This is a genomic window from Acidimicrobiales bacterium, assembly GCA_034521975.1.
Classification (GTDB): Bacteria; Actinomycetota; Acidimicrobiia; order Acidimicrobiales; family SKKL01; genus SKKL01.
On the sequence record JAXHLR010000009.1, the window covers coordinates 1 to 115343 of the forward strand.

Below are 115343 nucleotides of genomic sequence, written 5' to 3' on the forward strand. Positions count from 1 at the left end.
CATGGATTATCGGCGTCTCGTCCGGGATGTGAGGGTGTGGTGTGAGGGGCCCCGGTCGGCGACTAGCGTTGCTCCCCATGCCTAGACGGATCGAGGTTGAGCTCACCAGCCAGCGCGACGACGGGACCTGGACCTGGCGCGCTGCGGGAGCACGTCAACCCAAGGGAACCCTCGATGGGACGTTGCTGTTCGACGGCGCCAAGGTCGGTGACGTCGTGCGCGCCGATGCCGAGTTCGATGTGGACGGAATCGACATCGTGAGCGTGCAGGCCCCCAAGGAGGACAGTCGGCGCGAGCCGGAGCGGATCGAGCTGGTGTCGTCGGGACCCACCGACGATCAGCTCGTCACCACGACCCTGGCACCCAAGGGACGGGGTGGCCGCGGCCGCGGCGACGAAGGTCGGCGCAAGCCCCGAAAGGGTCGTCCCGACGAAGGTGGCGACCGCCCACGTCGCGAGCGCCGCCCCCGCCCCGACGGTGGCGACCGGGAGGGCAAACCCCGCGGTGAACGTCGCAATCGGCCGGCACCACCCCCGGTCCCCGAAAAGCCCAAGCCCAAGCGCCTGCGACCGCTGCGCCACCACCGCAACGCCGTCCTCGACTCGTTGCCCGAGGCCGAGCGCCCCATCGCCGAACAGGTGCTCCGGGGTGGGGTGCCCGCGGTCCGTCAGGCGGTCGACAAGCAGAACGAGCAGGCCGTGTCCGAGGGACAGCCCACCATCAAGGCCGAGCCGCTGGTGGCCATCGCCGAGCGTCTGCTGCCCCAGCTACGCACGGCCGAGTGGCACGACCGCGCTGACGCCGCGCTCAAGAACCTCGACGAGCTCGATCTTCGGGATCTGCGCTCGGTGGTGGTGGCCGCCGACACCGCCGCCCGCGATGACGAGACCCGCGAGCTGGCGGCCACACTCCGCGAGGGACTGAACCGTCGGGTCGAAGAAGAGCACCAGGCCTGGCTCGGCGAGCTCGACGAGACCCTCTCCGCCGGTCGGGTCGTTCGGGCGCTGCGACTCAGCTCCCGTCCACCCAAGGCGGGTGCTCCCCTCCCGCCCGGGCTCGCCCAGCGTCTGGCCGATGCTGCCAGCGCGGCGTTCGGGCCCGAGGTCACCCAGGAGCGGTGGGCGACCGTGCTCGACGCGGTGACCTACTCCCCCGTCCGCCAGCACGTCACCCCCGCCGCGTTCCCCGAGCAGCCCTCCGACGAACTGCTCGCCGCGGTCCGCAAGGTGGCCAGCCGGGTGCCGGCCATCGCCGCCCACTTCGGCATCGAGGCCACCGAGGCCGGCGGCCGGCGCGGCCGGGGTCGGTCCAAGTCGACCGGCAAGGGCCGTGTGCCCGCTCCGCCGCCCGCGCCCGAACCCGCGCCCGAGGCGGCCGATCAGGACGAGGCGCCAGCAGCGGAACCCGCGCCGGCTGAGGCCTCCGCGGAGGCCTCCGAGGTGGCAGAGGCCGTCGAGGAGGCCACCGAACCCTCCACCGGCGAGTCCGACACCAGCGAACCCTCCACCACCGAACCCTCCACCAGCGAGACCGACACGAGCGAGACCGACACGAGCGAGACCGAGGTTCAGGACGGGTCCGACAGGACCTGACCGCCAACCGCGTCGAGGATCACAGCCGGCGTCGGTGCCACCTCGTCGCCAGGGCGGGGCGAGGCCCTGGGATTCCATCCGGCCAGCACGAACCGGCACCCGACGGCCGCGGCGGCCGCCCGGTCGTGGTCGGTGTCGCCGACATAGAGCACCTCCCCCGCCGACAAGCCGAGATCCTCGAGCACCACGTCCAGGCGCTTGGATCCCCCGAAGGCATCGGCGAACCAGGCCCGCTCGGGAACCCAGCCGAGTCTGGCCAGCTCGGCCCGTCCCGAGCGTGGATGCTTGTTCGAGCACAGCGCCCAGCGGTCGAGGCGGTCCAGCAAGGGCTCGACCCCGGCGAAGGGCTGCGCCGAGGTCGTGTCATAGACATCCAGGTAGGCGGCGAGCGAGAGGCCCAGCCGGGCGCACTCCTCGGCGATGACGTGGCCGAAGGTGACCGCGGCGCGGGCGACACCGAGGCGCTCGAAGGCGACGGTGAGCGCCTCGTCGGAGTCGAGCAGGGTGCCGTCGAGGTCGAACAGCACCAATCGCGGCGGTTCGATGCTCGCATGCGGACCTCGCCTGGTCGTCACCGGCAGGAGCATATCGGCGACCTCGGCCCCCGGACTGGGCGCAGCGTCGTCGGTGCACCTAGCGTGGCGCCCATGATCGACTACGAGACCAGAGGGCACACCGCCCTCATCACCATCAACCGGCCCGAGGCGCGCAACGCGGTCAACGCCGACGTCGCGTCGGGACTCGAGGCCGCCATCGACCGGATGGAGGACGATGACGACATCTGGGTCGGGGTGCTCGCCGGCGAAGGTCCCGTGTTCAGCGCCGGGGCCGACCTCAAGGCGTTGTCGGGGGGTGGTGGCGGTGGTCTGAGCACCGAGCGTGGGGGGTTCGCGGGACTGGTGCAGCGTGAACGCTCCAAGCCGATCATCGCCGCGGTCGACGGTCCCGCGCTGGCCGGCGGAACCGAGATCGTCCTCGCTTGCGATCTGGTGGTGGCCTCGTCCCAGGCCCGCTTCGGCGTCCCCGAGGTGAAGCGCTCGTTGGTGGCCGCCGGAGGTGGTCTGTTCCGGCTCGCCCAGAAGCTCCCCGCCAACGTCGCCACCGAGCTGGTGGTGACCGGCGACCCGATCAGCGCCGAGCGTGCCCACCACTTCGGGCTCGTCAACGAGCTCTGCGAGCCCGGAAGCGCGGTGAGCGCCGCGCTCGACCTGGCCGAGCGGATCTCGGTCAACGCTCCCCTGGCGGTACGCGAGAGCCTGGCGGTGGTGCGGGCCAGCCGCCGGCTCGCCGACGAGGACGCGTTCAGGTTGTCGAACCAGGCCATGGGTCGGCTGGCATCGACCGAGGACTTCGCCGAAGGGCCCCTCGCCTTCATCGAGAAGCGCGACCCGGTCTGGAAGGGCCGCTAGCAGCCCGTCGTTGCCGCGTTCAGAGCACCCGGTCGATGATCTGGTGCTCGTAGAGGAACTGCTCGAGCCCCGCGGCCAATCGGCGCTCGACCACCTCGTCGAGGGGGACCCATGCTGCTTCGGCCGCGTCGTCACCAGCGACCGGTTCACCGGGATCGAGGCAGGTGACGGCGAAGTCGAGGATCACGAAGTGGTGGTCGTCGTCGATGCGTTCGACCCATCCGATGAGGTCGCCGCAGAACCCTTCGATGGCGGTCTCCTCGGCCAGCTCCCGCAGCACGGCCTCGGCGATGGTCTCCCCGGGGTCGACCCGCCCACCGGGAATGGCCCACTCCCCCGCTGCGGGTCCGTGGCCGCGCCGGATCATGAGCAGCCGATCCTGGTCGACCACGACCGCGCCGACGCACAGCTCGATGGGTGGGGGGCTGTCCGCAGTCATGGCTCGACGCTCCCGGACGGGTTGGAGCCGGCCAAGGGCCGGTGGACCACGATGGCTCGGGCCACGAGCCCGAACGATTCGAAGAAGTTCTTGGTCTCGCGGTTCCCGGGCAGGGCAAGACTGTCGATGCCGAGACAACCCCGTTCGTCGGCCCAGCCGAGCACTGCGTTCATCATCGTCTCGCCAACCCCGACCCCTCGGGCCTCGGGGTCGACGTAGAGGTCGTCGAGCATCGCCAGCAGGCCGCCGTCTCGCAGGACCTCGATTCGGACCGCGGCGTAGCCGACGACGACACCGTCGAGCTCGCCGACCACCACGTGGTGGTCCGAGTTGTCGATCGCCGCTGACAGCGAGGCTTCGACCGGTGCCGGGCGGGCCTCACGTCGAGCCCAGATCGCTCCGCCGCGGCTGGGTGTCAGCTCGGCGATGGCAGCCGTTGCCAGCTCGGCGATACGCTCGAGATCGCCGGGGGTTGCGGGGCGGGCCGTCTCCTCCACCGCTCAGCTGGCTTGGAGCTGGGCGATGCGGCTGAGGATGGTCATGCGCGAGCGGTGAGCCTGCTCGTAGGCCTGGACCCGGTCGAGCTCCTCGTCGGCAAGGTCGTCGAGGCGAGGCACGACCTGCGATGCCGACAGGTTGTCGTAGTCGGGGATCGGCAGCTCGTCGGTCGCAGGGGCGTTGCCGTCGACGACTCGCAGGCCGGGCGAAGGCGTGGTCTCGGGCGACCGAGATGCATCGGTCGGCGGGGAGGGCGATGTGGAGGCGGTCGAGGACTCGTCGGGGGCGTCGGTTCCGGCCAGGGGCGCGCCCGCGGCTCGAGCCACGGCCGCCAGCACCTCCTCCATCCGCTCGGCGGCGACCGATCGCAGCTGTTCGGCCTCCTGGCGACCGCGTGCGATGGCCATGGTGCCCACCGCCCGTGCGTTGTCGAGGTCACCGCGTCCCCGTTCGGCCAGCTCGCTGACGACCTTGGGTCCGTGGAAGAACGCGCCGATCGGCGCGTAGACGACCACGTCGAGCAACGAGTCGAGCGGGGTACGTCGGGAGGGGCTCATGGGATCAAACGCAGTCCTTGCACAACATGGCGTCAGGATCGGCGAGCTGGGAGGGGTGCTTCACCAGGAAACAAGACTGGCACAAGAACTCGCCCGGGCGCCGGGGTTGGATCCGGTTGCCGGGTTCGGCGTTGGATTCGGGCTCGGGGGTCTCGTCCTCGTCCTCGTCCTCGTCGTCGGTGGCAGCGATGCGATCCTTCAAGATGGCGTCGAGATCGGCCTCGACATCGTCGGGATCGACATCCTCCTCCTCCTCGTCGTCCTCCTCGTCGTCCTTGCGCGGGCGACGACGGGCGGCGGCATCGACGTCCTCGTCCTCGTCGTCGTCCTCGTCGTCGCTCGCGGTGTCGTCGGCGATGGGAAGCGCCTCGTCGAGCTCGCCGTCGAGGTCGTCGTCGAGATCCTCGACCTCGGGATCGTCGGGCCCTGCCTCGTCCTCGAGGTCCTCGTCGGGCAGTTCGTCGTCAGCCATGTCGTCCTTGGTGCTGGTTCAGGCGTGAGGTGGATGCAAGGTCATGCTGGTTGCGGCCGGATCATAGGCACACCGCACCGGGGCGCAGCGAACGGGCAGCGGGCTGCCCGTGTTGCCGGCCTGGCATCGTACCGGGTCGGGTCAGCCACGCCGCTTCGGTGTCAGGATCCCATCCGGCGTTGTTCGGCCCGTCGCTCGGCGTCGAGGCGCTCGAGGTCGGCTTCGCTGGAGTGGTCCACGAAGCTCATCATGGCGGCGATGGCACGGTGACCGGCGGTGTCGGCGATGTGGTGGTGCATCTGTTGGGCCACCGACCGATACGCGGGATGCCCCTGAGGGGTGGTGCGCAGCTCGAGCATGTGCATGGCTTCCCGGGCGTTGAGCTGGATCGAGAACCGCACCCGGTAGGCAAGGGCCACCGCGTAGGCAGCCCGATCCGGAAACGGCCCGACCATGGCGTCGTGCAGCGCGGCGGAGCGCTCCATGGCCTCGTCGAACTCGTCGCCCACGCCGGCGGCGTCGAGCTCGGGAGGTCGGGTGTAGCCGTGGGCGGGGTTGAGCTGTTGCCACTCGATGGTGAGCATGCGGTGTCGCTGGAGATCGCGGAACGCGCCGTAGTCGGCCACGATGTCGAAGCGGTACATCGGTCGTTCGAGGGCCCGGCCGGGCTTGTGTCGTCGGTTGGCCCGCTCGCCGGCGTAGGTCGACAGGACCTGGGACCGCTCGGCGTCGGTCATGTCGGCCACCAGGCGCTCGATCTCGGTCTCGGAGATGGAGAGATAGGGATAGAGCGCAGCCGTGACCAGCTTGATCTCGGCATCGGGGTCGTAGTCGACGAGGGTCACCTGGGGCTCGCCGACGTTCGAGCTGGGCGGGGTCTGATCACCGACCCCGCTGAGGCGCTCGGCGAACCCCGATGCCAACCGCTCCATGTCCTGACGGGTGCCGGACAGGTAGTCGCTCCAGACCTCTCCCCTGCCGGGGAGGTCGACGCGCTTGAGGAACGAGGGGATGACCTTGCGCAGCTCGTAGAGCATGAGATCGGCGTAGGCGCGGGCCTCGGGCAGCGGGTGGGCCCTCATCCGCAACAGCAGCTGCTCATAGCCCTGGCCCGTGCCGTAGATGCCGACGTTGGACAGCGAGGCGGCGGGCAGGATCCCGCGGAGGGTGTCGAAGGCCTTGGCCCTGATCGCCTGCCGGTAGACCAGATCGGAGTCGCTCGGATCCTTGGGGTGGACACTGCGATACCACTCCTGCATCCGCGGCACCAGCGAGGCGTAGGTGTCGAACAGGCGATCCATGTCGCCGACGTAGCGGGTGCCGAGCGCAGAGCTCAACACCTCGGGATCGCGGTGGTAGCGATAGCGCCCGCCGAGCCGGGAGTCATAGGAGATGTAGCGGGTCGACTGTTCGAGGTAGGCCATGAGCCGGCCCCACTCGAGCACCTTGGTGAGGAGGTTGGACGCCTGTTCGCAGGCCAGGTGGACCCCGCCCAGCTGGGCCACCGAGTCGTCGCCGTACTCGAAGAACACCCGGTCGTAGAGCTCTTCGGCCCGGCGGAGTCCGACGGTGGCGTCGATGGTCTGGTCGCCCGCGATGTCGAGCTCGCCGACGAACTCGTCGAGGAACAGACGGCGCAGGCTCTTGGCCGAGCGCGAGTACCGGGCGAACAGCGCGCCCTTGACGACCTCGGGCAGGTTGACCAGTGCGAACACGGGCCCATCGAGGTTGGTGAAGTAGCGCCGGAGGATCTCGGATTCCTCGCCGGAGAACTCCTCGGCCACGTAGACGGTCACGGCGCCCGACAATAGGCCCTGGGGAGGGCGACACCGGTGACCACCGGTAGTGACCGGCGTCGGAACCGAGCCACACCAGCCGCGTCAGGGAGGACGGCAGCGGTCGCGGTCAGAGCACGGGCGGGTGGTCACCCTGGGTGGCCGAGCGCCACTCGTCGCGAACCGCCTCCAGGAGCTCGGGTCGGGTCCACAGGTCGATGACGGTGCTGGCCATGATGGTCGCCCCGTCGACCACGGCCGCGTCACCCGCCGCGCCCCGGGCGTGCTCGGCGAATTCGGTGGTGTGGATCGACACACCGGTCGGGGCGACCGCCAGCATCGGATGGATCGACGGGGTGAGATAGCTCACGTTTCCCATGTCGGTGCTTCCGACGACCTCACAGGTCTCGGTGGGGACGCGGAGCTGGCGGCCACGGTCCGTTGCGTTGGCGCCGAACGCGTCGAGCAGTGCCTCGTTGGCGATCAGGTCGGCATAGGGCGGGTCGTTCCAGCGGTGCGACATCGAGCATCCGGCGGCGTGGGCACCCGCCTCGAGACAGGCCAGCACCCGGGCCTTGAGCGGCTCGAGCGAGGTGAGGGTGCGAGACCGCACGTACCACAGGGTGCTGGCATGGCTGGGCACCACGTTGGGCTTGGCACCTCCGTCGGTGAACACGCCATGGACCCGTTCGCACGATTCGATGTGCTGGCGCAACGTGGCGACGTTCACATAGCCCAGCACCGCCGCGTCGAGGGCGTTGCGGCCGAGATGGGGAGCCGAGGCGGCATGCGACGCCTCACCGTGGTAGTCGGCGTGCACCTGGTGGATCGACAACGTGGTCATCGTGGTGAGGTCGCGGTCGGCGGGGTGGATCATCATCGCCGCGTCGACGTCGTCGAAGGCACCGTTGCGCGCCATGAAGACCTTGCCCCCACCGCCTTCTTCGGCGGGGGTGCCCAGCAACAGGACCCGTCCCCCGAGCTCTTCGGCCACCCGGGCGGCGGCGATCCCTGCTCCCAGCCCTGCCGCGGCGATGATGTTGTGCCCGCAGGCGTGGCCGATCTCGGGAAGGGCGTCGTACTCGCAGATGATGGCGATGAGGGGGCCGGTCGTTCCGGCTCGTGCGGCGAAGCCGGTGTCGACGCCGAACGCGTGCGGTTCCACCTCGAGACCGGCCTCCGCGATCACCCGGCACAACAGGTCGTGGGCCCGCCGCTCCTCGAAGTTCAGCTCCGGGTGGTCGTAGATGGAGTGCGACACCCACAGCAGCGTGGGGGCCAGCTGCTCGATCTCGTGTCGGACACGTTCCTTGCCCGCAACGGCATCCATGGCGTCACCATAGGGCTGTCGCGATGGTCACACCACGCAGCGCAGCGCGTCGGGCTCGACCCGGATGCTCAGGTGGCGGGCTCGACCCCATCGACCACCGTCGAGGTAGACCTCGGTGGGGCGTTGGAAGCTGACTTGGAGGGCCCTGACCTGACGGGTGGCGATCCGGGGATGGGGCAGGTGCTCACCGCGTGGGAGCCGCGCCCTGGCCTTGAGACGATCATCGATGCCGAGCGAGCCGTCGAGCACATCGAGGCGCCCGTCGTTGGGGTGGGCCCGTGGCGCCATCTTCCACGACCCGAGGTACTCGGCGTTCATCGCGACGACGAACCGGCCCGCCCACCAACGCTGCCGGGCCACCAGGTGGGCGACGAACCAGTGCAGGGTGCCGTCGATGAGCACCGAACCGAGATCGACCTCAAGCTCGTGGGCCTGGTCGGACCGCAGCCGCTGTTCGTCACCGGTGGCACCCACCGACCGGGCGAGGTCGCCGGCGACCAGACCGAGCACCGGCACCGGTCGATGCGCACGGCGGGCGTCGGTGACGATGTCTCGCGCTTGGGCGTCGCTGGTGATGATGACGCCGTCGTCGGGAAGCGTCGCCGGTCTCCCCCAGTCACGGCCCTTGCGGATCGTCACGACCCCACCTCGCCATCGCCGGTGCTCGCGCCGGAGGTACCGGTCTCGGGTGCGGTGACCGCCGACGAGCTGGCGATGACCCCACGGAACAGCGCGTCCGCGGCCTGCCTGGCTGCGCTGGCGGTGTCGGGGTCGGGCGCGATGTGGCCGATCTGACGGAGCAGGTCGATGAGTGTCTTGATGTTGCGTACGAAGTCCCCACCGGTGATCAGCTCGTCGTCGAGGACGTCGCCGAGTCGGCCACCGGATGCCCAGCCGTGGGCCAGCGCCGAGAACCCCGGGTCGGGAGGACGGGTGAGCGAGATGCCGGCTGCGGTCTCGTCACGGTTGAGGCGCCGGGCCACGCGTGCGATGTCGCCGACGCGCTGGCGCATCGGCCCGGGCGGGAAGTAGGGGTCGGGAGGTGGGTGGCTGCTGCGGTGCTCGTAGGTGAACGACGCGACGACCCCGGCCAGGGTCGGCGGGTCGAGACCATCGAGCAGGCCCCGGTGGAGGCACTCGGCGACGAGGAGGTCGCACTCGTGGTAGACCCGCGCCAGCAGTTCTCCAGAGGCGGTGAGGTTCCAGCGGTCGAGATGGCCCCACGCCTCGAGCACGCCCAACAGCGACTCGAACTGCGATGACAGCGAGGTGGCATGGTGCTCGAGCCGGCGATCGATGCTGGCGGCTTCGCGGTCGATCCGGTCGATCCGACGCAGCGCCCGCAGATGCCGGTCGAGCTCGGGACAGCGGGCGACGGGGTGGTCTCGCACGGCGGCACGCTCGGGCCTCTCACCTGCGGGTCGGGTCCCCTCGCCCCCGTTCGACGGTGAGCGGTCGGGTCCGCCGATGTCGGCGCGACGAAGCCGCCGGCGCACCTCGTTCACGAACGGTCGCTTCGTGGGGGTGAACGGTTCGGGCAGGTCGACGCGTCCGACGACCTCGGGAACGGTCGCGAAGTCGCGGGGGCCGAGGGTGAGCAGGTGGCGGGGTTGTCCCACCGCTTTGACCCTCACCCCTCCCCCACGACGCTCGGCCACGCTCAGCACGGCGATGGCGCCGCCACCGGTCCCGCGCGGGGCCATGAGCACGTCGCCGGGTCGGAGCCCGGCCAAGGCGGCCGCCACCTCGGGTTCGGGTGCACGCGCCGGCCGTCGCGCCTGCCTGGCCTGCTGCTGGATGGTGCGGAAGTCGCGGACGTCGCCCAGTTCGCACTGCGCCTCGGCTTCGGCGTGCTCACGGGAGCGGGCCCGGTCGTCGAGTCGGCGTCCCAGCGCCACCACCGACCGGTCGGTGCGGAACTGGGCGAAGGAGCGGCCGATGAGCTCGACCGCTTCATCGGGGTCATAGCGGCGGACCAGGTTGGCCGCCATGTTGTAGGTGGGACGGAACGCCGAGGACAGCTCGAAGCTGCGGCTCGAGGCGAGGCGGGCGACCTCGTCGAAGGTGACGAACGGCGACCACAGGACCACGGCATGGCCGACGTCGTCGATCCCCCGGCGCCCGGCACGACCGGTGAGCTGGGTGTACTCGCCCGGGGTGAGCGACTCGTGGCGCTCACCGCTGTACTTGGAGAGCTTCTCGATCACGACCGAGCGGGCGGGCATGTTGATGCCGAGGGCCAGGGTCTCGGTGGCGAACACGGCCTTGACCAGGCTCTCGGTGAACAGCGTCTCGACCGCTTCCTTGAACGGCGGCACCATCCCGGCATGATGGGCGGCGAGTCCGGCTTCGAGCCCGGCCAACCACCGGTCGTAGCCGAGCACCTCGAGATCGTCGTCGCTCATCCCGCTCACCCGCGCCTCGACCACCTCGCGGATGCGTCGGCGCTCGGGGCGGGTGGTGAGCCGGAGCCCCGCGTCGAGACACGCTCGCACCGCCGCGTCGCAGCCCGCCCGGCTGAAGATGAAGGTGATCGCGGGCAGCAGCTTGCGCTCGGCGAGAAGTTCGATCACCTCGACGCGCCGCGGTGTGTACCAGCGGCGGCCTCCTCCCGGTCCTCGCCTGCCGCGCTCGAGGGCGACGTCGAAGCGCGAGCCGTCGGGGTTGGGGCGGCCCTCGGGGAGGGTGTCGATGAAGTGCAGGCGCGCGTGGTGGTGATCGCCGACGAGGTAGTGGTTGATCAGCTCGACCGGTCGCGAAGACTCGGTGACGACGTTGGTGGGGCCCCGCACCGTGCTGATCCACTCCGCCACCTCCTCGGCGTTGGACACCGTTGCCGACAGGCACACCAGGCCGACCTCGGGTGCGGCGTGGATGATCACCTCTTCCCAGACCGGGCCCCGGTAGCGATCCTGGAGGTAGTGGACCTCGTCGAGCACCACCCACCTGAGCTCGACGAGCGCGTCCGAGCGGGCATAGATCATGTTGCGAAGGACCTCGGTGGTCATGACGACCACCGAGGCCGACGGGTTGATGACGTTGTCGCCGGTGAGCAGACCGACCAGCTCGCTGCCGTGCTGTCTCACCAGATCGCGGTACTTCTGGTTGGACAGCGCCTTGATGGGGGTGGTGTAGAAGATCCGCCCCCCGTCGGCGAGTGTGCGGTGGACGGCGTACTCGGCCACCACCGTCTTTCCCGATCCGGTCGGTGCGGCCACCAGCACCGACCGTCCCTGGTCGATGGTGTCGATCGCTTCGATCTGGAAGCGGTCGAGCTCGAACCCGCAGGCCTCGACGAAGCGGTCGCGAGCTCCTGGGGTGCTCACCGGCGCAGGAAGCGCCCGATGAGGATCGACGCCTCGTAGAACAGATACATCGGGACCGAGAGCACGAACAGCGAGAACGGGTCACCGCTGGGGGTGATGATGGCGACGGCGAGCATGATGCCCACCAGCGAGTACCGCCGGAGCCCACCGAGCTGCTCGGGGGTGACGATGCCGGCGAGCTGGAGGAAGATCAACACGATCGGAAACTCGAAGCCGACCCCGAACGCGACCATCATCTTCACGAGGAACGCCAGGTACTCCGATCCACGAAAGAACGGCTCGAACCAATCGCCGCCGATCGCGGTCAGGAAGTTGAGCGCACGGGGAACGGTGAGGAACGCGAGCCCTGCCCCCATGACGAACAGCGCCGCGGCGGAGCCGACGAAGGGCAGCGCGTACCGCCGCTCGTTGGGGTGCAGGCCGGGGGTGACGAACTTCCAGAGCTGGAGCAACAGCACCGGCATCGCCAGCGCGATGCCACCGTAGAAGGCGACGGTCAGCCGGACCGTGAACGCCTCGAGCGGATCGGTCTGGAGGAACTCGCACTCGTCGGTGGGCCGAAGCTCGCAGTAGGGGGCGCTCAACACGTCGAGGATCGCGGGAAACTGCCAGAAGCAGATCACGGCCCCGGCGAACACGGCGAGGGCCGAGACGAGGATGCGCCGACGCAACTCGGCGATGTGCTCACGCAGGGGCATGTGCCCCTCGGGATCGACCTCGTTCCGGGGTCCCCGCCGGTTGAGCAGCGTCACGCCGACTCGCCGGTCGGGCTGTTCGGGTCGACCAGCTCGCTCGAATCGGACTCTTCGGTCGGGCTGTTCGGGTCGACCAGTTCGTTCCGAGCAGACTCGCCGGGCCGAGGCCCTTCGTCATCGGCCGTCTCGGCCGTCTCGGCCGTCTGGGCCGGCAACTCAGGGCCGGCGGGGGTGGGATGCCGTGCGCTCTGGGGGTGCGGGGTCGGGCGGTCCGAGTCGTACATGGCGGTGCGCATCTCGGCCTCGAAGCCGGCCGAGACCTTGCGGAGCTCGGCGAAGACCTGGCCCGCCTTTCGGGCCACCTGGGGGAGGCGGTCGGGACCGAGCACGATCAGGGCCACGAGCAGGATCACCATCACCTCGGCGCCGCTGATCCCGAACATGGGGTCAGTCTACCGAGCCTTGGTGTGCCCCCGAGCGCGGTGAGCGCCGAGAAGATGCAGGTCGTGGCGCAGCCGCCGGGCCTCGGTGCCCAGCACGGCGAGGCGTGCGATCTCGCCGGTGAGGTCGCGCACTGCATCGGCGACAAGCCGCACCGATGCCACGAGCGCGGCCAGTCCGATGGCGACCACCACCATCGCGACCGCCAGCCAGGTGCTCATGTTCGCGACCCTACCTCTGGTCGCGGCGCCGGTCGCGGCGCGATGGCGGCTCGTTCAGCGGGGCCGGGGATCCTCGATGGCGTCGAGCGCGGCCCGCAGCGCCGCCTCGTCCTCCACCAGACGCCCGAAGGCGACCAGCTCGTCGTGGGTGATCGGCTGACCGGGCTGGAGCTCTCGTTCGACCAGCTCTGCCGGGCGTCGCCAGGTGGTGTGGGTGACCCCCGCAGCGATCAGCAGGTCCATGGTGGGACGTTCGGCCTGGCGAACCACCGTCGACCGGCAGTGCGGGCAGCTGAAGGTGTAGGTGCCGGTCCCACCGTCCTCGGGCGCGTGCACGGTGACCTGGGTCGCGGTGAACTCGACATCACCGCAGGAATCACAGCTCGCTCGAATCGTTGCCATTCACCCTCCATCGATGCTCCCCTCTCCATCGACACCGCCGCTGGTGGTCTTGAGCCCCAACGCCTCATCGGGGCCAGGATCGGATGGCGCGAGGCGCTGCGAACGGGCGAGGATGGCGATGTGCCGCAACGACTTCCCTCGCTGTTGTTCCCGCCCGTCGGCTTCGCCCACCGGGGGGCCAGGGCCCATGCGCCGGAGAACACGCTCGAGGCCTTCGAGCTGGCGCTGCGCCTCGGGGCGACCGGTCTGGAGAGCGACGTGTGGCTCACCGCCGACGGTGAGGCGGTCCTGGATCACGACGGGGTGGTCGGCTCGCTGCTACGGGGCCGGCGGCGGAAGCCGATCGGCTCGATCGAACGCAGCATCCTCCCCCACCACATCCCCACCCTCGCCGAGCTCTACGAGCACTGCGGCACCGATTTTCAGCTCTCGCTGGACGTCAAGGATCCCGAGGCGGTCCACGAGGTGATCGGCGCGGCTCGCGACGCTGGGTCGCGGGCGGCGACCCGCCTGTGGCTGTGCCATCCCGACCTGGAGGTGGTGTCGAGCTGGCGCGACGCCGATGCGGACGTCCGCTTGGTCAACTCTGCCCGTCTGGCCGACATCAAAGAAGGCCCGGAGCGGCGTGCGGCCACCCTCGCCGAGCGCGACATCGACGCGGTGAACATGCACCACACGGACTGGACCGGGGGCCTGGTGACCATGTTCCATCGCTTCGGCCGCTTCGCGCTCGGTTGGGACGCCCAGTTCGAACGGATGGTGGGCGAGCTGGTCGAGATGGGGATCGACGGGGTGTTCAGCGACCATGTCGACCGCATGATGGACACGATCCACGAGCGCACCTCGTTCTGAGCGTCGCCCGCTCGGGTGACAACCTGCTCAGAGGGTCGCGAGTCGCGACAACGGCCACACCAACGCGAAGGCGCGGCCGACGATCAGGTCCTGGTCGATGGGACCGAAGAACCGGCTGTCGAACGACATCGCGGGGCCGCGGTTGTCTCCCATCACGAACACGTGGTCGTCGGGCACCTCGACCGGTCCGAAGTCCTCGGTCGCCTGACCCGCGGGGAGGTAGGGCTCGGCCACCTCCTCCCCATCGATCAGGACGACACCGTCTCGGGCCTGGATGGTCTCACCCTCGGTGGCCATGACCCGTTTGATGAGATCGTCGACCCCGTCGAGGTCGGTGTCGGGTGGCCGGTTGAAGACGATCACGTCTCCCCTGCTCGGGATCCCGCTTCGGTAGCTCTGCTTGTTCACCAGCACCCGGTCGCGGTTGGCCAGGGTCGGCTCCATCGAGGCCGATGGGATGACGAAGGCTTGGACGAGAAACGTCTGGATGAGCCACGCGACCAGCAGGGCCCCGGCAATGGCGACCACCCACTCGATCAGGTTGCGCCGCCGTCGACGACGACGACGAGTAGCGGGGCGGCCCGCGCCGGCGGCACCGTCACCGTGGCCATGGTGCTCGGCCTCGATCTCCTCCCAGGTGGGTCCGCGACCCGATGGTTGGCCAGATGAGGTGGTCATGATATGGCCAACGCTAACCGCCACGCGGGGAGGCCGACGGCAACGCCGGCGCTCAGAGGAATCCCAGCCGGCCCAGCGGCCACACCAGCACGAACGCCCGTCCGACGATCAGGTCCTGGTCGATCGGCCCGAAGACGCGGCTGTCACGCGAGTTGCCCCGGTTGTCTCCCATGACGAAGACGTGGTCGGCGGGGACGGTGATGGGACCGAAGGCCTGGGTGAAGGTCTCTGAATTCAGGTAGGGCTCGTTCAAGCCCTGCCCGTCGATGTAGATCGAGCCGTCCCTCGCCTCGACGGTCTCCCCCGGGAGCCCGATCACCCGCTTGATCAGCTCTTCGATGTCGGTGACCGGCTCGTTCGGTGGTCGGTCGAACACGACGAGATCTCCCCGGTTGACGTCGTGCAAGCGGTAGCTGAGCTTGTTGACGACGACCCGGTCGCGGTTGACCAGCGTCGGCTCCATCGATTCGGAGGGGATGTAGAACGCCTGGAACAGGAAGGTCTTGATGAGCAGGGCGACGATCAGCGCACCGACGATGACCACGATCCACTCGAGGACGGTGCGGATCCGCTGGCGGTTCCGCGGACCGATCGAGCCGGTCGTGGGGTCCACATCATGCTTGACGTGGTGCTGGTCTTCGATGTTCTCGACGTCGGGCGTGGTCACGATGGGTCGAGGCTACCCGGAGTCCCTGTGCATCAGCCTTCGCCGTAGCGGGCGAGCACGCGCCGGGCGGCATCCTGGCCGGCACCGACGAGATCGTCGGGACCATCCACCACGCGTGTTGCCGGGCCGAGCGTGAGCAGCAGTCGTTCGAGCCATGGGCGCCCGCTGACCGCCAGCGTTGCCCGCACCGTTTCCCCGGTGGTCTCGTGAGCCTCGTCGTAGGGGTACTGGTCGAGGATCCACTGGGCAGCGGGGTCGAGATCGAGCACGACCCGGGGTTCGGTGGTGCCCGGTTGGTAGCGGTCCCACTCCACATCCTCTGGCGGTGGGTCGATCGTGTCATCGAGGACGGTGAGCGAGGCGATGCGGTCGACCCGGAAGACCCGCACCCCGGCGGAGCGATGGCACCACCCGATCAGGTACCAGTTCCCGCGGTCGGCCACGACCTGGTAGGGGTCGACGGTGCGAACCGAGCGCTGGTCACGGCTGTAGGTGTAGTAGTCGATCTCGACCCGCCGCCCTTCGGTGGCAGCTCCCAGGAGATCGTCGAGAAGCTGTTCGTGGGCCTCGCCGAGCTCGACGTGCACCTGATCGGGGTCGACGCCGAGCGCGGTGGCCAGCTTGGCCAGCCCCCGCTGGAGCGGATCGTCGGAATCGGCGCCGGGAACGTCGCGGATGCTGCGTCCTGCCGCGATCAGGGTGAGCGCCTGTTCGCTGGTGAGCCGCAGGGGCCGGTCGAAGGGCTCGCTGAGGCGGACGGTGATCTGATCGTCGTCGAAGTCGACGTCGATCAGGGTGTCGGGCGTGTAGGGCGGCACCCCGACGAAGGGCAGGACCGCGAGCTCAGCGATCAGGGTCGACCGGTCGATCCCGAACCGCGAGCACACCTCGTCGATGGCCACCGGTGAGTGCGTGCTCACCCAGGGGACGAGCGCGAGCAGGCGCCGCACACGTTCGCTGGCGGTGCTGCGCGTCACCGTCGAGCGCTCCCGGGTGCCGCCGCGCCGGCGCAGGCCTGAAGCCACTCGATGACATCGGCTCGCAGCTCGGGGGGTTCGAGGACCTCCGCATGATCGAGGTACGACATCACGAGCGAACGAAACGCCGCCCGGTTGGTGACGGTCATCGCGACCACGACGGACCCGTCCTGGCGGTGCTCGATCACGTGCTCCGGGTCGAACTGGGCCATGGCGACCGGGGCGTGGCTGGGGTCGATGAGCAGTCTCGCCACACGGGGCGGCTCGTCTCCCAACTCCCACCGGTCCGGCAGGATCTCGGTGCTCCCCCGCTCGTCCTCGGGGATCTCGAAGGTCGTCGCGGGATCGATCTCGATCCCGCCCACGATCCGGTCGACCCGAAAGACTCGGATGGCGTCGCGGCCCTCGTCGTGACCGCGCACATACCAACGGCCGAACTGGAACCCCAACCGGTACGGGTGCACGACACGATGCTGGTCGTGGTAGGTGAACCGCACGGGTGACCGGTTCGACACGGCATCGAAGATCGGGCCGAGGTTGGGGTCCGACGGCAACGACGCGGTCACCGCCGGCGAGCGATCGGTCGAGCCCCCGAGCTTCCAGAGCGCCTCGACGCCGGCGGGATCGTCGGCCCTGATCGTGGCGGCGGCGAGCTGAAGGGCGACCACCTCGTCGGGGTCGAGACCAGGGTCGGGCAGGTAGTAGCGGGAGCGAGCGATTCGGTAACCCTCGGCCGGTGGATCGGCTCCCGGGACCGGCACCAGCTCGATGGGGATGCCGAGATCGCGCAGGTCGTCCTTGTCCCGCTCGAAGGCCCGACGGAACGCGGTGTCGCTGCCGGGATAGCCGGGCACCTTCTCGCGCACCTCGGCGGCGGTCAGGGGCCGTTCGGTGTGGAGCAGCACCGCGGTGAGGTTGAGCAGGCGCTCGAGCTTCTGCACGAAGGCGAGCCTAGCGATGCTGTCGGCCGGGGCGGAGCACGGTCAGTCCGGGTGGCAGCGCCGAGCGGCGACGAGCCCCGCAGCGGCGGCGGCGCTGAAGAAGAGCGGGTCGTCGGCGGGGCCGCGACCCATGGTGGTGATCGAGAGCTGGAACCGGCCGAGCATCGCCTCGACATCGGGGACCGCGACCGGAACGACGACGTGTGGTTCGTAGTCCTCGACGGGAGGTGGAGCGGGCCATGGCAGCTGCACCGGGCCACTGACCAGGTCGAGCACGGTGGCGGTGTGGTGGCTGAGGCCCCGGTGCCGGTGCCGCTCGTCGCCGTCGGACATGCGGGGAGCGATCAACCCTGCTCCCCCGAGGGCGCGGACCTGGTCGAGGATGGCGGCGGCCTCGATGGCGGTGGTACCGAGGGTGCTGCCCGTACCGACCACCCCCGGTCCCATGCCGACGATGATCACCTCGGCGCCGAGATGGTGCTTGGCGAGCGTGAGCGCCGACGGGACCGTGACCGCCTCCAGGTCGCCACCGAAAGCGTGACCAGCGGTGATCGTGTGGTGCACGAGGCCGCGGGCGACGAGGTCGGCCACCAGATCGCTGAGCGCCAGCGGCAACGCCGCCCCGTCGGTCATCACGTAGGCCACCCGGGTCTCGGGCCGCTCGTCGCCGACCGCCGCGGCGACGACCCCGACCTGGCTGTGCAGGGAGCAGACGACGACCTGTGCCCCGTCGAGGCGGGTCGGCAGGGAGTCGCCGAGCTCCTCCTCGGCCGCGCCGGTGTCGGCCTGCAGGCTGGTGTAGCGCAGCTTCATGATGTGCCCGGGACCAGGTTCGGACCACTGCTCGCGCTCGAGGTTCCAGTGCACCACGTGCCAGCCACCGGTGCCGAGCCCGAGGTCGACCGCGGTCGTGTTGAGCACCACCCTGTCCCCGACCGCGACATCGCCGGTGAGCTGGGTGAGCACGTAGGCCCGCTCGGGGTCGTCGTCTCCCATCGTCACGGTGACCCGTTGCAGGCCCCGACGCTCGGCAAGGATCTCGACCACCCGCCCGGTGCGATAGGACGGCATCAGCTCACAGCGACGCGATGAGCTTCTCGACCCGCTCGTCGTGGGCCTTGAACGGGTCCTTGCACAGCACCGTGCGCTGGGCCTGGTCGTTGAGCTTCAGGTGGACCCAGTCGACGGTGTAGTCGCGCTTGCGCTCCTTGGCGCGACGGATGAACTCTCCCCGCAGGCGGGCCCTGGTGGTCTCGGGTGGATGCTCGACGGCGTGGTTGATCTCGGCGTCGGTGCAGGTGCGTTCGACCAGCCCGCGATCCTGCATCTTGTAGAACAGCCCCCGGCGGCGGTCGACGTCGTGGTACTGCAGATCGACCAGCGCGACCTGCGGATGGTTGAGCGGGAGGTCGTGGCGGGCTTGGTAGGCCTCGACGAGCTTGTGCTTGATGACCCAGTCGCACTCGCGATCGAGGCTGAACGGGTCGTGGGCCAGCCCGGTGAGGCAGTGCTCCCACATCTCGAGGGTCATCTTCTCCTCGGGCGACACGCCCCGCTTCTCTGCATAGCGCATCGCCCGTTCGAGGTACTCGCTCTGGATCTCGAGCGCGCTGGCCTCGCGTCCGTTGGCCAGACGCACCTTGCGGGTGCAGGTGAGGTCGTGGCTGATCTCGCGGATGGCCCGGATGGGGTTCTCGAGGGTCATGTCGCGCAACACGACTCCCGGGTCTTCGAGCATCCGCAGCAGCAACGATGCCGCCCCCACCTTGAGGAACGTGGCGTACTCGCTCATGTTGGAGTCGCCCACGATCACGTGGAGCCGACGGTAGATCTCGGCGTCGGCGTGGGGCTCGTCGCGGGTGTTGATGATCGGTCGGGAGCGGGTGGTGGCCGACGAGACCCCCTCCCAGATGTGCTCGGCCCGCTGGCTGATGCAGTAGGTGGCGCCCCGTGCCGTCTGCAGCACCTTGCCGGCACCGGCGTAGATCTGGCGGCTCACCAGGAACGGGATGAGCACCTCGGCGTAGTAGTTGAACTCGTCGCGCCGGGTGGTGAGGTAGTTCTCGTGGCAGCCGTAGGAGTTGCCGGCGGAGTCGGTGTTGTTCTTGAACAGGTAGATGTCGCCCCGGATGCCCTCTTCACGCAGACGCTGCTCGGCCTGGCCGAGCAGCTGCTCGAGGACCCGCTCACCGGCCTTGTCGTGGACGACCAGCTCGTGGACCGAGTCGCACTCGGGTGTGGCGTATTCGGGGTGTGACCCCACATCGAGATAGAGCCGTGCCCCGTTGGGCAGGAAGACGTTGGAGCTGCGGCCCCACGACACGACGCGGCGGAACAGGTAGCGGGCCACCTCGTCGGGGCTGAGGCGACGCTGACCCCGGAGCGTGCAGGTCACGCCGTACTCGTTCTCGAGACCGAAGATGCGTCGCTCCATGAGCGTCAAGCTATCCCGGGGATTCGCCGTCGGCGTGGTCACCCTCGTGGGACGGCTGATCGGGCTGCTCGGGAGAGGACGCCTCGGGGACCAGCGACGCGAGCTCGTCGCCTTCGACTCGCCGGAAGGCCCGGTGCTCGGCCCGGCGGTCGAGGAGGGCCACCTCGAGCTCGTCCGCACCGAGCACGCGGTCGGGGCCCGACAGGGCCCGGCGAGCGACGTCGAGCGCCTCGCCGAGGTCGAACCCGGCGTGCCAAGCACCCTCGAGGCGGGTCAGGATCGTCTCGGCCTCACCGCCGAGAACGGTCACACTGGACTCGTCGACCACGGTGCCGTCGTAGAGGATGCGGTACATGAGGTCGGCATCGGGGTCGGTGCCCACCTCGGCCACGAGGATCTCGACCTCCATGGGCTTCATCTCGTGGGTGAAGACCTGGCCGAGGATCTGGGCGTACTGGTTGGCGAGGCTGCGGGCGTCGACGTCCTCGCGGCTGTAGGCGTAGCCCTTGAGATCGGCGTGGCGGACCCCCGCGATGCGCAGCTGGTCGAACTCGTTGTACTTGCCGACCCCGGCGAAGGCGATGCGGTCGTGGATCTCGCTGATCTTGCGCAGGCGCTGGGGATTCTCGGCACAGATCAAGATCCCGGGCTCGCACACCAGCGCGACCAGGCTCCGTCCCCTGGCGATGCCCTTGCGCGCGTAGTCGGCCCGGTCCTTCATCACCTGTTCGGGCGCGACGTAGAACGGCATGCTCATGGTGCGACCACCTGCCGCTGGAGCGTCTGTGGAGTCGGGTTCATGAGGAGCCTCCTTCGGTTCCGCCCTCGGCTCCGGGCAAGGTGAGGTCGGCGATGAGCGACCGGAAGCGGTCGGACACCTCGTCGTTGCCCACTCGACCGAACCCGTCGTCGGTGATGGTGGCCACGGTGGGGAAGATGCCCCGCACCAGATCGGGGCCACCGGTCGCCGAGTCCTCGTCGGCGGCCTGGAACAGCGCCGAGATGGCGAGGTCGATGGCGTCCTCCCGCGACAATCCGTCGCGCCAACCGAGCTTGATCACCGTGCTGGCGTGCAGCGATCCCGATCCGGTGGTGGCGTGGTTCTGCTCCTCGTAGCGACCGCCGGTGACGTCGTACTGGAACAGTCGGCCGGTGGCGCGCCTCACGTCGTAGCCGGCGAACAGCGGGATCACCGCCAGACCCTGCATCGCAGCCGGTAGGTGGTTGCGGACCATCTGGGCGAGCTGGTTGGCCTTGCCCTCGAGGCTGAGGGCGTTGCCCTCGACCTTCTCGTAGTGCTCGAGCTGCAGCTGGAAGAGCTTGACCATCTCGACCGCGGGTCCGGCTGCGCCCGCGATGGCGACGCCCGAGTGACGATCGGCGGGGAACACCTTCTCGATGGTGCGGTGCGAGATCAGGTTGCCGGCGGTGGCCCGCCGGTCGCCGGCCATGACCGCGCCGTCGCCGTAGCGGATGGCGACCACCGTGGTGCCGTGGGTGATCGACATCGACGGGTCGAGCGAGCTGGTGAGCGGCGGCGGGACGTGGCCGGTCTGTTGGAGCAGCCCGGTGAAGCTCGGGCCAGGGTCGTGTCCGGGATCGAAGCGCGGAAGGTTCACGCCCGGCAGGCTACCGGCTACTGGCCGCCCTTCTGGATGTAGGACTTCACGAAGTCCTCGGCGTTGGACTCGAGCACCTCGTCGATCTCGTCGAGCAGGTCGTCGAGCTCGGCCTTGATCTTCTCCCCGGACTCCGACGTGGCCGGCGCGTCCTCGACCTCTTGCTCCTCGCGGGCCGGAGCCGGTTTACGGATGTGTTCGCGTTCTGCCATGTCGCACCTTCACATTCCCAGTTGCTCCAGCAGTTCAGCCGGAGTCGAGCAACTCTCCAACACGCTACCCACGTGAGCCCGCGTTCCACGTGACGGTTCCATCATCGGCACCCGACGCAAGGGATCCTCGCCCACGTCGAAGACGATGGAGTCCCAGTTGGCGGCGACGATCGCCTCCGGCCACCGCTTGAGGCACATGCCCCGGAAGTAGGCCCGCGTGTCGTCGGGCGGTTCGTCGATGGCGCTGATCGCGTCGTCGTCGGAGACGAGGCGTTCGAGCCCCACGCGGTCGGCGAGGGACCGCTCGGCCCTGAGGTCGTGGTACTGGAGGTCGAGCGCCGCCAGGCGGGGATCGCCCCACTCGGTGCCGTCACGCTCGCGATAGCGCTCCATGAGACGCAGCTTGGCCGGCCAGTCCAGCCGGTCGGCGAGGCGCATCGGATCGGCCTCGAGGTCGGTGAGGACCTCCTCCCATCGGGTCAGGACCTCCTTGCCGACCTCCTCGCCCACGCACTCGAGACCTCGCTGCGCCGCGTAGGTCTGCGCAGCCTCGAGGAACGACCACTGGACCTCCAGCGCCGTGATACGGGTGCCGTCAGCGAGGAGGTGCGCGGCCCGGAGCGACCGGTCGTAGGAGATCTGGCGCAGCGTGGAGACCGGCGTAGCGAACCGCAGGTCGGCGGTGAGGGCGTCGTCTTCGATCATGGCCAGCACGATCGCGGTCGTGCCCACCTTCAGGAACGTGGCGAGCTGGGACATGTTGGCGTCGCCGATGATCACGTGCAGCCGGCGATACTTCTGCGCATCGGCGTGGGGTTCGTCGCGGGTGTTGACGATGGGTCGCTTGAGGGTGGTCTCGAGCCCGACCTCCTCTTCGAAGAAGTCGGCGCGCTGACTGATCTGGAAGGGCACGTCGTCGATCGAGACGCCCTGCGCCTCGGAGCCGACCTTGCCGGCGCCGGCGAAGATCTGGCGGGTGAGGAAGTGGGGCGTGATGCTGGAGACGATGCGACCGAAGGGCACGGTGCGGTCCATGAGGTAGTTCTCGTGGCATCCGTAGGAGTTGCCCTTGCCGTCGGAGTTGTTCTTGTAGACCACGATCTCCTGGCCGGGCGGAAGGATCTCCGACGCCGCCTGCATCGACCGACGCAGGATCAGCTCGGCTGCCCGGTCGAAGCGCACGACCGAGCGGGCGTCGCCGCACTCGGGGGTCGACAGCTCGGGGTGGGCATGGTCGACGTAGTAGCGGGCGCCGTTGGTGAGCACGGCGTTGACCAGATGGGTCTCGACCTCGGGGGCCATGGCTCCCTCGGCCTGCACGAAGCCGCGGGCGTCCTTTTCGGGGGTCTCGTTCTCGAAGTCCCAGCCGACGCGACCCGCCCGAGCCGGCCGGTCCCGCTGGGTGGCTGCCAGATAGGCGTTGATGAGCATGGACGAGGCCGCGATGGGGTTCGAGTCGTCGCTGCCCCGCAGGACGATGCCGTACTCGGTCTCGATGCCGACGATCTTGCGGGTGGCCACACATCGACCCTACTGCTGCACGCGTCGATCGCGGGCGTCGCCGATCGCGGTGGGGCGGCGGGCCGGATGGCTCGTCACCAGCCCCCGAGGCCGTGACGCTACGCTGACCGGGCGGGAAGACAACGCCCATGCGGTGGCGACGCCGGGGCGTGCAACTGGGGGGAGAACCATGGAGATCATCGACGAGATCTGCGAGCAGGGCGTGGTCGAGCGGCGCTTCGACCTGGCCGTCGAGGGCGAGTGCGTGCCCGGCCTCTGGTGGTTGCCCGAGGGGGCGAGCGGACCCCGGCCGACGGTGCTCATCGGGCACGGGGGCACACAGCACAAGCGGGTACCGAACGTGTTGTCGCTGGGCCGCCGGCTCGTGCGCCATCTCGGCTACGCCGCGGTGGCGATCGATGCGCCCGACCACGGCGACCGGATCACCGACCCCGAGGCGGCGCGAACGGCCCAGCGGAACCTGCAGCGGCGCATCGCCGCCGGTCGGCGCTCGGACGAACCGGCGCCCATGGCCTCGGACCCCGATGCGGCCAGGGCCTGGCAGGAGCGAACGACCACGGGCGTCGCCGAGTGGAAGGCGGCGCTCGACGAGATGGTGAAGCAGCCCGAGGTCGGCGATGGCCCCTTCGGGTACTGGGGCGTGTCCATGGGTACCGCCATCGGCTTGCCCTTCGTCGCCTCCGAGCCGCGGATCTCTGCTGCGGTGCTCGGGCTCGCCGGTCTCGGCAACCGCCCCGGGGCCGACGCGTTCGAACAGGCAGCGCGAAGCCTGACGGTGCCGATCCTGTTTCTCTTCCAGTCCGACGACGAGCTGATGACCCGCGAGTCGGGACTGGCGCTGTGGGATGCCATCGGCTCGGAGGACAAGACGATGCACCTGAACCCCGGTGGTCACGTCGACATCCCGCTGTTCGAGCGTGACGCGGCCGAGGAGTTCTACCGCCGCCATCTCGGGGTGCCCACCTGAGCACACCTCGCTCAGCCAGCCCTCAGATTTCGGGGCCTCGATAGGCGCAGCCGGAGGTGCAGGTCTCGCTGATCGAGACCTGGAACAGGCCAGGAAGCACCGAGACGAGGCGGTTCCAGATCCAGATGGCCAGCATCTCGCTGGTCGGGTTCTCCAGGCCGTCGATCTCGTTGAGATAGCGGTGGTCGAGCTGATCGCGCAGTGGGGCAAAGGCCTCGCCGAGGTCGGCGAAGTCGGTGACCCAGCCTCGGTGCTCCTCGACGGACCCCTCGACGTGGATCCGAGCCCGATAGGAGTGCCCGTGCAGGCGGGCGCACTTGTGGCCTTCGGGCACGTTGGGAAGCCGGTGGGCCGCCTCGAAGGTGAACTCCTTGTAGATCTCCATCACTGGATCCCGAGGTATTTGTGGGTCTGGATGGTGAGCCTCCAATGCGGATGGGCGAGGCAGTACTCGACCGCCCGCTTCGTGTTGAGGTCCCGGTCGGGGCCGTCCATGGGTGACAGCAGTCGGTGGGCCGCCGGGAGGTGCTCGACCGATTTGGGCATGAGTCCGGGCTGGGGGAACACCAACTTGAGCTCGTCGATGCGGTCGACGACCAGCTCGGTGCTCGCCTTGGGGCTGACGCACACCCAGTCGACACCGGCGGGCACCGGCCGGGTGCCGTTGGTCTCGATGGCGACCCGGAAACCCCGGTCGTGGAACGCCGACACGGCGGCGTCGTCGAGCTGAAGGGTCGGCTCTCCTCCGGTGCAGACGACGAACCGCTCCCTGGGGCCCGAGGCCCCCCACTCTTTGGCGACCGCGTCGGCGAGCGCGTCGGCGTCGGTGAATCGGCCGCCACCGGGACCGTCGGTCCCGACGAAGTCGGTGTCACAGAAGCGGCAGATCGCGTTCGCCCGGTGCTCCTCCCGCCCCGACCACAGGTTGCAGCCGCTGAACCGGCAGAACACCGCCGGCGTGCCGCTGTTGACCCCTTCACCCTGCAGCGTGTGGAAGATCTCCTTGACCAGGTAGCTCATCGTCGAAGCACCTCGTCGTCCTGGTCGGTGACCGTCAGGTGCCCGGCGAGCAGCCAGTCGACGAGCAGGTCGCGAGCCGACGGGTCGCGCTCGGCCACCTGGTCGACCGACACGGTGTCGCCGTCGAGCAACGGCTCGAGCAGCTTGGCCCGCGCGGCGTCGATACGAATGGTTTGGCCTTGGGTGCGCACGACGAGGGACGGCGTGTCACACGATGGATCCACCGCCTGGTCGAACTGGAGGCGGCGCGGGTTGATCATGCGCACCATCAGCCCCTGCCCTAGGGGGAGGACGTCGCGGGTCGCGCTCCACGGGAGGCTCATCGTCGCTCGTTGGGGCCGCACGTTGACCCGCGTGTCGGCGAGGAACCGGTCGACCACGGCGTCGTCCCAGTCGGCGAGGGCGAGGTGGCGGAGCCGGTCGAGGTGAGCGGCGCGGGCGACCGGATCGGACTCGGGGGGCAGGTCGGCGCGGAACTCGGGATGGCGGGCCAGGTTGCGGGTGACCCAGTTGACCAGATCGACACCGGAGCGCTGGTAGACATCCGCGGTGAGGTGCAGGCAGGGGGTGTCGACGGTGACCGCCTCGTGCCACCAGCCCTGGGGAACGTAGAGCAGATCGCCAGGTTCGAGCACGAGCTCGTCCTGGGTCTCGGCCTCGCCCATCCCGGAGTGGTCGCCGTCGCCCATCAGCGGCCGGAGCGGGTCGGGACCGAACAGGCGCCATTGCTTGGTGCCCTCGAGCTGCATCACCAGGGTGTCGTAGCGGTCGCAGTGGGGCCCGAAGCCCTGCACCGCCTTCCAGGTGGCGAAGGCCCGGACCATGATCGGCTCGTCGAGGTCCCGCTCGAGCCCCTCGGCGAGGCGAGCGAGTGGTTCGTGGACCTTGTCGAGGTGGCGGACCAGGAGGGTGGACCCGGACCGCAACTCGTGGTTGAGCCGCACCGGGTCGAGCTGGCGGGAGCGGCTGCGGTCGATGCTGTACTCGCCGTCGACGGTGCGATCGACCGATGGCGAGTGCCGGATTCGACCCTGCCGGGACAAGGTGATGGCGTCGGCGCTGACCACGCCGTCCTCGGTCGACCGGAACCAGTCGAGGTGACGTTCACGGATGAGCGTGTTGAGCCGTGACCAGGGGAAGAGTCCCTCATAGCGGTCGGGGTCTCCTCGCACGAGAAATGGACGGCATCCGTACCCGTCGACCAGGAAGTCCTCGACGGGAACCGGAGACAAGAGATCGGCCAGGTGGGTCACGGTCATCGGTTCACCTCCTCTGGGCGGTCCCATGCTTCGGCGGCTGCGCCCACCAGCTCGGCCGACCGTTCGGCTCGCGTCGGGCTGCCCGAGGCGAGCCGGAGCGGTGCACGCGCCCTCGGGTCGCGGGCCATGGACGCGGCGACGGTCTCGGCGACGTCGAGCCCGGTCCGGGCGAACAGTCCGAAACGCAGGTGCAGTGATGGCTGGTCGGTTCCCCGTACCCGGTGGTAGCAGCCTCGGGGCACGAACAGCACCTCGCCCGAGCGTACGGTGCCGGACCACCGGACCCTGCTGTCGCCCCGATCGTGGCCGAAGACCTCCCAATGCTTCTCCCCCGCCACCTGCACGACCACCACGTGGTCGGCATCGGCGTGGGTCGGGAACGCCTGGACCGGCCGCCACGAGGCGTAGGCCATGACCCGCACCGGGTCGCCGGTGGCGTCCTCGAGGGAACGGGCCAGGCGGCCGACCGCGGGGACCGAGTCCTGGAGGTCGTTGACGAGCAGCGTGGCTCCCCCGGCGAGGACGCCTCGGAGCTGCTCGGGATCAAGGGTGAGGTGAACGTTCCCGTCGGGCCGCTCGACGGGAACGAACACCTCGCGCGGATCGAGCGCGACCCCGTCGACGTTGAGGTGGACTCCGTGGCGGAAGATCTCGGTGTCGCGTCCGGTTCGGAACCATCCAGGACGTCGGGATGTGACGACGGTGGCCAGATCGCAAGGCGAGAGCAGGCTCGCGGCGCGATGGGGGTCACCAGGCGTGTGGAGCGACCGGCCTTCGTATCGTGCAGCGGCGAGCTCGTCGACCGACAGCGGCGCGAAGAGCTCCGACACACTCGCCGGTGGCGTGGGCGCCGCCTCGACCATCATCAGGTCCGGGAGCAGATGTGTCGCGCCGACCGGTCGGGGGTCGGGTCGATCGCCGACGGGGACCACCGGGTTCGCTGTCCACGCCGCCCGGGCGGCACCGGCGACCGCCTCACCGACCGCCCTCGCCGAGGCAGGTCGTGTCGCGCCGACCGGCCGCTGGACCGCGAGGTGTCGGCTCAGCTCCGCTGCCAGCCTGCGAGCCAGGTGCATCCCGGTTCGGCGGTGGACATCGAAGGTGATGTGGATCGACGGCTCGCCGGTGCCGGTCACCCGGTGCCACCACCCTCTCGGGACGACCATGACGTCCCCTGCGTGGAGGTCGTCGTCCCAGTCAGGGGCTCCGGTGGGTTCGGGGCTGTAGGCCACGTCATCGTCCACAGGATCGGGTCGTTCGGGGGCGCGCACCACCCAGTGCTTCGAGCCGGTCACCTGCACGACGACGGTATCGTGGAGGTCGGCGTGGGGAGGGAAACCGGCTTCGATGCCGTGGGTCGCGAACAGCCGGGCCGACACCGGCGCTTCCGCCAGTTCGGAGACGGTGCCCACCAGTGCGGCGACGGTCGGGTCGAGCGAATCGAGATCGTTGACGAGCAGGGTTGCGCCGGTCTCGATCTCCTGTTGCACCCGATCGATGTCGAGGCGCGGATCGGAGGTCTTGGTACGAGGGATGGTCGGTACGGTGAGCGAGGCCACCGAGACGGGACGTCCCTTGCGGGCGAGGGCGAACCGGCCGCGGGGCTCGTCGGTCCGCTGAGGTCGACCGAAGTCGAGGGGGTGGGCCGCGAGCATGGTCCAGATCTCGGACCAATCGGGCAGTGGCGTGGTGCGGGCGGGATCACCCCGCTCGCACCACACCGCCCGCCGGTCGACACACCGGTCGAGGGACTCCAGTAGCTCCAAGGTGGAGCTCGCGGTCCCGACCTGTGTTGGAGCGACCATCGGGGTGTCAGTCGTGGTCGACCGGCTTCCAGCCCACGAAGCCCGAACCCCCGTGGCGGATGTCGGGGAACACCTTGATGGAGATCCCTTCCAGCACCGGCTGCTGGTACACGGTGCGGCTCAGGGTGAGCGAGGTCGGGCTGGAGAACGAGTAGCCGCTCACCTCGTCGTCGGGCTCGTCCACGCTCGCCCCGAGCGCAGTGGCCAGGATGTCTCGCTGACGGTCGTTGAGACCGGCGGCAAACGCTTCCAGGCGCTCGCTCAGCTCCTCGATGTCCTCTCGGCTGATGGAATCCGACATGTGTGTCCCACTTTCGTCGACGTCGGGCCCGAAGGCCGCCCTGATACTGTCCGACCGGTGTCCGCTGTCGTGCTCTTGTCGGGAGGGATCGACTCCGCGGTCTGCCTGTCGGTGGCTAGACGCCGCCACGACCGGGTGGTTACAACCGCCTTCGACTACGGGCAGCGAAACCGCGTGGAAGTGGAAGCTGCCCGGACGATAGCGGAACACCATGATGTCGAGCTGAGGGTCCTCACCCTCGACCTGCCCTGGAGCGGATCGACCCTCACCGGCGACTCCGGCGCCACCGGCGCCACCAGCTATGTGCCGGGCCGCAACCTGGTGTTCCTCTCGCTCGCGGTCGCGCAGGCCGAGGCGCTCGGGTTCGATCAGGTGTACTTCGGGGCCGGAGCCACCGACCGCACCTACCCTGACTCGCGGGCCGAGTTCGTCGAGTCGCTCCAGGCCACAGTCGACCTCGCGCTCCAGACCGGGGTGGACGGTCGCCCGGTGTCGATCCGCACTCCACTGATGCCCCTCAGCAAGCCCGAGGTCATCCGGGCCGGCGTCGCCTACGGCACGCCCCTGCACCTGACCTGGAGCTGCTACCAGACTGGCCCTCGGCCGTGCCGCACGTGCGGCGCCTGCCGGCATCGGGCAGAGGCGTTCGCCGTCGCCGGGGTGGCTGATCCTCTCGTGTCGGACTGACCGCTCAGGGCGCCTCGTACCACCGATCGGCCACGCCGAAGGGTTCGCACGCCTCCCAGACCGTCCGGGCGACGACCGGATCCAAGGTGGTCCGCCACCGCTCGCTCACCGTGGCGGTCGGCCGGTAGGTGTAGAACGGCGTCGGCGACTCGCCCCCGTCACGGTCGTGCTCGGCGAGGTAGGCGACGAGCCGCTCCTGGTCGAACGAGCCGTCGAGCCCGGCGGCGACACGAGCCAACTCGGAGACCGGATCGGCGCAGAGATCCTCGTGACGGACGATCCGGTCCTGAGCGTCGAGCTCGGTGAGCACCAGGTATGTGGCGCCCCAATAGGCACCGAGCGCCCGCCACGGATCGGCTCGGGACGCCTCGAGGCGTTCGAGGTGGGCAGCCAGATGACCCTCGACGAGTGCGGGCTGGCTCAGCAGCCGTCCGATCGCGTCGCCCGCTCCCCAGCCGAGCCCGCTCCAGCTCGCCGCCACCGGACAGGGGTGGCGCACGAGCGTCACCGTCGAGCGGACGGGAAAGCGATCGCCGAGGAAGCCGAGTGCCAACAGCGCGTGGACGTCCTTCACCACCACCCGCTTTGCGTCATCGACATCGAGAGCCCGGAGGGCGTCACGCAGCACCTTGCCGTGGCGCCAGTCGTCGGACCCGGCGGGGAGGTATCGCATCTGATATGGACTGCCGGCGGGGTTCATGCTCCAGTTGTACGGCTCGAACACCAGCGGGGCATCGAGCGCGGCCGACACCGCTTGGGCGGTCCAGGTCGTGCCGCTGCGCGGGAACCCGGCGATGAGGAGAATCTCGGGTAGTCGGACCACGCCGAGACCCTATTCGAATGCTGCTCGCTCGGCGCGAGCTGCGTCTACCAGGCACAGAGCCCCGAGGATGTGGTCAGCCACGGCGAGTGCGCCAACGTGAAAGTGGACGAGGTGCGCCGCCTGACCGCCATCGACGTGCACCGACCTGATCCGACCACGCTCACCGCGGGCTGAACCGCGGGCCGCAGCTACAGGTACTGGCCGGTGGCCACCCGTTCGATCGCGCGACCCCCAGCTTGCTCTTCTCTCTCGGAGGAGATGAGGGTGCGCACATAGACGATGCGCTCGCCCTTCTTGCCCGAGATCTTGGCCCAATCGTCGGGGTTGGTGGTGTTGGGCAGGTCTTCGTGCTCCTTGTACTCCTGGCGGATCGACGCCAGCAGGTCGTCGGTGCGGATGCCTGCCTCTCCCCCGGCGATGACCCGCTTGATGGCGAGCTTCTTGGCCCGCCGGACGATGTTTTCGATCATGGCGCCCGACGAGAAGTCCTTGAAGTACATGACCTCTTTGTCACCATTCTGGTAGGTGACCTCGAGGAACTGGTTCGCCTCGTCGTCGCGGTACATGGCTTCGACGGTGTGCTCGATCATGGCTCGGACGGCCTTGTCGGCATCGCCGCCGCCGAGGGACCGGACCTCGGCCGGGTCGAGCGGGAGGTCAGCGGTGAGGTACCGGCCGAAGATCGAGGCTGCGGCCGCTTCGTTGGGCCGCTCGATCTTGATCTTCACGTCGAGACGGCCCGGGCGCAGGATCGCAGGGTCGATGAGATCCTCGCGGTTCGACGCCCCGATGACGATGACGTTCTTGAGCGTCTCGACCCCGTCGATCTCGGCGAGGAGCTGGGGCACGATGGTGGACTCCATGTCGGAGCTGATGCCGGTGCCGCGGGTGCGGAACAACGACTCCATCTCGTCGAAGAAGACGATGACCGGCCAGCCCTCCTCGGACTTCTCGCGGGCCCGCTGAAAGACCAGGCGGATCTGACGCTCGGTCTCTCCCACGTACTTGTTCAACAGCTCGGGGCCCTTGATGTTGAGGAAGTAGCTGCGGGCCTCGCGGTCGCCGCTCACCTCGGCCACCTTGGTGGCGAGGCTGTTGGCCACCGCCTTGGCGATGAGGGTCTTGCCGCAACCCGGTGGGCCGTACAGCAGGATGCCCTTGGGTGCCGGCAGCCGGTACTCGGAGAACAGGCGCTGGTGCAGGAACGGGAGCTCGACCGCGTCGACGATCGCCTCGATCTGGTCGTCGAGCCCACCGACGTCGGAGTAGGAGATGTCGGGCACCTCCTCGAGCACCAGCTCCTCGACCTCGGGTCGAGGGAGGCGCTCGAGCAACAGGCCGGAACGGGTGTCGAGGAGCAGCACATCGCCGGACCGCAGATGCGAGGTGTCGACGTCGTCGACGAACTCGGCGACCCGTTCCTCGTCGGCCCGTCCGACGATCAGGGCTCGCATGCCGTCGGGCATGAGCTCTTTGAGGGTGACGACCTCGCCGGTGAGCTCGGCTTGGCGGGCCAGCACCACGTTGAGCGACTCGTTGAGCACGACCTCCTGGCCCCTGACGAGCCCCGCGTCGCGCAGCTCGGGATGCAGCTCGACTCGCATCTTGCGGCCGCCGGAGAACACGTCGACGGTGCCGTCGTCGTTGCCGCCGAGGTAGGTGGCGTAGGCGGAGGGCGGTTGGGTGAGCTTCTCGACCTCCTCGCGGAGCGCGGCGATGTGCTCCCGCGCCTCGCGGAGGGTGTAGGTGAGCTTCTCGTTCTGGGAGATGGCCTGGGCGAGCTGCCCCTTGGTCTCGAGGAGGCGCTCCTCGAGCGTGCGGACGCGCTTGGGCGCGTCCTGGAGGCGGCGCCGGAGCGTCTCGACCTCCTCCGCGTAGGTCGCCAGCTGGCTGCGCAGCTCGGCCAACTCGTGTTCGGAGGGTTCGCCCGATCCGGGCTGCGGTTCGGACCCCTCGGACCTCATGGCGTCAGCGTCACCTTCCACCTCTCGGACCATACACGGCCCATGGCCAAAGGTGGTGTCCCCGGCGTGGGCGCTCGGCGGACGGCGAATTTCCATGCCATCTCCCGTGTTTATTCGGCCGGCGCCGCTACGATGACAACCAGGTGGAGCGGGCATCGCCCACCCTCACCCCCCCCATCAGGAGAGGTTCGCACTCATGGCTATGAAGGTCTGGATCGACCAGGATCTGTGCACCGGCGACGGCTTGTGCGAAGAGATCGCCCCCGATGTGTTCACCCTGCTCGACGACGGCTTGGCCTATGTCAAGGAGGGCGACAAGGTCATGTCGGACCCCGGCGGAGCCGAGGGCCTGGCCAACGTCCCCGGCGGCCAGGAAGACGCCGTCATCGAGTCGGCCGAGGAATGCCCCGGCGAGTGCATCTTCATCGAGGTCGACTAGCCCATCGACGCCCATGGCGGGCGCTAGCGTCGGGCCGTGCCCGCGCCAGTGACCACCCTCGTGGCCGTCGCCGCCATCCTCGTCATCGGGGCTGCGGCGACCGCTGTCGCCCGAGCGATCAGCTCGCGGCTCGATCATGACCAGCGCGACCGCTGGTTGCCATGGCTCATGGTCGCGCCGGTCCTCGCCGTGCTCGGCGTGTGGGTCGTCGTACCCGCCTTCCAGACGGTCTGGCTGAGCTTGGTCCACGATGGACGGTTCGCGGGGGCCGACCACCTCGGGTGGCTGCTCAGCAGCAGCGGGGCCAGGACGGCGCTGCGCAACACGGTGGCGTGGGCGGTGCTGGTCCCCACCATCTCGGTGTCGGTCGCCCTCGGCCTCGCGATGCTCGCCGAGCGCCTTCGGTCCGGCCGCCTGCTCGTCACCGTCGTGCTGGCCCCAGCGATGGTCTCCTTCGCCGCGGTGGCGGTCACCTGGCGCATCCTGCTGGCGTTCCGTCCGGCCGGGACCGACCAGGTGGGACTGTTGAACCAGATGGTGACCACCCTGGGATTGGATCCCGTCGCCTGGCTGGTGCAACCGCCCGTGAACACCGTGCTGATCGCGGGCGGCCTCGTCTGGGCGACCGCGGGTGTGTGCGTGCTCGTCCTGTCGGCCGCCATCGCTCGCGTCCCCGAGGAGGTTCGCGACGCGGCCCGGGTCGACGGTGCCGATCAGACCCAGGTCTTTGCACGTGTGACCCTCCCCTCGATCAAGGGAGCGGTCGTGGTCGCAGCCGCCGTCACCGCCATCATGTCGATCCGGGTGTTCGACCTCGTCTGGATCACCACCGGTGGCGATCACGGGAGCACGGTCGCCGGCACCGCGATGTTCCAGACCGCTCTCGTCGAAGACCAGCCCGGCCGGGGGGCCGCCCTGGCGGTGGCGATGCTGGTGCTGATCGTCCCCGCGGCCACGGTCCTGGTCCGCCGGGTCCGCCGGGCAGAGGCGCTGCGGTGAGCAGGTCGCGAGCAGCAGGTCGCGCCCGCCCCATCGCGGGGACCGCACAGGCGGCGCGGGCCATCGGGTCGTTGCCGGGACGTCTTGTGGTCGCGGTGGTGGTCGTCGTGTGGTCCCTGCCTGCCGCTGGGGTGTTGATCACCTCCTTCCAACCCGCAGACACGGCCACCACCAGCGGTTGGTGGAGCGTGGTGGGCGATCCCCAGCTCACCGTCGACAACTACCGGCAGGTCTTGGGCGCGGGGTCGGCCGGCGGCGATCTGTTCCAGGGCTTTCTGGCCTCGGTGGCGGTCGCCGTTCCCGCCACGCTGGCGCCTCTCGGGCTGGCTGCGGTCGCCGCCTACGCGTTCGCCTGGGCCCGCTTCGCGGGACGCGACTGGCTGTTCCTCGCCGTGGTCGCGCTCGCGCTCGTACCGCTGCAGATGACGCTGGTCCCGCTGGTGTCGGCCTACTCGGACGGGGTCCGGGTGTTCGGGATTCCCATCGTCCCCGACCTCGGTCTCGCCGGCTCGTGGCTGGGGCTGTGGATGGCTCACACCGCCTTTGCGCTTCCGATCGCGGTGCTGGTGCTGCGCGGCGCGATGGCGGCGATCCCCTCCCACCTCGTCGACGCCGCCCGCACCGACGGCGCCAGCCACCTCGACGTGTTCGCCAGGGTGGTGGTCCCGCTCTCGGTGCCGGCCCTCGCGGCGGTCGCCGCGCTGCAGTTCCTCTGGGTGTGGAACGACTTCCTTGTCGCCAGTGCCCTGCTGGGACGCATCGAGCCCGGCACCTCACCCATCACCCTGGGGCTCGCCGCCCTGGTCGAGAGTCGGGGCCAAGAGCTGCACCTGCTGAGTGCCGGCACGGTCGTCACCGCCGCGGTTCCCCTGGTGGTCTTCGTCGTGCTCCAGCGCTTGGTGGTCCAGGGGGCACACGCCGCGACCTTCGACCAGTGAACGATGGCACCGTCGCCGGTTTCCTCGCGAACTTCCGTGTTTATTCGCCCGTGTGCCTAGACTGGTGCCAGCGGCCGAACTGCGGCCACCCCCCCACCACCTGGATACGAGAGGTTCGCGCTCATGGGTATGAAGGTCTGGATCGACCAGGATCTGTGCACCGGCGACGGCTTGTGCGAAGAGATCGCCCCCGATGTGTTCACCCTGCTCGACGACGGCCTGGCCTATGTCAAGGAGGGCGACAAGGTCATGTCGGACCCCGGTGGAGCCGAGGGCCTGGCCAGCGTCCCCGGCGGCCAGGAAGACGCCGTCATCGAGTCGGCCGAGGAATGTCCCGGCGAGTGCATCTTCATCGAGGTCGACTAGCAACCCGCCGCTCAGGCACCGCTGGCCTCGAACACCCGCACATAGAGCACCGGTCCTTCCTGGGCGCGCGCGTAGCGGGCGAAGGTTGCCGGCGGGATCTCCGGTGAGATCACCAGGTCGAGTCTGACCAAGCCCAACAGCTCTCCGCGCCGCACCATCGGTCTGGCCGACTCGGGGGAGATGCGCGGTCGGTCGACGACCACCAACCCATCTGCCGCGTCGATCCGCGCCATGATGGCGTCGTTGGCAGCGGCGAGCTCGTCGAGCGCGGCCTGATCGGGGTCGTGGGCCGCGATCAGATCCCAGTCCGGAAATGGGGCGGCGACCGGCTCCGACCCGAGCAGGGGCACCAGGAGCGTGTCGACCGCCTCGGTGTCGTGGGCTCGGTGCGACCCGAAGGAGCCCTCCCACATCGGTGGCACCAGTGCTTCCAAGCCGCGGCGTTCCAGTTCGTGGACCAGCCCCATGGAAACCGCCGATTGCTCGAGATCGGCCCGCACGTCGACGACCACCGTGGAACCCGGTGGGAGGTCGGCGGCCACCTGATCGGCCACCGCACCGGTCGCCGGCCCATGTCGCGGTGCCAGCAGCCCCGTCCTCGCGGCGGATCCATCCGAGCCGATCACGGCCACGGCGACGATGCCCAGGGCCAGGGCCAGCTGGAACCCGATCACGGCTCCGCGGGCTGCCACGGGCGCAGGCGGGGTCTGGTCGTCTCGGTGTGGGGCAGTCCGGTCGACGAGGCTGGCAAGTCCACATGCGACCATCCCGACCCACAACATCGCGGTGAACGGCCACAGCCACAAGAAGTTGTGGAGCGCGTAGATCGACAGCACCTGGTCCGGGATGCGGCTGGCTGCCACCATGCCACCACCCAGGCCGGCGAGGCCGACCGCGACCAGCAGCGAGAGGGTCGGCCGGTGTCGCAACTGGGTGCCCGCGAAGATGATGGCGATCGCTAGCAGCGCGAGCGCGGCCAACTGGCGGGCACCGCCGGCGGGACCGACGAGCTCGAAGGTCGACCGCTCGGCGGTGAGCCACGGCGGGAACACCAGGGCGTGGGAGACGAGATCCCACGCCCGGCTCAACCCGACGACCGGATCATCCGAGCCCGCCGCTCCGACCAGGGTCCACAGGTTCTTGCGGCCGGTGACCATGTCGAGCGCGACCGGGCTCCACACCAGAGCCATGGCGATGCCAGCCGCCACCAGGGGCCGCCATTGGGCCCGAACGCCGGAACGAGCCCGGGCGACCACCTCTGACGATCCCGTCCCGGTGCGCAGGGCCGTGATGCCTGCGAAGCCGAGCACCACCATCGTCGTGGCCGCCACCGGTACGACGAGGCTGACGTGAGCCTGGGCCGCGTAGCTGCCGGCGAGGACCGCGATCGGCAGCGCCCACAGGCGGCCGCTCGCCGCGACGACCACAGCGACGCCGAAGGCCCCCAATGGCAACCACGCCGCGTAGGGGTTGTAGGGATCGATGAGGATCTCTCCCCGCAGCGACCAGGTGCAGAGCACCATCACGAGGGCGGCGACGAGACGACCGTTGCGACCCGCAAGCCATCCGGCCATCACCACCACCGCCACAACAGCCAGCGCGTTCACCGCGGCCACCGCCAGCATGGGGGCGATGCGGTGGTCCCACACCATCTGGCCCGCGGCGATGACCCAGAACTCGAGCGGACCGGGATGGTGCACAGCCTGTCCGACACTGTCGCTCAGCGTGGTGGGCATGCCGACCAGGGGGCTGTGGCGGCTGAACACGTCGGTGGCCCGCAGGACGATCGCCGCGGTGTCCCCCACCGGCCGCCAGGTCGGCGCCGCCCGAGCGGCGCTGCCGAGGATCGGTCCGGAGGCGACGATGCCGAGCACGAGGGCCTCGATCCGGGCTCGCGTCCCCGGCGACACCGACTGCGGAGGCGTCACGACAGGCACCGGTCGGTGTCGACTGGCTCGGAGAGGTCGCCTTGGAGCGCGGCGAGGATCTCGTCGGCGGTCAGGGCGTAGGCGACGGTGTCACGGTCGGGGGCGATGGCAAAGGCCATGCCGACCGCGGCACCATCGGCGGCGACGATCGGTGCGCCCGAATCGCCACCTTCGAGCATCGAAGCAATGGCATACACCTCGCGCCGGACTCGGTCGTCGTTGTAGATGTCGCGGCCGGTTGCGGTGAGGTGGCGGGCGATCTCGAAGGGCGCGATCCGCAGCTCGCCTCCAGCGGGGAACCCGAACGCCCCTCCTCTGACACCGACCTCGCCCGAACGGAGCGCGATCGGTGGCCGGTCGAGACCGGAGACCGAGAGCACCGCCAGGTCGCGCCCGGGGTCGAACAGCACCACCTGGGCCTCGAGCTCGACCCCGTCGTCGCGACGGACGAGGGTGCTGGGCTCGCCGGCCACCACGTGGGCGTTGGTGAGGACGAGGCCGTCGTCCACCACGAACCCGGTGCCCACCTGGATCCGTCGGCAGGCGAGTCCCTCGACCCGCACGACCGAGCGCGCCACCCCCGCTGCGACATCGGGGCCGAGGCCGGACTCGCTCGGTGGGGCCACGACGTGGGGCGTGGGCTGGAGCGCATCGAGCACGCGAGGGAACTGGGTGTCGCCCACGATCTGGCCGAGGGCCTGGATGCTGTCGGGCGCTTCGGGCATGACAGCGTCGACCAGCTGGGCGACCCTCGACCCGCGGGCCTGCTGGGCGGGCCATTGACGGACATCGGCCATCACCGGCACGAGCAGCCACACCACGAGCACGACCCCGAAACAGCTCACGGCCCCGCCGGCGATCCGGTCCGCGGGGTGGACCCGGGCTCCGGAGACCACGAACCGCAGCCGGTTGCCGATCAGCAGACCGATGACCAAGCCTGCCGATCCGAGCGCCAGCATGACCAGGCCCAGGGTGATGAACACCCGGCTCGTCGGTGCGCCCTCGAGCCGGTCGACCAACCACGGCAGGAGCCTGGCCCCGAGGAGCAGACCAGCGGCCAACCCGAGCCACGAGGTGGCCCTGGTGACGAAGCCGAGCTGCCAGCCACCGGCGAAGGCGATGACCAAGCCCGCCACGATCACCAAATCGAGCACGTTGGGCACGATCGCTCCTGGTCAGGCGCCCATGAGGCGTGCGTGGGTGAGGAACCCCGTGTGGCCCACCATGCGATGGTCGGGCCGCACGGCCTGGCCGTCGATGTGCCAGCCGCGCTGGAGGATCTCGACGGTGTCGGCGAAGCCGAACGGGCCCTCGGCCAACCGGGCGCGCAGGGAGCTGGCCTGGGTGATGCTGGGGGTGTAGGCCACGAGGATCCCACCAGGGCGAAGCGCGGCTTCGGCGTGGGGAACGACCCGCCACGGCTCGGGAAGATCGAGCACGACCCGGTCGTAGCCCACTCCGTCGATGCCGTCGTAGCAGTCGCGCTCTTCGACCAGGTACCGATCGGTGGCCTCGGTGCCGAGGAACGACTCGACGTTCTTGCGGGCGCGGGCAACGAAGTCGGCCCGCAACTCATAGCCGGTGACCACCGCCCCTGCCCGCAGCAGGGTCATCGACAGCGCGCCCGATCCGACACCGGATTCCAGCACCCGCGCGCCAGGAAAGATGTCGGCGAGCATCAGGATCGGGCCGAGGTCCTTGGGGTAGATCACCTGGGCGCCGCGGGGCATCTTCAGCACGAAGTCCGCCAGCGTGGGGCGCACCACCCGATAGCGCGCACCCCGAGTGGAACTCACCGTGGTGCCCTCCTCGGAGCCGATGAGCTGATCGTGGGCGACGAACCCGCTGTGGGTGTGGAACTCGCCACCCGCCTGGAGGGTGACCAGGTAGCGCCGCTGCTTGTTGTCGAGGAGCAGGACCCGCTCGCCCGCGGCCAGGGGTCGGCTCACGAACCACCTGCCCGGGTCGGATCGCGGTCGTCGGGGCGGGCACGCCGTGGGGTCAGCTCGACCGGCTGGCTCCCGCCCGCCTGGTCGAGGAGGCGGCAGAACGCGCACACCTCGCCCGGCGTGGGAGCACCGCAACGCTCGCAGCTTCCGAGCGCGGCCTGCTCCTCGGCCATGCCGTCACGAAACCGCTCCGAGGCGCGGGCGAGGTACCCGAAGTAGAACTCGTGCTTGGCGCCGGGCGACCGGGCCTCGATGGCGTTGAGCGCTTCCTTGTAGGCGAGGTGGCGGTTGCCGGCAGCCATGGGGCACTCGTCGACCTGGTAGTCGATGCCCCGTACCAGGCAGTAGGCCGCCATCTCACGCTCGCCCAGTCGGACCAGGGGCTTGACCTTGCGGGGGAAGCCCTCGCGCGCGGGAAGGACCGGGAGCTGCCGGGCAAGGTACTCGGTGTGCCAGTGCAAGACGTTGCCGAACAGCACCGCCGCCTCGTCGTCGAGGTTGTGTCCGGTGGCCACTGCGTCGTACCCACCCTCGAGCGCTGCCCGGTCGAACAGGTGGCGCTTCGACAGGCCGCAGGCCGAGCACGGTGCACGCCGGGCGGCCCTGGACCCGCTGGGGATGTCATATCCGTACTCGGACCGGAGGTCGATCTCGACCAGGTTCGCGTCCCGACCGGCGGCGAAGCGGCGGGCGTGGTGTGCCGACTCCTCGCTGTAGTCGTCGATGCCCAGTCCGAGGTAGAGCCCGTCGGCCTGGTAGCCGAGCTCGAGCAGGAGGTCCCACAGCGCGAGCGAGTCCTTGCCACCCGATACCGCCACCAGGACCCGATCACCGGGCTCGAGCATCGAGTGCTGCTTGATCGCCTTGGCGACCTGGTCGCGGCACAGGCGCAGGAAGTGCTCGGTGCAGAAGTTCGCGTTGTGGCGGCGGATGTCGATGACCGCCGGCTCGCGACAGACCCGGCACTTCACGGCGATCCGTCCTCGTCGCCGCGTCGATCGACCGGCCCGGATCCGCCGGAGATCACCGGGCGGATCTCGACCTCGTCGGAGTCGTGCAGCTGAGCGTCGCCCGCGATGAGCTCGTCGCCCCTGATCACCAGGAACGACTCGCGGTTCAGCTCGAGGCGGGCGAGCAACGTGTTGACCGACATCGTGCCGCTCACCTCGATCGCACGGGTTGGGTTCCGCAACAGCACCTTCACGCCTCCATCATGGCAACTCCACCGGCCCGCGCCGACATGGGAGGCAGTGACGGTCTCGGGGAGGCGGGCCGGGGCTCAGCTCCGGGCCTGGCGACGGGCCCGGCGGCTGGTCGGCGGAGGAGGCAGGTGATCGATCACCAGCCGCTCGCCGGGGGCGAGGGCCTCGAGGTAGACGGTCTGTGGCTGCTTGGACCGCAGCCGGTTCGCCGTCCGGAGCAACCAGGCCGCGGTTCCCACGATGAGCCAGGTTCGACTCCCCTGTCCGTGGAACGCCCTGGCCAAGGCCCGTCGTTGGACGCCGTGGAGCATCAGACCCTGCGGATCTCGACGACCGTCGACTGCTTCTTGCCCTTGCGGCGACCGAGCAGGAAGGCGACGATCAGCAGGCCGACGGCGCCTGCAACCCCGGCGACGAAGATCGCACCCATCGACGACTCGACGGTGTCGTCGACCTCGCTCTGCAGCTCGCGGAACTTGGCCTCGATGTCGTCTCGGTTGATGGCGGCGCTCATGCGGACTTCCTTCCCTGGATGGCCTTGACCGCGATGAGCACGACCACGAGGAGCCCGCCCAGCACGATCAGATACGGCAGCCAGGAGAGGTTGCCGGTGAAGTTCGTGCCGGTCTCGGTCTGCAGCGCCCGCAGCCCTGCGAGGGCGAGCATGATCACGCCGAGGGTGACCAGCAGCGATCCGGCCATGCCCCATGCCAGGTAGCGACCGATGCCCTTGAGCGGGGTCACGGTCTCCTGTTTGGCGTAGTCGACCAGCATGGTCTTGAGCTCGCCGACGGTGTCGGTGGTGGCCTTGGGTTCAGATGCGGGCACGGCACTCCTCGGTCACGGGGTTCCTTCTTCCTAGCGGCACCGAACGGTGGTGGCAACCGGGCCTCATGGGCCGGCCTCCGGCTCGGCCCCCAACCTGAGCTCGAGCAGCTCCCGTTGCTCGCCGAGGAGCCGGCCGGCGAGGTCGAGCCGCTCGCCCGGGCCGGAGGCCGCGAGCAGGCGTTGACGGTCGAGGGGCCCGATCGGGGCGAGCGCGCTCACCTGGTAGCTCGCGACGACGGGGTCGTCGGACAGCTCGACGGTGGCGTCGGGGCCCGGATCGCCCAACTCGGTCGCCGCCGCGAGCGTCCTCCTCAGCTCGGCGACCACCGACGGCAGCGCCGTGGTGGGATCGCCATCGGCCGCCTCGGCGAGGTCGGTGACCACCGCCCGCGGCCAGGGATCGTCCGCGAGCCACTCGATGACCCGGCAGCGTCGGTGTCCGACCGCCAGCAGCCCCCACCGACCGTCGTCGAGTCGTTGGGCCTGCCTGACCCGGGCGACGGTGCCCAGGTCGCCCCTGGTGTCGCCCCCACCCACCTCGCTGCCCCGGGTGATCAGCACCACGCCGAACTCTCGAGCATGGGGATGGTCGTCGGATTGGTCGACGAGATGGTCGGCCAGCGCCCGGTAGCGTGGCTCGAAGACGTGCAGTGGCACTACTGCTGTGGGGACCAAAACCTGGCCGAGGGGGAACATGGCCAGCTCATACGGGGCGGATGCATCCACCCACCCGAGCCTACGGGTCGCTCGGGCCCATCCCCCGGACCAGGTGACACCGGTCGCACGGGTTGGTGAGGCGATGTCCATCTAGTTAGCCTCTCGAAACGTTGTCGCTCGCACGCGCCGGGATCGATCGAGGAAGGACGCCGTGAGCCAGATCGAGGAACGGGGGCGGGCTCAACCAGGCGCCGGAGCGCCCGAGCCGACGGGGATCGCGCTCGACGCTGCCGCCTCGGCCCAGGGCCAGGAGACCGGGGACGCCCGGTCGACCTGGCGAGGCACCACCTTCGCCGCGCTCACGATCCCCGTGTACCGATTCCTGTGGGCAGGGTCGGTCCTGGCCATGCTCTCGGTGCAGATGCAGATGATCGCCCGGAGCTGGCTCGCCTACGAGCTCACCGGGTCGAACTCCATCCTCGGGGCGGTCATGTTCGGCTTCGGCCTCCCCATGTTGTTGCTCACCCCCTGGGGTGGCGTCGCCGCCGACCGGTTCAACAAGCGCAACCTCATCTTGATGTCGCAGTGGATCCTCATCGCCTCGGGTCTGATGATCGCCCTCGCGATCGTCTTCGACGTGTTGAGCGTGCCGCTGCTGATCCTCTCGTCGGTGGCCCAAGGCGTGGCGTTCGCGTTCATGGGCCCGGCCCGGATGGCCTTCACCAGCCATGTCGTGGGCCGCCGCCTCCTCGTCAACGCCATCGTCCTGCAGCAGATGAGCATGCAGGGGACGCGGGTGTTCGGGCCCTCGCTGGCCGGAGTGCTGATCGCCTGGCAGTGGTTCGGCGCCGCCGGCGTCTACTTCATGACCTCGGGCTTCACCATCGTCGCCTCGATGCTCACCATGCGCCTGCCACGGGGCGAACCGAGAGGGGACCGGGTGCCGGCCAGCGCGGTGAGCGAGTTCGCCGACGGCCTGCGGTACGTGCGCCGCAACCCCCACCTGATGCTGCTGCTCGTGGTCTCGATGATCGTGATCATGACCGCCTTCCCCTACATCGCCTTCCTGCCGACCCTCGCCGAGGACGTGTTCAACATGGGCTCGGAAGGCTACGGCCTCATGTCGGCGGTGACCGCGGTCGGCGCGGTGTCGGCCAGTCTGCTCATCGCCGGTCGCAGTGGCAGCCCGAACATCTGGAAGCTTCAGGCCTCCGCCGGGCTGGTCCTCGGCATCGGGCTGGTCATGTTGCGCTTCACGCCCAACATCTGGACCGCCCTCGCCGTGCTGTTGTTCGTCGGTGCCGCCAATGCCGGGTTCCAAGCGGTCAACAACTCGCTGGTGCTGATGGGCAGCGAGTCCCAGTACCACGGGCGCATGCAGTCGCTGATGATGCTCAGCTTCTCCGGGTTCGGACTGATGGCGCTACCGCTGGGCATCATCGCCGACGCCATCGGCCTGCAGAACCTGCTCGCCGTGATGGGGTCGTTCACCGCGGCGGCGATGGTCGCGTACTTCGTGCTGCGGCCCGCGATCGAGCGCCGTCACCCCACGCCGGTCTTCGTCGACTGAAGGACGCTGCGACTCAGCGTGGTCGCGTGCCGGCAGGCTCCAACTCGGCGGGTACGTCGATCTCTTCGATCCCGGTCAGTGTGAGCATCAGGTCGTCCTGCACCTGACTTCCCTCGGGGGGCATGAACTCACCCTCGTCGAGGTTCGAGATGATCGAGAAGGTGAACACCCGCTCGTCGGCGGCACGGGCGAACCCGGCCAGCGCGGTGACGTGACGCAGCGAGCCGGTCTTGGCCTCGACACGGCCGGCTGCGGGCGTGTCGACCAGCCGGTTCCGCAACGTCCCCGACTCACCCACCACGGCGAGTGTCGACGCGAGCGCGGAGTCACTGCCCGCCACGTCGAGCACATCGAGCAGGGCCTGGCACGTCGCCCGGTTTCCGAGATCGAGACCCGACCCGTCGGAGATGACCACACCGTCGGTACGCACACCCATCTCGGCCAAGGTCGCCACGACGACCGACCCGCCCACGGCGGTGCTGCCCTCGCCACTGCCGCGCACGCCGATCTCCTTCAACAACAGCTCGGCGGTGGTGTTCTCGCTCCACTGCATCATGTGGGCCACGACCGTGCGCACCGGTGGCGAGGAGATCGCGGTGATCTGGACCGCCTCCGGTGGCACCTCACCGGAGCTCGCCTGACCGTCGACCGCGACACCGCGGGCTTCGAGCAGATCGGTGAGGACCGCGGCCGCGTGGGCCGGTGGGTCCTCCGCGGGAACGCCGGGGTTCACCGCCACCCGCTCAGGGGTGAAGGTGACCAGTCCCTGGTTGACCGTCAGACCCGACAGCGGACCCGCTGACACCTGCTGGCGATAGCGGTCGAGCCATGAAGGTACGTCGCGTAGCTGGTCATAGCGGGTGCCGTCGCCGACGATCGCCCCCTCGACCCGTTCGATGCCGGCGTCGACGACCGCGTCGGCCAGATCCTCGAAACGTGTGTACACCCGGGGCTCGTCGCCGTTGCGAGCCATGTAGGGCTCGGTGGCCAGCAGCGGATCGCCGCCGCCAACCAGCCACAGGCTGCCGACGGCGCCATCGACGGGCGTCTCGGTCGACCAGAGCCCGGTCTCGAAGGTGGCATCGGGGTCGACCAGGTCGAACAGGGTGGCACCCACCATGAGCTTCTGGGTCGAGGCCGGGATCAGCGGGGCGGCCGGTTGGTGCTCGAACAGGACGCGTCCCTCCTCACTGACCGTGAGGCAGGAGTCGCCGGGGATGCGTTCGGGGAACCCGGCCAGTGCGGTGGTCACGGCGGCGTCGCGGCGCGGTCGCAGCAGCACCTCGGGAGTGCGTCGTATCGAGAGCACCGGGGTGGTGGCGAGGGCCTCGACCCGGGCCTCGGGTTCGGGCGCGCGCTCGCTCTGCCACGCTCCCCACCCGCCGCCGGCAGCGAGCGCGGCGACCAGCACCAGCACGACCGCGACCCGCACGTCAGCCTGATCTACGTGAGCGGTAACGCGAGTAGCGCCACATGTGGTCGAGCGCCTGCACCGCCCGGTTCGACGACGGGTAGCACATGCGACCCGAGGCGCGGACCGCTGCCGGTCCAGCGTTGTCAGGATCGGCGACCGCGAGCTCGGTCGCGGTCAGGATGGGCTTGCCGGTTCGTGCCGAGACGTCGGCGGCGGCCTCGGCGAAGCGGGCGTCCTGGCGCTCGTGGTAGTCGACGATGCGCTCCAGGCCGTGCCCCGGATAGAAGGGGCCGTTGCGCATGAGCTTCGCCTGGTTCGACTGGATGCCGAGTCCCAGGTAGATGATGGCATCGACCTCGGGATGGCCGGCGACCATCTCCATCACCTCGGGGATGGTGTCGCGGGTCTCGCCGCCTGCCAGATCGACGGGGTTGTTTCGGCTCCACCTGGGCGGGAGCTTGGTGTCGATCTCGGCGAGCAGGTCGTCGGGCAGCGCGATCAGCTCGAGGCTGGTGCGGGCGATGGCATCGGCGGTGACAACACCCCACCCGCCGGCCGTGGTGAGCACGACCACGCGGTTCCCGCGGGGCAATGGTTGGGTGGCGAAGCTGGCCGCGGCGTCGAAGGCTTCATCGATGGTCTGGGCCCGGGTGATCCCGGCCTGGCGGCACGCACCGTCGAAGACGCGGTCGTCGGTGGCCAACGAGCCGGTGTGGCTGGCCGCGGCCCGCTGCCCCTTGGCGGTGGCCCCGCCCTTGACGAGCACGACCGGCTTCTGCTCGGTGACGCCGCGCAGGCGCTCGAGGAACGTCCGGCCGTCGGTGAGCCCCTCGATGTAGGCCAGTGCGACCGCGGTCGCGTCGTCCTGGCCGTAGTAGTCGAGGTAATCGGCGACGGTGGTCATGGCGGCGTTGCCGGCGCTGACGCCCCGGCTGAACCCGATGCCGGTCTGGACTCCGAGGTTCATGAACGACGACACGAAGTTGCCGGACTGACTCGCCACCCCGATGTGTCCCGAGGGCGGGTTGGGGGCAACGATCTGGGCGCACAGCTGGACCGGAGTGGACACCACGCCTTGTCCGTTGGGCCCCGCGATCACCATGCCGAGCTCCTCGGCCAGCTCCACGAGCTCGCGCTCGGCCGCCGCTCCCTCGTCGCCGGCTTCGCCGTAGCCGGCCGAGGTCACGAACGCGGCGGTGATGCCCCGCGACGCGCAGTCGCGCAGCAACTGGAGGTTGGCGCTGGCCGGGGTGCACACGAACACCAGGTCGGCCTCGCCCTCGGGCACGTCGAGCACCGTCGGGACCGTCTGGATGCCCAGCACCTCCTCGCCGGCGAGGTTGGTGGCGAAGACCTTGCCCTGGTAGCCGGCGGCCAGCAGGTTGTGGAGGCTCACGAACCCGAACTTGCCCGGGTGGGTCGAGGCGCCGGCGATCACCACGCCACGCGGTTCGAACAGTGCCCGGAACTGGTCGTTGGTGGGCATCAGGAACGCACCTCCACGAGTGCGTCGACCGCAACGGGCCGCCCGGCCGACACGATCAGGGGGTTGAGGTCGGCCGACACGATCCGTTGGTCGGCGTCGGCGGCCGCCGACAACCCCAGCAGCACCGCAGCGAGGGCGTCGCGGTCGACCGGGGGTTCGCCGCGGAACTCGCCGAGCAGGGCCTGGGTGGCGAGCTCGTCGATCATCTCGTCGGCGTCGATGCGATCGATCGGCACCAAGCGCAGCACGACATCGGCGATGGCCTCGGCGAGGATGCCGCCGACGCCGAGCATGACGGTCATGCCGAACTGCGGATCGTCGGACAGACCGGCGATGAGCTCACGGCTCCCGCGAACAAGGGGCGCCACGAGCAGCTCGACCTCGCCGTCGTCGGGCGTTGCCAGCCCGAGCAGCTCGGCACCGGCTCGTCGCACCGCGGCGTCGTCACCCAGGTCGAGGCGGACAAGCCCACGCTCGGTCTTGTGGGCGATGCGGTCGCCGTTGAGCTTGACCACGACGGGATAGCCGATGGCCTCGGCCGCCTCGACCGCGGCGTCGGGGTCGGCGGCCAGGCGCTCCTCGGCGATGGGCACCCCGTAGGAGGCCAGCAGGCGCTTGGATTCGATCTCGGACAGTGTCACAGTGGTCTGGGTTTCGGCAGGCACGGTGGCCGAGCCTACTCAGCGCGTGCAGGTGCCACGGAGTCGGTGGTCGGTTCGAGCGCGGCCTGGAAGAACGCCCGAACGTGCTCGAGCCGGGCCTCGAGCAGCTCGTCGGTGAGCGGGTCGGTGCCGAGCAGCCCTTCCATGAAGGGGAGATCGCTGAAGTAGCTGAGCAGCGCCCCGTACCCGGTCAACAGCAGCTGGGCGGGGTCCTGTCGGCGGAACCGACCTGCCTGCATCTCGCGCTCGAAGAAGGTGCAAGCCCGCAGGAACAGCGGCCGCAGCGCCTCACCCAGGTCGATCCCGAGCCGGGTCCCGCCCTCGATCGACTCACGGCGGACCAAGCGGACGAAGTCGGGGTTCTCCATGAAGAAGCGGAACCCCGCGGTCAGCACGTGGTCGACGAGGATCCAGCCCTCGCGGTGGGTGTCGCTGCTGGTGGCGAGGTCGATCCGTGCGTTCCACTCGGCGAGGGCGAGCTCGAACACCTCGCGGTAGATGGCGTCCTTGGAGGGGAAGTGGTGCAACAGGCTCGGTCGACGGATCCCGACGCCGGCTGCGATGTCGTTGAGGGAGGTGCCGTCGAAGCCGTGCTCGGCGAAGCAACGCCGGGCCTCGATCAGGATCTGCGCGCGAGTGGTGAGCACCCCCTCGTTCAGCACATCGTTGGCGGCTCCACCGTCGGTCACCTCATGGAGGGTATCGAGTCCCCGGGTCACCCGCCCTCAGCTCCGGCGGTGACCGACCCCGTGCCGGACCGATACCGTCGCGGCCATGCAGATCCTCGCGGCCCTGTTCATCGACGACATCGAGCTCCGCCAGGTTCCGGGCCCGTCGACGCGGATCGACCTCACCGGCATCCAGTTCTCCGCCGCTGCTCCCGAACCGGCACCGCTCACGTGGGCACCGCATCTGTGCGTGCTCGTCCACTGCCCCGCCGACGAGGCCGGCACCGGTGCCCTCGAGGTGGTGTATCGCCGCGGCGACGACGAAATCGCCCGCAACGTCCAACCACTCCAGGTCGAGCCGGGCAAGTTCAACTACCGCCTGGTTCGAGGCGAGGTCGACTTCGACGACTACGGCACGGTCGAGGCCCACTGCCGCATCGACCAGGGACCCACCACCGTCGTGCCCTACACGCTGCTGCCCCCGGCGTCGTGACGTGGAGGTAGCCGCCGCACTCTCAGAGCACCCCCTCCCGACGCACGCCGTCGGCGACGCCACCGGTGAGGTCCTCGAGCAACTCGGCGGAGCCCCCGACGTGGCCGCGGTGTTCGTCACCTCCGGACATGCGGGGGCGCTCGAGGACATCGCCGCGGCCGTGCGGGCCATCTTGTCACCCACCCTCCTGGTGGGGGCAGCCTCCACGGCCATCATCGGCGGCCACCGAGAGGTCGAGGATCGCCCTGGCATCGCCGTGTGGGCCGCACGGTCTCGCGGCATCGCTCCGGTGCGGATCGAGACCCGGCGCACCGACGAGGGCTGGACCATCCAGGGCTTGCCCCGCCGAGCGGCAGACGGCGATCGCATGCTCGTCCTCTTCGGCGACCCCTTCAGCTTCCCGGCCGAAGGCTTCCTCGAAGAGCTCCGATCCACCTGCCCCCAGCTCACCGTCGTCGGCGGGATGGCCGCGGGTGCCCAAGGGCCGGGCGGCTCACGTCTGCTCCTCGGAGACCAGATCCACACCGACGGCGCGGTCGGTCTCCTGCTCCCCAAGGATGCCGACGTCGCCGCCGTGGTGTCACAGGGCTGCCGTCCCATCGGTGCACCCCTCGTGGTGACCCGGTCGGAGCGCAACGTCATCTTCGAGCTCGGGGGACGACCAGCGCTGGAGCGCCTCCGCGAGGTCGTCGAGGAGCTCGATCCCGACGATCGGGCCCGTGCCTCCGCCGGCCTGCACCTCGGACTGGTCATGAACGAGGGCCAGGCCACCTTCGGCACCGGCGACTTCGTGATTCGCAACGTGATCGGCGCCGACACGTCCGCGGGAGCGGTCGGTGTGGCCGAGATGGTCCCCGTCGGCCACACGGTGCAGTTCCACCTCCGCGACGCCGCCACCGCCGACCTCGACCTCCGAGCGTCGTTGAGTTCGATGGAAGGAGACGGCGCCCTGGTGTTCACCTGCAGCGGACGGGGTCACGATCTGTTCGGCTATCCCGATCACGACGCCGACGTGGTGGCAGCAGCGCTCGGAACCCGTGCCACGGCGGGCTTCTTCTCGGCCAACGAGCTCGGTCCCGTCGGCGGGCAGAACTTCCTTCACGGCTTCGCCACCTCGGTCCTGGTGTTCGGCCCCCGCCCCACCTGATCCCCATCACCGGGGCACGGCCGGTCCGGGCCGAGCGGGGTGCTGCGGCCGAAGTAGGGTTGGCCAGGTCGCACAACAGGAGGACCAGTGACCGACCCAGATCTCGAGCAGCGGGCGATCAACGTCGTCCGCGGGCTGGCCATGGACGCACCGCACGCTGCCAGCTCCGGCCACCAGGGAACCGCCATGGCCTTGGCTCCCCTGGCCCACGTCCTCTGGACCAGGGTGCTCCGCTACGACGCCTCCGACCCGGCATGGCCCGACCGCGACCGGGTCATCCTGTCGGCTGGTCACGCCTCGATCCTGCTCTACTCGATGCTGCACCTCACCGGCCAGGGCCTCACCGTCGACGATCTCAAGGCGTTCCGACAGTGGGAGAGCATCACCCCCGGTCATCCCGAGGCCGGCCACGACACGCCCGGGGTCGAGGTCACGACGGGTCCGCTGGGCCAGGGCATCGGCAACAGCGTGGGAATGGCCATCGCCGAACGCTTCCTTCGGGCCCGGTTCGGTCCCGAGGTGTGCGACCACCGCACCTTCGCCATCTGCAGCGACGGTGACCTCATGGAGGGGCTCAGCCACGAGGCAGCCTCGTTGGCGGGGCACCTCGGCCTCGAGCGGCTGTGCTGGATCTACGACGACAATCGGATCACGATCGACGGCAGCACCGATCTGGCGCTCTCCGACGACGTGGTCCTGCGCTTCCGGGGCTACGGGTGGAACGTCGTCGACCTCGGCGAACCCGGCGACGACCTCGACGCCATCGAAGCCGGACTCGACTCGGCGACCGCCCACGAGGGCGCCCCGACCCTGGTCGTGCTCCGAACCCGGGTCGGCTACCCCTCCCCCACCTACACCGACCATCACGAAGCCCACGGCTACGTCCTCAAAGACGACGAGATCGCTGCCACCAAGGAGCGGCTCGGGCTGCCTACCGACACCACCTTCCACGTTCCCGCCGACGTGCTGGAGCTGTACCGCAGCGCCGGGGCTCGTGGTGCCGAGGCGCACCAGTCCTGGTCGAGTCGGCTCGAGGCGCTCGACCCCGACGCCGGGGCTCGCTGGGCCGCGTGCCAGGACTCGACCCCACTGGCGGGGACCGCCGCATTCCCCGAGTTCGAGGTGGGCGCGTCCATGGCGACACGGGTGGCGAGCGGACGCTGCATCGATGCCTTGGCCGATGCCGTCCCGGGTCTGATGGTGGGCGGCGCGGACCTCACCTCCAACACCGGCACCACCTTTGGCCGCGACGGCGTGCAGAGCCGGTCCGATCCTGGCGGACGACAGATCTACTACGGCGTCCGCGAGCACGCGCTCGCCGCAGCGTTGAACGGGATGGCGCTCCACAAGGGTGTGCTGCCGGTCGGGGGCACGTTCTTCGTCTTCAGCGACTACATGCGCCCAGCAGTGCGCCTCGCCGCGCTCAGCGGCGCCCGCTCGGTGTTCGTCTGGACCCACGACTCGGTCGGGGTCGGCGAGGACGGTCCGACCCATCAACCCGTCGAGCAGCTCGCGTCGTTGCGAGCCGTGCCCGGCCTGACCGTGCTGCGCCCCGCCGATGCCGAGGAGACCGCCGGTGCCTGGCAGATGGTGCTCGACGCCGACGGACCGGTCGGGCTCGTGCTGTCCCGACAGGGCGTACCCACCCTGTCGGGCACCGACCGCGACCAGGTCGCCCACGGTGCCTACGTGGTCCACGAACCCGATGCCGAACCCGACATCGTGCTGATCGGCACCGGTAGCGAGGTGTCGGTGTGCGTCGAGGCGGCCACCACCCTGGCCGCCGAGGGGGTGGCCGCACGCGTGGTGTCGATGCCGTCGTGGGAGCTGTTCCGAGGCAGCGACGGCGCCTATCGCTCATCGGTGCTGCTCAACGGGGTGCCCCGCCTCTCGGTCGAGGCCGGCGCCACCTTCGGCTGGCACGAGTGGGTCGACGACGCGGTGGGCATCGACCGCTTCGGTGCCAGCGCCCCGGGCAAGGTCGTTCTCGAACGCCTCGGAATCAACCCCGACCACGTCACCGCCCGGGCTCGCGCGCTCGTTCAACGCAGCGACCCGGCCATCACACCGGTCTGACCCCGAATCCGACACCAGAGGAGCAAGCCGCATGGGCCGACTCGCCGACCTGCACGACCGACACGGCCAGAGCCCGTGGTTGGACAACCTGCGCCGCGACTGGCTGGCCAGCGGCGAGCTGGCCGGCTGGGTCCAGCGCGGGGTTCGAGGCATCACCTCGAACCCCACCATCTTCCAGAAGGCCATGACCGCCACCGACGCCTACGAGGCCGACCTCCACCGGCTGGTCGCAGCCGGACACACCACCCTCGACGCCTATTGGGAGCTGGTGATCGACGACATCACCTCGGCGTTGGATCTCCTCGAGCCGGTCCACACCGCCAGCGGCGGCGAGGACGGCTTCGTCTCGGTCGAGGTGGCCCCGAGCCTGGCCCGCGACACCGACGGCACCATCGAGGCCGCGCGGGCGCTGCGCCAGCGGATCCCGGCGACGAACCTCTACATCAAGATCCCCGCCACATCCGAGGGGTTGCCGGCCATCACCACGATGATCGCCGAGGGCGCCAGCGTGAACGTGACCTTGATCTTCGGCCTCGAACGCTACGGACAGGTGATCGACGCGTACCTGGCCGGTCTCGAACAGCGCGAAGGCGATCTCTCGACGGTGTCGAGCGTGGCCTCGTTCTTCATCAGCCGCGTGGACACCGAGGTCGATCGTCGCCTCGACGAGATCGGCACCGTCGAGGCGCTCGAGCTGAGGGGCACCGCGGCGATCGCCCAGGCACGAGCCGCCTACTCGCGGTTCCAGGACCGGTTCCAGGGGCCGCGGTGGGACGCGCTCGGCCGGCGTGGGGCTCGCCGTCAGCGGCCGCTGTGGGCGTCGACCTCCACGAAGAACCCCGCGTATCCCGACACCCTCTATGTCGACCAGCTCATCGGGCCCGACACCGTCAACACCATGCCCGAGTCGACGCTGGCCGCGTTCGACGACCACGGAACGCTCGACCAAACGATCGACCAGGACGACGGCTCGGAGGCCCTCGCCCGCCTGTCCGCGGTGGGCGTCGACCTCGGTGATGTCGCCCGGGTGCTCGAGGACCAGGGCGTCGACGCCTTCGCCGCCAGCTTCGACGACCTGGTCGCCACCCTCGATGCATCGGCAGCTGCGGTCAGCCGCAGCTGATCGGGTGTCGGTCATCCGAGATCTCCGTCGTGTCCTATGGTGCGGACGATGAACGGCGAGTTGATCGTGGTCGAAGATGTTGCGGTCGCCTTCGCCGAGCGCGTCATCGAGGCCTATCGCACTCGCCCCGGCGACGGCTTCACCATCGCCTTGTCCGGCGGCGAGACCGCGCGCCGATGCTATGAGGCCCTGGCCGAGCGTGCCACGAACGTCATCGACTGGTGGAAGGTCGACTTCTACTGGGGCGACGAGCGGGCCGTGCCGCTCGACCATCCCGACTCCAACTACCGGCTGGCTCGCGAAGCGCTCCTCGAACGGATCGGGGGAGCCAACATGGTCCACCCCATGGAGTGTGAGCGTGGCCCCGATCCATACCACCTCCAGGTGGGAGAGCTCGGAGCGTTCGACGTCGTGCACCTGGGACTCGGACCCGACGGTCACACCGCATCGCTGTTCGCCGAGTCGCCCGCGCTCGAGGCCGATCCCGGCCGTTTGGTCGTGATGAACCACGATCCCAGCGGAGCCAACCCCTACGAACGCATGACCCTCACCTTCTCCGCGATCGCCCGTTCGCGCCTGGCCGTGGTCACCGTCAGCGGTGAGGACACCAGCCTTGCGCTGGCAGCGGTTGCCCGCGGCGAGGATCTCCCCGCCGCCCGCCTCGATGCCCCTGAGCTGGTGTGGCTGGTCGATCCCGCGGCCGCGAGCGCGCTGCCCGAGCACCAACGGTGATCGAGCCCCCGCCGAGCTGATCCCACCCGCGACCCCGACACCGGATCACCAACGCGTCGACCGGTGCCTCCGCCGCCTCAGCGCTGCGGGGAGTCCCACTCCGGTCGGGTGCGGACCCACTCGACGATCGCGTCGAGATCCAGCAGATCCGAGGTGTCGATCTCGAGCAACGACCCCCCGAGGCCGAGCGGTGCGCTGCCCTCGTGCACCAGCTGCTCGAGCTTGTTTCGCGGTTGACGGTAGTCGAGGTGGCCCGGGTGGCGGTCGGTGTCGGCCCGTTGCTCGAACCGTTCGATCGCGGTCTCGGGGGCACAGCGACAGTGGATCTCGATCAGCGGCGTGCCCAGCGAATGGAGGTCCTCCATCGCGGCGTCACGCTGGAACACCGCCTCGATCACTGCCGAGGGGCAGTCGGCCGCGAGCCGGTACAGGACGGTGATGCTGGCCCGGCCCAACCGCCGGGCCCACAGCCGGTCGCCGGTGCCCAACTCGTCGAACAGCGCCTCTTTGATGTCGTCCTTGCTCAACAAGGGAATGCCGAGGGCCCGGGCCAGAGGACGGGCCAGCATCGTCTTGCCCGATCCGGGAGGGCCGGTCACCACGACATGGCACCGGAGCCCCGCCGGCGGGAGGTTCTGGGACTCGCCGTTCAGGCCCATGCGAGCTCACCACCTCGTCGTTCGGAGCGGCGGGCCGGATCGAGACGCCGGAGAGGGTGGAAGGTCTGGATCATCCGTTGATGGAGGCTACGCAGCATCGGGGAGGTGGGGCGAGTCGGGTGCGATCACCGCGCAAGTGTTGCACCAGAACGCGCCCCCATGGCACCGGATGACGCGATGTGGCAACTACGGTGCCTGCCCATGACTGCAGGTGACCGACCGAACGGCTCCCGAACCCGCCAGTGGGTCTCGTTCGTGGACGATGACGGCGACGAGTGGATGTTCGACCTGACGTTCCTCACCAGCTCGTGGACCTGCATCTTCGGACAGGGCTGTCCCGGCATCGGCAGCGAACCAGCACCCGAGCGCGAGCACGGGTGCTGTTCGTTCGGCGCCCACTTCGCCGATGACGACGACCTCCAGCGGGTGGCCGAAGCGACGAGCCGGCTGACCGATGACACCTGGCAGTTCCGTCGCGAGGCGCTGCGCCGAGGCGGCCCGTTCAAGCAGTACGGCGAGACGACCGTGTCCCGCCTGGTCGACGGCGCCTGCATCTTCTTGAACCGGCCGGGCTTCGCCACCGGTGCGGGTTGTGCTCTGCACTCGGCCGCGCTCGCCGTCGACGAGCGGCCCCTCGACTGGAAGCCCGAGGTGTGCTGGCAGCTTCCCCTGCGCCTCACCTACCACGTGGACGACAACGACCGCACCACCCACACCCTCCGCGCCTGGGACCAGGAGGACTGGGGCGTCGGGGGCGAGGAGTTCCACTGGTGGTGCACCGAGGCCGGCGGCCCCGATGCCTTCATCGCCGAGCAGCCCGTCTATCGGGAGCTTCGCGACGAGATCGTCGCCATGATCGGCGAGGAGCGCTACCAACAGCTCGTCGACCACATCGAGTCGGCTTCGTCGGTGGTCCCTGTTCCGGCACCAATCCTCAAGAACCGCACCTAGGTGACCGACCAAGGACTCGTGGACGGTTTCACGCGCATAGAGCTGCAACGGGCGATCGACGAGAAGGGGATCCTGTTCCCTCCCCACGTCCTCGATCAGGTCGTCGCCGCCATCGATTCGGGCAAGCACCTGATCTTGACCGGCCCGCCCGGCACGGGGAAGACCACGCTGGCCTACGTGGCGGCGGAGGTGGCCCAGCGTTCGATGCTGTGCACCGGCTATCTGCCGACCACCGCGACCAGCGAATGGACGACCTTTGAGACCATCGGGGGCCTCCAACCCACCGCTGAGGGTCTGATCTTTCGGCCCGGCCTGTTCGTCGAGGCGATCATGACCGGGCGATGGCTGGTGATCGACGAGATGAACCGGTCGAACTTCGACCGGGCGTTCGGCCAGCTCTTCACCGTGTTGTCGGGCTCCCCCGTGGTGCTGCCGTTCAAGCGGGCCGGCCAGCCCGACCCGTTGTCCATCGTTCCGTCGGGGCTCGAAGCACCGCCCGACACCGACGTCATCCGCCTGCCCGCGTCGTGGCGCATCATCGCCACGATGAACGTGTTCGACAAGAACCTGCTGTTCGAGATGTCCTATGCCCTGATGCGCCGGTTCGCGTTCATCGAGGTGGGGACACCCGACGAGGAGAGCTACCGCAAGCTGCTCCACGGGCCGGGTGAGATCGTCAACGAACTGCTGATCCTTCGGCACTTCAGCGACCTGGGGCCCGCGGTGTACCTCGACGCCGCCAAGTACGCCGCCCGCAGGGCCCAGGACGGGTGCTCGGACTCACGGTTGCTCTACGAGGTGTTCTACGCCTACTTCCTTCCACAGTTCGAGGGCATGGACGACGACCGCGCCACCGCCCTGTACCGGGCGGTCGAGCCGCTCTTCGAGGAGGCCGAGCGCCTCGAGGCCCAACGCACCATCGGAGAGGTGCTCGGCATCGAGCTGACGATCTGATCGGCGATGGCCCCCAAGGCGACCGGTACCTCACCCACCCACGACTTGTGGTCGTTGCTCCGGCGGCCCTTCGACCTGGCCGAAGTGGTCGACGCCGCCCTCGGCCTGCCCGAGGAGACCGTCGATCAGCTCATCGGCAGCCGGCTGGCGACCTGCCCCGAGTCCGAACGGCTCCTCACCCGCATGCCGGTCATCTCCCGGGCGCTGGCCACCACGGTCACCTCGCGGCCCGAACGCTGTCAGGGAGAGCTGCGGGGACCGGTGCTGTGGAGCGAGACGACCGCGGCGCGCGGAGCGAGCGCGGGAGCTCCCGACGTGTTCGTGTGCTCGGTCCCCCGGCGTGACTACAACCTCGAGGAGAACCGTGTGCTCGTGGCGGCGCTGGTCGCCATCCGCAACGCCGGGCGGGCCGCCGACCTGCTCCCTGCCGAGGCCTACGACGACGCGACCCTACGGCACGCGAGGAGCAACGGTCACAAAGCCGTCCGCTGGCTCCAGTCGGCGCAACTGGCCAAGGTGCCGAGGACACGACCGACCGGGCGCGAGATCCGCCGTGTCCGCGCCGGCACGCGCCGCTCCACCTACCTCCCTGCGCTCAAGGTGCTCGACGAGGTGTTCGAGCCGCTCAACGCCGACGAGCTCGCCCCCTTCTGCGATCGGCGAACCACCGCCCAGCACCGTCTGCTGGTCGAACTGGTGCGGCGCTTCGATGCCGCCGGCGTGTTCATCCCCCGCTTTCGGGCCAACCGCGGTGGCCTTCGGGCGGGGCCGATCGAGTACTACCACCCACGGGTGCGGGGTGAGCGTGACCGTGTGCACGGCGTGCTCGTGCACGACCTGCTGGTCGATGTGCCCGACCCCGGGACACCGTCGCGGCGCGATGTCGCGACCGAGGCGCTCGTGGCGCGATCCGGTGGCCGTGAGGTGGTGGTGGTCATCGACGACAGCGACATCGATCGGGCGGTGCAGCTGGCACTGGACCAAGCACCGGCCTGACCGGGCTCAGCCGACGGGCTCAGTAGTACTCGGCCTCGTCGTCGTCGTCATCATCATCGGCCAGATCATCGGCCAGGTCGGACCACTCGGGCGGAACCTCGTCGGATTCCGCGCGGTCGGTCTGCAGGCTTTCGAAGATGTCCTCGATGTTGATGTCCGTGGAGCGCTTCAGTGCTCGCGCTTCCTCGAACCGCCGGTGGCGACCCTTCTTCACGGGCCAGCTCCTGTGTTGCGAACGTCGATGCTGTCTGCACCATACCGGGTTCGAGGCTGCGTGTCGCGCACCCCCACCGAGAATTCCGCTCAGACAGCCACGTTCGGTCTCATCCACCTCGTGTCATGGTCATGACACCGACCGACTCCCGCCGCAGGGTCTCCTAGAGTGGTCGGGTGAGCATCAGCACCTCCGAGACGGCCCTTCGATCCGGCTCGGCACCCCGCGGGTGAGCCCCGATCCGATCCTGGTGATGGTGCTGGCGGCGGCAGCAGCCACCCTGGGCACCCTCGGAGGGCTCGGCGGGGCCATCCTTTTGGTTCCGGTGCTGGTGGCGACCGGCACCGACCCGCTCGTCGCGGCACCCATCGGGCTGGTCACGGTCGGCGCGGGTGCGCTGGCGGCAGCGCCCAACCAGCTGGCCCACGGTCTGGTCCACCACCGGCTCGGACTCACCGTGGAGATCCCCGCCTCGACCGCTGCCGTGGTGGCCGCCTGGTGGTCGGTCCACGCCCCCGACACCGCGCTGCGCATCCTGCTGGCGTCGGTGGTCTTCGCGGCATCGGTGGCCGGCCTGAGCAGGGCACCGGCCCGCAACGTTCCCCAACCCGAGTTCGTGGCCGAACCACCAGCGGAGTGGCCCGGGACCCTGGGCGGGACCTATCAGAGCCCCGGGGGACCGGTCCCCTACCGTGCCCGGCGCCTCCCGGCGGGGCTGATCGCCATGGTCGGTGCCGGCGCCATCTCCGGATTGGCAGGAGTGGGCGGTGGCTTCGTCAAGACGCCGGTCATGCGCGAGATCATGTGGATCCCGATCAAGGTCGCCGCTGCCACCTCGACCTTCGCGGTGAGCATCACCACTGCCACCGCGCTGCTGGTGTTCGCCGGACAGGGCCGCATCGAGCCCGGCCCCAGCGTCGCCGCCGGCCTCGGAGGACTGGCCGGAGGGCTGGCCGGAGCCCACCTCCAGGACCGGATGTCGCCGACCGGGTTGCGCCGTGTGCTCTCGGTGGTGCTGATGGTCGTCGCCGTCGTGGTGCTCGTCGGACCGTGACCGGTGACCCCACCCCGCCCTCGCACCCCTTGGTGGGGCGCCAACGCCGGCTCATCGCCATGCTTCGTCTCGGACTGGTGCTCGGTGCGCTGCTCGCGCTCGCCGGCATGCTCACTCCCGGAAGGGCGGGTGAGCGGTTGGCCTACGGCTTCGTCGCCCTGATCGTCGCGGTCCCCGTGTTGCGCGTGGGATGGCTGACCCTTCGGTGGTTCAGGCGTCACGACCTTCGATTCGCGCTCGTCGGTCTCGCGGTGTTGGGGGTCGTCACCTTCGCCGGCGCCACCGCCTGGTAGGAGCCACCGTCAGCCCAGGTCGAGCGCCTGACCGGACCGCGACTCGAGCACCAGGCCGCCTTCGCCGTCGAAGGCCAGTGCCGCCTGCCCCGCGACCAACCGGCGGATGGGTTCTCCCACCAGTTCGGCACGCCAACCGACGGCCAGCCGACTGTCGGGGTCGCCCCGCAGCAACGACTCGAGGTCGGCTCTGGTCGCGAGCAACGCCGTGTCGAGCTCCTCGTCGCGTGCGAGCTGGCTGACCCACGACGACACCAGGCTCACCGCGGGACGGAGATGGCGCGCCAGATCACCCCCGGTGTTCCTGGGTGGACGCTCGGGAGGTTGCTCGCGGCCCCGCTTCACCGCGTCGAGGACCTGCTGGGCCAGCTCACCCTTGGTGTGGCGGTCGTCGACCCCACGGATCGCTCGGAGCTGGGCCGCGGTGGTGGGAGCACCCTGAGCGATGGCGACCACGGCGAGGTCGGCCAGCACGAACCGCGGCGGTTGGTCGACCTCGATCGCCCGTTCCTCGCGCCAGGCCCCGACCTCGCGAGCGATCGAGCGCGCGGATCCGCGGAGCTGGCGCGCTTCTTTGATCCGGGTCCATGCCTCCTGGGGCGGGCGGCTCACCCTCGCGCGGTCGCGCAGCGCGGCGAACTCGTCCTGGGCCCACGCCAACCGGCCACGGTCGGCGAGCGCCTCACGCTGACGTCTCCAGATCTCGATCAGGTGCACGACGTCGGTGGCGGCATAGGTCAGCTGCGCGTCGGTGAGGGGCCGTTGGAGCCAGTCGGTGAGCCGGTCGCCCTTGGGGAGGCGCTCGCCCATCTCGCGCTCGACCAGGGCGCTCAGCGAGGGAGCCGACATGCCGAGAAAGCCAGCCGCGACTTGGGTGTCGAACAGCTCCCGCGGCACCGTGCCACAGGATCGAAGCAGCACCTCGAGGTCCTGTGACGCGGCGTGGATGACGGTGGTGGCGTCGCTGTCGAGTACCCGACCGAGCGGGGTGAGGTCGACCTCGAACGGGTCGACGAGGGCGACCTGATCCTCCCAGCTGAGCTGGAGCATGGCGATGCGGGGGAAGTACGTGCGCTCGCGGTGGAACTCGGTGTCGAGCCCGATCACCGGCTGCGACTCGAGCACCTCGACCAGCGCGGCGAACTCGCGCTGATCGGTGATGGGAGTCGGAACCTTCACGCCCCGCTGGGTCCGGCGGCCGTGCCGCCGAACGGGCGCCCCGAGTCGATCCACGCCAGCATCCCACCCGCGACGTTGGTGGCCTCGATGCCGTTGGTCATCAAGAACTCACAGGCCGCGGCGCTGCGCCCGCCGCTGCGACAGATCACCAGGATCTCACGGTCGGCGGGAAGCTCGTGGACCCGATCGGGGACCTGATCGAGGGGGATCAGGGTCGCGTCGGGGATGTGGGCCTGCTCGTGCTCGTCGGGGCGCCGGACATCGACGAGCACCGCACCCTGGGCAAGGCGGGTGTCGAGCTCCTCGACGTCGATCTCGCTGGTCTCCACGATTGCGCTCCCTAGGCTTGGTTGCTCCATCGGCGGGCAACGGCCACAACGCTAGTACCTGATCGCACGGCCGACGGCGTCGGCCGCTCCACCCATGCGCTCAGGGCAGCTGCTGGTCCCGGGCCTGCTCGAGGTCATGAGCGGTGTCGAGGTCGACGAGATGGCGCGACATCACACCGTCGACATCGACCACCTCCAAGCCCGACGTGGCCCCCCGGAAGGACCGGGTCCCCCGTTCGAAGCGAGCACGAAGCGGCTCGAGGGCGGTCGAGACCCGCCAGCAGCCGTGCAGCCACTGGGGAACCCCCTGGTGCAGCGGACGCGCCACCCCCGCCTCGGGACGCGCGACCAGCGCCCCCACCGTCATGTCGACCGCCGTCGGTGACGGTGCGGCCAGATCACAAGCCAGCACCACGACCAGATCGGACCCCTGGCCGGTGTCCAATCCGGTCACCACCCCACCCACCGGGCCCTCGTCCGGGTAGCGGTCGTCGACGACCACCAGACCGAGCGCCTCGAGCCGGGGGCGATCACCGCCGACCACGCTCACCTCCCGCGCTCCCGCCTCGACCAGGGCGCGGGAGCACCGACTCACCAGTGGCAGGCCGTCGAGCTCGATGAACGCCTTGTCGTGGCCCATCCGGCGACTCCTCCCGCCGGCGAGCACCACGGCCCGGAACTCCGCCGGTCCGGTCAGGTTCGTTCCTGGTCGTCGGGTGGCCACTGCGGGTCGAGTTGCCGGAGGAACAGCTCGCATCGCTCCGCTTCGTCGTCTTCGCCGAGCTCGGCGGCCGTGGCGGCCAGGCCGGCCAGTGCCGCGAGGAACCCACGGTTGTTCTGGTGACGCCAGCGCACGTGGCCCGAGCCACGCCACCCGTTCGCTCTCAACCGGTCGAGCCCCCGGTGGTAGCCGACCCGATACGCGGCGTAGCGCTCGACCGTGTCCCGACCGGCGTCGCCCAGTCGGGCCCATGCATCGAGGAACGTGGGCCAGCGGGCCACCACCGACGCGACCGCATCACGCCGCTGGGCCGCATCGGCGTTCATCGCCGCTCTCAACGCATCGAGCGCGTCGGCGGACTCAGGATCGAGCACCGTCTCGGGTGGAGCTGATCCGCTGAACTGCACCGGTTGCGATTCGGACATGGTTGCAGGCTACCGACGGTGACCGTCGGGTTCGGGCAGGCTTGCGCTCATGGCACTCGGACCAGTCGGATGGTGTCGGTGGCCGCCGAGTTCTCACGCGAGCCAGCCAGGACGACGATGACGTCGCCGCTGCGCACCAGTCCCGCGCCCATCGCGTCGCTGACTGCCCAGTCGACCATCTCGGTGAAGGTGCCGTGGGCCTCGGAGAAGAGCGGAACCGCGCCCCAGCTCATCGTCAGCTGCTGCACCGTCCGCGGGTCGGGCGAGTAGGCAAGGATGCGGGATTTCGGCCGGAACCGGGCGATGGCCCTGGCGGTGAAGCCCGACCGCGTGATGCAGATGATCGCTGCTGCCGACATGTCGGCTGCAGCCTGCCAGGCGGCCATGGTCATGGCGTCGGTGACCCGAGTGTCGAGACCCGACGCCTCGCTCAGCTGACGGAGGCTGAGCGCCTTGGCCCAGCTTCCGTAGTCGAAACGCTGGTCGGCTGTCTGGGCGATCCGGTTCATGGTCGTGACCACCCGGACCGGATCGTGGCCGATCGCCGTCTCGGCCGACAGCATGATCGCGCTGGTCCCGTCGAAGACGGCATTGGCCACGTCGGTCGCCTCCGCCCGGGTGGGCGATGGCGCGTGGACCATCGATTCCAGCATCTGGGTGGCGGTGATCGCCGGTCGGCCCATGGCGATGCACCGGGCGATGATGTCCTTTTGCAGGTGTGGGATCTCCTCGATGGAGAACTCCTCGCCGAGATCGCCCCGAGCCACCATGATCGCCCCGGATGCCTCGATGATCCCGTCGAGGTTCTCGACCGCGGCACGGGTCTCGATCTTGGCCACGACCAGCGGCCCGTGAGGATGGGGCTCGGTGCCGATCCGTCGCACGTCGTGGGCCGAGCGGACGAACGATAGGGCCACGATGTCGACCCCGACATCGATGAACGCGTCGAGGAACTTCAGGTCCTGGTCGGTGGGCGAGGCCACGCGGAGCCGGTCGCTGGGGATGTGGACCCCGGGTCGTCCCTGCACCCAGCCGCCGTGGGCGACCGTGCCCTGGAGGTGGTCACCACCGTGCTCGTGGATCTCGACGATCACCGTTCCGTCGCCGAACATGAGCCGGTCGCCAGGGTGGATGTCCTCGAGCAGCTCTGGATAGTCGATCTCGATCAACTCGAGCGTGCTGCCGGTGTTGCCCGGAGCGAGCCGTACGGGAAGGCCCTCGAGCAACATGAGACCCTCATCGTCGCCGAAGGATGCCGCCCTGACCTTGGGTCCTGGGAGGTCGACCAGGATGCCGACCGGCCGGCCCACGGCCTTGGCCGCGGCCCGCACCCGGTGGTAGCGCTCCATCTGCTCGTCGAGGGTGCCGTGGGCGAGACCGATCCTTGCCACGTCCATCCCCGCCTCGATCATGGCCTCGAGGGTTGCTGGCTCATCGGAGGCGGGCCCGATGGTGGCGATGATCTTGGTCCGACGATGCATGGCGTTCACGCTATCCAGCTTCTGGGGCCCTCGGTTCCATCCGGCTCTCCCCGGCTCGTAAGCTCGCACCCCCATGGAGCTGCTCTTGATCCGCCACGCCCTGCCCATCCGGATCGACGGAGGCGACGGGCCGGCCGACCCCGACCTCAGCGACGAAGGTCACCGCCAAGCCGAGACCCTCGCCGGGTGGCTGCACTCCGAGCCCATCGACGAGGTGTGGACGAGTCCGCTCCGCCGTGCCCGCCAGACCGCAGCACCCATCGAGGCCGCGTTCGGCACCGAGGCCCGCGTCGACGACGACCTTCGCGAGTTCGACGCCGACGAAGAGCACTACATCCCGTTGGAGGAGCTCCGCGGCTCCGACGACCCCCGCTGGCAGGAGCTGATGGAGCGCCTGGGGGCACCGGAGCAGTTCGCCTTCCGCGACCAGGCCGCGGCCGCCGTCGAACGCATCGTCGAGGCCAATCCCGGGCGACAGGTGGCGGTGGTGTGCCACGGCGGGGTCATCAACGCCTACCTGTCGACCATCCTGGGCATCGATCGTCCACTGTTCTTCGAGCCGACCTACACCAGCATCAGCCGGGTGATGGCCTCCTCCCGCGGTGTTCGCTCGCTCGTGAGCGTCAACGAGATCCCCCACCTGCCCGACCTGCGTCGGACCCACCGCTAACCTCCCGCTAGCCCGCGGGGTCCCGCAGGGCCTCAGTTGCGGGGCACCTCGATCCAGGGCCGGTCCTTGTCGACCCGGATGTCGCCGGGCAGACCCAGGACGCGCTCGCCGAGGATGTTGCGCATGACCTCGGTGGTGCCTCCCTCGATCGAGTTGGCCCGCATGCGAAGGAACGCCCGTTGGGGTGTGCGTCCCTCGGCCGCGGTGTCGGGGCGGCGCATGGTGTAGTCGTCGTAGAGCAGGCCCTCGGGACCGAGGAGATCGATGGTGAACGAGGTGATCTCCTTGTTCAGCTCGGCCGACGCCAGCTTGCCGACCGAGCCCTCGGGTCCGGGAGTGCCCATCTTGCGGTTGTCCGAGGCTCGCATGTTGGTCAGGCGGTGAACCTCGGCCCGGACCCAGAGACTCATGAGCTGGTCCTTCAGCGCAGACCGGTGCCGTTCGCCACGGGCATCGCGGTGGTCGTGATAGGCCTTGACCGCGGTCGCGATGTGGCCCGACCCGCGGGGTGCGACGCCCCCGCCGATCGAGACCCGTTCGTTCATGAGGGTGGTGAGCGACACGCCCCATCCCTCACCGGTGTCGCCGAGGCGCTCGGAGTCGGGGATGCGGACGTCGGTGAAGTAGACCTCGTTGAACTCCGCGTCGCCGGTCATCTGGCGCAAGGGCCGCACCTCGACACCGGGGGCCTCCATGTCGACGACGAAGTAGGTGAGACCCTTGTGCTTGGGCTGATCGGGGTCGGTGCGTACGACCAGCATCCCCCACCGCGAGAGGTGCGCGAGGGTGGTCCACACCTTCTGGCCGTTCACCACCCACTCGTCACCGTCGCGCACCGCCCGGCTGGACAGACCGGCGACGTCGGAGCCCGCCCCCGGTTCGCTGAAGAGCTGACACCAGATCTCCTCGCCGGTGAAGAGGGGGCGCAGGTACCGCTGCTTCTGCTCCTCGGAGCCGTGGGTGACGATGGTGGGCGCCCCCATGCCGTAGCCGATGGGGTTGCGGGCGTAGGGACTCGGCGCGTGGACCTCGGCGAGCCTGGCGTTGACGAGGTTCTGCAGCTTGGGCGAGAGCCCGAGGCCGCCGTAGCCCTCGGGGAAGTGCACCCATGCCAGACCGAGGTCGTACTGCGCCCCGAGGAAGCCGACGGCATCGGAGGTGTCGTGTCCCGAGACGAGCTGTTCGAGCGCGTCGCGCACCCGCTGCTCGTCGACCTGTGTGCTTGCTGCGTCGGTGACGGCCATCCTGTTCCCCAAGCCTCTCTTGACATCTCGTCCAACGGAGTGCCGTCGACGCTACTCGCGGCAGGTCCGGAGGGCGACTCGACGCCGCGCCGCGACCGTACGCGGTACGGTCGCGGACCATGTCGACCAACTACCCAGGCGCCTTCGCCGAGACCCGGCCCGATCACCCGGCCTACATCATGGTCTCCACCGGCCAACCCGTGACCTACCGCGAGCTCGACGACGCTGCCAACCAGATCTCCCAGCTGATCCGTGCCTGCGGTGTCGCCGAAGGCGAGCACGTGGCGTTCTGTCTGGAGAACCACCCCGACTTCTTCAAGATCGCCTGGGGCGCGGCCTACGCCGGGGTGTACTGGACCGCCATCAGCTCGCGCCTGACCGTCGACGAGATGCAATACATCCTCAACGACTGCGGGGCGAAGGTGTTCATCACCAGCGCCTACAAGCGCGACGCTGCCTCCCAGCTCACCGACAAGACTCCCGACGTCACCCACCGGTTCATCATCGACACCGACCTCGACGGCTACGAGCGCTTCGAGGACGCGGTGGCCGCACAACCCGCCGAGCCGCTCCCCGAACCCCGCCACGAGGGGCTCGACATGTTGTACTCGTCGGGGACGACGGGCAGGCCGAAGGGCGTGAAGATCCCCATGTCCGACACCGAGCTGGGAACGCCCACCGCCTTGTCGGGAGCGGGACAGCTGCTGTTCGGCTTCGACGAGGACGCCGTGTACCTCAACCCCGCCCCCCTGTACCACGCCGCGCCGCTGCGCTTCTGCATGGGGATCCACCGGTTCGGAGGCACCGTGATCGTGATGGAGCACTTCGATCCCGAGGAGGCCCTGACGCTCATCGAGCAGTACCGGGTCACCACGAGCCAGTGGGTGCCCACCATGTTCGTGCGGATGCTGAAGCTGCCCGAGGAGGTCCGCAACCGCTACGACGTGTCGAGCCTGCAGGTGGCCATCCACGCCGCCGCCCCCTGCCCGATTCCGGTCAAGGAGCAGATGATCGAGTGGTGGGGCCCGGTGCTGCACGAGTACTACGCCGGCACCGAGGGCAACGGGTTCGTGTACACCAACTCCCAGGACTGGCTCGAGCACAAGGGCACGGTGGGACGGCCGCTCGTGGGCGAGGTGCACATCCTCGACGAGGACGGCAACGAGGTTCCCACCGGCGAGGCGGGCACGGTCTACTTCGGCTCCGAGGGCTCCTTCGAGTACCACAACGACCCCGACAAGACCGAGGACTCGCGCGACCCGAAGGGCCGGGGCTGGACCACCCTCGGCGACGTCGGGCGGGTCGACGAGGACGGGTTCCTGTACCTCACCGACCGCAAGGCATACATGATCATCACCGGCGGGGTGAACGTCTATCCCCAGGAAGCCGAGAACGTCCTCACCATGCACCCTGCAGTGCTCGACGTCGCGGTCATCGGTGTCCCCAACGAAGACTTCGGCGAAGAGGTCAAGGCCGTGGTCCAGCTCGCCGAGGGCTACGAACCCTCCGAAGAGCTCGCACGCGACATCATCGCCACCTGCCGCGAGCAGCTCGCCGACGTCAAGTGCCCGCGCTCGGTCGACTTCCGCGATGAGCTGCCCCGCCACCCCACCGGCAAGCTCTACAAGCGCCTGCTCCGTGACGAGTACTGGCAGGGCCGCGACTCCAAGCTCGTCTGATCGGCCGGCCCCAAGTGACCAGAGCCGCCGACTTCGAGTTCCTCGACCACGGTGGTCCCCTCGCGTTCGCGCACCGGGGCGGCGCGGGCGACTGGCCGGAGAACACGATGCCGGCGTTCGAGCACGCAGTGGCCCTCGACTACCCCTATGTCGAGACCGACGTGCACGTCACCTCCGATGGCGTGCTCGTCGCGTTCCACGACGAGGCCCTCGACCGGGTCACCGACCGAAGCGGGCTCATCCGCGACCTGCCGTGGTCAGAGGTCAGCCGGGCACGGGTGGACGGCCGTGAGCCGATTCCACTGTTCGAGGACATCCTCGGCACCTGGCCCGCGCTCCGCATCAACATCGACCCGAAGCACGACAGCGCGGTCGACCCGTTGGTCGAGGCCATCCGCCGGACCGACTCGGTGCGCCGCGTGTGCATCGGAGCGTTCTCGGATCAACGCCTCGAACGAGTGCGGAACGCGCTGGGACCCGAGCTGTGCACGTCACTGGGTCCGCGCGGGATCGCCCGGTTGAAAGCGGCATCGTTCGGTGCGCCGCTGCAACTGCCCGCCCCGTGCGCCCAGGTGCCGGTGAAAGCCAAGGGGGTGACCGTCACCGACCGACGACTGGTGGCCGCCGCCCATCGTCTCGGCCTCCAGGTGCACGTGTGGACCATCGACGACCCCGACGAGATGGGGCGCCTCCTCGATCTCGGCGTCGACGGCATCATGACCGACCGCCCCGCCGTCCTGCGCGAGGTCCTCGAGCGGCGCGGCCAGTGGGCGGGGGCGTCAGGGTAGGAGCACCCCCGGGTTGAACAGTCCGTCGGGATCGAGCGCGGCCTTGATGGCCCGAAAAGTGTCGATCTCCTCGGCGCTGCGGTTGAGGTGGAGCCACGGCCGCTTGACCCGACCGATGCCATGCTCTGCGCTGATGCTCCCCCCGACGTCGGCCACCAGCCGCAGGACGATCTCGTCGACGGATCCGTCCTCGGGCACAGGACCGGTGACGTTGACGTGCAGGTTGCCGTCGCCCGCATGCCCGAAGATCCACGTGGTCGCGTCGGGATGCGCGGACCGAACGGCGGCTCGGACCCGTGGAACGAACTCTGCCACGACGTCGAGCGGCAGGGTGACATCGAGCTTGTGGGGAGGATGAGGGCCCACCGCGTTGATGACCTCGGTGTGGGCCTCCCGCCAGCGCCAGATCTCGGCGCTGCTGCGGGGATCGGACCCGACCGCGGTGGAGCCCACCGGCCCCGCCGACGCGACGGCCTCGACGAGGGTCTCGACCGGATCGGGGCCCCCTCCCGTCTCGATGAGGAGCACGACCGGATCCGCTACCGGAGGTCGCACCCCCAGGTGCGCGCCCACCGCCGCGAGCCCGTCGTCGAGCATGAGCTCGATGGCCTCCACCTCGGGCAGCGCCCGACGGAGCGGCCCGATGGCGCCGATGGCGGTGTGCAGGTCGGCGAAGCCGACCAGCGCCACGGCCAAGGGACCGGGCTCGGGGACCAGCGCGAGCCGGGCGGCGGTGACGATGCCGAGGGTGCCCTCGCTTCCACAGAACAGCCCAGCCAGGTCGTATCCGGTGTTGTCCTTGACCAATCCACCCAGGTGCGACAGCACGCGGCCATCGGCCAGGACCGCCTCGATGCCGACCAGCTGGCGACGCGTCATCCCGAAGCGCAGCACGTGGTGACCGCCGGCGTTGGTGGCGATCGAACCTCCGATGGTCGCGGTGTCGCGGGCGGCGAAGTCGACGGCGTAGCGCCAACCCGCGCGCCGGGCCGCGGTCAGCACCTCGGCCACGGTGACACCTGCTCCTGCGGTGACCTGGCCGCTGACCGCGTCGACCGGACCGAGCGTGCGCAAGCGGCTGGTCGACAGCACCACCGCGTCACCCTCGGGAACCGCGCCACCGACGAGCCCGGTGTTCCCGCCCTGGGCGACCATCGGGGCACCGTGACCGGAGCAGACCTCGACCACCGCTGCCAGCTCTGCGGTCGAGGCCGGACGCACCACTGCGGCGCACCCACCCGTCCATCGTCCGGTCCAGTCGGCCACGTGGGCGGCAGTCAGGTCACCGGTCAGCACGTGGGACGTGCCGACCACGCCCGCCAGCTCGTCGAGGAGTCCGGTGCGGGCCATCAGTCCTGGAAGTCGGGTGCCCGCTGCTCGAAGTAGGCCCTGACGGCCTCGGCGTTGTTCGCCGAGCCGATGAGCGCGGCCATGGTCTCGGCCTCGGCCGCGAAACCCTCGGCCAACGGGGCTTGCCCTGCCATGTTGACCAGCCGCTTGGCGCCACGGATCGCGTGGGGGCTCTTGGCGGCGATCTCACTGGCCAGCTCCATCGCTGCCCCCTTCGGGTCCTCGCTCAGGTGGGTGGCAAGGCCGAGCTCGACACACTCGCGGCCATCGACCATCCGCCCGGTGAAGGCGAGCTCCTTGGCCACGTCGAGGCCGACCAACCGCGGCAGCATCTGGGTGCCGGTCATGTCGGGTACCAGACCCCATCGGATCTCGAGCACGCTCATCGTCGCGTCGGGAGCGATGAAGCGGATGTCTGCGGCCAGCGCGATCTGCAAGCCCGCACCCAACGCCGGACCGGTGATCGCGGCGATCACCGGCGCCGGCTGCTCGGTCCAGGTGTAGGCGGCCTGCTGACCCAACGACGTGATGCGATCCCCCCGATCGAGGATGGTGCTCGGGCCGACAGCATCGGGGGCCCGGTCGTCGGTGTCCCCCGAGTCGGAGCGGGTGCGATCTCCGCCGGCCATCGCCGCGAAGCTCGACAGGTCGAGGCCGGCACAGAACCCGCGCCCCTCCCCCGACAGCACGATGGCCCGAACCGAGCGGTCGGCTCGGAGGGCTGCACCGGTGTCGACCAACGCCCGGAACATCGCCGGGTCGACCGCGTTGAGCTTCGACGGGCGGTTCAGGCGCACATCGGCCACCGCACCGTCGATCGACACGGTGACCCGGGACGCCCCGTCGTCTGCGGTGCTGGCGGTCTTGCTCATCTCATCTCCCACGTGTCGCTTCGAGCAGCACCCTACCCAAGCCACAGCGATCGGCCCGTCGGACACCCCGACGGCGAGCATGTCTCATCCAGCCCTCGGGAGCGGCCATCATGGAGTCGCCTCAGATCATGGACACCCATCCCTTCCTCCTCCGCTGCCTCCGCGGCAGTCGCCATCGGGCACGCGTGACCACCGCCGCCGCCGCGGTGGTCGCGCTGCTCGCCTCCGCTGCCCCTGGCGCTGCCCAAGCGGTACCCGACGAGGGCCTGATCGACAGGGTGCTGGCCGACCCCGAGTCCGAGATCGGTCCCCCCGACCCGCTGGGCTCCGAATCGGCGCTCGAGGAGGCACGAGCCCTTCTACCGGAGTCGGTTCGCGAGGTCCCGGCCGTCGGGGTCGCCGTCGAGGACGCCGAAGCCGAGATCCGCTCGCTGGAGGCGACGATCCGCACCAACCGCGCCGTCCGGAACCAGGCCTCGACCGACCTCGACCGCCTCGAGGGTGAGCGGCAGGGCCACCGCACCCAGATCTCTGCCATGACCGGGCGCCGCCGCTCGGCCGGTCAGCGGGCCGCCCAGCTGCGAGACGAGCTCGGGGCGCTGGCCGTGGCCGCCTATGTCGGGGCCGGTGACCCCGCGCCCGGGCTCGGGATCGGACTCGACCCGACCGCCGTGGCCGAGACCGGACGGCAACGGGTGATGATGGAGGCGGTGGACACCACGCTTCGCGAGCGCTTGGCGCTCGCCGAAGCCGAGGTCACCTTCCTCGGTCGCCAGATCGACCACACCCAGGATGATCTGATCCGAGTGCGCGAGGAGATCGAGGTCAACACCCAGCGACGCGATGACGCCATCGAGGAGCTGGCGGTCGCCGAGCCGGCGCTGCCCGGAGCCCAGGAACGCTTCAGCGAGGTGTTCATGACCTCGCGGGTCGAGGGCGCCGACTTCACCGTCGTCGCCCTCGACGCCTACCGCACCGCCGCCGGTGTGGTCAACGCGGAGCTACCGAGCTGTGCGGTGCCGTGGTCCGTGCTCGCCGGCATCGGCCGCGTCGAGAGTCGCCACGGCCACTACGGCCGCTCCACGGTGCGAGCCGACGGCACCACCACCCGGCGCATCACCGGCATCGCGCTCGACGGAGCCGACGGCATCCTTCGCATCCCAGACACCGACGGTGGCGCCCTCGACGGCGACCCGGTGTTCGACCGGGCGGTCGGTCCGATGCAGTTCATCCCCTCGACCTGGCGCATGGTTCGCCGCGACGGCGACGGCGACGGTCGGATGGATCCCCACAACCTCTATGACGCCGCCGCCGCAGCCGCTGCCTACCTGTGCCGCTCGCACAGCCGGCTCGACCGTCCAGCCTCGCTCAACCGCGCGCTGCTGTCCTACAACCGCTCCCAGTCGTATGTGAGCTCGGTGCTCAGCCACCGTCTCTCCTACGACCGTCTGGGACTGCCCCTCGGAGGCGACCATGACAATTGACACGGCGACAACGCAATGAATACCGTTCGAGCGACCCGTGGCGACTCAGATCACGCGGGCGTCCGCGACCATCGCACGCGGGCCGGACGAAGGCTCAGTGACGCTCGAGATCATCGGGCACCAAGGGGGAGGATTCGGGTGAAGCTCACGCCGTGTCAGGTGACCGCTCCGGCCATCTCGCGAAGCGGTGCCGCAACTCGGGCCACCGTCGGCGGATCCATCTGCCACCACACCATCCAGGAGTGCTGCCCATGAACCGTCGTCGCTCGGTCTCCACACTCGAGCCCCGGTTGCAGAGCGACAGCGCGCACCTGCTCGAGGTGCGCGACCTCAAGACGCACTTCATCACCCCGCTCGGTCGGGTGCGTGCCGTCGACGGGGTCAGCTTCGATCTCGAGCGGGGCAAGACCCTCGGCATCGTCGGCGAATCCGGCTCGGGGAAGACGGTGCTGTCGCGGTCGGTCATGAACCTGCTTCCGCGCAGCAACGTGGTCCGCGACGGCAGCGTGGTCTTCGAAGGCCGCGACATCACCAGGCTGAGCCCCAAGGCGATGCGCGACATCTGGGGCATCGAGGTCGCCATGGTCTTCCAGGACCCGATGACCTCGCTCAACCCGGTGGTCAAGGTCGGTCGCCAGATCACCGAGTCGCTCCGCTTCCACCTCGACCTCAACAAGCAGGAGGCCCGCGACACCGCCATCGCCCTCCTGCACTCGGTCAACATTCCCGAGCCCGAGAAGCGCATCGACGAGTATCCGCACCAGCTCTCGGGTGGGATGCGACAGCGCGTCACGATCGCCATCGCACTGGCGTGTGGCCCCAAGCTGTTGATGGCGGACGAACCGACGACCGCCCTCGACGTCACGGTGCAGGCCCAGATCCTCGAGTTGCTGGCCAGGCAGCAGCGCGAGCGTGACATGGGCATGGTCCTGGTGACCCACGATCTCGGTGTGGTTGCCGGTCGGACCGATGAGATCATCGTGATGTACGGCGGGAAGGTGGTCGAGAAGGCGCCGACCCCGGTGCTGTTCGCCCACATGCGGATGCCCTACACCGAGGCGTTGCTGAACTCGATCCCCCGCCTCGAGAGTCGCAGTCACACACGGCTCAAGGTGATCGGCGGACGTCCGCCCGACCTCATCAACCCGCCGAAGGGGTGCACGTTCAGTCCACGGTGCCCCTACGCCCAACCGAAGTGCCACGAGGAGGAACCCCCGCTCGTCGAAGCCGACTCGCCCGGGCACCAGTTCGCCTGCTGGTTCCCCGTCGGGACCCCCGAGAATCGGGCCGCCTTCGAGCGCAACATCGAGGTCGGGCTCCCGCAGACCCTCGTGACCCTGGAAGAGAACCCGACGGAGGCTTCACATGGCCGGTAGCGGCACCGCACACCTGCGCACTGACCAGGACCCGCTGATCAGCGTCGAGCACCTCACCGTGGAGTTCCCGTTGAAGAAGGGGCTCAAGGTCCACGCCGTGTCCGACATCAGCTTCGACATCCTCGAGGGCGAGACGCTCGGGCTGGTGGGCGAGTCCGGGTGTGGCAAGTCGACGACGGGCCGCGCGCTGATGCAGCTTCCCCGCCCCACCAGCGGCACCGTGACCTTCCGCGGCCAGGACATGACCGAGCTCGACGCCGAAGCGATCCGGCGGTTGCGTCCCGAGATCCAGATGATCTTTCAGGACCCCATCTCATCGCTCAACCCCCGCCGGCGCATCGGTGATGTCATCGCCGAACCTCTCGCCATCTGGGGTCGCGGCGACGCCAAGGAGCGAGCGAAGGTCGTCGACCACGTTCTGGCATCGGTAGGCCTCAATCCCGAGGTCGCCAGGACCAAGCGGGCCCACGAGTTCTCCGGCGGTCAGTGCCAGCGCATCTCCATCGCCCGGGCCCTCGTGCTCGACCCCAAGGTGATCATCTGTGACGAACCGGTGTCCGCGCTCGACGTGTCGGTGCAGGCCCAGATCCTCAACCTGCTCGAGGACATGAAGGCCGAGTACCAGCTGACCCTCGTCTTCATCGCCCACGACCTGGCGGTGGTCAAGAACGTCAGCGACCGCGTCGCGGTGATGTATCTCGGAAAGATGTGCGAGGTCGGACGACCCGACACCATCTACGAACGCCCCGCCCATCCCTACACCGAAGCGCTCCTCACCTCGATCCCGGTTCCGGACCCCACGGTGAGCCCCGAATCCCGCGACACGATCAAGGGGGAGCTGCCCTCGCCGATCATGCCGCCCAGCGGCTGTCGGTTCCGCACTCGGTGCCCTCGTGCCGAGGATCGGTGCGCCCAGATCGAACCCACGATGCGCCGGGTCGGTGATGATCACTGGGCGGCATGCCACTACCCCCTCATCCCGGTCGTCGAGGAGCCCGCCGCCACGACCTGACGTGACCGGGTCGACCGGTCGGGTTCACACCGGCCGGACGGGCCCAGGAGGAGGAAGGCCGATGACCCAACGGCGGGGTGGTCGCACCAGGCTCGCTCCCGAACTGCGCCGCGCCCAGATCGTCGAGGCAGCCATCGAGGTCATCGCCGGTCGTGAACCGTCCGAGGTGACCTTCGAGGAGATCGCCGACGCTGCCGGGGTGTCGCGGGCCCTGGTCTACAACTACTTCGGCGACCGCGGCGGGCTGGTCGGCGCCGCATGCATGAGGGCCTTCGACCAGCTCGACCACGCCATCACACCGGCGTTCGATCCGGCGCTGCGCCCGGCCGAACAGGCCAGGGAGTGGATCCGACTGTGCCTGGTCTTCGCCCGGGACCACCCGGGGCCGTGGGCCATGATCAGCTCGTCGGCGGCCAGCAAGCATCCGGCGGTCCAACAAGCACGTCGGCGGCGCCTCGAAGGGCTCACCCGCAGGTGGGGTGGGACCGACCAAGCCCGCATCATCACTGCGGCGATCGGCGGGCTGTTGAACACCGCCATCACCGAGCACGAAGCGATGGGCCGACCGCTCGAGCTCGATCAGTTGGTCGACCTGCTGAGCGTCCTTGCCTGGAAGGGCTTGTCGCCCCTCATCCCCAGTGGTCTGGCCACCATCTCCCCCACAGACGACATCGAACCCACCGACCGGGTGTGACCCCGCCGATGAGGCATGCGACGATGGAGCATGGCCACTCCTCCTGACATGACCATCAACACCGACGCCCTCTACCGCATCGCCATCACCACGCCCAAGGGCGACATCTCACTCGAGCTCGACCCCGACCTGGCACCGGTCACGGTGAACAACTTCGTCCACCTCGCTCGCGAGGGCTTCTACGACGGTCTCACCTTCCATCGGGTCGTCCCCGGCTTCGTGATCCAGGGTGGATGCCCCGACGGCGACGGACGGGGCAACCCCGGCTACCGATTCGACGACGAACCGGTCAAGGGCGACTATCACCTCGGTGCGGTGGCCATGGCCAACGCCGGTCCCAACACCAACGGATCGCAGTTCTTCATCTGCATCGACAACCTCAAGGGTCGGCTCGACAAGAACTACAACTACTTCGGCAAGGTCACCGACGGCATGGACGTCGCCCTGACCATCGAGGTGGGCGACACCATGGAGCAGGTGCAGGTGACCGAGGTCCCCAAGGCCTGAGTACGTGGAGCTCAACCTCCCTGAGATCCACGAGGCGATCGCCCGGGTCGTTCCCGACCGCGACTGCATCGTGCACCGCGACCACCATCTGAGCTGGGCCGCGGTCACCGACCGGACCCGGCGTTTCGCCGCCCTTCTCGCCTTCAACGGAATCGGCCGCAACCGGCGGCTCGCCGACTGCGAGCCGTGGGAGTCACCGCACGACCCCGTCGCGCTCTACCTCCACAACGGGCCGGAGTACCTCGAGGCCATGCTGGCGGCGATGAAGGCCGGAGCAGCCGCGGTGAACGTCAACTACCGCTATGTCGCCGACGAGCTCCGCTACGTGCTCGACGACTCGCGGGCTCGAGCGATCGTCTACCACGAAGCTCTCAGTCCCGTGCTCGCCGAGGTGCTCGACGACCTCGAGCACCTCGACCTGCTCATCCGGGTCCCCGACGGATCGGGCCACGACCCCTTGCCGCAGAGCATCGACTGGGACGATGCGCTCGACCACGCCGACCCCGGCCTTCCCCACGAGATGGTCGAGCAGTGGAGCGGCGACGATCTGTACCTGCTCTACACCGGGGGAACGACCGGTGCGCCCAAGGGTGTGTGCTGGCGTCAGGCCGACTTCCTCGTCTCGGCGCTCGGTGTGCGGACCCGCTCCGGCGACGAGTACGACGGGATCGCCCCCATCGTCCAGCGGGCCACAGGATCAACGCTCCGTGCCCTCCCGGCACCCCCGTTCATGCACGGCGCTGCGCACTGGAACGCCATCAGCGCCTGGATCAGCGGCGGAACGGTGGTCATCCAGGACCGCACCGATCACCTCGATGCCGCCGACCTGATCGACACGTGCGCCCGCGAGGCGGTCACGGCGCTGCAGATCGTGGGCGACTCCTTCGCCCGACCACTGATCGAGGAGCTGCGTCGGCGACCACGCGAGCTTCCTTCCCTGAGGTTCGTGACCAGTGGCGGCGCTCCCCTCACCGAGCGGACCGCCGATGAGCTGCTCGAGGTCCTCCCCGCGATCACCCTCACCGATGTCCTCGGGTCCTCCGAGAGCGGTCGGCAAGGCACCCGGTCCGCCGACGTCGACCACCACGGCGGAGAGAGCTTCACCCCGTCGAAGGGCTCGGTCGTGCTGTCCGAGGACCGGAACCGGGTGCTCGCGCCCGGAGAGCCGGAGTTGGGATGGCTGGCCCAGGGCGGGCGCGTGCCTCGCGGATACCTCGGTGACCCCGAGAAGACCGCGCAGACCTTTCCGGTCGTCGACGGTCTCCGCTACTCGGTACCCGGCGACCGTGCCCGGCTGCTCGACGATGGCAGCATCGAGTTGCACGGGCGCGACTCGGTCACCATCAACACCGGCGGCGAGAAGGTGTTCGCCGAGGAGGTCGAGGCCGCCCTCAAGTCCCACCCCGAGGTCGACGATGCCATCGTTGTCGGACGTCGGTCGCCCACCTGGGGCCAGGAGGTCGCCGCGGTGGTGGCGCTCCGTCCCGGTTCAGCGGTCACCGACGACGACCTGCGCGCCGCCTGTGCCGCCCACCTGGCTCGCTACAAGTTGCCCAAGACCATCGTGCGGTGCGACCAGGTGGTCCGGAGCCCTGCGGGCAAGCCCGATTACGGGTGGGCCCGAGCGCGGGTGCTCGAGGCCACCGACCTCACTCCTTGAGCGCCACCGCGTTGGGCGTCACGTTCATCTTCGGCTCGTAGGCCTGAACCTCGACCTCACGTCGAGGTCCGCCCAGGTGGTCTCGGAGTTGTCGACGGCAGCCCGCACACGGGCCGTAGAAGCGCTCGGACGCGTCCTGACCGCAGCGCGGGCACGTGATCGCCGCTTCGTCCGAGCATGCATCGAGCACGGTGGGCTCCATCACCCGAGCATGGCACAGCCCGTCGCTGCCCTGGCGGACCTGTGGACGACCGTCACAATCCACAGGGTTGCTCCCCTTCCTCCCCACAGGCCCGGCTCCGTACCATGCCGACAGCGACCATCAGAGGAGCCCGCCATGCCTCGCTACCAGATCACCCTCATCGACGAGTCCGTCGAGTGCATCGACGGCGCCGACGCCTACCTCCAGGAAGGGCAGATGACCACCTTCTTCGCCACCGACCGGCGCGTCGTCGACTCGTGGAGCACCCGCCTGGCCAGCTTCCGCACCGCCGACATCCGGGCGGTGCGGCGCCTCGATCACGTGCTCGCGGCCAGCGTCGAACCCACCCGGTACACGGCCTGAGGGCGCGGTGAGCAACGGGTCGACCCCCTCCTCGACGCGCTAGCTTCTTCGGCTTGTCCGCTGTGCCACCGCGCCGCCCCGGGTCCACCCACGCCGCCCGCGTCGTCGGCGCGCTCGTCGCTGCCCTCGGCTCGCGCCGGACGACCTTCGGGCTCGCCATCGCCGCCGCGGTCGCCGCCGCGCTGATCCAGCACCTCGTCTACCCGGCCTTCTCCTGGAACCGCGACGAACCCGTCTATCTGTGGCAGGTCGAGCTGTTGCGGCAGGGCCAGCTCAGCGGGACCGACGGAGGGTTCCCTGCGCTGTTCCACCCGTGGCTCAGCGCCTGGCGCGACGGACAGTTCTTCACCCAGTACCCCCTGGGCTGGCCGGTCGTCATCCTCGCCGGCACCTGGATCAGCTGGCCCGGTGCCGCCATCAGTGCCGCCGCCGCACTCGCGGTCAGCGGGGTCAGCGCCCTCACCCACCAGCTGTCGGGAGATCGTCTCCTCGCCAACGTCGCCGGGTTGGTCCTGTTGTGCTCGCCGATCTTCGCCGTGCAGGGCGGGCTCTACCTCAACTACCTGTTCACCACCGGCCTCGGCCTGTGGTTCCTCGTGCTGTTCCTCGGGGCGGTCCGGACGCGATCGCCGTGGCGTGCCGCCGCGTCCGCGATCCCGTTCGGATGGATCGTGTGCACCCGGACCTTCGACGCGGTCCTCTGGGGCAGCGTCGCCGTCGGCTACGTGGCCGTGGTCGAGCGTGGACGGTGGAACCGGCAGCTGCGCACCGCCGCCGGGTTCGTCGCGGCACTGGCTCCCTTCGTCGCCATCCAGCTCCTGCACAACCGGGCGCTCACCGGTTCGCCGTTCACCTTCCCCATCACCGCCAAGGATCCCCTCGACACCTTCGGGTTCGGTCATCGCCGGCTCATGCCTGCGTTCGAGTCCGAGGGCTACGGCCTCCGTCGTGCGGTGGTCAGCACCGTCAAGCACGGGTTCTTCCTCCCGTGGTTCCTGGTGGGCGCCTATCTCGGCGTCGCAGTGGCTGCGGCCACGGCGTGGTTCCACCGACGCCGATCGTCCACGTGGCTCCTGGTGGCTCTGATCGTGGTGTTCCCGGTCGGCTACTTCGCGTTCTGGGGCACCTACGTCTCCTCGCTCACCGTCCGGCTCAGCGGTCCGATCTACTTCGTCCCCCTGTACGCCCCACTGGCCATCCTCATCGCCACCGGTCTGGTGGAGCTGGCACGCCAGCGGCCGCGGGCGACGATGGCCCTGGTGATCGTGCTGGCGGTGATCACCGTTCCGGTCACCACCGGACGGCTCGGTCTCAACCGCGAGCTCAGCCGGGCCCAGGTGGCCTGGCGCGACTCGGTCGCGGGCCTCGACGAGCCCGCGGTGGTGGTCGTGGCCGCCACCTCGTACCTCCTCTACCTCAACCCCTTCTCGGCCAACACCCCCGACATCGACGGCGACATCATCTATGCCACCAACTCGTCGCCGACGGTGATCGATCTCCTCGACGCCCATCCCGAGCGCGAGCACCTCCTCCAGCGGACGGAGCTGCCGCCGGAGCAGCTGCTCCCCTCGGAGCGACCTCGCCGGTCCAGGATCGTGCTCGAACCCATGGAGGTGATCGAGGACGAGGCCGTCCTGGTCACGGCCCGGATCGTGCCACCTCGCGACGGGGAGCGGGTCTGGGCGCACCTCGACCTCGGCGATGAGGAGACCTGGCGCTCGCTGACCTATGACTCCGAGGCCGGGACGCCCATCGAGACCTCCTGGCTGCTCGCCACCTCGGACTCGTCTGCTTCGGTGCGAGACGATCCCGACACCGTCATGCTGCCACGGGGATATCTCACGGTCTCCTTCGGCGCGACCTTCGGCGCCGCGCCGCGCCGAACCCGGCTGACGCCGTTCGTGTTCCAGCGGTTCCACCTCCGCACCGTCGACGGGGTCGAGGTCCTGACGCCAGGTCCGAGCTTCCGCGGTCGCGAGCAGGACGACCTGCCCTTTCCCGTGCGTTGGGATGCGGTGCTCGACAATCCCGAGCTCAGCGTGGAGGTCGATCCCTGACCCCTCGACCGCCGGTGCGCAGCTCCCACGCCGCGGCGGCCGCGACGACCACGCCGAGCGCGGCCCACGCCACCATCGGGCGATCGAGGGGGTAGCTGGCCAGGAGGAACGCCGGCGCGGCCACGGCGGCCACGTAGCGCAGCCGTGGCCACCACCCGACCGCAACGGTGCCCAGCGCGGCGACCACTCCGACCCATGGCCGGCTGACCACGAACATGGCTGTGCCCGTTGCCGCCGCCGCCACCGCGAGCGCAACGGCCCCGGGCCGTCGGCCATCGCCGGTTGATGTGGTCGGGCTCTGGGTAGCGGCCACGGCCCCCGGCGATGGTCGGGTGCCGATCACCAACCCCAGGCAGATCCCGATCGCGAACACCGACACCGCCAGCGCCCACCACACGATCTGCTGAGGCTCCCACCTCAGCTCGACCGCGATGGTGCCCGCCGCGTCGGGTTCGACGAGCCAACCGTTGGCATAGCCGTTCACGAGGGTGCGGTCGCCGACCGAGAGCTCGGCTCCGGTGGCGTCGTCGGTGGCGGTGGCCGTCCATCCGTCGTTGATGCTCTGGCCCAGCACCACCCACACCGGGTTCCCGTCGCTGCGAACCGTGGCGCTCCAGGACGTGCGGCCGGCACGGACCTCGACCAGATCGGCGGGAGCGGGACCGGTCCGGCCATGATCCTCGGCGGTGGCCCCAGCCTCGGCCGGGGCGCTCAGCACCAGGCGGTCGAGGTCCAGACCCGACTCGTGGCCGGGCGTGGCAACCATCCGGTGCCGTCCCGCTCCCAGCTCGACCGCGCCATCGCAGAGCTCCACCTCCAGCCCGTCGCGCATCTGGTCCGCTCGACCGTGCACCCGCACCGCAAGTGGCTCGCCGTCGAGATCGACCAGATCGTCCCGGCATCCTGTGTCCAGGCGGTCGACATCGTCGATCCCAGGGTTCGGGCTCCCCACCTCCACCTCGCTGATGGCGACCGGCAGCGTGGCCATCGGCGCGGGATCGCCGGGCGGTGAGCTACGGCGCTCGACGTCGATGATCTCCAATTCGAGTTCCTGGCCGGTGATCGGGTTCATCTCCAGCTCGATCCGGTGGAGCGAACCCGGGGTCCCCGGATCCGGGGAGCTCTCGAGTCGATGGGTCGCGACGATCTCGCCGTCGACGCGCAGCGCCAGCTCGGTGGGCACCGAGTGCAGCTCATCGTTGGCCACGTCGACCGACACCGACCTCGTGCTGAGCGGTTCGTCGTAGCGGACCCGGATGGATTGGCCCACCTGGGGACCGAACGCTGCGGTCCACGCCGTGTCCTCGTCGCCGTCAAAGGCCGACGAGGCACGGGCGTCGATGTCGCCCTGCAGCCGGCTCGTGGCCTCGACCACCCCCGCCGGACGGCTGCCGAGCAGCTCATCGAGCACCGCGTCGGGAGCCCCTGGGTTGGCCCGGACGGTGCCCCCGAGGGTGAACCGCCGATCGCCGGGAAGCTCGAAGGTTCGATCCAACCACCGTTCGGCATCGGTGCGTCCCCGCGCGTAGGGGTCGTAGCGGAGGCGGGTCAACACCACGTCGAGGCGATGGTCACCGGCGTCCTGTCCGGCCCGGTCGAACAGCTCGCGGGGGAGGACCACGGTCTCGGCCAGCGAGACCCCCGGTATCTGCACCTCGGCGAAGCCCACCGCGTTGGCCAGCTCCGGTTCGAACCCCGGGTCGGACACGCCGGTGATCTCGATCTCGAACCGCTGGACCGGTTCGTCGAGGTCGAGCGGGATCGGTTGCCCGGTCGGCGATGACGAGGTGGCGTCGAGCTCGACATCCACGGGTGGCGCAGCATCGAAGTGGATGCGCACGCGCTCGACGACCCGGTCTCGGGGACCATCCTGGGGCTGGACGAGCACGATCTGGTCCGGGGCGATCGCCTCGTCGAGCGCGACCGACACTCGCTGGCCTCGGGGATCAGCCCCTCCGATGCGCCACGCCGTCGCCAGGTCGTCGTCGAAGGCGGCGAAGGCCCGGTCCTCGGGACGGGCCGCCCCGCCGGTGATGCTCGCGCTGACCTGACCACCGAGGTGCTCGACCACCGTGCGGGCGTCATCGGAACTCCCGGTGAAGGGGTCCAGGCGCACGTCGTAGCCGGTGGGTTCGATGAGCGTCTCCCCCGCACGCTCGGTCGGTCCTCGTGTGTCGCGGATGGCATAGAACCAGGTCTGGATGCGGCGACGATTCGAGTCGGTCAGGACCAGGTGGGCATCGCGGGACAGGGCGTGGTCCAGCGCGACGTCGTCGAGACCGGCCGAGTAGAGCAGTAGCGAACGCCCGTCGACGAGTCCTGCCGCCGCGGCGTCGACCACACCGTCGCCGTCGCCGGCGAGCACGATCGGGCCGCGGGAGTCCTGAACGCGGAGCACTCCCGACGCATCGGAGATCTCCAGGGACGTGATCGGGGGAACCGGTCCATCGACCAGGGGTGGTCGGGCCCCCCGCAGCGCGGCGAAGTTCAGATGCCGTGGGTCGACCGGAGCGAGACGGCGTTCGGGCTCATTGACCGCGACGTCGCCGAAGGTCGCGAGCCCGGAGACCCCTGGCGTCGCCGGCTGGGTCAGCGCCGACCAGAGGCGATACGGCTCGGGGGCCCGGAACCGCTCGAACTGCAGGTCCGATCGGATCACCACGTCTCCGGCCCCGAACAGCCTGGCCACGGGAGCCAGCGACTCGGGTTCGACGATGCCCTCCTGCATGCGGCGGTCGAGAGCATCGAGCAGGTTCGCGGTCGCGGCCGACCCGTAGGGGAGCACCTCGCGAGCCAGGTGGGGGCGGTCGATCAGCGCCGGGAGCACCGGCTCGACGGTGTTGCCCCAGCGGTGCGCGGCAAAGGGGCTACCGGGCACCTCGAGCACCCTCGACGGGTTGCCCGTCGGGAGCGCGCCGCGGGCGTCGAGATGCTCGGCAGCCTCGACCCATTCGTGGGGGAGGGATTCCGGACGGTCGAGGTGCTCGGAGAGGTAGCCGTGAACGCCGATCGGCGCCATCGTGGCCAGCGCCGCGACCACCAGCAGGCCGGCACCGAGGCGCCGGTGCTCGGAGCGGGGCATCGACTCGATCCAGGTGGCGAGCACCACGACAACACCGATGAGCAGCACTGGCACGATCCGGTGGGAGTTGCGGAACGCCAGCCCCACGGTGGTCTCCTCGCCGAACCATCGAAACCCCCGGCCGAACCAGCTGGGGTCCCGGTAGGGCCAGGCACCGACGGCGACCACCGTCGCCACCGCCATGCAGGCCACCGCGAAGACCCGCCGGGCGCCGGTGGTGAGCACCGCCGCGGCGAGGGCCAGTGCGGGGATCACGAGGCTCACCGCGATCACCCACGGCGTGTCGAGATAGGACTCGGCCTGGTCGATGGAGTACCCCAAGCGGTCCTCTCCTGCGAAGAACCAGTTGCCGAGCCCGCGGAGCACGTCATTGGGCATCGACCACCGGGCGACCTCGGCAAGGTTCTCGGTGACCGCCAGCACCGGCATGCCATAGGCCCCCTGCACCCACAGCCCCGCGAGCCACCAGGCCGACGCCAGCAGCGACAACGCGCCGATCCGCACCGCCGTCGCGGCCGATCGACCGGCCTCGGAGAGCCCGCCCAGGGCGTGATGCATCACGACGAGGATCGGGCCGATCGCAACCAGTGCCAGCGACGTGGCGTTGACACCAGCCACGGTGGCCACCGTCAGGGCGATCAGCGCCGGATGGCGCCATCCTCCCCACCTCAGGGCCCGGCGGGTCAGTTCCACCAGCCACGGCAGGCCGACCCAAGGCAGCAACAGCACCGAGGCTCTCGCCGTGAAGGCGAGCTGATAGGGGCTGAGCGCATAGACGAGCGCGCCGGCGAAGGCGACGCACGGTCCTGCGCCGAGGTGTCGGAGCAACCACCTGGCCCCCAGCGCGGCCAGGAAGGTCAGCGTGCCGAGCCAGAGGCGTTGGGCCACCCAGTCGGGCACGCCGAGCTGTTCGAAGGCCCAGAACCACGGGCCCATGGGCCACAGGTAGCCGATGTGTTGGTGGGGGACGGTTCCGGCCCCATGGGACGGGTCCCACATGAAGGCCGCTCCCTCGAGGAACCGGCCCGGATCGACATAGAGCGCCTGCTTGCTGTCGGCGCTGACCCGACCGGGCGACGACAGCAGGAACGGGAGGTAGGCGATCACCGCCAGGGCGGCGAACTCGCCGGCACGCGCCAGCCCGACCCACCCGGGGCGCCGCAGGTTCACCATTGGGGCCCGATGCTACCCCTCACCACCGCTTCGCCTTCGCGTACCCCACCAGACCTGCCCGAGCAGGTACGGTACTGCCCTGCCTGACCTCGACCTGACCCAGATGCCTGCTCGCTCGTGACCCGCACCAACCGTCCAGCACCGAGGCAGGCGCTCCCCTACCTCGCGTTCGCAGCACTCTGCTACGTGCCGCTGGTCCTGACCCGGCCAGGTTGGTTGAGCGCCGACACCAAGTCGTACCTCTACATCGATCCCGGACGCCTGTTGAGCCGGGCCTGGTCGATGTGGGACCCCCAGATCGGACTGGGGACCGTGTCGCACCAGACCATCGGCTACCTGTGGCCCATGGGCCCGTGGTTCTGGGCGTTCGAACAGCTCGGGGTCCCCGATTGGCTCGCGCAGCGCCTGTGGTGGGGCACCTTGCTCTTCCTCGCCGGGGCCGGGGTCGTGTACCTGTTGCGCCGGTTCGACTGGCCGCCGGTGGCCATCTGGCCCGCCGCACTGGTCTACGCGATGACGCCCTATGTCCTCACCCACATCGCACGCCTCTCGGGTGTGCTTCTCCCCTACGTGGGGCTCCCGTGGATGCTCGCGCTGACGGTCCTGTCGATCCGAAGCCAGCGGTGGCGTCACCCGGCCCTGTTCGCGCTGCTGGTGACGACGGTGGGAAGCATCAATCTCACGGCGCTGGTCTTGGCCGGTCTCGCACCGGTGATCTGGGTGGTGTATGTCGCCGTCACCGGCCAGGAGCGGCTCGGACAGCTGGTCCGGGCCGTGGGGCGTATGGCGGTGCTCACGGTGGTGACCAGCCTGTGGTGGCTGGCCGGTCTGGCCGTGCAGGCTTCGCACGGGATCGACATCGTGCGCTACACCGAGACCGCGGAGGTCGTGGCCCGCACCTCGACCGCGTTCGAGGTGCTCCGGGGGCTGGGCTACTGGTTCTTCTACGGGGGCGACAAGCTCCAGCTGTGGCTCGAGGTGAGCTACCTCTACACCCAGCGCCCGTGGTTGCTGGCGGTCACCTTCGCGCTGCCCGGCCTGGCACTGCTGGGTCCGGCGATCGGGCGGTGGCGTCACCAGGCGTTCGCCGTCGCCCTGCTCGTCGTCGGTGCGCTCGTGGCGATCGGCGCCCACCCGTGGGGCGACCCCAGCCCCTTCGGTCGAGCCCTGCAGTGGTTCCTCGCCACCGAGCGGGGGCTCGCGTTCAGGAGCCTGCCGCGTGTCGCCCCTCTGGTGGCGCTGGGGTCAGCGCTGCTCATCGGCACGGTCGTCGGAACGCTGGCCACGCGCTGGCCACGGCAGGCCAGGGCGGGAGCCGTGGCGGTGGTCGCCCTCGCCGTGGCCGGCTTGGCGCCGCTGTGGCAACGCTCGCTGGTGAACGACAACCTGTCCCGTCAGGACATCCCCGCCTACTGGCACGATGCCGCCGACACGCTCGAGTCGCGCGACGACGGCACGCGAGTCCTGGCACTGCCCGGCAGCGACTTCGCCTCCTACCGATGGGGTATGACGGTCGATCCCGTCATGCCGGGCCTCACCGATCGTCCCTACGTGGCGCGCGAGCTCGTGCCACACGGCGGCGCCATGGGGGCCGACTTGCTGAACGCGCTCGACCTGCGGCTGCAGGAGAACACCATCGACCCGGACTCGATCGCCCCGGTGGCCCGTCTCATGCGGGCAGGCGACGTGTTGGTCCGAAGCGATCTGGAGTTCGAACGCCACAACACCGCGCGTCCACGCACGGTCTGGCGGATCCTCACCCACGCGCCGGGTCTGGAGGCGCCAGTCGGGTTCGGCGATCCGGTCCCCAACGAGGCAGGACCCATCCTCCAGCACCTCGACGAGCAGTGGCTGCTCTATGAGGGCACGCTGCCCGACCCGCCACCGGTCGCGGTCTTCGACGTGGCCGACGCGGTTCCGATCGTGTCGGCGAAGCCGGCCGAGGCCCCGCTGCTGCTCGCCGGCGACGGCGCGGGGATCGTGGACGCTGCAGCTGCAGAGCTCATCGACGGGACCGAGCTGATCCGCTACACCGGCAGCCTCGATGCCGAGGAGATCGAGGCCGAACTGGCCGGCGGAGCCACCCTGCTCATCACCGACACCAACCGCAAGCGTGGCGAGCGGTGGGGCGCGCTGCGTCACAACCGGGGCCACACCGAACGCCTCGACGAGTCGCCCCTGCGAGAAGATCTGGCCGACAACCGCCTTCCCCGCTTTGCCGACGCTCCTGCCTCGGCCCAGACAGTGGCCATCCAACGGGGTGGGGTCACCGCCGACGCCACGGCCTACGGCAACCCGATCACCTACGCCGGCGAGGAGCGGGCCGCTCGCGCGGTCGACGGCGACCCTCGCACCGCGTGGAGCGTCGGCGTGTTCTCCGACGCCCGTGAGGAGCGTCTGAGGGTGCAGCTCGACGATCCCCACACGCTCGACTGGATCCGCCTGCAGCAGATGTCCCCCGAGGACTCGAACCGCGTCATCACCGAGGTTCGCATCACCTTCGACGGCACCGACCACATCGACGTCGAGCTCGATCCCAGCTCCTGGGAGGAACCGGGCCAGCTCATCACCTTCCCGGCACGAGAGATCGACCAGGTCGAGGTCGAGATCGTGGCCGACACCGCCGGGGACCCGCCCCGGTTCGGTGAGTTCGGGCCGCTCGGCATCGCCGAGCTCACCCTCGGTCCCGACTCACCGACGATCGACGAGATCATCAAGGCCCCCACCCACGCCGTGGACGCGGCCGGCGACCGCCTCGCCACCGCCCCGCTCGGGGTGGTCCTCACCCGCATCCGCCAGGACCCGACCGACCGGACCCGAGACGACGAGGAGCGCTCGATCCGGCGACTCGTCGAGCTCGGTGCCGATCGCTCCTTCAGCTTCGACGCGGTGGTCCGCCTCTCGGCCCGGGCCGAGGATCCCGTGATCGACCAGCTCATCGGGCACACCTCACCCGAGGTGGAGGTCTTCGCCACCGACCGCATGGACGGCAGCCGGCGCGAGCGGGCGGCGGCCGCGTTCGACGGCGACGCGACCACCGCCTGGAAGACGCCGTGGGGCCAGCCCACCGGTCACGCCATCGCCGCCGAGGTGGCGCGACCCCGCACCTTCGACGGCTTCGACCTCGTGGTGGTCACCGACGGGCGCCACTCGGTCCCGAGCCGGCTGAGGGTCACCGTCGACGGAACCGAGGTCGCGGTGGTCGACATCGCCGAGCTGGAGCACCTCCCCGAGCCGGGCGCCACCACCACCGTTGCGGTGGAGTTTCCCGCCACCGAGGGCGAACGTCTCGAGGTCGAGGTCGTCGCTGCACACGAGGTGCGATCCATCGACTGGACCGAGGCACGCCCGCTCGCCCACCCCATCGGCATTGCCGAGTTGGGTGTCCCCGGGCTCAGCCTCGGACCGGCCCCCGAGCGGATCGACACCGGGTGCCGCGACGATCTCGTGCGCATCGAGGGCCGACCCGTATCAGTGCGGGTCACCGCCGGCACCGAGGCCGCGATGGCCGGTCGGCCCCTGTCCGTCACCCGGTGTGATCCCGACCCGATGGCGCTGCAGGCAGGCGACAACGAGCTGATCGTCGCTCGTGGGGTCGACACCGGGCTCGACTTCGACCAAGTCGTCCTCTGGAGCGATGCGCCCGACCCCCCTCCCTCGCCCGACGACCCGGCCGAGGTGGCAGACATCGAGATCGTCGATGAACAACCCCATGCCATCACCGCCGAGGTGGCCGGTCTCGAACCGGGTCGACCGGTGTGGATCGTCCTCGGCCAGAACCTGTCCACCGGCTGGACCGCCAGCGCCGGGGACGTCGACCTCGGCGAGCCGCGGCTGGTCGACGGTTACGCCAACGGTTGGCTGCTGGTCCCCGACTCGACCGAGGTCACCATCGAGCTCGCATTCGCCCCGCAGAACAGGGTGAACCTGGCGCTGGCCGGGTCCGCTGTCGGCGTGCTGGTGTGCCTCGCGCTGGTCGTGCTGCATCGCGGCGATCGACCGCGGCCCGATCCCGCTCCGCCGCTTCGGCCCGACCCCTCACCGTGGCGCTACGACGGCCAGCGACCGTCGGCGGCGGCCGCGGTGGCGGCCGCGGCAGGGGTCGGGCTCGTTGCGGCGGCGTTCGGTCCCCCGCTGATCGCGTTGGCCCTCGCGATCGTGGCCGGCCTGGGGGCACGGCTCGATCGCTCCCGACCGATGGTGGCAGTGCTTCCGGCCGGGTTGTTCGGGCTCGCCGCGCTGTACGTGATCGCCTGGCAGCTACGACACTCGATCCAGCCGGGGATGGAGTGGGTCGGCGAACTCGAGCGGGCCCACCCGATCGCCCTCGCCGCCATCCTCGCGCTCCCGATCCATCCACTGCTGAGATGGCTCTGGCGCCGTGGTCCGGACCAGCGCGAGGACTGGTCCTCCCAACGGGACACCGCCACACCTGCCAACTAGCCTGCCGCCCGCACGCCGTTCGAGAAGAGTTGCCGATGACCGACACCGCCCCAGACTCCGCCACACCCGACGTCGTCGTGATCGGTGCCGGCCCGGCCGGCCTCACCGCCGCGTTCCAGCTGGTGAAGTACGACATCGCCCCGACCGTGCTCGAGGGGACCGACCAGGTCGGGGGGATCAGCCGCACCGTCGAGCGCGACGGCTGGCGGTTCGACATCGGCGGGCACCGGTTCTTCACCAAGGTCCAGGAGGTCGAGGACCTCTGGCACGAGATCCTTCCCGACGAGGACTTCCTCCTGCGTCCACGGATGAGCCGCATCTTCTACCGCGGCAAGTACTACGACTACCCCTTGCGGGCGATGAACGCCCTGGGCAACCTCGGGGTCCTCGAGGCGGTCCGCTGCGTGCTGTCCTACGTGTGGGCCCGCATCCGCCCCCCGAAGAACCAGCACACCTTCGAGGGCTGGGTCACCGCCAAGTTCGGCAAGCGCCTCTACCAGCACTTCTTCAAGACCTACACCGAGAAGGTGTGGGGTGTTCCCGCCGACCACCTCGCCGCCGACTTCGCCGCCCAGCGCATCAAGAACCTCGACCTGAAGAAGGCGATCATCAACGCCCTCATGCCCAGGCGCAACCAGAAGGAGATCACCTCGCTCATCGAGGAGTTCCAGTACCCCAAGTACGGGCCCGGCCAGATGTGGGAGGTGTGTCGCGACAAGGTCGAGGCGGCAGGCACCAAGGTCGTCATGGAGAACAAGGTCCGCAAGGTCCGTCACCGCGACGGCCGGGCCACCGAGTTGGTGGCGGTGGGGCCCGATGGCAGCGAGACCACCTACCCGTTCGATCACGTCATCTCCAGCATGCCGCTGGCGACGCTGGTGCGGATCATGGAGCCGTCGCCACCCGACGACGTCCTGGCCGCGGCCAACGGGCTCAACTTCCGCGACTTCCTCACCGTGGCCCTGGTGGTTCCCGCCGAGTACTCGTTCCCCGACAACTGGATCTACATCCACTCCCCCGAGGTGCAGGTCGGTCGGATCCAGAACTTCGGCTCGTGGTCGCCGTACCTCATCAAGGAGGGCCACACCTGTCTCGGTCTGGAGTACTTCGTCTTCGAGGATGAGGGCCTCTGGGCCGAGGACGACGACGACCTGGTCGCCCTCGCCGCCCGCGAGCTGGAGGTCCTCGGGCTCGTCGAGGCCGACAAGATCGAGGCGGGATACGTGGTGCGGATGCCCAAGGCCTATCCGGTCTATGACGAGGGCTATGACGACCACGTGGCGGTGCTGCGCCGCTGGATCGACGAGCACGCCCCCAACGTGCATCCCGTCGGCCGCAACGGCATGCACCGCTACAACAACCAGGACCACTCCATGTACACCGCGATGCTCTCGGTCGAGAACATCGTCGAGGGGACCAACCACGACATCTGGTCGGTCAACGTCGAGGAGGAGTACCACGAGGAAGCGAGCTCCTCGGTGAAGGAGGGCGGCCGCGCCACAGGTACCGGCCGCGACGCCCCGGTGCTGCCCAAACGTTCCTGAGCACGCATCTCCCGAACCGGTCATCCTGGCCCCGTCAAGACGACGACTGGTGACCAAGACGACGACTGGTGACCTCTCTGCCGGCAAGAAGTGCCTTCCTGGGGCGTTTTGCGCCGGCAGAGTGGATTCACCTGTGGGCAGCGTCGGCGAGTTCAACCGACGTCGCCCAGGTGCCGGTCGTCGACAGGGCGCACGCGCCCGTGCCCCCGCGCTCAGTAGGGAGGGTTGCTCTCGGTGTGGCCGAACCAGCGGTCGGCCAGCCGGGGCTGACCGGCGGCGAGCAGCACCTTGATGGCCAGGTTGCGGATGAACCACGGCAGCTGGGCCAGTTGCCGGAGCGCGTTCACCACCCGGCCGCCGGGGCCCAGTGGCTCCTTGCGGTACTCCGCCAGCGAACGCGAGCGGCCGACATAGCGCCACTCGGCCGACGCCACGAGATCGGTGAGGATCGCCATGGTGACGCCCACCGAGCTGAAGGAGTCGTGGATGAGCATCGTGCCTCCGGGCCTCACCTTGGCCCCGAAGGCCCGTATGTCACCCACCGCCGGCTGGTACTGGTGGGCGCCGTCGACATAGAGGAGGTCGATCGTCGCCTCGACATCGTCGAGCGCGTCGTGGGAGAACTTGCGGACGTGGGTCACCCGGTCGCGGACCCCGGCCGCGTCGAGGTTGGTGTTGAAGGCCTTGTTGTCGATCTCGGCCTCTTCCTGCTGGGTGGACCCTTCACCCCGCAGGGTGCCCCGATCGTTGCCGGCGTGGGGATCGATGGCGACCAGGGTCGTGCCCGGACCGGCGGCGGTGGCCAGGATGACCGCGGAACGACCCCGGAAACTGCCGATCTCGACCAGCTGCGCGCCGGCCTCGAGCGTCGCCGCCGCGTTCCACAGTCGCTCGGCCTGGTCGGTCGAGAGCCAGCCCTCGATCCCCTCGACCTGCTGGAGAGCCTCGGCGAAGGTCGGAGTGGTGGTGCTCATCAGCAGAGGTCCTCGTCAGACGGCGGCGATCCGCAGACCCGTTCGGGCCGGTGCGTAGTATACGCACCGGCCCTGATCCGCCTTCCCCCAGCGAGCCCGCCGCGTGACCCCACCTGCCCACGAGCGACCAACCTCAGCAGGCCCCGAGACCCTCGACACGCTCCGCACCATCGCCGACAGTGCTGGCCTCGCCCGCATCCAGCTCCTCGCCTGGCGAGAGCTCGCCGATCCCGAAGCCGGAGGCTCCGAAGTCCACGCCCACGAGGTGATGCGCCGGTGGGCCGCGGCCGGACTGGCGGTCACCATCCGCACCTCGGCCGCGGCCGGGCACCCCCCGGTCGGCTACCGCGACGGCTACCGGTCGATCCGGCGGGGCGGGCGCTACACCGTCTTCCCGCGAGCAGCGCTCGGTGCGGCCGCCCACAGGATGGGACCCCGCGACGGCCTGGTCGAGATCTGGAACGGCGTCCCGTTCCTGTCGCCGATGTGGGACCGCGGGCCCCACATCGCGGTGGTCCACCACGTGCACGGTCCGATGTGGGAGATGGCCCTCGGTCGCCACCTCGGTCGGGTCGGCGAGCTCATGGAGCGCCGCGTCGCCCCACACTTCTACCGGCGAACCCGCATCGTCACCCTCTCGCAGTCCTCCCACGACGAGCTGGTCGACGACCTCGGCTTCGACCCCGAGATGATCGAGATCGTGCCGCCCGGCATCGATCCCCGGTTCGCGCCCGGTCACCCCAAGTCGCCGACACCGCTCATCGTGTCGGTCGGGCGGCTGGCGCCGGTCAAGCGGTTCGATGCCCTTGTCCGCAGCGTGGCCCAGGTGCGCGACCGGCATCCTCACCTGCGTCTGGTCATCGCCGGGGAGGGCACGGAACGACCGGTGCTCGAGGCCGAGATCGCACGACTCGGGGCCGCCGACTGGGTGTCGCTGCCGGGTCGAGTCCCCGACGACGAGCTGGTCGAGCTGTTCCAGCAGGCCTGGCTGGTGACCAGCGCCTCGCTGGTCGAGGGGTGGGGCATGACCCTCACCGAAGCGGCAGCCTGTGGCACCACCGCGGTGGCGAGCCGAACGACGGGACACCTCGACGCGGTGGCCGACGGGGTCACCGGCGTGCTGGCCGATGACGACACCGAGCTGGCCGGAGCCATCGACCAGGTCCTGTCCGACGCCGAGCTCCGTGATCGGCTGTCGGCCGCGGCCCTCGAACGCTCGGCCCAGTTCTCCTGGGACGCCACCGCCGAGGCGATCCTCTCCATTCTTGCCCGGGCCGCGGCCGACCAGCGGACCAAGGCTCGGTTCCGCTCACGCGCCACCTAAGGTCTTGGGCCATGCGCACCGAACCCGTCCTGCTCGTCCACGGATTCGCCACCTCGGCCACCCGCACCTGGGCCGAACCCGGATGGATCGATCTGATCACCGAGGCCGGACGTGAGGTCATCGCGGTCGATCTGCTCGGCCATGGTGACGCTCCCAAGCCCCACGATCCGGCCGAGTACGAGCGCATGGACCAGCACCTGCTCGACCAGCTCCCCGCCACCCCCGTCGATGCCATCGCCTTCTCGCTCGGAGCCCGCCTCACCCTCACCCTCGCCACCCGCCACCCGGACCGGTTCAGCCGCATCGTCGTCGCGGGCATCGGCGAGAACCTGTTCGGCTCAGAGGGTGGCAGCACGATCGCCGACGCGATCGAATCGAGCGAGATCCCCGAGAACCTCACCGCCCGTCACTTCAAGGATCTGGCCGAGACACCGGGCAACGACCCGCAGGCGCTCGCCGCGTGCATGCGCCACCCGTTCGCCGCGCTCGACGAAGACCAGCTCGCTCGGGTCACCAATCCGGTGCTGGTGGTGCTGGGCGATCAGGACTTCGTCGGGCCCGCCGACCGGCTCGTCGCCGCCCTCCCCGATGCCCGGCTGGTCACGTTGAAGAAGATGGACCACTTCGGCACGCCGAAGGACTTCACCTTCATCGACGAGGCGCTGGGGTTCATCGACGCTCGCCCGTTCTGAACCCGCTCAACGCCCGTCCACCCTGGGGTTCGGCGGTGGCATCGGCGTCGTCGAGGTCGGCGACCGCCTCGGCGCGCTCGTACCACGCATCGAGGATCTCCCCGGCGAGCCACTGCCCCACCACCGGCGCCTGCTCATCGGTGATGTGGACACCGTCGGGGCGGATCTGGGGGTCCAACGGGCCGCCGGGCAACGCCTCGAACCACCCTCGGAGATCGACCATGGTGGCCTCGGTGTCGGGGTAGCGGGCGATCTCGGCGGCCACCAGCTCGTTCCATCGGATGAGACGCTCGGGGTCGCTCGCGGGGTCGGGGGCGTTGCCGAGCTGGTTCATGCTCTGGTCGATCGGAGGGCTGGTCAGCCACACCACCAGGTCGACATGGTCGGTGAGCACCTCGAGCGCCAGACGGATCTCGTTGGCGGCGTGCTCGTCGTAGCGGGGATCGCCGAGCGCGATCCACTCGTTGGTGCCCTCGAGCATCCGGTCGCTGGCATCCCACGGGGCGAACAGCACCACCGCGATGTGCGGCTCGTGCTCGTCGAGCACCGACGACCACCGCTCGGGCCAGCTCGCACACAGGTCGCTCAACGGATACTCGGACCCGAACGAGCGCATCACCGCGGTGCGCACCAGACCACACCCCAGCACGGTGCTGCCGGGGACCACGAGCACCTCGCCGGTCGTGGTGTCGACGTGGAGCAGCCCGTAGTAGGGACCGATCGCGGTCGAGTCGCCGAACAACGCGACGCGAGGCACCCTCACCGTGTCGAGCTCCTCGTCGGTCTCGGCTTCGTCGGCGAGCCGGGACTGGCGCTCGGCGTCGAGCTCGAGCTCGCTGAACGGGTCGATCTCGCTTCCGAACGATGCGGACTGCATCATCGTGGGCGGCTCGGAGGGAACTGCGAGGACCCCCGCGAAGAGCGCCACCACCGTCGCGGGCGCGGCGACCAGGGCCACGCGCCCCCGCAGCCGCACGCCGGTGCGGATGGGACGCTCGACCACCACATAGGACACCACCGACACCGCCAGGGTGACCGCGCACCGCAGCGCGAACAGCGTCCAGCCGTCGAGCCCGGTGCGCGAGGCGTTCAACCACAGAAAGATCGGCCAGTGGAAGAGGTAGACGCCATAGGAGATCAGTCCGAGCCGGCGGAGCGGCTCGAACCCGGCCACCCGGCGTATGGGCCCGGGGCGCGAGACGGCGAAGAGCACCAGCACCACCGCCAGCGCGTGCAGCGCGAACCCACCCCGGTACAGCCCGGGCGAGCTCACCGGCACCTGGGTCCAGACATAGACGATCGCCCCCAGTGCCACCGCTCCCCCCATCTGGAGGGTCGCCTCGGCCAGGCGTCGAGGGGGTCGGCCGGTGTGGCCACTCAGCCACCGCTGCCACACCAGCGCGGCGCCGGCGCCGATGAGCAGCTCCGCCGCCCTGGTGTCGGTGCCGTAGTAGGCCCGGGTGGTGTCGCCACCGCTCTGGTACACGACGGCCATCCACAACGTGGAGGCCGCCACCAGCGTGGCGAGACCCACAGCCAGGGCCCACCGCCGTCCCCCCGCCAGCATGAGCAGGCCGGCGACGAACAGGGGGAAGACGACGTAGTACTGCTCCTCGATGGCCAGCGACCACAGGTGGGTCACCGGAGACGGCTCGGCGAAGAGCGCCTCGTAGCTGCTGTCGGTGAACACGAAGCGCCAGTTCGCGACGTAGGCCAGGGCGGCAACGACATCGCCGGGGAGGTCGCGCTGCACCACGGGGGAACCGGCGGCGATGCCGTAGACCAGGGCGCCGGCAAGCGCCAACCACGCCGCAGGGAGCAGACGGCGGGCGCGACGCTTCCAGAACCGGAGCAGGTCGATGCGACCGTTCTGCACCCGCTCGTCGATGAGCAGCGAACAGATCAGGAACCCGGACAGGGTGAAGAACCCGGAGACGCCCAGATAGCCGCCGGTCGCCCACGAGAACCCGCCGTGGAAGCACAGCACGGCGATGACGAACACGCCTCGGAGACCGTCGAGGCCGGGTTGGTACCCGAGGGGGGTGGACTGGGTGGTGACCGGGAGCATCAGCGATGGTTCTGGGTTGGTGGAGCGCTACGTGCTGCACCCGCCCGCTCGGGTCGCTCCCTGGGTGGTGTGTTCTCCCCACCGCCCACGGTGACCTACCGTGACGGCATGACGTTCATCTTCGGCGTCGACCTCGATGGCGTCTGCGGAGAGTATACCGCTGCCCTCGCCCCCATCGTGGCCACCCACCAGGGACGAGCCACCGAGGAGCTGGAACCGCCGACGACCTGGGACTTCTCGGACTGGGGCCTCGACCGGCCGACCTTCGAGCACCTGCACCGCCGGGCGGTGCTCGATCACCGCATCTTTCGGACCATGCCGGTGGTGGCCGATGTCGCGGAGGTGCTGTGGCGCCTCTCCGATGCCGGGGTCTGGATCCGGGTGATCAGCCACCGGCTGGCGGTCAACTGGGGTCATGCGGTGGCGGTCTCCGACACCGTCGAGTGGCTCGACCGGGCGGGCATCCCCTACCGCGACCTGTGCTTTCTGGGCGACAAGCCCCAGATCGAGGCCGATCTCTACATCGACGATGCTCCCCACAACGTCGTTGCCCTACGGGAGCAGGGCAACGACGTCATCGTCTTCGATGCCGCCTACAACCGTCACCTGGACGGGCCCCGGGCAAGCGACTGGTTGGCCGTCGAGCACCTGGTCTCAGACGCCGCATCCCGGGCTGGGCTCCCGGTGCAGACCCAGTTCGGTGGGTTGGTGGAGCCGAGCGAACGCCTCGGGGCACGGATCGATCCCCCCACCGACCGCCCCTGAGGAGTCTGCGGTTGTGGCAGGATGCTGCGGTCGTCAGCAAGGGGGAAGACATGCGTGCAGCAGTGCTCAACTCGATTCCGGGCTCGCTCCAGATCGAGGACATCGACATCGCGTCACCCGGGCCCCGCGAGGTGCTCATCGAGGTGGCGGCTGCCGGACTCTGTCACAGCGACCTCCACTTCATCGAGGGCAAGTATCCCTACATGACGCCCACGGTGCTCGGCCACGAGTCGGCGGGAATCGTCCGGGCGGTCGGCGACCAGGTCACCTATGTCCAACCCGGTGATCACGTGATCACCTGCCTGTCCGTCTACTGCGGCAACTGCGAGAACTGTCTGACCGGCCACCTGTCGATCTGCTCGAACTCGGCAGCCACCGACCGCGGGCCCCAGGACGCCCCCCGCTTGTCGCGGGGGGACGAACCGGTCCATCAGTTCCTCAGGATGTCCTCGTTCGCCGAACAGATGCTCGTCCACGAGCACGGAGTGGTGAAGGTTCGCGACGACATGCCCCTCGACCGGGCGGCGCTGATCGGGTGTGGGGTCACCACCGGTCTCGGTGCGGTGTTCAACACCGCCAAGGTCGAGCCGGGCACCACGGTCGCGGTCATCGGGTGCGGGGGCATCGGGCTCAACGCCGTCCAGGGCGCACGCATCGCCGGGGCGAGCCGCATCATCGCCATCGACATGCTCGACGAGAAGCTCGAGCTGGCCACCCAGTTCGGAGCCACCGACGTGGTGAACGCCGGGGAGCAGGATCCGGTCAAGGCCGTGCAGACCCTGACCGACGGGGGCGTCCACTACTCGTTCGAAGCGATCGGACTCAAGGTGGCGGCCGAGCAGTCGTTCAACATGTTGCGCTCCGGAGGGACCGCCACAGTGATTGGCATGATCCCTGTCGGCCAGAACCTCGAGCTGCCCGGCGTCTCGTTCCTCGGCGAACGCAAGATCCAGGGCTCGGCCATGGGTTCGAACCGGTTCCGGGTCGACATGCCCCGCTACGTCGACCTCTACCTGGACGGCCGACTGAAGCTCGACGAGTTGGTGTCGGCCCGCATCGTGCTGGACGAGGTCAACGACGGCTTCGAGGCCATGAAGCAGGGCTCGATCGCCCGCAGCGTCATCACCTTCGACTGATGGTGAGCACACCTGGGCGTCCGGGGGCCTGAACCGAGGTCAGGCCGCGGTGGCCCTCGCCATGGCGTGTTGCACGACCTCGAGCAGCGCCATCTTGGTCGACTCGCGCTCGCGAGCGTCGCACTCGATCATGGGCACATCGTCCGGGACGGCCAGCGCCTCGCGCAGGTCCTCGATCGAGTGGTTGGCGATGCCGTCGAACGCGTTGTGCGCGACGACGAAGGGAACGTCGCGGGCCTCGAAGTAGTCGACCGCGGGGAACGAGTCGGCGATGCGGTTGCTGTCGACCAGCACCACCGCACCGATCGCTCCCCGGACCAGGTCGTCCCACATGAAGTGGAATCGGGGCTGGCCCGGCGTTCCGAACAGGTAGAGGACCAGGTCGTTCCCGAGCGAGATCCGGCCGAAGTCCATGGCGACGGTGGTGGAGGTCTTGCCGGTGACCGAGGAGATGTCGTCGACGCCGACGCTCACATCGGTCATCGCTGCCTCGGTGGTCAGCGGCGAGATCTCCGAGATCGAACCGACGAAGGTCGTCTTGCCGACCGCGAACCCCCCGGCGACCACGATCTTGACCGGGATCGGCCCTGCGGGCTCGGCGTCGTCCTCAAAGTGCTTGGAGGCCATCGAGCACCCTTTCGAGCAGTCTCAGGTCGGGACGGTCCCCGACGTGGTTGGGGCGGTGCACCGCGATCAGGCCCTCTCCGGCGAGATCCCCGACCAGCACCTTGGCCACACCGAGGTGTAGGCCGAGGTGGGCCGAGATCTCCGCGACGGACTGCGGCGTGGAGCACAAGGCCACGATCCGACCGCGTTCGAGGGTCAGCGTCTCCTGGTCGGCCAACCCCTGCGGCGTGGAGCTGACCATCGCTTCGATCGGCAGTTCGGTCCCGCCCCTGGTTCGACCGCCGGTGATGGCGTAGGGCCGGATCCGGACCCCCAGGTCTGGTTCTTCTGGATCGGACGTGGTCATCGTGGCAACGCTCCTTGCAGCTCCGCCCGAAGCTCAGGCGTCAGGACGGCTCCTGTCTTTTCGACCAGGAGCGCCATCTCGTAGCCGACCAGCCCGACGTCGCAGTCCGAGCCGGCCACCACCGACAGGCACGACCCGTCGCTGATGCCGGTCACGAAGAGGAAGGCCCGCTCCATCTCGACGATGACCGACTGCACGGGACCACCGCCGAAGCGTCCGGCCGCGCCGTAGGCCAGGCCGATGAAGCCCGACGCGACGGCGGCGAAGCGATCGGCCGCCTCACGAGAGAGACCAGCCGAGACCGCCATCGGCAACCCGTCAGCGGACACGACCACCGCCTCGCTGACGCCGGGAACCCGGTCCACGAAGTTGGTGACGAGCCAGTTGATGTTGCTTGCCGCAGAGCTCAGTTCAGTCATCGATCAGATCCCTCTCAGTTCGTCGAGTCCGAGCCGCTGTCGCTCGGTCCCGTTCCGTCGCTGGGCTGGTTGGCCCGCTGCAGGCCCGACCGGTAGCGGGACAACATGGCCCGCACCTCCTCGGGTGACCGCTGTGAGGCGGCAACCGAGGTGGAACTACCCGGGCGTTCGACCGACTCCTCGGCCGGTGCTTGAGCACGCGGCACCCGCCGGACGAGGCCAGCGGAGGTGACCCCGCCATCGCTGGGGGTCGAATCGGTGTCACCGTCGCCCGAGCTCATGGCCGCGTCGCTGAACAGGCTCGGTGCGCTGCTCGGTTCACTGGGCGCTGTCTCATCGGTGTTCCTGTCGTCGTGGTGTTCGTCGTCGGCCGCCGTGGAGTCCTCACCCATGAGCGCAGCCAGGCCGGCATCGAACGCCTCGCCTTCGGGCACCGCCGAGGCCAGCGACGTGCTGGCCGGCGCCGGCGACACCCAGTCGGGAGCCGGCTCCTCCGGTTGTGGCAGGTCAGGCTCGAGATCGAGCACCGGCGTCGACCCTGCCGGCTCGTCGGCGGACGCGGGCTCCGGCTCGGGCGAGGCCACTTCTTCCTTCTGGTCGGGCTCGACGCGGACCTCGGGGGCTGCGTGGAGCACCGCGTCCGGGAGGGTCACCAGTGCGGTGACACCACCGGTGGGCGAGGACGTGAGGCGGATGTTGATGTCGAAGCGGTCGGCGAGGCGCCCGACCACGGTGAAGCCGAGCGACCGCGAGAGGGTCAGGCCCACCAGCGGAGGATCGGCCAGGAGCCGGTTGGCCTCCGCGAACTGCTCCTCGCTCATTCCGATGCCCTGGTCCGAGATCGAGATCACATAGCCGTCGGGGCTCTGGTGCCCGAGGATCTCGACGTTGGTCTCCGGTGGCGAGAACGAGGTGGCGTTCTCCATGAGCTCGGACAAGAGGTGGGCCACGTCCATGGCGGCGGTGCCGGTCACCATGGCGTCGTCCAGCGACAGCAGGTTGAGCCGGGCAAAGTCCTCGACCTCACCGATCGCCACTCGCACGACGTCGGCCAACGGCACCGGCTTCGATCGCCGGTGGCCGGTGTCGACCCCGGCCAGCACGAGCAACGACTCTGCGTTGCGCCGCATGCGGGTGGCCAGGTGGTCGAGCTTGAACAGGTCTTCGAGGACGTCGGGGTCCTCCTCGGAACTCTCGAGCTGGTCGATGAACTCGATCTGGCGGTCGAGCAGGGTCTGGTTGCGACGAGCGAGGTTGACGAAGATGTCGCCGATGCCCTTGCGCAACAGGCTCGCCTGCTCCTCGGCCACTTCCACCGTCACCCGCTGGATGGAGTCGAAGGCGTCGGCGAGGTGGCCGATCTCGTCGGTGCGACGCATCCCGATCGGTTCGAGGGTGACCCCGCCTGAACTCTCCGACGGGTTGCGGAGGCGTTCGACCAGTGCGGGAAGCTGCTCTCCCGAGAGCCGGTCGGCTGCGTCGGTCAGCTCCCGCAGTGGCCGGGTGACACGACGGGCCACGACCACCGCCAGGACCGCGGACAAGAGGACAGCGGCAGCGGTCACCAACAGGAAGAGCAGCGCCGACTGCTCGGAGTCGCTACGCACCGTCGACACGTAGCTGGACACCTCGCCCAGGATCTCGTCGCCCAACCCTCCGATGGCCTCGAGTCGGCTCTCGCTGAGGTCGACCCAACGGGCGGCATCGAAGTCGAGCTGAACCGGCTCGCCGATCGCGCTGCCGTCGCCGATCCAGTCGATGGAGGTACCGGCCTCCTCGATGACCTGGAGGCGCATGCGCTCGGCTTCCTGGGCCTCGGAGGAGCCGAGGGCGCCGCGCAGCTCCGACTGCAGCTCGGCGGGCGAGATGTCGTAGAAGAGGGATTCGTAGCGCTCGAACGATGCTTCGGAGTCGCGCATCGACCGCCACAGCCGGCCCTCGGCGTCGAACTGCCCGTTGGCGAGGGCCACGACGAGCGCGGCGCCGGTCCGGGCCGACGCCTCCTTGGCCTGGGCCAGCGCGGAGAACGAGGCGAGATCGGCCGACACCTCGACCACGGGCACGGTGTTCGACACCTCGCTCATGAGACTCAGGTGGTCATCGATCGCCGAATCGAAGCCGCTGCGGACGATCCAGACGTCGGTCGATTCGGAGTCGATGGTGCTGCGGAACGAATCGATCCTGGAGCGGTGCGCCGCCGCGCTCTCGATCAGCGAGTCGAGCGCCGGGTCGTCCGAACCGAGCACCGCGTCCGCAGCATCGGAGAAGCGGTCCCACTCGGCATCGGCACGTGCGCGCCGTTCGTCGAGCAGCTCGCTCACGTCCTCGCCGCTGGCCAGGGCGTACAGCGAGAGGTTGCGCTCCCACTGCATCGTCGTCACCGTCGCACTGCTGGCGGCTGCCAGCTCGATGTACTCGTCGGCAGCGCGCGCGTCGGACGCCTCCTCGAGACGGTCGTTGGCCCCGACGCCGGCCACCACGACCAGCACGATCAACGGCGGCAGGATGACTGCCAGCAGCTTGGTCCCCAGCTTGGTGTTTCGCAGCATCATGTCCCTCGCGGACTCGACAGCGGTAGAAGCACGAACGCGCTTCGTGATGCATCTCCATCGGACATGAGTTCCCGATCTTGAGCGCAGAGCCAAGAGGGGCCGTTTGGCCCATATCGAGCGACGATGGTCGATCGGCGAACCGACGCTTGGCTAGCGTGCCGGTATGAGTTCCAGCACGTCTGGCTTGGAAGGCCGACTCGACGAGGTCCCCTTCGCCGATGTCCTGCGGCTACTGCAGTCGTCCCGCCAGGAGGGCACCCTGCACCTCGAAGGTGAATCCTCGATCGTGGTCGTCGTGGCGCCGGACGAGGTCCGCTTGGCGGCCAACGGTGTCGACCTCGGCCTCCGTCAGGCGGTCCTCGGCGGTGGTCTCGTCGATACCGGCACCTGGGACCGGGTGGTGGCCGAGACCGCGGACGCCGCCGAGCCGGGTGCGGCGGTCCGGCTCCTCGAGCAGCGCGGTGCCGACCCCCAGCGCCTGCGGTCGCGCCTCTACGAGCACACGGTGAGCACCTTGTTCGAGCTGCTCCTCCCCAGCGATGCCCGCTTCCACTTCACCCGGGGCGAATCGCATCCCTTCGCGTCCGAGCCGGGGTTCCCCTTCGACGATGTGCTCGCCGACGTCCGCCACCGGGTCGAGGAGTGGCGCGAGATCGCCACCTCGATCCCGAGCACCGACATGGTGCTGCGTCGTACGGCCCGGCTCCCGCTCTCGAGCGGCCCGATCACGTTGTCACCCGAGGAGTTCGAGCTCCTGGGCCTGCTCGACGGCCGGCGCGACATCACCCAGCTCATCCAAATCCTCGGCATGAGCGCCTTTCGGGTCATGACCCTGCTGCACCGTCTCGTGCAGGTCGGAGCGGCCGAGCCCGTGGAGGCGCAGCGGTGAGCTCGGACACCACGATGGCGGCCTCCTCACCCGTCGGCTCCCTGCTCGGCTTCATCGACGCCGCGCCCACGCCGTACCACGCCGTGCACCACGCGGCGTCCACGCTGCGCGCCGCAGGGTTCGAGCCCCTCGCTCGCACCGAGGCGTGGCCTGCCGGGGCCGGGCGATGGTACGTGGCCGAAGGCGGCGCGCTGATCGCCTGGGCCACCACCGAGGGTCCCGCTCCCGAGACGCCCTTCCGGATCGTCGGCGCCCACACCGACAGCCCGAACCTGCGGATCAAGGCCCGACCCGACACGGGGCGCGCCGGCTGGCGCCAGATCGGCGTCGAGGTCTACGGCGGGGCGCTGGTCAACTCGTGGCTCGACCGTGATCTGGGCCTGGCCGGGCGGCTCACGGCCCGCGATGCGGGTGCCCCGATGGGCTACTCCACCCATCTGGTCCACATCGATCGGCCCCTGTTGCGCGTGCCCCAGCTCGCCATCCATCTCGACCGCGAGATCAACGAGAAGGGTTTGAACCTCAACCGCCAGCAGCATCTCGTGCCGGTGTGGGGCCTCGGCGTACCCGAGCCGGGTGAGCTGGGCGAGCTCGTCGCGACCGAAGCGGGTGTCGATCCTGCCGCGGTGCTCGGGTGGGACCTCATGCTGCACGACGTGACGCCCTCGACGGTCGCCGGGGTCGATTCCGACCTCATCTTCGCTCCCCGGCTCGACAACCTCTTCTCGTGCTTCGCCGGGATCGAGGCCCTCATCGCCGCCGCCGATGCCGAACCCGCCGGCGTGGTGCCGGTGGTCAGCCTCTTCGACCACGAGGAGGTCGGCAGCACCTCGGCCTCAGGGGCCGCGGGAACGCTGCTCTCCCAGGTGCTCGAGCACCAGCTCGTCGCCCGCGGCGGCGACCGCGCCGATCTGCTGCGCTCGCTCGCCGGCTCGGTGTGCGCATCGGCCGACATGGCCCACGCCACCCATCCCAACTACGTCGAGCGCCACGAACCCGACCACCACATCGTCCTCAACGGCGGCCCGGTGCTCAAGATCAACGCCAACCATCGCTACGCGTCCGACGCCGGCAGCGTGGCGGCGTTTCAGCTGGCCTGCGACGCGGCCGAGGTCCCGTGCCAGCGCTACATCCACCGCACCGATCTGGCGTGTGGGTCCACGATCGGACCGGTGACCGCGGCGGGCCTGGCCATCCCCACCGTCGACGTCGGGGTCGCCCAGCTCTCCATGCACTCGGTGCGCGAGCTGGCCGGCGCCGACGACCTGGTCCGCATGGTCGACGCCCTCGGAGCCTTCCTGGCACCGTCTCGATGACGCGACGCCGGCGCGGTGCTTGACCGTCGCTGCCTCCACGACTTAGGTTTCCACGCGTCAAAACTCTGACTTTCCCCCGTCGCGAACCGCAACGTCGTGAGGCCGTGACCGAACCCCCCACGCTCGAACCGATCACCAAGGCCGACCGCGAGATGCTCAAGGCGATCTACCGCCAGAGCGTCGGCGGCGCCGGCAGCGACCATCCCGTGGCCCACACCGGCGACCTCGCCGAGGCCATGGGGACCTCGCCGGGCACCGCCACGACCCACGTCAAGCGCCTCGCCGACCGCGGCTTGGTCGTCCACACGCCCTATGTCGGGGTCGCCCTCACCGACCGAGGACGTGCCGCGGCGGTGCGCGCCATCCGGCGGCACCGTCTGGTCGAGCGCTTCCTCGCCGACGTGTTGGGCTATGACTGGAAGGACGCCGACCGCCTCGCCACCACCTTCGAGCACGAGCTGCCCGACGAGGTCGAGGAGCGCATCAACACCACGCTCGGGCACCCCGACTCGTGCCCGCATGGATTTCCCATCCCGGAGGCGAGCGCGCTCGATGTGCCACCGCTGCCGCCTCTGGCCGATCTCGAACCCGGCGATGTCGCCGTGGTCGCCGTGCCCGGATCCACCGATCCGGACATCGTCGAGTTCCTCGACGGGCTCGGGCTGGTGCCCGGTGCCCGCATCGAGGTGCGCGAGAAACACCCCTTCGACGGACCGCTCGTGGTCCGGGTGGAGGGACACGACCGGACACTGGGGCGACCTGTCGCCAACCAGGTGTTCGTGCGGTCCGGCGACACCCCGCCGGGCAACCGCAAAGCAAGCTGACCGTCAACCGTCTCTCAGAGGAGACCTGAAGTGGAAGCCGTACCGTACCTGGCAGTAGGAGCCGCCGTCGCCGGCCTGGTTCTTGCCGTCTACTTCTTCAACAACGTGAAGAAGGCGAGCCCCGGCGACGAGAACATGGTCAGGATCATGGGCGAGATCCAGAAGGGGGCCAAGGCGTTCCTCCGGCAGGAGTACACCTGGGTCGCCGCCTTCGCCGTCGTCCTTGCCGTCCTCATCGCCATCTTCGTCGCCCCGCTCGGCGCCGTCACCTACGCGATCGGCGCCGTCTTCTCGGCGCTCGCCGGCTATGCCGGCATGACCGTGGCCACCATGGCCAACGCCCGGACCACCGAAGCCGCCAAGGATGGGCCCGCCAAGGCGCTTCCGCTCGCCTTCCGGGGCGGCGCCGTCATGGGCTTCTCGGTGGCTGGCCTGGCCCTGCTCGGCCTCAGCCTCGTCTACATCGTGTTCATCCTGTGGCTGCAGGTCGATGACGCCTTCGAGATCCTCACCGCCTTCGGCCTCGGAGCCTCGACCATCGCACTGTTCTCCCGTGTCGGTGGCGGCATCTACACCAAGGCCGCTGACGTGGGTGCCGACCTGGTCGGCAAGGTCGAGGCCGGCATTCCCGAGGACGATCCCCGAAACCCCGCCACCATCGCCGACAACGTTGGTGACAACGTGGGCGACGTGGCCGGCATGGGTGCCGACCTGTTCGAGTCCTACGCGGGTTCGATCATCGCTCCGATCGCCCTCACCGCGTTCGCCTTCGCGCTGGTCGCCGAGGACGTCACCACCGTCGGCATTCTCCCGCTGCTCATGTTCCCGCTGGCGGTCGCCTTCGTGGGCATGATCGCCTCGATCATCGGCTCGTTCTTCGTCAAGGCCGGCAGCTCGATCGACGCCAAGTCGCTGTCCCGTGCGCTGCACATGGGCACCAACGTGGCCATGGGCATCACCGTCGTCGCCACCATCGGCCTCGCCTACTGGATGTTCAGTGGCGACGAGTTCGACCAGCCCATCGGCCTGGCTCTCTCGGTCATCGGTGGCCTCGCGGTCGGCTACGGCATCGGCAAGGTCGCCGAGTTCTGGACCAGCGACCACTACGCGCCGGTGAAGAAGCTGGCCGGACAATCGGTCACCGGCCCCGCCACCACCATCCTCGGCGGTATCTCGCTCGGCATGGTGTCGGTCGCGGCGTCGGTCGGGCTCGTCGTCGCCGGCATCGGCCTCGCCTACTGGGGCGGCCAGATCGCCTTCGTCGGTGAGATGGACGCCTTCGGCGGCATCTACGGCATCGCCGTCGCCGCCATCGGCATGCTCGCCACCCTCGGTGTGGTCGTGTCGGTCGACGCCTACGGCCCGATCGCCGACAACGCCGGTGGCATCGCCGAGATGGCCGAGCTCGACCCGTCGGTCCGTGAGGTCACCGACTCGCTCGACTCGCTGGGCAACACCACCGCCGCCATCGCCAAGGGCTTCGCCATCGGTTCGGCCGCCCTCACCGCGCTGGCCCTGTTCAAGACCTTCGAGTTCGCGGTGGCCGATGGCGGGGAGGGGGTCATCCTCGATCTCGACATCGGTTCGGTCGAGGTCTTCATCGGCCTCTTCCTGGGGGCCATGCTTCCGTTCCTGTTCGCCGCGCTCACCATCGACGCGGTGGGCCGCGCCGCCCAGCAGATGATCGAGGAGGTCCGCCGCCAGTTCCGCGAGATCCCCGGTCTGCGCGAAGGAGAGCCGGGCGTGTTCCCCGACTCGGCCACCTGTGTGGCCATCTCCACCAAGGCCTCGCTGCGCGAGATGGTCATCCCGGGCTCGCTCGCTGTGGTCGTGCCGCTGGTCATCGGCTTCGTCGACGTCAACGCCCTCGGCGGGTTCCTCGCCGGCGCCCTGGTCACCGGGTTCGCACTGGCCATCTTCATGGCCAATGCCGGTGGCGCGTGGGACAACGCCAAGAAGTACATCGAAGCCGGCCACCACGGGGGCAAGGGCTCCGAGCCCCACCACGCTGCGGTCGTGGGCGACACCGTGGGTGATCCGTTCAAGGACACCTCCGGCCCGGCGATGAACATCTTGCTCAAGGTCATGACGATCGTGTCGCTCGTGTTCGCCGGCGCCTTCATCTGATCGGTCTCAACCGAATCGTCGGTCCGATGGTGCGGGGTCGGCCTCCTGGTGGGGGCCGGCCCCGCGCCGCGCCCGGCCTGGTGCAGGCCGGATACGGATCGGACGCTAGGGTGCCTCCCAGATCAGATGGAGGGGGCCAGCATGCGCATCGGGATCAACGGTTCGGCATCGGCCGGTTCGGTCGACGAGGTCGTGGGCGCGGCGCGCCTCTCCGCCGAGAGTGGTTTCTCCAGCTTCTGGCTGGCCCAGATCTTCGGCGTGGATGCGCTCACGGCTCTGGCGGTCGCGGGGCGCGAGGTGCCATCGATCGAGCTGGGTACCGCCGTGGTACCCGTGCAGCCACGACATCCTCAGATGCTGGCTTCGCAGGCGCTGACGGTCCAGGCCGCCACCGACGGCCGGCTGACCCTCGGTATCGGCCTGTCCCACCAGGTGGTCGTCGAGTCGATGTGGGGCATCTCGTTCGACCGCCCGGTGCAGTACCTGCGTGAGTACCTCGATGCCCTCATCCCGCTGCTCAACGGCGAGCAGGCCGAGGTCCGCGGCGATCGGATCACCGCGGTCGGCTCGGTCGGCGTGGCCGACGCTGCCGCCCCTCCCCTGCTCATCGCCGCACTCGGCCCCCGGATGCTCGAGCTCGCCGGCTCGGTCGGTGCCGGCACCATCACCTGGTGCACGGGTCAGCGTGCGCTGGCCGACCACATCGTGCCGAAGATCCACGCCGCCGCCTCCGCTGCGGGCCATCCCGCGCCCCGTGTGGTGGCGTCGCTACCGGTCTGTGTGACCGACGATCCCGATGCCGAGCGGGGCGCGATCGCCGAAGGGCTCGCCATCTACGGCACCCTTCCCTCCTACCGCGCGATGCTCGACCTCGACGGTGCCGAGAGCCCCGCCGACATCTCGCTCATCGGCGACGAGGCCACCGTGACCGCGCAGCTGCGCGACCTCGAGGCGGCCGGCGTCACCGACTTCGCCGCTGCGGTCAGCGCACGGGACCCGGCCGACGCCGCCCGCACCCACCGCCTGCTGGCTTCGCTGAGCGGCTGACGCCGCTGGGTTGCGAACCCGGTACTACTTCGCCACACTAACTATGTGGATCTCGAACTAATCTCGCGCGATGGCGTGCGCGGCGTCGCGCTGTTGGCCAAGGTGCTCGACAACACGCTGCACGCCCACGGGCTCTCCCCCTCGCAGTACCGCCTCCTCGTGTTCCTCCTCGAGAAGCCCTCCGCCGCGACCGCGCTCGCCCAGCGTCTCGACGTCACCCGACCCAGCCTCACCGGCCTCGTCGACGGTCTGGTCGCCAAGGGGTTCGTCGTGCGCGAGCCGGATCCGTCCGACCGTCGCCGGGTCACCCACCAGATCTCGACCGCGGGGCGCGCGGCCGTGCACCGCGCCGACGAGGCGCTGCAAGCTCGCCTCGACCAGATCCTCGCCAACGTCGAACCCGCCGATGCGGCGGGGAGCACCGCGGCCGCGCTCGAGCACTGGCGCAGTGCGATCATCGCCACCAGGGCTTCGGAGAAGGCCACCCGATGAGCACCGGCCTCGAGCGCGACTTCGACACCCTCGTCGACCGCGACGGCGAGCCCTACTCTCCCTTCGAGCCCTGCACGGTCGAGGCCCAGTACCCACCCCCGAGGGCCAGGATCGATCCCGACACGACCAAGGGCTGGATCCGCCGTATCGCCCCCGTCCTGCTCGCCCGACGCGGTCTGTTCATCACCGCCATGAGCCTGTCGGCGCTGGCCATGGTCGCCCAGGTGAGCGTGCCGCGGATCGTCATGGCCGCGATCGACGATGCGCTCGATGCCCGGACCTCGGCGCTGATGCCGTTCGTGTGGGCGTTGCTGGGGCTGGCCGTGCTCCGGGGGCTCGCACAGCTCGGCTCCAGGTTCTTCCTGTTCAAGGTGGCCTACGGGCTCGAGTACGACCTACGGGTCACCATGTACCAGCACCTGGCCCGCATGTCGTTCTCGTTCTTCGACCGTGTGCAGTCGGGCCAGCTCATCTCCCGGGCCAACTCCGACATCCGCTCGGTGCAGATGTTCCTCACCTTCGCGCCGATGATGGGCCTGCAGGTCGTCAGCTTCGTCCTGGCCTTCTCCCTGATGCTGATGATCCACGTGCCGCTCACGATCGTGGCGCTGCTGCCACTTCCCTTCGTGTTCGTCGTCGGGCTGCGGATGCGCTCGTTCATGTTCCCGATCTCGTGGATCGTGCAGTCCCGCACCGCCGATGTCGCCACCACCGTCGAGGAGAACGTCAGCGGCACCCGGGTGGTCAAGTCCTTCGCCGCCGAGCAACAACAGGTCGACCAGCTGGCCGACGCCGCCGACCGGCTCCGGTGGGCGGCCACCAAACAGATCGACCTACGGGCCAAGTACGCCCCGATCATGGAGAACCTCCCCCGCCTGGGCACCGCCATGGTCCTGCTCTACGGGGGTTGGCTCGCCGTCGACGGGACCGTCACCATCGGCACGATCGTGGCCTTCAGCACCTATGTCGTGATGCTGCAGGCGCCGTTCCGGATGATCGGGATGCTCATGATGATGAGCCAGCGATCGGCGGCGTCGGCCACCCGCATCTACGAGATCCTCGACGAAGCGCCCGACATCGTCGATGCCCCCGAGGCCATCGACCTCGTCGACCCCGAGGGCCGGATCACCTACCGCGACGTGACCTTCACCTACGCCGACGGGCACCGGGTCCTCGATGGATTCGAGCTCGAGGTCGAACCGGGCGAGACCGTGGCCATCGTCGGACGCACCGGGTCGGGCAAGTCCACCATCGCCCGCCTGCTCACCCGGTTCTACGACGTCACCGACGGGCAGGTGCTGGTCGATGGCCACGACGTGCGCGACCTCACCCTCGCCAGCCTCCGCGCCCAGGTCGGGATGGTGCTCGACGAGCCGTTCCTGTTCTCGGCGTCGATCCGCGACAACATCGCCTACGGGCGACCCGACGCCCCCATGGACGAGATCGTCGACGCAGCCCGGGCCGCCAACGCCGCCGAGTTCATCGACCGGCTCCCTGCGGGCTACGACACCATCATCGGCGAGCGCGGCTACACGCTGTCGGGTGGACAGCGTCAACGGATCGCCATCGCCAGGGCGTTGCTGGTCAATCCGAGGATCCTCATCCTCGACGACGCCACCTCGGCCATCGACGTGCGGATCGAACAGGAGATCCACGATGCCCTCGCCAACCTCATGGTCGACCGCACCACCATCGTCATCGCCCACCGGCTGTCGACGATCAACCTGGCCGGCCGGGTGGTGCTGCTCGAGGACGGCAACGTGGTGGCCCAGGGCACCCATGCCGAGCTGATGGCGAGCGAGCCTCGGTATGCATCGGTCCTGGCCCACCTCGAGGAGGACGCTGAGGCCCGCCGCGCGGCACAAGCGGCCCGGCGCCAGGCTCGGGTCGACCGCGAGCAGGCGATGGCCTCGGCGCAGTCGATGCGCGGTGGAGCGGCGATGCCCGATCCAGGCGGCATGCCCGGCGGCTTCGGAGGAGCGAGCTGATGGGCATGATGGGAGGCGGTGCCTTCGGAGCGGCGCGCAGCGGCGCGCAGGGTGCCGGGCTGCCCTTCGCCGGCATCCCACCCGAGCTCCAGGAGAAGGTCGACGCCCTGCTCGCCACCGAGGAGGACCGCGAGCCGCCCCACGTCCCGTTCAGCCACTCGGACTACGACCGCCGGCGGCTCTCGTTGCGGGGTCTGCTCAAGCCGCACTGGCTCGCGCTGGCCGGCGCCTTCGTACTCGTCTGCATCGAGACCGCCGCCATGCTCGCCGGCCCCACCCTCACCAGGATCGGCATCGACGACGGGATCCGGGAAGGCGACCGCGGCGTGATCGTCACCGTGGCCGTCGTGTTCCTCGCGAGCATCTTCGTCCACCTCCACGCGAACCGCGCACGTGTCGCCTGGGCGGGACGGGTGGGCGAACGACTCATGTACACGCTCCGGGTCCGGGTGTTCTCCCACCTGCAACGCCTCGACATCAGCTTCTACACCGAGGAGAAGGCCGGCCGGCTGATGAGCCGGATGACCAGCGACATCGAGAGCCTCACCCAGCTGTTCCACGAGGGCCTCATCCAGATGCTGGTCCAGGCCCTGACGCTCCTGTTCGTCATGATCGTGCTGTTCACCATGAACGTGCAGCTGGCCATGGTCACCCTGTTCCTCATCCTGCCGGTGATGGTCGCCATGACGCTGTGGTTCCGCGGCGCATCGGACCGCGGCTACGAGATCGTGCGTGATCGCATCGCCGACGTGCTCGCCCACCTCCAGGAGAGCCTCTCGGGCGTGCGCATCGTCGCCGCCCACAACCGCCAGCGCCACAACATCGCCCAGCACCGCAACATCGCCGGCGCCTACCGCGACGCCAACAACCACACCGCCAAGCTCGGCGCGCTGTACGGGGGCGGCACCGAGGTGGTCGCCATCGTCGGCCAGGCGACGATCCTGCTCGTCGGTGGCAACATGGTGCTCGACAACAGCCTCACCATCGGTGAGCTCACCGCCTTCGTGCTCTACCTCAGCACGTTCTTCGCCCCGATCCAGCAGCTGGTCAACCTCTACAACACCTATCAGAAGGGTCAGGCGGCCATGTACAAGCTGGCCGCCCTGCTCGACACCCAGCCCCGCACGGCCGAGGACCCCGACGCCATCGACCTGCCGGCCATCCGGGGCGAGATCGACCTACGGGGTGTCTCGTTCAGCTACCTGGACGACCAGCCCGTCCTGGCTGACGTCGACCTGACCATCCATCAGGGCGAGGTGTTCGCCCTCGTCGGCCCCACCGGCGCCGGCAAGTCGACCCTGGCGGCTCTGGTCACCCGCTTCTACGACCCCACCGCCGGTACCGTCTCGATCGACGGACACGACCTCCGGGGCGTGACCCTCGCCTCGTTGCGGCGCCAGCTCGGCATCGTCCCCCAGGAGCCGTTCCTGTTCGCCGGATCCATCCGGGACAACATCGCGTTCGCCCGACCCGCCGCCTCCGACGCCGAGGTCCTCGAAGCCTGCCGAGCAGTGGGGATCGACGATCTCGTCGAGCGGCTCCCGAACGGCATCGACACGCCGTGCCACGAGCGCGGCGTGTCGCTGTCCTCGGGCGAGCGTCAGCTGCTGGCCCTCGCTCGGGCGTTCCTCGCCCGCCCCAGAGTGCTGGTCCTCGACGAAGCCACCTCCAACCTCGACCTGCGCTCGGAGGCGAAGATCGAGCGGGCGCTCGACACGCTCCTCGAGGGTCGGACGGCCATCATCATCGCCCACCGCCTGGCGACGGCGATGCGTGCCGACCGCATCGCCGTGGTGCGCGACGGCGGCATCGCCGAGCTCGGTAGCCACGACGAGCTGGTCGAGCTGGGCGGGCACTACGCCGACATGTACGCCACCTGGGAGCGTCACGCCTCCGGCGACGATGCCCATGCCGCCTCGGGGGTCTCGACCCCGCGCCGCTGAGCCGGGCGCGGACGCGACGAAGGGGGCCGCGTCGCCAGCCCCCCTTCGTCGTCTGCGGCTCTGGTCGGATCAGCCTTCGCGGCCCGACCGGCGCTGGTAGCGCGGCGGACGGTCCTCCTCGGGCCGCTCGTCGAAGACCACCACCGTGCCCTCGGGTTCGAAGAACGGGGTCGTGGATTCGCCGACCTCTCCGGGCAGGTAGCGCTTCCCCTCGTCGAGGTAGCGGTACATGCCGACGTCGCCGGCGTCGGTGCGAGGATCGGGCTCGTCGGCATCCCACCAGAGCAGCGTCACGTCATCCGCGGCGAGGTAGTCGGGCCACTGCCACAGCACCTCGCCGTAGGAGGTGCCGTACTGGGTCCGGTATCCCCATGCCGGTTCGAACGAGAACATCCCGTCGCGGAACGTCTCGGGTGTGAGCTCGGGACCGGCCAAGTGGACCCCGTTGAAGAACCGGGCCCAGTCGAAGATGTCGGGGTAGTTGGACAGCTCCTCACCGAGGTGCCAGCTCACCAGGTTCCCCTCCTGCTGGGTGTAGGCGGGGTCGATGGGCGGCAACAGGTAGGACAGACCGAAGGCGTTGGCCCACTGGTCCTGGTCGTACAAGCGGGCCAGATCCGAGTTGTCGGTGGCCGCTGCCCCCACCACGATCCACTCCGGCCAGTAGTCCTGGGCGGTGGCCTGACTGGTGAGGTTCTGGGGCATGAACGGATCGGTGGCGATGATGACCGAGGTGACCCCTGCCTCCTTGAGACGGGTGATGATCGCCTGGGCGTCTTCTTCGCGGTTGCTCGAGTCGGCCATGAAGGTGATGCTCGCCGCCAACTCGACGTCGTGCTCGGCCAATTGCTCCTCGAAGAACTCGACCCCGTCCTGATAGGCGCCGTCCGGGGTCTCGTACCACACCAACCCGAACTGACGCTCGGTCTCCTGCAGCTCGGGAGTACCCGCGTACTGTGCGGGTGATCCGGCCAAGCGGTTGGCGATGAAGTCGGCCCGGTGCACATAGCCCTGGGTCGACGACATGAGACCGGACCACACGTAGGGCGCCCACTCGAGGTAGTTCTCGATGGGCTGCGAGCCGGTGCAGAAGCACATGACACCACGATCGACGAGCTCGTTCACATAGGCGTTGATGGCGCCGCCACCGGGACCGTTGACCACCGCGAACGCGCCGACCTCCTCGGCGATGGCGATGGCATCGGCCCGGGCGGCGGCCTCGTCGTTGCCATCGCCCGACGCCGCCACCACCTCGACCCGCACGTCGCGGCCGTAGGTCTCGTAGAGGTCGTTGAACGCACCCACCAGCTTGAGCCGGTTCTCGGCCTCTACGGCCTCCTCCGGCGTGGTGATGCCGGTGCGCTCCTGGGCGTCGAGCCCGGCTTCGCTCGTCTCGGCGTCGTAGAGCGCGACCACGATCTCGTCCTCGGTCACGCCCTGGTAGGTGGCTCCCCCGTTGTCGGCGCCCTCTGGCCACAAGGGCACGCAGTTGGGCGCGGCGACGGTGGGTAGCATGATCCGACCCGTGTCGGGGTCGCAATCCGGCGCGTCATTCGGATCGCCGAGGTCGTCTCCCACCGCAACGTCGTCCGAGCCCTCGTCGGAGCCCCCGTCGGTGGTCTCGGTGTCGTCGGGTCCGACCGCGACATCATCATCGTCGCCATCGTCGCCGTCGTCGCTCCCGCTCAACGCGCCGATCGCCACCACCGCGGCGATCACCACGATCGCAACCAGCACTGGCCAGTAGCGAGCGATGGCAGGACTGGTCTTGGTTGATTCTTCCACTCGGTTTCCCCCCGGATGAGCAGACTGTGGTGACAGGCCGTGTCCACCGCCTGCCCCGCGCAGACTACCCTGTGGGCCACGCGACATGGCCGCAGGTTGGAACGCGGCTGCTTCGCGACGTGTCGCACTTGACATCTCAGGGGGGAACATGCAAGTCGAGCCGACCACGCCGCGAACCGCGCGCCGGGGCGCCGCTCCGCGCCGCCAGTTGTTGTTCGCGGTCGCCGCCGCCGCCTTGGTGGCCGGGTGCGTGCTTCCCGGCAGCGAGGATGCCGACGATTCGAGCATCGACGTCGAGCGCCCGCTCCGCGAGGCCGGCGACGTCGAGGGCCGCGTGGGCGACCCGCTCGAGGTCTACGGCATCACCGCCACCGTGCTCGAGGTGGGGCGCGTCGCCGAGTACAACGAGTTCGACACCTGGGGCTACATCTGGGCCCGCGTGAGGGTCGAGAACACGACCTCCCGCGAGATCGACTTCCACCGTCGACAGTTCCAGATCGAAAAGCCCGACGAAACGGTCTCCAACACGGCCAACATCAGCACCGAGACCCAGCTCGAAGGCAGCTCGGTCACCCGTCCCGACGTCCTCGCTCCGGGAGAGACCGGGGAGGGTCAGGTCATCTACACCGTCGGCGACCTCGACGGTCAGTTCGCGCTCATCTACCGCCCCGACCCTCCGACCGAGGACGTCATCGATGCCGAGCGCGGCGTGTGGGTCTTCGAAAGCAGCCCTGAAGACGCCGAATGACCGCCGCCACCACCGCCACAGTCGGCCGGCGCCCACCGCTCATCACCGCCGAGTCGCTGCGGTCGGCGGGTCTGATCGCCGCGTGTGGGGCCGGGTTCCTCGCCATTCAGTCGGTCCTGTTGCCCATGCCCCTCGGCGTGATGGTACAAGGCGCGATCATCGGCGGGCTCACCGCCCTCATCGCCCTCGGCATCGCGCTGGTCTACCGAGCCAACCGCATCATCAACTTCGCCCAGGGCGACCTCGGCGCGGTGCCGACGGTGTTCACCGTCCTGCTCATCTCCGGGGCAGGGGTACCGTTCCTGCTCGCCCTCCCCATCGGAATCGCCGGAGCCCTCGCGCTCGGCGCCCTGGTGGAGTTCACCATCATCCGCCGCTTCGCCAACGCGCCCCGCCTGATCCTCACGGTCGCCACTCTTGGCCTGGCCCAGGCGTTGGCCGGCTTCGGCCTCATCCTGCCGTCGCTGCTCAACAACGCCTGGCCGGGCATCTTCCCCGACAGCGGCATCAGCGGCACCTTCCCGGCGCCGTTCGACGCCCGGTTCAACATCGGCACCGTCGTGTTCGGCGGCAACGACATCATCGCCCTGGTGGCGATCGTCGCCTCGGTCGCGGCGCTCTCGGCGTTCTTCCGCTACACCCGCATCGGCATCGCGGTCCGGGCCAGCGCCGAGAGCGCCGACCGCGCCATGCTGCTCGGCATCCCCGTGAGGCGCATCGGCACCATCGTGTGGGTCATCGCCAGCTTCCTCGCGTTCCTCGCCCTGTTCCTGCGGGCGGGCGTGCTCGGCCTCTCGCTCGGCACGGTGCTCGGCCCCACCATCCTCATCCGGGCCCTGGCCGCTTGTGTCATCGGCCGCATGGAGCGCATGGCGGTGATCTTCTGGTCGGCGGTCGGACTGGGAATCCTCGAACGGGGCATCTTCTGGAACACCGACCGCAGCGCGCTGGTCGCGCCGGTGATCTTCGGTGTCCTGCTGGTCGTGCTCCTGATCCAACGCCGGGCCAAGCTGGCTCGCACCGACGAGCAGTCCAACTGGCAGGCCGTCGCCGACGTGCGCCCGGTGCCACCGGAGCTCGCCGGCCTTCCCGAGGTCCGCTGGGGGTTCCGCGCCGTGTACCTGGCCCTGCTGGCCGTCGCCCTGGCACTCCCGCCGGTGCTGTCGGTGAGCCAGATCAACCTCGCGGCGACGATCTTCATCTACGCCATGGTGGCGGTATCTCTGGTGGTGCTCACCGGGTGGGCCGGCCAGGTCAGTCTCGGCCAGATCGCGTTCTTCGGCTTCGGCGCTGCGATCGCCGGCGCCATCACGACCAGGTTCGGGTGGGACATCTCCCTGGCGATCCTCGTGGCGGCCGTCGTCGGCGCCGTCATGGCGGTGGTGATCGGTCTCCCGGCGCTTCGGGTCAAGGGGCTGTTCCTCGCCGTGATCACCCTGGCCTTCGCCGCCGCCACCTCCGGCTACTTCCTGAACCGGGGCGACTTCGGTTGGTGGCTCCCCGACGGTCGCGTCGACCGTGGCGAGCTGTTCGGCGTGATCCCCCTCGGCACCGAGACCCAGTACTACTACTTCGCCTTCGCCTGCCTGTTGCTGATGATGGCCATGGCCAGACAGCTCCGTCAGTCGCGGGTCGGGCGGGTGATCGTCGGTGTCCGGGAGAACGAGCGGGGTGCGCAGGCCTATGCGGTCAACCTGGTTCGAGCCAAGCTCACCGCGTTCGCGATCTCGGGCTTCATCGCCGCGTTCGCGGGCGCGGTGTTCGTCCACCACCAGCGGGACTTCGGCATCCAGCCCTATGCCACGACCGAGAGCCTCGCCGTCTTCACCATGGTGGTCATCGGGGGACTCGGCTCGATTCCCGGTGGCATCGTCGGCGCCCTCTACGTCAAGGGCACGCAGAACTTCCTCCCCAGCGAGCTGAGCTTCTTCGCCAGCGGCCTCGGCCTCCTCGCGGTCCTCATCGCCCTGCCCGGCGGCCTGGCTTCGCTCATCTACCGCGGCCGCGACGGCATCCTCCGCCGGGTGGCCGAACGGCGCAAGATCATGGTCCCCAGCCTCTTCGCCGACGCAGCCGACCTCGACGGCATCACCAGCAGCCGCGAAAAGGGCATGGAGTTCGTCCGCCAGATGGCCGACTTCATGGATGCCTCCCGGGCCTCCGCCGCCACAGCTCGCGGCCGGCGTCGCGCCGATTCCGAGGAGTTGGACGACGAGGGGGTCGACGGCGAGGCGCCGGTACCGGCGCCACCCCGGCTCCCCGATGACGATGCACCGCTCATCGCTCCCCCGAGCACCGACTCCGAAGCGCCGACCGGGCGAGGAGGTCGCCGGTGACCACCCACGACACGCCCTCGACAGATCAGGGAGACGAGCCCGAGGGACCGGCGTCGCGTCGTCGCAAGGCCACCGAGTCCGGTGCCGGCACGCGCCCCCTGTCCGAACGGCTCCGCGACTGGAAGCCCTCCAACATCACCCAGGGGGCCCCGGTCTTCCCGCTGTTCGTCCTGTTCGGGCTCAACGTGGTCGACGAGCTGGACCGCGAGGCGTTCAACGTCTTGCTCCCCAACATCCGCGACCACTTCGGCCTGGGGATCACCGGCATCCTCACGCTCGTCTCGGTGGTCGGCTTCTTCGTGCTGTTCCTCGAGATCCCGCTCGCCCACCTCGCCGATCGACGCAACCGCACCCGCATCGCCGCGGGCGGCGCCGCCGCCTGGGGCGTGGCCTCGGCGCTGACCGGCGCCGCGACCAACATCTGGATGGTTGGCGGCGTGCGGGGTGCGGCCAACCTCGGACGAGCGGTCAACGGCGCCACCCACCGGCCGTTGCTCTCGGACTACTACTCGATCAACGTCCGCCCCGCGGTGTTCGCCGCCCACGACGCGGCGAACTCGATCGGTCGCATCATCGGGCCGATCGCTGCGGGGACCCTGGCGTTCTACTTCACCTGGCGCACCCCGTTCTTCGTGTTCGCCGTCCCCACGATGATCTTCGTGCTGCTCGCGCTGCGGCTCAAGGAACCGGTGAGGGGGTTCCACGAGCGCCAGGCGCACGGAGCCGACGAGACCACCTCCACCACCGAGGAGGCCCCCGCCTCGATGGCCGAGGCGTGGCGGGTGCTGTGGCAGGTGCGGACGCTGCGCCGCATCTGGATCGCCACTCCAGTGCTGGCCATCCCCATCTTCACGCTCTCGCCCTTGCTGCAGCTCTTCTATGCCGACGTGCTCGGGCTCGACGAGTACCAGCGCGGACTGGTGTCGGC

110 protein-coding genes (1 of these 110 running past the window's edge) are annotated in these 115343 nt (G+C 69.5%); 48 read left to right on the forward strand and 62 right to left on the reverse strand.

Annotation, left to right across the window (positions count from 1 at the left end):
- Positions 1 to 77: 77 nt before the first annotated feature.
- Positions 78 to 1592, forward strand: coding sequence for a hypothetical protein (locus U5K29_13990; GenBank protein MDZ7679648.1), 1515 nt, complete (start codon positions 78 to 80; stop codon positions 1590 to 1592).
- Here U5K29_13990 and U5K29_13995 read toward each other — a convergent pair.
- Positions 1568 to 2167 carry an HAD-IA family hydrolase gene (locus tag U5K29_13995; GenBank protein MDZ7679649.1) on the reverse strand — a complete coding sequence of 200 codons (600 nt, stop codon included), beginning with the start codon at positions 2165 to 2167 and terminating at the stop codon, positions 1568 to 1570. The genes U5K29_13990 and U5K29_13995 overlap by 25 nt on opposite strands.
- A gap of 72 nt (positions 2168 to 2239) precedes the next feature.
- Between U5K29_13995 and U5K29_14000 the strand changes: the two genes are divergently transcribed.
- On the forward strand, positions 2240 to 3001 hold the full coding sequence (locus U5K29_14000) for a crotonase/enoyl-CoA hydratase family protein (GenBank protein ID MDZ7679650.1): 762 nt from the start codon (positions 2240 to 2242) through the stop codon (positions 2999 to 3001).
- A 19-nt stretch (positions 3002 to 3020) separates the two neighbouring features.
- Here the strand turns inward: U5K29_14000 and U5K29_14005 are convergent, their stop codons facing one another.
- From U5K29_14005 to U5K29_14060, 12 genes are all read right to left on the reverse strand, one after another.
- Complete coding sequence (locus U5K29_14005) at positions 3021 to 3440, reverse strand: NUDIX hydrolase (protein MDZ7679651.1); 420 nt, start codon at positions 3438 to 3440, stop codon at positions 3021 to 3023.
- Positions 3437 to 3937, reverse strand: a complete 501-nt coding sequence (locus tag U5K29_14010) for a GNAT family N-acetyltransferase (GenBank protein MDZ7679652.1) — start codon at positions 3935 to 3937, stop codon at positions 3437 to 3439. The genes U5K29_14005 and U5K29_14010 overlap by 4 nt, the downstream gene beginning before the upstream one ends.
- Positions 3938 to 3940: 3 nt before the next feature.
- A complete protein-coding gene (locus tag U5K29_14015) occupies positions 3941 to 4495 on the reverse strand; it encodes a hypothetical protein (protein ID MDZ7679653.1) in 555 nt (184 codons plus the stop codon).
- A gap of 4 nt (positions 4496 to 4499) precedes the next feature.
- Positions 4500 to 4967, reverse strand: coding sequence for a DUF4193 family protein (locus tag U5K29_14020; protein ID MDZ7679654.1), 468 nt, complete (start codon positions 4965 to 4967; stop codon positions 4500 to 4502).
- 161 nt (positions 4968 to 5128) lie between these two features.
- Complete coding sequence (locus U5K29_14025; protein MDZ7679655.1) at positions 5129 to 6763, reverse strand: FAD-dependent thymidylate synthase; 1635 nt, start codon at positions 6761 to 6763, stop codon at positions 5129 to 5131.
- A 109-nt stretch (positions 6764 to 6872) separates the two neighbouring features.
- Entirely contained in the window at positions 6873 to 8072 is a 1200-nt protein-coding gene (locus tag U5K29_14030) for a M20 family metallopeptidase (GenBank protein MDZ7679656.1), read from the reverse strand.
- Positions 8073 to 8099: 27 nt separating this feature from the next.
- Positions 8100 to 8711, reverse strand: a complete 612-nt coding sequence (locus tag U5K29_14035; protein ID MDZ7679657.1) for a hypothetical protein — start codon at positions 8709 to 8711, stop codon at positions 8100 to 8102.
- Complete coding sequence (locus U5K29_14040; protein MDZ7679658.1) at positions 8708 to 11398, reverse strand: DEAD/DEAH box helicase; 2691 nt, start codon at positions 11396 to 11398, stop codon at positions 8708 to 8710. The genes U5K29_14035 and U5K29_14040 overlap by 4 nt, the downstream gene beginning before the upstream one ends.
- The gene (tatC, locus tag U5K29_14045) at positions 11395 to 12150 is read right to left on the reverse strand and encodes a twin-arginine translocase subunit TatC (GenBank protein MDZ7679659.1); all 756 of its coding nucleotides are present in this window, start codon (positions 12148 to 12150) and stop codon (positions 11395 to 11397) included. Before tatC ends, U5K29_14040 begins: the two co-directional genes overlap by 4 nt.
- The gene (locus tag U5K29_14050) at positions 12147 to 12536 is read right to left on the reverse strand and encodes a twin-arginine translocase TatA/TatE family subunit (GenBank protein ID MDZ7679660.1); all 390 of its coding nucleotides are present in this window, start codon (positions 12534 to 12536) and stop codon (positions 12147 to 12149) included. Before U5K29_14050 ends, tatC begins: the two co-directional genes overlap by 4 nt.
- Before the next feature lie 9 nt (positions 12537 to 12545).
- The gene (locus U5K29_14055) at positions 12546 to 12755 is read right to left on the reverse strand and encodes a hypothetical protein (GenBank protein MDZ7679661.1); all 210 of its coding nucleotides are present in this window, start codon (positions 12753 to 12755) and stop codon (positions 12546 to 12548) included.
- 54 nt (positions 12756 to 12809) lie between these two features.
- Positions 12810 to 13157 (reverse strand): hypothetical protein, encoded by a 348-nt coding sequence (locus U5K29_14060; protein MDZ7679662.1) that lies wholly within the window; start codon positions 13155 to 13157, stop codon positions 12810 to 12812.
- A 120-nt stretch (positions 13158 to 13277) separates the two neighbouring features.
- Here U5K29_14060 and U5K29_14065 point away from each other — a divergent pair, with 120 nt between their 5' ends.
- A complete protein-coding gene (locus U5K29_14065) occupies positions 13278 to 14009 on the forward strand; it encodes a glycerophosphodiester phosphodiesterase (protein ID MDZ7679663.1) in 732 nt (243 codons plus the stop codon).
- Positions 14010 to 14036: 27 nt separating this feature from the next.
- Here the strand turns inward: U5K29_14065 and lepB (U5K29_14070) are convergent, their stop codons facing one another.
- The 10 genes from lepB (U5K29_14070) to dop are packed head-to-tail and all read right to left on the reverse strand — an operon-like array spanning position 14037 to position 23058.
- On the reverse strand, positions 14037 to 14687 hold the full coding sequence (gene lepB / locus U5K29_14070; GenBank protein MDZ7679664.1) for a signal peptidase I: 651 nt from the start codon (positions 14685 to 14687) through the stop codon (positions 14037 to 14039).
- Between the two features lie 52 nt (positions 14688 to 14739).
- Positions 14740 to 15354, reverse strand: coding sequence for a signal peptidase I (lepB, locus tag U5K29_14075; GenBank protein ID MDZ7679665.1), 615 nt, complete (start codon positions 15352 to 15354; stop codon positions 14740 to 14742).
- Positions 15355 to 15386: 32 nt separating this feature from the next.
- Positions 15387 to 16331 carry a WYL domain-containing protein gene (locus U5K29_14080; protein ID MDZ7679666.1) on the reverse strand — a complete coding sequence of 315 codons (945 nt, stop codon included), beginning with the start codon at positions 16329 to 16331 and terminating at the stop codon, positions 15387 to 15389.
- Positions 16328 to 17272, reverse strand: coding sequence for a WYL domain-containing protein (locus U5K29_14085; protein MDZ7679667.1), 945 nt, complete (start codon positions 17270 to 17272; stop codon positions 16328 to 16330). Before U5K29_14085 ends, U5K29_14080 begins: the two co-directional genes overlap by 4 nt.
- A gap of 42 nt (positions 17273 to 17314) precedes the next feature.
- Entirely contained in the window at positions 17315 to 18343 is a 1029-nt protein-coding gene (locus U5K29_14090) for a DUF3866 family protein (GenBank protein MDZ7679668.1), read from the reverse strand.
- Between the two features lie 4 nt (positions 18344 to 18347).
- A complete protein-coding gene (pafA, locus tag U5K29_14095) occupies positions 18348 to 19706 on the reverse strand; it encodes a Pup--protein ligase (protein ID MDZ7679669.1) in 1359 nt (452 codons plus the stop codon).
- 10 nt (positions 19707 to 19716) lie between these two features.
- A complete protein-coding gene (gene prcA, locus U5K29_14100) occupies positions 19717 to 20463 on the reverse strand; it encodes a proteasome subunit alpha (protein MDZ7679670.1) in 747 nt (248 codons plus the stop codon).
- Between the two features lie 40 nt (positions 20464 to 20503).
- Complete coding sequence (gene prcB / locus U5K29_14105; GenBank protein MDZ7679671.1) at positions 20504 to 21325, reverse strand: proteasome subunit beta; 822 nt, start codon at positions 21323 to 21325, stop codon at positions 20504 to 20506.
- 17 nt (positions 21326 to 21342) lie between these two features.
- On the reverse strand, positions 21343 to 21537 hold the full coding sequence (locus U5K29_14110; protein MDZ7679672.1) for a ubiquitin-like protein Pup: 195 nt from the start codon (positions 21535 to 21537) through the stop codon (positions 21343 to 21345).
- 9 nt (positions 21538 to 21546) lie between these two features.
- Entirely contained in the window at positions 21547 to 23058 is a 1512-nt protein-coding gene (gene dop / locus U5K29_14115; GenBank protein ID MDZ7679673.1) for a depupylase/deamidase Dop, read from the reverse strand.
- A 169-nt stretch (positions 23059 to 23227) separates the two neighbouring features.
- Here dop and U5K29_14120 point away from each other — a divergent pair, with 169 nt between their 5' ends.
- Positions 23228 to 24025, forward strand: a complete 798-nt coding sequence (locus U5K29_14120; GenBank protein ID MDZ7679674.1) for a hypothetical protein — start codon at positions 23228 to 23230, stop codon at positions 24023 to 24025.
- A 22-nt stretch (positions 24026 to 24047) separates the two neighbouring features.
- On the opposite strand, the gene queD is transcribed toward U5K29_14120, so the two are convergent.
- The 5 genes from queD to U5K29_14145 are packed head-to-tail and all read right to left on the reverse strand — an operon-like array spanning position 24048 to position 28410.
- Positions 24048 to 24410 carry a 6-carboxytetrahydropterin synthase QueD gene (gene queD / locus U5K29_14125; GenBank protein ID MDZ7679675.1) on the reverse strand — a complete coding sequence of 121 codons (363 nt, stop codon included), beginning with the start codon at positions 24408 to 24410 and terminating at the stop codon, positions 24048 to 24050.
- Entirely contained in the window at positions 24410 to 25045 is a 636-nt protein-coding gene (gene queE / locus U5K29_14130; protein MDZ7679676.1) for a 7-carboxy-7-deazaguanine synthase, read from the reverse strand. Before queE ends, queD begins: the two co-directional genes overlap by 1 nt.
- The gene (locus U5K29_14135; GenBank protein MDZ7679677.1) at positions 25042 to 26304 is read right to left on the reverse strand and encodes a cupin domain-containing protein; all 1263 of its coding nucleotides are present in this window, start codon (positions 26302 to 26304) and stop codon (positions 25042 to 25044) included. Before U5K29_14135 ends, queE begins: the two co-directional genes overlap by 4 nt.
- Positions 26301 to 28070: a cupin domain-containing protein gene (locus U5K29_14140; GenBank protein ID MDZ7679678.1), complete on the reverse strand. Its 1770-nt coding sequence runs from the start codon at positions 28068 to 28070 to the stop codon at positions 26301 to 26303. The genes U5K29_14135 and U5K29_14140 overlap by 4 nt, the downstream gene beginning before the upstream one ends.
- A 46-nt stretch (positions 28071 to 28116) precedes the next feature.
- A complete protein-coding gene (locus U5K29_14145; protein ID MDZ7679679.1) occupies positions 28117 to 28410 on the reverse strand; it encodes a hypothetical protein in 294 nt (97 codons plus the stop codon).
- 69 nt (positions 28411 to 28479) lie between these two features.
- Here U5K29_14145 and queC point away from each other — a divergent pair, with 69 nt between their 5' ends.
- Positions 28480 to 29097, forward strand: coding sequence for a 7-cyano-7-deazaguanine synthase QueC (gene queC, locus U5K29_14150; protein MDZ7679680.1), 618 nt, complete (start codon positions 28480 to 28482; stop codon positions 29095 to 29097).
- 4 nt (positions 29098 to 29101) lie between these two features.
- Here the strand turns inward: queC and U5K29_14155 are convergent, their stop codons facing one another.
- Together U5K29_14155 and arc are read right to left on the reverse strand one after the other, a co-directional pair.
- A complete protein-coding gene (locus U5K29_14155) occupies positions 29102 to 29920 on the reverse strand; it encodes a hypothetical protein (GenBank protein MDZ7679681.1) in 819 nt (272 codons plus the stop codon).
- 188 nt (positions 29921 to 30108) lie between these two features.
- Positions 30109 to 31905, reverse strand: coding sequence for a proteasome ATPase (gene arc, locus U5K29_14160; protein ID MDZ7679682.1), 1797 nt, complete (start codon positions 31903 to 31905; stop codon positions 30109 to 30111).
- 175 nt (positions 31906 to 32080) lie between these two features.
- Here arc and U5K29_14165 point away from each other — a divergent pair, with 175 nt between their 5' ends.
- From U5K29_14165 to U5K29_14180, 4 genes are all read left to right on the forward strand, one after another.
- Complete coding sequence (locus U5K29_14165) at positions 32081 to 32323, forward strand: ferredoxin (GenBank protein ID MDZ7679683.1); 243 nt, start codon at positions 32081 to 32083, stop codon at positions 32321 to 32323.
- 36 nt (positions 32324 to 32359) lie between these two features.
- Positions 32360 to 33322, forward strand: a complete 963-nt coding sequence (locus U5K29_14170; protein ID MDZ7679684.1) for a sugar ABC transporter permease — start codon at positions 32360 to 32362, stop codon at positions 33320 to 33322.
- Complete coding sequence (locus tag U5K29_14175; protein MDZ7679685.1) at positions 33319 to 34260, forward strand: carbohydrate ABC transporter permease; 942 nt, start codon at positions 33319 to 33321, stop codon at positions 34258 to 34260. Before U5K29_14170 ends, U5K29_14175 begins: the two co-directional genes overlap by 4 nt.
- Positions 34261 to 34389: 129 nt before the next feature.
- The gene (locus U5K29_14180; GenBank protein ID MDZ7679686.1) at positions 34390 to 34626 is read left to right on the forward strand and encodes a ferredoxin; all 237 of its coding nucleotides are present in this window, start codon (positions 34390 to 34392) and stop codon (positions 34624 to 34626) included.
- Between the two features lie 11 nt (positions 34627 to 34637).
- Here the strand turns inward: U5K29_14180 and U5K29_14185 are convergent, their stop codons facing one another.
- The 9 genes from U5K29_14185 to U5K29_14225 form a co-directional block, all read right to left on the reverse strand.
- Complete coding sequence (locus U5K29_14185) at positions 34638 to 36554, reverse strand: hypothetical protein (protein ID MDZ7679687.1); 1917 nt, start codon at positions 36552 to 36554, stop codon at positions 34638 to 34640.
- Complete coding sequence (locus U5K29_14190; GenBank protein ID MDZ7679688.1) at positions 36551 to 37717, reverse strand: MarP family serine protease; 1167 nt, start codon at positions 37715 to 37717, stop codon at positions 36551 to 36553. The genes U5K29_14185 and U5K29_14190 overlap by 4 nt, the downstream gene beginning before the upstream one ends.
- Before the next feature lie 12 nt (positions 37718 to 37729).
- On the reverse strand, positions 37730 to 38503 hold the full coding sequence (locus U5K29_14195; protein ID MDZ7679689.1) for a tRNA (adenine-N1)-methyltransferase: 774 nt from the start codon (positions 38501 to 38503) through the stop codon (positions 37730 to 37732).
- Positions 38500 to 39474 (reverse strand): ATP-binding protein, encoded by a 975-nt coding sequence (locus tag U5K29_14200; GenBank protein ID MDZ7679690.1) that lies wholly within the window; start codon positions 39472 to 39474, stop codon positions 38500 to 38502. The genes U5K29_14195 and U5K29_14200 overlap by 4 nt, the downstream gene beginning before the upstream one ends.
- Positions 39471 to 39707, reverse strand: a complete 237-nt coding sequence (locus U5K29_14205) for a MoaD/ThiS family protein (protein ID MDZ7679691.1) — start codon at positions 39705 to 39707, stop codon at positions 39471 to 39473. Before U5K29_14205 ends, U5K29_14200 begins: the two co-directional genes overlap by 4 nt.
- A 75-nt stretch (positions 39708 to 39782) precedes the next feature.
- A complete protein-coding gene (locus tag U5K29_14210; protein MDZ7679692.1) occupies positions 39783 to 39944 on the reverse strand; it encodes a hypothetical protein in 162 nt (53 codons plus the stop codon).
- A 71-nt stretch (positions 39945 to 40015) separates the two neighbouring features.
- Positions 40016 to 40219, reverse strand: a complete 204-nt coding sequence (locus U5K29_14215; protein MDZ7679693.1) for a hypothetical protein — start codon at positions 40217 to 40219, stop codon at positions 40016 to 40018.
- Positions 40216 to 40533 (reverse strand): hypothetical protein, encoded by a 318-nt coding sequence (locus U5K29_14220; protein MDZ7679694.1) that lies wholly within the window; start codon positions 40531 to 40533, stop codon positions 40216 to 40218. The genes U5K29_14215 and U5K29_14220 overlap by 4 nt, the downstream gene beginning before the upstream one ends.
- 63 nt (positions 40534 to 40596) lie before the next feature.
- Entirely contained in the window at positions 40597 to 41259 is a 663-nt protein-coding gene (locus U5K29_14225) for an LON peptidase substrate-binding domain-containing protein (protein ID MDZ7679695.1), read from the reverse strand.
- 142 nt (positions 41260 to 41401) lie between these two features.
- On the opposite strand from U5K29_14225, the gene U5K29_14230 reads away from it, so the two are divergent.
- Positions 41402 to 42760: an MFS transporter gene (locus tag U5K29_14230; GenBank protein MDZ7679696.1), complete on the forward strand. Its 1359-nt coding sequence runs from the start codon at positions 41402 to 41404 to the stop codon at positions 42758 to 42760.
- Between the two features lie 13 nt (positions 42761 to 42773).
- Here U5K29_14230 and dacB read toward each other — a convergent pair whose 3' ends face one another.
- The 4 genes from dacB to U5K29_14250 are packed head-to-tail and all read right to left on the reverse strand — an operon-like array spanning position 42774 to position 47011.
- Entirely contained in the window at positions 42774 to 44192 is a 1419-nt protein-coding gene (gene dacB, locus U5K29_14235) for a D-alanyl-D-alanine carboxypeptidase/D-alanyl-D-alanine-endopeptidase (GenBank protein MDZ7679697.1), read from the reverse strand.
- 1 nt (position 44193) lies between these two features.
- Positions 44194 to 45660: a CoA-binding protein gene (locus tag U5K29_14240; GenBank protein MDZ7679698.1), complete on the reverse strand. Its 1467-nt coding sequence runs from the start codon at positions 45658 to 45660 to the stop codon at positions 44194 to 44196.
- Positions 45660 to 46325 carry an acetate--CoA ligase family protein gene (locus U5K29_14245; GenBank protein MDZ7679699.1) on the reverse strand — a complete coding sequence of 222 codons (666 nt, stop codon included), beginning with the start codon at positions 46323 to 46325 and terminating at the stop codon, positions 45660 to 45662. Before U5K29_14245 ends, U5K29_14240 begins: the two co-directional genes overlap by 1 nt.
- Positions 46326 to 46336: 11 nt before the next feature.
- Positions 46337 to 47011: a TetR/AcrR family transcriptional regulator gene (locus tag U5K29_14250; GenBank protein ID MDZ7679700.1), complete on the reverse strand. Its 675-nt coding sequence runs from the start codon at positions 47009 to 47011 to the stop codon at positions 46337 to 46339.
- Between the two features lie 85 nt (positions 47012 to 47096).
- Between U5K29_14250 and U5K29_14255 the strand changes: the two genes are divergently transcribed.
- From U5K29_14255 to pgl, 5 genes are all read left to right on the forward strand, one after another.
- Entirely contained in the window at positions 47097 to 47483 is a 387-nt protein-coding gene (locus U5K29_14255; GenBank protein MDZ7679701.1) for a hypothetical protein, read from the forward strand.
- 1 nt (position 47484) lies between these two features.
- Positions 47485 to 48630, forward strand: coding sequence for an FIST N-terminal domain-containing protein (locus U5K29_14260; protein ID MDZ7679702.1), 1146 nt, complete (start codon positions 47485 to 47487; stop codon positions 48628 to 48630).
- Positions 48631 to 48717: 87 nt separating this feature from the next.
- Positions 48718 to 50706, forward strand: coding sequence for a transketolase (gene tkt / locus U5K29_14265; protein MDZ7679703.1), 1989 nt, complete (start codon positions 48718 to 48720; stop codon positions 50704 to 50706).
- A gap of 31 nt (positions 50707 to 50737) precedes the next feature.
- Positions 50738 to 51829, forward strand: a complete 1092-nt coding sequence (gene tal / locus U5K29_14270; GenBank protein ID MDZ7679704.1) for a transaldolase — start codon at positions 50738 to 50740, stop codon at positions 51827 to 51829.
- Between the two features lie 48 nt (positions 51830 to 51877).
- On the forward strand, positions 51878 to 52561 hold the full coding sequence (gene pgl, locus U5K29_14275; GenBank protein MDZ7679705.1) for a 6-phosphogluconolactonase: 684 nt from the start codon (positions 51878 to 51880) through the stop codon (positions 52559 to 52561).
- Between the two features lie 77 nt (positions 52562 to 52638).
- On the opposite strand, the gene U5K29_14280 is transcribed toward pgl, so the two are convergent.
- Positions 52639 to 53220 (reverse strand): ATP-binding protein, encoded by a 582-nt coding sequence (locus tag U5K29_14280; protein MDZ7679706.1) that lies wholly within the window; start codon positions 53218 to 53220, stop codon positions 52639 to 52641.
- 201 nt (positions 53221 to 53421) lie between these two features.
- Here U5K29_14280 and U5K29_14285 point away from each other — a divergent pair, with 201 nt between their 5' ends.
- The 3 genes from U5K29_14285 to U5K29_14295 are packed head-to-tail and all read left to right on the forward strand — an operon-like array spanning position 53422 to position 56121.
- Positions 53422 to 54171 (forward strand): hypothetical protein, encoded by a 750-nt coding sequence (locus U5K29_14285; protein MDZ7679707.1) that lies wholly within the window; start codon positions 53422 to 53424, stop codon positions 54169 to 54171.
- A gap of 18 nt (positions 54172 to 54189) precedes the next feature.
- On the forward strand, positions 54190 to 55125 hold the full coding sequence (locus U5K29_14290; GenBank protein ID MDZ7679708.1) for an AAA family ATPase: 936 nt from the start codon (positions 54190 to 54192) through the stop codon (positions 55123 to 55125).
- A gap of 6 nt (positions 55126 to 55131) precedes the next feature.
- On the forward strand, positions 55132 to 56121 hold the full coding sequence (locus U5K29_14295) for a hypothetical protein (protein ID MDZ7679709.1): 990 nt from the start codon (positions 55132 to 55134) through the stop codon (positions 56119 to 56121).
- Between the two features lie 19 nt (positions 56122 to 56140).
- On the opposite strand, the gene U5K29_14300 is transcribed toward U5K29_14295, so the two are convergent.
- Complete coding sequence (locus U5K29_14300) at positions 56141 to 56335, reverse strand: hypothetical protein (protein ID MDZ7679710.1); 195 nt, start codon at positions 56333 to 56335, stop codon at positions 56141 to 56143.
- Positions 56336 to 56564: 229 nt separating this feature from the next.
- Between U5K29_14300 and U5K29_14305 the strand changes: the two genes are divergently transcribed.
- The gene (locus tag U5K29_14305) at positions 56565 to 57389 is read left to right on the forward strand and encodes a sulfite exporter TauE/SafE family protein (GenBank protein ID MDZ7679711.1); all 825 of its coding nucleotides are present in this window, start codon (positions 56565 to 56567) and stop codon (positions 57387 to 57389) included.
- On the forward strand, positions 57386 to 57682 hold the full coding sequence (locus tag U5K29_14310) for a hypothetical protein (GenBank protein MDZ7679712.1): 297 nt from the start codon (positions 57386 to 57388) through the stop codon (positions 57680 to 57682). The genes U5K29_14305 and U5K29_14310 overlap by 4 nt, the downstream gene beginning before the upstream one ends.
- 9 nt (positions 57683 to 57691) lie before the next feature.
- Here the strand turns inward: U5K29_14310 and U5K29_14315 are convergent, their stop codons facing one another.
- The 5 genes from U5K29_14315 to pyk all read right to left on the reverse strand — a co-directional run bounded on the left by U5K29_14315 (position 57692) and on the right by pyk (position 61817).
- On the reverse strand, positions 57692 to 58861 hold the full coding sequence (locus U5K29_14315; protein ID MDZ7679713.1) for an HRDC domain-containing protein: 1170 nt from the start codon (positions 58859 to 58861) through the stop codon (positions 57692 to 57694).
- On the reverse strand, positions 58858 to 59190 hold the full coding sequence (locus U5K29_14320; protein MDZ7679714.1) for a rhodanese-like domain-containing protein: 333 nt from the start codon (positions 59188 to 59190) through the stop codon (positions 58858 to 58860). The genes U5K29_14315 and U5K29_14320 overlap by 4 nt, the downstream gene beginning before the upstream one ends.
- Before the next feature lie 100 nt (positions 59191 to 59290).
- Complete coding sequence (locus tag U5K29_14325) at positions 59291 to 59947, reverse strand: molybdenum cofactor guanylyltransferase (protein MDZ7679715.1); 657 nt, start codon at positions 59945 to 59947, stop codon at positions 59291 to 59293.
- The gene (locus tag U5K29_14330; GenBank protein MDZ7679716.1) at positions 59884 to 60336 is read right to left on the reverse strand and encodes a DUF3151 family protein; all 453 of its coding nucleotides are present in this window, start codon (positions 60334 to 60336) and stop codon (positions 59884 to 59886) included. The genes U5K29_14325 and U5K29_14330 overlap by 64 nt, the downstream gene beginning before the upstream one ends.
- A 47-nt stretch (positions 60337 to 60383) precedes the next feature.
- On the reverse strand, positions 60384 to 61817 hold the full coding sequence (gene pyk / locus U5K29_14335) for a pyruvate kinase (GenBank protein MDZ7679717.1): 1434 nt from the start codon (positions 61815 to 61817) through the stop codon (positions 60384 to 60386).
- Between the two features lie 73 nt (positions 61818 to 61890).
- On the opposite strand from pyk, the gene U5K29_14340 reads away from it, so the two are divergent.
- Positions 61891 to 62487, forward strand: a complete 597-nt coding sequence (locus tag U5K29_14340) for a histidine phosphatase family protein (GenBank protein MDZ7679718.1) — start codon at positions 61891 to 61893, stop codon at positions 62485 to 62487.
- Positions 62488 to 62519: 32 nt separating this feature from the next.
- On the opposite strand, the gene U5K29_14345 is transcribed toward U5K29_14340, so the two are convergent.
- Positions 62520 to 63731, reverse strand: a complete 1212-nt coding sequence (locus tag U5K29_14345; protein MDZ7679719.1) for an acyl-CoA dehydrogenase family protein — start codon at positions 63729 to 63731, stop codon at positions 62520 to 62522.
- A 119-nt stretch (positions 63732 to 63850) separates the two neighbouring features.
- Between U5K29_14345 and U5K29_14350 the strand changes: the two genes are divergently transcribed.
- Together U5K29_14350 and U5K29_14355 are read left to right on the forward strand one after the other, a co-directional pair.
- Positions 63851 to 65410, forward strand: coding sequence for an AMP-binding protein (locus U5K29_14350; GenBank protein ID MDZ7679720.1), 1560 nt, complete (start codon positions 63851 to 63853; stop codon positions 65408 to 65410).
- A gap of 14 nt (positions 65411 to 65424) precedes the next feature.
- Positions 65425 to 66198 carry a glycerophosphodiester phosphodiesterase gene (locus U5K29_14355; GenBank protein MDZ7679721.1) on the forward strand — a complete coding sequence of 258 codons (774 nt, stop codon included), beginning with the start codon at positions 65425 to 65427 and terminating at the stop codon, positions 66196 to 66198.
- Here U5K29_14355 and U5K29_14360 read toward each other — a convergent pair.
- Both U5K29_14360 and U5K29_14365 read right to left on the reverse strand, forming a co-directional pair.
- Entirely contained in the window at positions 66190 to 67548 is a 1359-nt protein-coding gene (locus U5K29_14360; GenBank protein ID MDZ7679722.1) for an FAD-binding oxidoreductase, read from the reverse strand. The genes U5K29_14355 and U5K29_14360 overlap by 9 nt on opposite strands.
- Entirely contained in the window at positions 67548 to 68420 is an 873-nt protein-coding gene (locus tag U5K29_14365) for a crotonase/enoyl-CoA hydratase family protein (GenBank protein ID MDZ7679723.1), read from the reverse strand. The genes U5K29_14360 and U5K29_14365 overlap by 1 nt, the downstream gene beginning before the upstream one ends.
- 128 nt (positions 68421 to 68548) lie before the next feature.
- On the opposite strand from U5K29_14365, the gene U5K29_14370 reads away from it, so the two are divergent.
- The 6 genes from U5K29_14370 (at position 68549) to U5K29_14395 (ending at position 75153) form a co-directional block, all read left to right on the forward strand.
- Positions 68549 to 69904, forward strand: a complete 1356-nt coding sequence (locus U5K29_14370; GenBank protein ID MDZ7679724.1) for a lytic murein transglycosylase — start codon at positions 68549 to 68551, stop codon at positions 69902 to 69904.
- 251 nt (positions 69905 to 70155) lie between these two features.
- Positions 70156 to 71280: an ABC transporter ATP-binding protein gene (locus U5K29_14375; GenBank protein ID MDZ7679725.1), complete on the forward strand. Its 1125-nt coding sequence runs from the start codon at positions 70156 to 70158 to the stop codon at positions 71278 to 71280.
- On the forward strand, positions 71270 to 72292 hold the full coding sequence (locus U5K29_14380; GenBank protein MDZ7679726.1) for an oligopeptide/dipeptide ABC transporter ATP-binding protein: 1023 nt from the start codon (positions 71270 to 71272) through the stop codon (positions 72290 to 72292). Before U5K29_14375 ends, U5K29_14380 begins: the two co-directional genes overlap by 11 nt.
- A gap of 61 nt (positions 72293 to 72353) precedes the next feature.
- Positions 72354 to 72986: a TetR/AcrR family transcriptional regulator gene (locus U5K29_14385; protein MDZ7679727.1), complete on the forward strand. Its 633-nt coding sequence runs from the start codon at positions 72354 to 72356 to the stop codon at positions 72984 to 72986.
- 30 nt (positions 72987 to 73016) lie between these two features.
- Entirely contained in the window at positions 73017 to 73493 is a 477-nt protein-coding gene (locus U5K29_14390) for a peptidylprolyl isomerase (protein ID MDZ7679728.1), read from the forward strand.
- Between the two features lie 4 nt (positions 73494 to 73497).
- Positions 73498 to 75153 carry an AMP-binding protein gene (locus U5K29_14395; protein ID MDZ7679729.1) on the forward strand — a complete coding sequence of 552 codons (1656 nt, stop codon included), beginning with the start codon at positions 73498 to 73500 and terminating at the stop codon, positions 75151 to 75153.
- Here the strand turns inward: U5K29_14395 and U5K29_14400 are convergent.
- Positions 75143 to 75355 (reverse strand): hypothetical protein, encoded by a 213-nt coding sequence (locus tag U5K29_14400; GenBank protein ID MDZ7679730.1) that lies wholly within the window; start codon positions 75353 to 75355, stop codon positions 75143 to 75145. The two genes, U5K29_14395 and U5K29_14400, sit on opposite strands and share 11 nt — an antisense overlap.
- 135 nt (positions 75356 to 75490) lie before the next feature.
- On the opposite strand from U5K29_14400, the gene U5K29_14405 reads away from it, so the two are divergent.
- Positions 75491 to 75718, forward strand: a complete 228-nt coding sequence (locus U5K29_14405) for a hypothetical protein (GenBank protein MDZ7679731.1) — start codon at positions 75491 to 75493, stop codon at positions 75716 to 75718.
- A gap of 53 nt (positions 75719 to 75771) precedes the next feature.
- Entirely contained in the window at positions 75772 to 77775 is a 2004-nt protein-coding gene (locus U5K29_14410; GenBank protein MDZ7679732.1) for a hypothetical protein, read from the forward strand.
- Here U5K29_14410 and U5K29_14415 read toward each other — a convergent pair.
- Positions 77753 to 82030 carry an alpha-(1->3)-arabinofuranosyltransferase family protein gene (locus U5K29_14415; GenBank protein ID MDZ7679733.1) on the reverse strand — a complete coding sequence of 1426 codons (4278 nt, stop codon included), beginning with the start codon at positions 82028 to 82030 and terminating at the stop codon, positions 77753 to 77755. The two genes, U5K29_14410 and U5K29_14415, sit on opposite strands and share 23 nt — an antisense overlap.
- A gap of 186 nt (positions 82031 to 82216) precedes the next feature.
- Between U5K29_14415 and U5K29_14420 the strand changes: the two genes are divergently transcribed.
- Entirely contained in the window at positions 82217 to 86473 is a 4257-nt protein-coding gene (locus U5K29_14420) for an alpha-(1->3)-arabinofuranosyltransferase family protein (GenBank protein MDZ7679734.1), read from the forward strand.
- Positions 86474 to 86508: 35 nt separating this feature from the next.
- Positions 86509 to 88017, forward strand: a complete 1509-nt coding sequence (locus U5K29_14425; protein ID MDZ7679735.1) for an NAD(P)/FAD-dependent oxidoreductase — start codon at positions 86509 to 86511, stop codon at positions 88015 to 88017.
- 212 nt (positions 88018 to 88229) lie between these two features.
- Here the strand turns inward: U5K29_14425 and U5K29_14430 are convergent, their stop codons facing one another.
- Positions 88230 to 88991, reverse strand: a complete 762-nt coding sequence (locus U5K29_14430) for a class I SAM-dependent methyltransferase (GenBank protein MDZ7679736.1) — start codon at positions 88989 to 88991, stop codon at positions 88230 to 88232.
- A 103-nt stretch (positions 88992 to 89094) separates the two neighbouring features.
- On the opposite strand from U5K29_14430, the gene U5K29_14435 reads away from it, so the two are divergent.
- Together U5K29_14435 and U5K29_14440 are read left to right on the forward strand one after the other, a co-directional pair.
- On the forward strand, positions 89095 to 90315 hold the full coding sequence (locus U5K29_14435; protein MDZ7679737.1) for a glycosyltransferase family 4 protein: 1221 nt from the start codon (positions 89095 to 89097) through the stop codon (positions 90313 to 90315).
- 11 nt (positions 90316 to 90326) lie between these two features.
- Entirely contained in the window at positions 90327 to 91007 is a 681-nt protein-coding gene (locus tag U5K29_14440) for an alpha/beta fold hydrolase (GenBank protein ID MDZ7679738.1), read from the forward strand.
- Here the strand turns inward: U5K29_14440 and U5K29_14445 are convergent.
- Positions 90985 to 93075 carry an acyltransferase family protein gene (locus tag U5K29_14445; GenBank protein ID MDZ7679739.1) on the reverse strand — a complete coding sequence of 697 codons (2091 nt, stop codon included), beginning with the start codon at positions 93073 to 93075 and terminating at the stop codon, positions 90985 to 90987. The two genes, U5K29_14440 and U5K29_14445, sit on opposite strands and share 23 nt — an antisense overlap.
- A gap of 108 nt (positions 93076 to 93183) precedes the next feature.
- Between U5K29_14445 and U5K29_14450 the strand changes: the two genes are divergently transcribed.
- Together U5K29_14450 and U5K29_14455 are read left to right on the forward strand one after the other, a co-directional pair.
- Positions 93184 to 93840, forward strand: coding sequence for a hypothetical protein (locus U5K29_14450; GenBank protein ID MDZ7679740.1), 657 nt, complete (start codon positions 93184 to 93186; stop codon positions 93838 to 93840).
- A gap of 50 nt (positions 93841 to 93890) precedes the next feature.
- On the forward strand, positions 93891 to 94976 hold the full coding sequence (locus U5K29_14455; GenBank protein ID MDZ7679741.1) for a Zn-dependent alcohol dehydrogenase: 1086 nt from the start codon (positions 93891 to 93893) through the stop codon (positions 94974 to 94976).
- A 39-nt stretch (positions 94977 to 95015) separates the two neighbouring features.
- Here U5K29_14455 and U5K29_14460 read toward each other — a convergent pair whose 3' ends face one another.
- Genes U5K29_14460 through U5K29_14475 form a run of 4 tightly spaced genes read right to left on the reverse strand, consistent with a single transcriptional unit; the run spans position 95016 to position 98920 of the window.
- Positions 95016 to 95603 (reverse strand): ATP/GTP-binding protein, encoded by a 588-nt coding sequence (locus U5K29_14460; protein ID MDZ7679742.1) that lies wholly within the window; start codon positions 95601 to 95603, stop codon positions 95016 to 95018.
- A complete protein-coding gene (locus tag U5K29_14465; GenBank protein ID MDZ7679743.1) occupies positions 95584 to 95949 on the reverse strand; it encodes a DUF742 domain-containing protein in 366 nt (121 codons plus the stop codon). The genes U5K29_14460 and U5K29_14465 overlap by 20 nt, the downstream gene beginning before the upstream one ends.
- Positions 95946 to 96368 (reverse strand): roadblock/LC7 domain-containing protein, encoded by a 423-nt coding sequence (locus tag U5K29_14470; protein MDZ7679744.1) that lies wholly within the window; start codon positions 96366 to 96368, stop codon positions 95946 to 95948. Before U5K29_14470 ends, U5K29_14465 begins: the two co-directional genes overlap by 4 nt.
- 14 nt (positions 96369 to 96382) lie before the next feature.
- Positions 96383 to 98920 (reverse strand): nitrate- and nitrite sensing domain-containing protein, encoded by a 2538-nt coding sequence (locus U5K29_14475; protein ID MDZ7679745.1) that lies wholly within the window; start codon positions 98918 to 98920, stop codon positions 96383 to 96385.
- Positions 98921 to 99083: 163 nt separating this feature from the next.
- Between U5K29_14475 and U5K29_14480 the strand changes: the two genes are divergently transcribed.
- The 8 genes from U5K29_14480 (at position 99084) to U5K29_14515 (ending at position 109546) form a co-directional block, all read left to right on the forward strand.
- The gene (locus U5K29_14480) at positions 99084 to 99809 is read left to right on the forward strand and encodes a DUF4388 domain-containing protein (protein ID MDZ7679746.1); all 726 of its coding nucleotides are present in this window, start codon (positions 99084 to 99086) and stop codon (positions 99807 to 99809) included.
- Positions 99806 to 101125, forward strand: a complete 1320-nt coding sequence (locus U5K29_14485; protein ID MDZ7679747.1) for a M18 family aminopeptidase — start codon at positions 99806 to 99808, stop codon at positions 101123 to 101125. Before U5K29_14480 ends, U5K29_14485 begins: the two co-directional genes overlap by 4 nt.
- 104 nt (positions 101126 to 101229) lie before the next feature.
- Positions 101230 to 101949 (forward strand): metal-dependent transcriptional regulator, encoded by a 720-nt coding sequence (locus U5K29_14490; protein ID MDZ7679748.1) that lies wholly within the window; start codon positions 101230 to 101232, stop codon positions 101947 to 101949.
- Positions 101950 to 101979: 30 nt separating this feature from the next.
- A complete protein-coding gene (locus U5K29_14495; GenBank protein MDZ7679749.1) occupies positions 101980 to 104076 on the forward strand; it encodes a sodium-translocating pyrophosphatase in 2097 nt (698 codons plus the stop codon).
- 141 nt (positions 104077 to 104217) lie between these two features.
- A complete protein-coding gene (locus U5K29_14500) occupies positions 104218 to 105123 on the forward strand; it encodes a TIGR03564 family F420-dependent LLM class oxidoreductase (protein MDZ7679750.1) in 906 nt (301 codons plus the stop codon).
- A gap of 45 nt (positions 105124 to 105168) precedes the next feature.
- Complete coding sequence (locus U5K29_14505; protein MDZ7679751.1) at positions 105169 to 105615, forward strand: MarR family transcriptional regulator; 447 nt, start codon at positions 105169 to 105171, stop codon at positions 105613 to 105615.
- Positions 105612 to 107603: an ABC transporter ATP-binding protein gene (locus tag U5K29_14510; protein ID MDZ7679752.1), complete on the forward strand. Its 1992-nt coding sequence runs from the start codon at positions 105612 to 105614 to the stop codon at positions 107601 to 107603. Before U5K29_14505 ends, U5K29_14510 begins: the two co-directional genes overlap by 4 nt.
- Positions 107603 to 109546 (forward strand): ABC transporter ATP-binding protein, encoded by a 1944-nt coding sequence (locus U5K29_14515; GenBank protein ID MDZ7679753.1) that lies wholly within the window; start codon positions 107603 to 107605, stop codon positions 109544 to 109546. The genes U5K29_14510 and U5K29_14515 overlap by 1 nt, the downstream gene beginning before the upstream one ends.
- Positions 109547 to 109615: 69 nt before the next feature.
- Here U5K29_14515 and U5K29_14520 read toward each other — a convergent pair whose 3' ends face one another.
- Positions 109616 to 111331, reverse strand: coding sequence for an ABC transporter substrate-binding protein (locus tag U5K29_14520; GenBank protein MDZ7679754.1), 1716 nt, complete (start codon positions 111329 to 111331; stop codon positions 109616 to 109618).
- 148 nt (positions 111332 to 111479) lie between these two features.
- Between U5K29_14520 and U5K29_14525 the strand changes: the two genes are divergently transcribed.
- The 3 genes in view from U5K29_14525 to U5K29_14535 are tightly spaced (each overlapping or abutting the next) and all read left to right on the forward strand, a layout consistent with a single transcriptional unit that may run on beyond the window.
- Complete coding sequence (locus U5K29_14525) at positions 111480 to 112079, forward strand: DUF4352 domain-containing protein (GenBank protein ID MDZ7679755.1); 600 nt, start codon at positions 111480 to 111482, stop codon at positions 112077 to 112079.
- Complete coding sequence (locus U5K29_14530; GenBank protein ID MDZ7679756.1) at positions 112076 to 114415, forward strand: ABC transporter permease; 2340 nt, start codon at positions 112076 to 112078, stop codon at positions 114413 to 114415. The genes U5K29_14525 and U5K29_14530 overlap by 4 nt, the downstream gene beginning before the upstream one ends.
- Positions 114412 to 115343, forward strand: the 5' portion of a protein-coding gene (locus tag U5K29_14535; GenBank protein MDZ7679757.1) for an MFS transporter. 2104 nt of this gene lie beyond the right edge of the window; the window shows 932 of its 3036 coding nt (coding positions 1-932); it begins with the start codon at positions 114412 to 114414; its stop codon lies beyond the right edge, outside the window. The genes U5K29_14530 and U5K29_14535 overlap by 4 nt, the downstream gene beginning before the upstream one ends.

Bases quoted from the DNA above. Each gene is read 5' to 3' on its own strand.
- U5K29_13990 (MDZ7679648.1), top strand. From the start codon at position 78: ATGCCTAGACGGATCGAGGTTGAGCTCACCAGCCAGCGCGACGACGGG.
- U5K29_14000 (MDZ7679650.1), top strand. From the start codon at position 2,240: ATGATCGACTACGAGACCAGAGGGCACACCGCCCTCATCACCATCAAC.
- U5K29_14005 (MDZ7679651.1), bottom strand. From the start codon at position 3,440: ATGACTGCGGACAGCCCCCCACCCATCGAGCTGTGCGTCGGCGCGGTC.
- U5K29_14015 (MDZ7679653.1), bottom strand. From the start codon at position 4,495: ATGAGCCCCTCCCGACGTACCCCGCTCGACTCGTTGCTCGACGTGGTC.
- U5K29_14020 (MDZ7679654.1), bottom strand. From the start codon at position 4,967: ATGGCTGACGACGAACTGCCCGACGAGGACCTCGAGGACGAGGCAGGG.
- U5K29_14030 (MDZ7679656.1), bottom strand. From the start codon at position 8,072: ATGGATGCCGTTGCGGGCAAGGAACGTGTCCGACACGAGATCGAGCAG.
- U5K29_14050 (MDZ7679660.1), bottom strand. From the start codon at position 12,536: ATGTTCGGGATCAGCGGCGCCGAGGTGATGGTGATCCTGCTCGTGGCC.
- U5K29_14055 (MDZ7679661.1), bottom strand. From the start codon at position 12,755: ATGAGCACCTGGCTGGCGGTCGCGATGGTGGTGGTCGCCATCGGACTG.
- U5K29_14060 (MDZ7679662.1), bottom strand. From the start codon at position 13,157: ATGGCAACGATTCGAGCGAGCTGTGATTCCTGCGGTGATGTCGAGTTC.
- lepB (MDZ7679664.1), bottom strand. From the start codon at position 14,687: ATGACCACCTCATCTGGCCAACCATCGGGTCGCGGACCCACCTGGGAG.
- U5K29_14090 (MDZ7679668.1), bottom strand. From the start codon at position 18,343: ATGCCGTCCTATCGCACCGGGCGGGTGGTCGAGATCCTTGCCGAGCGT.
- pafA (MDZ7679669.1), bottom strand. From the start codon at position 19,706: ATGGAGCGACGCATCTTCGGTCTCGAGAACGAGTACGGCGTGACCTGC.
- prcA (MDZ7679670.1), bottom strand. From the start codon at position 20,463: ATGAGCATGCCGTTCTACGTCGCGCCCGAACAGGTGATGAAGGACCGG.
- U5K29_14110 (MDZ7679672.1), bottom strand. From the start codon at position 21,537: ATGGCAGAACGCGAACACATCCGTAAACCGGCTCCGGCCCGCGAGGAG.
- U5K29_14120 (MDZ7679674.1), top strand. From the start codon at position 23,228: ATGGAGATCATCGACGAGATCTGCGAGCAGGGCGTGGTCGAGCGGCGC.
- queD (MDZ7679675.1), bottom strand. From the start codon at position 24,410: ATGGAGATCTACAAGGAGTTCACCTTCGAGGCGGCCCACCGGCTTCCC.
- queE (MDZ7679676.1), bottom strand. From the start codon at position 25,045: ATGAGCTACCTGGTCAAGGAGATCTTCCACACGCTGCAGGGTGAAGGG.
- U5K29_14135 (MDZ7679677.1), bottom strand. From the start codon at position 26,304: ATGACCGTGACCCACCTGGCCGATCTCTTGTCTCCGGTTCCCGTCGAG.
- U5K29_14145 (MDZ7679679.1), bottom strand. From the start codon at position 28,410: ATGTCGGATTCCATCAGCCGAGAGGACATCGAGGAGCTGAGCGAGCGC.
- U5K29_14165 (MDZ7679683.1), top strand. From the start codon at position 32,081: ATGGCTATGAAGGTCTGGATCGACCAGGATCTGTGCACCGGCGACGGC.
- U5K29_14180 (MDZ7679686.1), top strand. From the start codon at position 34,390: ATGAAGGTCTGGATCGACCAGGATCTGTGCACCGGCGACGGCTTGTGC.
- U5K29_14215 (MDZ7679693.1), bottom strand. From the start codon at position 40,219: ATGAGCGCCGCCATCAACCGAGACGACATCGAGGCCAAGTTCCGCGAG.
- U5K29_14240 (MDZ7679698.1), bottom strand. From the start codon at position 45,660: ATGCCCACCAACGACCAGTTCCGGGCACTGTTCGAACCGCGTGGCGTG.
- U5K29_14255 (MDZ7679701.1), top strand. From the start codon at position 47,097: ATGCAGATCCTCGCGGCCCTGTTCATCGACGACATCGAGCTCCGCCAG.
- tal (MDZ7679704.1), top strand. From the start codon at position 50,738: ATGGGCCGACTCGCCGACCTGCACGACCGACACGGCCAGAGCCCGTGG.
- pgl (MDZ7679705.1), top strand. From the start codon at position 51,878: ATGAACGGCGAGTTGATCGTGGTCGAAGATGTTGCGGTCGCCTTCGCC.
- U5K29_14280 (MDZ7679706.1), bottom strand. From the start codon at position 53,220: ATGGGCCTGAACGGCGAGTCCCAGAACCTCCCGCCGGCGGGGCTCCGG.
- U5K29_14285 (MDZ7679707.1), top strand. From the start codon at position 53,422: ATGACTGCAGGTGACCGACCGAACGGCTCCCGAACCCGCCAGTGGGTC.
- U5K29_14295 (MDZ7679709.1), top strand. From the start codon at position 55,132: ATGGCCCCCAAGGCGACCGGTACCTCACCCACCCACGACTTGTGGTCG.
- U5K29_14325 (MDZ7679715.1), bottom strand. From the start codon at position 59,947: ATGCGAGCTGTTCCTCCGGCAACTCGACCCGCAGTGGCCACCCGACGA.
- U5K29_14330 (MDZ7679716.1), bottom strand. From the start codon at position 60,336: ATGTCCGAATCGCAACCGGTGCAGTTCAGCGGATCAGCTCCACCCGAG.
- pyk (MDZ7679717.1), bottom strand. From the start codon at position 61,817: ATGCATCGTCGGACCAAGATCATCGCCACCATCGGGCCCGCCTCCGAT.
- U5K29_14340 (MDZ7679718.1), top strand. From the start codon at position 61,891: ATGGAGCTGCTCTTGATCCGCCACGCCCTGCCCATCCGGATCGACGGA.
- U5K29_14345 (MDZ7679719.1), bottom strand. From the start codon at position 63,731: ATGGCCGTCACCGACGCAGCAAGCACACAGGTCGACGAGCAGCGGGTG.
- U5K29_14350 (MDZ7679720.1), top strand. From the start codon at position 63,851: ATGTCGACCAACTACCCAGGCGCCTTCGCCGAGACCCGGCCCGATCAC.
- U5K29_14360 (MDZ7679722.1), bottom strand. From the start codon at position 67,548: ATGGCCCGCACCGGACTCCTCGACGAGCTGGCGGGCGTGGTCGGCACG.
- U5K29_14365 (MDZ7679723.1), bottom strand. From the start codon at position 68,420: ATGAGCAAGACCGCCAGCACCGCAGACGACGGGGCGTCCCGGGTCACC.
- U5K29_14370 (MDZ7679724.1), top strand. From the start codon at position 68,549: ATGGACACCCATCCCTTCCTCCTCCGCTGCCTCCGCGGCAGTCGCCAT.
- U5K29_14375 (MDZ7679725.1), top strand. From the start codon at position 70,156: ATGAACCGTCGTCGCTCGGTCTCCACACTCGAGCCCCGGTTGCAGAGC.
- U5K29_14380 (MDZ7679726.1), top strand. From the start codon at position 71,270: ATGGCCGGTAGCGGCACCGCACACCTGCGCACTGACCAGGACCCGCTG.
- U5K29_14385 (MDZ7679727.1), top strand. From the start codon at position 72,354: ATGACCCAACGGCGGGGTGGTCGCACCAGGCTCGCTCCCGAACTGCGC.
- U5K29_14390 (MDZ7679728.1), top strand. From the start codon at position 73,017: ATGGCCACTCCTCCTGACATGACCATCAACACCGACGCCCTCTACCGC.
- U5K29_14400 (MDZ7679730.1), bottom strand. From the start codon at position 75,355: ATGGAGCCCACCGTGCTCGATGCATGCTCGGACGAAGCGGCGATCACG.
- U5K29_14405 (MDZ7679731.1), top strand. From the start codon at position 75,491: ATGCCTCGCTACCAGATCACCCTCATCGACGAGTCCGTCGAGTGCATC.
- U5K29_14415 (MDZ7679733.1), bottom strand. From the start codon at position 82,030: ATGGTGAACCTGCGGCGCCCCGGGTGGGTCGGGCTGGCGCGTGCCGGC.
- U5K29_14425 (MDZ7679735.1), top strand. From the start codon at position 86,509: ATGACCGACACCGCCCCAGACTCCGCCACACCCGACGTCGTCGTGATC.
- U5K29_14430 (MDZ7679736.1), bottom strand. From the start codon at position 88,991: ATGAGCACCACCACTCCGACCTTCGCCGAGGCTCTCCAGCAGGTCGAG.
- U5K29_14440 (MDZ7679738.1), top strand. From the start codon at position 90,327: ATGCGCACCGAACCCGTCCTGCTCGTCCACGGATTCGCCACCTCGGCC.
- U5K29_14445 (MDZ7679739.1), bottom strand. From the start codon at position 93,075: ATGCTCCCGGTCACCACCCAGTCCACCCCCCTCGGGTACCAACCCGGC.
- U5K29_14450 (MDZ7679740.1), top strand. From the start codon at position 93,184: ATGACGTTCATCTTCGGCGTCGACCTCGATGGCGTCTGCGGAGAGTAT.
- U5K29_14455 (MDZ7679741.1), top strand. From the start codon at position 93,891: ATGCGTGCAGCAGTGCTCAACTCGATTCCGGGCTCGCTCCAGATCGAG.
- U5K29_14460 (MDZ7679742.1), bottom strand. From the start codon at position 95,603: ATGGCCTCCAAGCACTTTGAGGACGACGCCGAGCCCGCAGGGCCGATC.
- U5K29_14465 (MDZ7679743.1), bottom strand. From the start codon at position 95,949: ATGACCACGTCCGATCCAGAAGAACCAGACCTGGGGGTCCGGATCCGG.
- U5K29_14470 (MDZ7679744.1), bottom strand. From the start codon at position 96,368: ATGACTGAACTGAGCTCTGCGGCAAGCAACATCAACTGGCTCGTCACC.
- U5K29_14475 (MDZ7679745.1), bottom strand. From the start codon at position 98,920: ATGATGCTGCGAAACACCAAGCTGGGGACCAAGCTGCTGGCAGTCATC.
- U5K29_14480 (MDZ7679746.1), top strand. From the start codon at position 99,084: ATGAGTTCCAGCACGTCTGGCTTGGAAGGCCGACTCGACGAGGTCCCC.
- U5K29_14500 (MDZ7679750.1), top strand. From the start codon at position 104,218: ATGCGCATCGGGATCAACGGTTCGGCATCGGCCGGTTCGGTCGACGAG.
- U5K29_14510 (MDZ7679752.1), top strand. From the start codon at position 105,612: ATGAGCACCGGCCTCGAGCGCGACTTCGACACCCTCGTCGACCGCGAC.
- U5K29_14515 (MDZ7679753.1), top strand. From the start codon at position 107,603: ATGGGCATGATGGGAGGCGGTGCCTTCGGAGCGGCGCGCAGCGGCGCG.
- U5K29_14525 (MDZ7679755.1), top strand. From the start codon at position 111,480: ATGCAAGTCGAGCCGACCACGCCGCGAACCGCGCGCCGGGGCGCCGCT.
- U5K29_14530 (MDZ7679756.1), top strand. From the start codon at position 112,076: ATGACCGCCGCCACCACCGCCACAGTCGGCCGGCGCCCACCGCTCATC.